A 115,343-nucleotide genomic window follows, 5' to 3' on the forward strand; every position below is an offset into this window, starting at 1 on the left:
TGCCGAGATCGGCCAGTTGATCGACATACTCATGCGCAGGCGCAAGAACAATCCGATCCTCGTCGGCGAAGCCGGGGTAGGCAAGACGGCCGTTGTCGAAGGCCTCGCGCTTCGCGTTGCCAGCGCACAGGTGCCGCAGGCTCTCCAGGACGTCCGAGTCCTGACCCTGGACATGGGCCTGCTCCAGGCCGGCGCCAGCATCAAGGGGGAATTCGAGCGGCGCCTCAAGGGTGTGATCGATGAGGTCAATGCTTCGCCACGACCGGTGATCCTGTTTATTGATGAGGCGCATACGCTGGTAGGGGCGGGTGCGCAAGCCGGTGCGTCGGATGCCGCCAATCTGCTCAAGCCGGCCTTGGCCCGTGGCGAGCTGCGCACCATCGCCGCCACCACCTGGTCGGAATACAAGAAATACTTCGAAAAAGATCCTGCGTTGGCGCGGCGTTTCCAGCCCGTGCTGGTGGAAGAGCCCAGTGTCGAGCAAGCGGTGTCGATCTTGCGCGGGTTGGTGCCTGTGTATGAGCGCAGCCATGGCGTCTACGTGCGCGACGATGCGGTCGTGGCGGCGGCGCAGTTGAGTGCCCGTTACCTGACCGGGCGCCAGTTACCCGATAAGGCGGTGGATGTGCTGGACACCGCGTGCGCCCGTTTGAAAATCAGCCGGGAGACAGCGCCACAAGCACTGCAATGCCTGTACTCGGAACAAGCGGAGGGCGCCCGGCAGCTTCAGGCAATGAGCCGCGACAGGGACGCAGGGTTTCCCGTGGATGAACAGCGCCTTCACGGGTTGAACCTGCGCATGCAGGCCGTGGAAAACGAGCGTGGGCATCTGGAGCGGAGCTGGCGGGAACAGCAAGGATCGGCGCAGCAGGTGTGCCCGCGCATGGTGGCGCAGGTCATCAGTGCCTGGACTGGCATCCCGGTTGAACAATTGGCGTTCGAGCACAGTGCACGGGTTCTGGGCTTTGCCGATGCGCTGCGTTCGCGAATCCTCGGCCAGGAGCAAGCGGTGCAGGCCCTGGATCGCAACCTGCGCGCCGTGGCCGCAGGGCTCCACAACGCCGACGCGCCGGTCGGTGTGTTCCTGCTGGTCGGCCCAAGTGGTGTGGGCAAGACCGAGACTGCGCTGGCCCTTGGCGATCTGTTGTATGGGGGAGAGCGCTTCGTCACGACCCTCAATATGTCGGAGTTCCAGGAAAAACACTCACTGTCTCGGTTGATTGGCGCACCGCCCGGTTACGTCGGTTTCGGCGAGGGCGGTGTGCTGACAGAAGCCGTGCGCCAGCGCCCGTATTCTGTCGTGCTGCTCGATGAGGTCGAGAAAGCCGACCCGGAAGTGTTGAACCTGTTCTACCAGATTTTCGACAAGGGCCGGGCCAATGACGGGGAAGGCCGGGAAATCGACTTTCGCAACACACTGATCCTGATGACTTCCAACCTGGGCAGCGCGTGCATCAGTGAATGCTGCGCGGGCGGCCAGCGACCTGACGCGCACGTGCTGCAAGAGGCGATCCGCCCGCTGCTGCGCGAGCACTTCAAACCCGCGTTGTTGGCCCGGATGCGTGTGGTTCCGTATTACCCGGTCACGGGTGAGGTTCTGCATGACCTCGCAAGGCTCAAGCTGGAACGCCTGGGGCAGCGGCTGCACCTGCGTAAATTGGCGTTCAGCTATACGCCAGAGCTGGTTGCACACATGGCCGAGCGTTGCGCCCACGGGGACAGCGGCGCTCGTTATATCGACCAGTGGATCGAGCTGCATGTGTTGCCGCAGATTGTGGATCGTCTGCTGGCGGCCATGGCTCAAGGCGAACCCTTGGCGCATGTGCATGCGCGCCTGGACGCCAATGGCTATCCACTCTGTGAGTTCAGCCAATGAGCGATCCGCAGTTCACCCAGGCGCCCGATGCTCCGGCTTATGCCGACGCGCTGCTCGGTTGGTTCATTCGCCTGGGCATCGATAGCGACGAAGCCACGTTGCCTGGCTTGTGCGTTGCGGCGGTAGCGCAACTGAGCCAGTGCGAGCTCAGCCAGTGGTACTGGCGAGATGAATCCACCGGCCGGCTTGAGCTGATTGCGCAACATCTACCCGCAGCCCTTCGCCCCGTCGATCCGGTCTGCGCCAAGGACTTCCAGCACGAGCAGATGTTGCACTATGTGCTTCGCCATCAGACGGCTCTCAACCTGCAAGACCTTGCAGGCAGCGTCTACGAGTGCGGGTTCCTGCCTGCCATGGCGGCGCCCTGGCAAGCGGTGTCATGCGTGCCGTTGTTCAACCGCGGCAAGGCCATCAGCGGCGTGTTGTTGTACGCCAGCCAATGCCGAAAAAACCTGCAGGACTACACCGTTTCGTTGAGTCAACTCGGCAGTTTTGCCTCGACGCAACTGGCTTTGCTCCGTTGCCAGCGTTCCACAGGCCATTTCACCCCAGCCAAGGGATGCCCACCGGCTCTCCGCGCAGAGTTTGGGTTGATCGGCAGCAGTACGGCCATGGATGAGACGTATCACCTGATCGGCAAGGTTCTAAATACCCCCTACACCGTACTGCTGCGCGGCGAGACGGGAACGGGCAAGGAGGTGGTGGCGCGCGCTATTCATGCGGCGGGACCGCGTAGCCACAAAGCCTTCGTGGTGCAAAATTGCGCGGCGTTTCCCGAGGGGCTGCTGGAAAGTGAACTGTTCGGCTATCGCAAAGGTGCATTCACGGGCGCGGAACGTAACCACACAGGGCTGTTTGACGCGGCGCATGGCGGCACGCTGCTCCTGGACGAAATCGGCGACATGCCGCTGTCGCTGCAGGCCAAGTTGCTGCGGGTTTTGCAGGAAGGCGAAGTCCGCCCGTTGGGCGCCAGTGCGGCACACAAGGTCGATGTGCGCATCATCGCCGCGACTCACCGCGACCTCTGCGCGATGGTCGCCCAAGGCAGTTTTCGCGAGGACCTTTACTACCGGCTGGCGCAATTTCCCATCGAGCTGCCGCCGTTGCGTCAACGCGACGGCGATGTGTTGCTGTTGGCCCGTGAATTTGCACAAAAGGCCTCTTCCGCGCTGGGTCGCTCACCGGTGGCGTGGTCCAGCGCCGCCCTTGATCAACTGTCCAGTTACGCCTTCCCAGGCAATGTCCGCGAACTCAAATGCCTGGTGGAACGCGCCGTGCTGCTCTGTGACGACGGGGTGATCCTGCCGGCGCACCTGTCCCTGTCCGCGCCGCCCGCCGACGAGTCCGTCGATGCGACGTTGCGCCAACGCCTGGAGCGCGTTGAGCGGGTCTTCCTGATCGACTGCTTGCACAAGAACCGTGGCAATCGCACCCGCACCGCGCGCGAGTTGGGCGTGGCGCGGCGCACGCTGCTCTATCGACTGGCGCGCCTGAAGATCCCGGTTGGCGATATGCGCGAGGAATGCTGAATGAGCGGCGTGTGGGCACTTAATTCTTATGGGAGATACCTGATGCGTATTCATCCGTGGCAAGCCGTGGTGCTTGCGCTGTGTGTGTTGAGCGGCTGTAACGCCAATTACGTGTTTGATGATGCCGATTACCGTCCGTTGGGCGACCCCCAGGCGGTCCGCCGTGGGCAATGAGCAGGGGAGCTGCATGCAATTAACCTTTGAAGTTTGCAGTACCGCAAGCGGTGAGCCGCCTGCTCGCAAAACGTTTGACGGCGTTGGCGGCGTGATCGGCCGGGGAACGGGCTGTGACTGGATCATCCCGGATGCTGATCGCTCGATTTCCAGCCATCACGGCTTGATCGTTTATCGGGAAGGCCACTACTTTCTCACCGATATCAGCAGCAACGGCATCGGCGTATCAGGCAGCATGGAGCGCTTGTGCAAAGGCCAGGCACGGCTGATCGGTGACGGTGACGTTTACCAGATGGGCAGGTTGAATATTCGTGCCAGCCTCGTGGTGCAGGAGCGGCAGCCGTTTGCCCGTGAAGACATGATTCCAGACGATGCCTTCCTTGGTCTTGACCCGGTCTGCGCGCTGGAGCGCGAACACATGGGTGGCGACTTACCGGCAGCGCTGGGCGCCCTGGACACCTCAACGCAGGCGCTGCCCCCATCGCTTTGCCAGGGCCCTGTGGACCGCGATCATCTGGTCGCCCCGAAATGGGCGGAACCGGCCAGGGAAATTCTGGCTTGCGAACCCACCACGGCCGCACCTGCCGGTGAAACATTCTGGCCACGGTTTGCCCGAGCATTGGGCATGCCGCTGGACACGCTCGATACGCCGGCGCGTGAAGCGCTGGCAATCAAGGTGGCGGGCCTGTTCAAGTTGACCCTCGAGGGCTTGCAGCAAAGCCTGCGGACCCGTGACGAGCTGCATAGCGAGTTGAACGAAGGGTTAACCGCCCCGGAGTCCGTTACCTCCAATCCGTTAAAAGACTGTGCCGACAGCCACGCTGCCATGGCAGCGCTGCTGGGCGCCAACGAATCGCGGCAACTCTGTGCCGAACAAGCGGTGACCCAGGTTTGTCGTGATTTGCAAATTCATCAACTGGCGCTGGTCGTGGCCAGTCGGGCCACTATCCGCGGTGCATTGACCGCCTTCGCGCCCGCGCACTTGCTGCTGTGTTTCGAGCGCGAGGGCAAGCCGCCCAGGTTCTTCAGTGAGGGTGCCCATTGGCGGGCATATCAACGCCACTATCGACGGCTGACGGAGGAGGAACCCTTGGGCGAGCAGCTGTTGCTCAGAGACTTTTCCAAGGCCTACGAAGAGCAAGTACGCCTGGTCTCCACCCTGCACGTCGGGCATCCAGGATGACGTTCATGTATCGAACCGCCGTTATATCAAGGCTGTTGGCGCTTGGCCTGCTGGCCGGCTGCAGCACCCTTTCACCTTTTTCGAGCATGACCAAGCTGGACTTGACCTTGGCGGCTGCTGACGAAGTCAACCCGGACCTTCACGGCCGTCCATCCCCCGTAGTGGTGCAACTGATTGAACTGCGGCATCCCGTGGCCTTTGAAAACGCCGAGTTCTTCAGCCTGTACGGCCGGGCCGAACAGACACTGCCCAAGGACTGGGTCGCCAGCGAAGAGTTGGAATTGCGTCCCGGCGAACACCTGGCACTCAAGCTGAGTGTCGAGTCACACAGCCGTTATGTCGGCGTGCTGGCGGCCTATCGCGACTTGCCCCATGTGCAGTGGCGGCTGGTGCTGCCCGTGGGCCCTGGACAATTGACCCGTGCCGACGTCGTGCTGGACCAGGCGGGCATCCGTATGGCCGGGTCCCACACTGAAAGGTCGGAGGATTGAGATGCAGATCCATAACGTTATCTGGCAAGAAGGCATGCTGCTCAGGCCCCAGCATTTGCAGCACAGCGATCGCTACTACCATCGGCAACTCAACCGTACGCGCCTGCTGAGCACTGATGCGTGGGGGTTCCTGAGCCTGGATGTCGATGTGCAGTCCCTCAACCTGGGCAAGATAGTAGTCAACCAGGCCAGCGGCGTATTGCCGGATGGCAGTCTGTTCGAGCTGAACGGTGCGATGGAGCCGCTGGTCTTGCAGGTCCCTGCGAATGTGGGCCGGCAGGCGGTGTATTTGGCGCTGCCGCTGTCCACGGCAAATCCGGTTGAAGTGCGCAGGAAGGACCAGGACGATGTCCTGGCGCGCTACGTCGCCTATGAAACGGAGATCGGCGACACCAATGCCGGCGTCGACTCTCGCTGTCCGGTCAACTGTGCACGCCCTGATTTGCGCCTGGTGCTGGGTGAGGGCGCCAATGACCCGTACTACGTGAAACTCCAGGTCGCCCAGGTTCAGGATTCGACCCATGAAGGCGGCGCCAGGCTGGATGCGGATTTTGTACCGACGTTCATCTACCTCCAGGGCTCGGGGTATGTGTGGTCGTGCCTCAAGGAGGTGATCAGCCTGCTGGCGACCCGTGGCGATGCGATCGCAGCGCGCATCCAGGGCAGTGGTGCCTCGGCGGGCACGCAGGTCGGCGACTTTTTAATGCTGCAATTGATCAATCGTGCCGAATTGATATTGCGTCACTACCTGGGTCAGGCCCAGGTGCGTCCGGAGCGGTTGTATCGGGAGTTGCTGTCGATTCTCGGTGAACTGTCGACCTTTGCCGGCGACAACAGGCGCGCGTCATTAGCGGTCCAGTACCAGCATGGCGATCAGGGGGCGAGCTTCCGTGGCCTGATGGAGGGGCTTCGCACGGTGTTGTCGTCGGTGCTGGAACAGCATGCCATCGAGTTGACGCTGCAACAACGCCAGTACGGGGTGCTGGTCTGCCCGGTCAGCGATATCAAGTTACTGGGTACCGCGACGTTCATTCTAGCGGCCACTGCCCAGTGCGACAGCGAAGAGCTGCGTCACCGCCTGCCGGCGCATCTGAAGATCGGCCCCGTGGAACACATCCGCGAACTGGTGAACCTGCATCTTGCCGGCATCAAGGTCAGGTCGCTGCCGGTAGCGCCGCGACAGATTCCGTTTCATGCCGGCAAGACCTATTTCATGCTCGAACTCAGCCCGCGCGACATCGTGCAGTTGGAGCAATCGGGTGGGTTTGCCTTCCACGCCAGCGGCGAGTTCGCCGAGCTGGAACTCAACTTCTGGGCTATCAGGAACTGAACACCATGACTATGGACAGTGAATATCCGCAGGACGAAAAAACCGTGCTGCTTGACCGTGACGGGCTCGGACCGGCGCAGGGGCCGGTCACCGACTTTCCAACGCCGCCGCGCTTCGAACAATTGGAAGACCGAATGATCTACGCCGCCCGCCTGCAGGGCAGCGAGAACTTCAGGATGGGGCCCAACACCCTGTTGGCAGCGGCTTGGGATCTGTTGTCGCAGGTCGTCCAGCTCAAGTTCAGTTCCGGCCGGGAAACCCTGCAGGCGCTCAATGACCAGCTTTCATCGGGGATCAACGCGTTTGAGGCGCGTGCATTGCACCTGGGTGCGCAGAGCAGTCAGGTGATGTCGGCGCGCTATGTGCTGTGCAGTGTCATTGATGAGGCTGTGGTCACCACGCCATGGGGCAATCGCAGCGACTGGTCGAAGCGAAGCCTGTTGAGCCGTTTTCACAACGAAACCTTCGGCGGAGAAAAATTTTTCCAGTTGCTGGAGCGTTTGTCCCGCGATCCCATCAAGCATGTGGCCTTGCTGGAATTGATGTACCTGTGCCTGTTACTGGGGTTCGAAGGTAAATACCGGGTCATGGAGCGGGGAAGGGCACACCTTGAAACGGTGCAAGACGCGGTGTATCGCCAGATCAGGCATGTGCGCGGTGAACGACTGCCGGCAGCCATCGCGCCGCGTGCGGAGAGGGCATCCCGGCCACGGCTTCGCATTGTTTCCGTAACCTGGGTCGTCGTCTGCGTGCTGGCCTGTTTGCTCGTGATGTATTCGGGGTTTGCCTGGGTACTGGGCCAGGAGCGCATGACAGCGCTGCGCTCTTTTCAATCTTCGGTGCCAGGCCTGTCCCGGACGCCCTTGTAACGCTGGGAGCAATGAATGAACGCATTCTTCAAGGGCGTGGGCACGGCGCTGCGCAAGAGTTGGGTATGGAGCCTGCTGCTGGTGTTGTCCAGTGCGTTGCTGGTGTGGTTTTTCGGACCTTTGCTGGCGGTGGATGACTACCGTTTCTGGCGGAGCTCGACCTCCCGTTTGCTGACCATCAGCGGGTTGCTGCTGATGTGGGGGCTGGCGATGGTAGTGGTGGGCGCGCGCCGCACCGCAAGGTTGCATGAGCCCGAGCACCACGCACGCCACCAGCAGCAGGAATTGATCGATCATGAAACAAGACAGGTGCGGGGGCGCTTCAAGGAGGCGCTGCAGACGTTGAAAAGCTCGCTGCGCTACGGCTCGCGCAGCGAGCGATGGCGAAACGAGTTGCCCTGGTACCTGTTGGTCGGCGAACAAGGCAGTGGCAAGACCTGCCTGTTGGCCGCCTGCGGCTTGCAGTCTCCCCTCGACCAGGCTGAAGCGCCCCCGGGCACCAGGCCTTACTGTGACTGGTATTTTGCCGAAGAGGCCGTCATGGTCGAGACGGCCGGCCGATATCTGCGCCAACCGGAGCATTCAGTCGATGCCGCAGGATGGAAAACCCTGTTGGGCCTGCTCAAGGCGTGGCGCAGGGGGCGGCCGCTCAATGGCGTAGTGGTGACCTTGTCGGTTGATACGCTTTCAAGCAGCAATGAGCACGACCTGGAGCGCCATGCACGTGACGTGCGTACCCGCCTGCATGAGATCCAGCAGACACTGCACGTGGATGTGCCGGTGTATCTGGTGTTGACCCAGGCGGATCGGTTGGCCGGGTTCGCGGAGTTCTTTGACGCACAGCAGGGCGATGGCACCGAAGAAGTCCTGGGTGCTCGTCTGGTCGAGGGCACGTCCGGTACAGACATCGCCCACGTGAGGGAGGCGTTCGAGAGCGTGTTGCAGCGCCTGGGAACGGAGCTGATCCCGCGCTTGCATCAGGAGCGCAATATCGAGCGTCGCGGCCGGATGCTGGATTTTCCACGGCACGTCGCACGCATCGGCGATCCTCTGTGCCTGTTCATCGAAACCGCGTTTTCCGCGCATCGCTACCAGCGCATCAATGGTCTGCGAGGGTTCTACCTGACCAGTGCGAATACGCGCGATGTACGTCCTCATTTTGTCCAGGGCCTGTTCCATCGCGTGATAGTTGCCGAGGCCGATCTCGCCGGGCTGCATACCCCGGAGCGGCAGCGCATACAGCGACGCCACGGGCTGCTGGCGCTGGCCGCAACCTTGGTGATCGGCACAGCGGCGGCGTTGTGGATGCACAGTTTTTCGTTCAACCAGCAACGGCTGGCGCTGCTGCTGGAACTGGGCAATGTCCGGCCCCCTGCGCCACAAGGCTCAAACGAAAGCCTCGCACTGCTGGCCCTGTTGGATAGCCGCCTGGCCGCAACGAAAGTCTTTGCACCGCTGGCAGACGCCCGATGGCTTGATCGGGCGGGCTTGTACCAAGGGGAGGTGACCCGCGCGCCGCTGGTCAGTGCCTATGAACAAGCCTTGCGCCAGCAACTGCTGCCCTATGTGACCAGGCTGCTCGAAGGGCAGGTGCGAGACCGCCTGGCTGATCGCGAGCGGCTGCTGGACAGCCTGCGTGCCTACCTGATGCTCAACCTGCGCGAACGACGTGATGCGGCGTGGCTGGCGGAGTATGTGGCGGGCCAGTGGTCAACCGACCCCTCGACGCATAAACGTTTGAATCAACACCTTGCACGGCTCCTTGAGCAGCCTTTTTTGGCACCGTTGAATAACGAGTTGGTGGCTCAGGCCCGCCTCGTGTTGCGCGGTGAGTCGCTGGCGGAGGTGGTTTACCGAACGCTGCGCGAGCAAGCGCGGAGTCTGGAACCTTACCGACTGGCCGAAGGTCCTGCGTTTTCGAGGGTCGAGCCACCCATACCCGGGTTCTACACCCGAAAATACCTGCAGTTTTTTGAAAAACAGGGCCCTCAATTGGTCAATGCCATCGCCCAGGATAACTGGGTGCTTGGTGAAGGCACCGACCTCAGCGTCGTGGACTTACGCAAGTTGGTGGTTGAGTTGGAGCAGCGCTATTTCAGTGAATACGCTGATGCATGGAGTGATGCCCTTGGTCGGATCAGGCTGCTCGACAGTGGCAGTCTGCGACAAGGTGCGCAGCAGCTCGCAAGCCTTACTTCGGCTCAATCGGCCTTGGTGCAGTTGTTGCAGCAGATTCGTGAAAACACGCGGCTGGTACCGCTCTCCGATCGGCTTGAGGCGATGAGCACGCCGGTCGGCGAGCTGGGCGCACTGACCTCCGGTGCGCTCGCCCGCACGGCGCTGCCTGATACCGCCCGGCGTGCTTTGCAGCGCCGCTTCGAGCCCTTGCACCAATTGCTCGATGACGAGCAGAACCCCGGGGGCGAACTGACGCAGGCCTTGCGCATGCTCGATGAGCTGCACCTGCAATTGTCGACACTGAGCCGCGACAGTTCACCGGAACAGGCTGCGTTCAAATTGGCCAGGCAACGCATGGAGGGGCAGCAGCCGCTCCTGGGCAACCTGCGTGATGCAGCAGCCCGCTTGCCGCAACCGCTTAGAGGATGGTTCGAAGGAATGGCCGACCAGAGCTGGCGCCACCTGCTTGAGGATGCCTATGGCTATGTGAATCAGCGGTATCAAAGCGAGATCTTTGGCTTTTATGCGAAGGCTATCCAGCGCCGGTACCCGTTTGATGCCCACGCCGGCAGCGACGTTGCCCTGGCTGATTTCCAGGAGTTTTTCAAACCACGGGGGGCCATGGCGCGTTTTTATGAGGCTTACCTGCGACCGTTTGTGAATGCCGAGGGCAACCGCTATCGCCTGCGGACCCTGGAGGGACGCAGCCTGCCGATGTCGCGTCTGGTGCTGGAGCAACTGGCGAGGGCACAGACCATTCGCCAGGGTTTTTTCAGCGAGGACCAGGGGGATTGGGCCGTGCGGTTCACGCTGGCGCCCTATAGCCTGGACCAGGCTGTCAGCCGGGCGACATTGCGGGTGGGCGACCAACAGTTGGAGTACCGTCACGGCCCGATCGTGCCGATGGCGTTTGCTTGGCCGAGCGAGGCCGAGAATGGCCGCAGCAGCCTGGTGCTGGAGCGTGGTTCAGAGCGGCCATTGGGGATCGAAAAAGACAGGGGGGCCTGGTCGTTGTTCCGGTTTTTCGAGCTGATGCAAACCGAGCCTGCCAGCAGCAGGAATGCGCAGATACTCAAGGCCGACCTGGCGGGCCTGCGTGCCAATTACGTGCTGACCAGCCCGCGCAGCCCAAGCCCGTTCCAGATGGCGACATGGCGCACCTTCCGCCTGCCGGAGCAATTATGAGCCGGGCTTATCCTTGGCGAAGTGCCGGGCGCACGGCGCAGGGCAAGAGTCGCTCGCGCAACGAGGACGCGTTCCTCGATTGCCCGCAGCGCGGTTGTTGGGCGGTGGCTGACGGCATGGGTGGCCATCATGCCGGGGATGTCGCCAGTCAACGCATCGTCAGCGGCCTGGCCGCGCTGCCAGGCCAAGGCGCTCTGGACCAGCGGATCGATGCTGCCCGACGCTGCCTGCATGGCCTCGACAGCCACTTGCAACACGCCGACGGCGTGGCAGGCGTCATGGGCAGTACGGTGGTGGTGCTGTTACTGGAGCACGACCGCGCAGCCTGCCTCTGGGCAGGTGACAGCCGATGCTACCTCTGGCGCGGGCAGCGCCTGTATCAACTGTCGCGCGACCATTCCCTGCAGCAGCACTTGATGGATAAGCAGCAGTTGAGTCCGGAGCTGGCCCAGGCTCATCCAGGCGCAAGGGCCTTGACTCGCGCGGTGGGCGCGCGCCAGCCACTGAGCCTTGAGATCCTGGAGCTGCGCGTCCAAACCGGGGATGTGTTCCTGCTGTGCAGCGATGGTCTGTACCAAGGCCTTAGCCACCGGGAATTGGGGGGAGCCATGGGGGCAGGAACGCCACGTCAAGCAGTGGAACAGTTGTTCAACGCCGCGCTGCGGGGGCCGGCGCGGGATGACCTCACGGCTCTGGTGATCCAGCCATGAACAGGGCGGCAGGCCCGCCGAAACTGCTTGCGGGACGCTATCAGCTGGAGCGAGTCCTCGGGACTGGGGGCATGGGCGTGGTGTATCGCGCCCGTGACCTGCTGCATGAGGCGTTCGGCGAGCCGGATTGCCGTGTAGCCCTGAAGCTGTTGGGGGAGAGCCTTTCCGATTCCACCGATGCGCATGTGTTGCTGTACAGCGAATTCGCGCTGACCCGCAGCCTGCAGCATGATCATGTGGTCCGCGCGTTTTCGTTCGAGGTCGACACGGCCCAGCAGGCGGCATTCTTCACCATGGAAGTGTTGCCTGGGCTGACCCTGGACCGCATGCTCGCGCAGTGTCCGCAGGGGCTGCCGTGGCATGAGCTGCAACCCATGGCCCTGCAATTGCTCGATGCACTGGACTACATCCAGCGCCAAGGTGTGGTGCATGGCGATGTGAAGCCGGCCAATATCATGGTGGGGGAGCAGGGGGTGCGCTTGTTCGATTTCGGCTTGGGCCATGCCGAGGCCCAGGCAGGGGCAGGATTGCCCGGCTTGAGCCGCAGTCGCCTGAACGCCTGGACCCCGGCGTACGCAGCGCCGGAGCTGATGGCCGGAGGGCTGCCCTCGGCCAGCGCCGATCTATATGGCGCGGCCTGTGTGCTGTATGAACTGGCCGAGGGACGACGGCTTGATGAGCGCCACAGCCATCTGCGCCTGCCCCGGCCCAGGCAGTTGCCCAGGCAGTGCTGGTCTGCATTGCGTTCGGCATTGGCGAGGGACCCGCAACAACGAACCGTCTGCGCCGCCGAGCTGCGGGAAAGGTTGGCTGACCGGCATCGTCGCTGGTTCGTCGGGTAATGCGTCAGCCGTCCAGGTTGTGCAGTTGGCAGTACTCTTCCCAACTCATGCCCGCCATCTGCGCCACTTCCTTGTGCACCTCAAGGCGTTGGGTTTCAAAGTCGCCGGGGGACTCGGCGGTCAGTTTGAGGGTCAGTTCCCAGGCAAACAGGCCCTGGCGTTCGGCTTCCGCTTCAAAGGCTTCATGCAGCCGTTCGGCGCGATACTGCGCGAGGGTTTCGCCCTTGGCCTGGGCGGCCAGCGGGTTCAGGGTGTCAAGTTCGGTGGCCACATCGGGGTGTGTGTCGAGGAATCTGTCCAGCGCGCGCTGGTGGTTATCGCCGGGTGTTGACAAGGGCTTACTCCAAACAATGGCAAGGTCAGGGTTTACGTTGAACGCTGCGGCGTCGGGGCGCCTTCGCGTATACAGACCGTACCCATTGAAGCAGATTCAGAAATTGACTTGGGTCGGAAAATTCAAATAAGCGGAAAATCCAGGGAGCTGCGCGTGATCCCAATGGAAAATTCACACGGATGAATGGCAAAAGGCTTTCGCTCACCGTGCCAGGACGTGTAGCGTTAGCCCGTGTTTACGGCGCTGCCTTCCAGGGACAGTGGGCGATGGGCAGAGGGATGGGTCATGGCGCAAACGCTGTTCAAGCTTTTCTTTACCCAACGCCTGGCCGCCTTGGCCAGCACGGAGTCGCTGCGAGCGATCCGCGAAGGCTTGCTGTGGATCCTGCCGTGCCTGCTGGTGTCGGCCGGCTTCCTGGTGGTGTCCGAATGTGCCCGGGTGTTTGGCTTCGACCCGCAGGTGGTGACGTTCCTGGCCGGCCTGCACAATCAGATCAGCGCCGTCATCCCGCTGTTGGTGGCGGCTTCCATCGGCTACATGCTTGCGATCCAGCATCGTTTGCCGCAACTGCCGGTGGCGTTCCTGTGCCTGGCCAATGTGCTGCTGGCAACGTTTATTCTGCGTGAATATCCTCGGGCTTCGGCCACCTTCGTGCTGTTCATCGCCATTGCATCGCCGCTGTTGAATGTGCCGGCAATGGCCTGGCTGCATCGTTACCGTTGGACCCGCCTGGTCAACGAAGACCTCGTGGGGCACAACCTGCGCGGCACGATCAATATGGTGGTGCCGGGCTTCATCACCGCCTTGGCATTGGTGGCGGCTTTGTCGTTGCTGCTGCAGGTGCCTTATGTGGCGCAGCTTCAGGGGCCGCAGGTACTCGACGCCCTGCAATCGCCTTATGGCAGCGGGCTGTTTGTGACCCTGATGAATTCTTTGCTGTGGTTTTTCGGGATCCACGGTGTTTACGCCATGCAACCGTTGTTCGATGTGCTGGACCAGGCCGTGGTGCTGAACGGTGCTGCGCTGGCGGCGGGCGAGCCGATCAAGTACCTATTGAATGGCGGCTTGCTGGGCAGTTTTGCGTTTATCGGTGGCTCGGGCGGTGCGCTGTGCCTGCTGCTGGCGATACTGCTGGTCTCTAAAAGCCAGTCCATGCGCCTGTTGGCGGTGGCGAGTTTGCCGCTTTCGCTGTTCAACGTCAGTGAAGTGCTGTTGTTCGGCTTGCCGATCATCCTCAACCCGCGTTTATTCATACCGTTTTTGATCGTACCCGCATTGAACGCCACCGTGGCGTTAACCGTGGTGCAACTGGGATGGGTGTCGCCGGCGGTGGCCAGTGTTCCGTTCACCGCCCCGGTGCTCCTCAACGCCTACCTCAGTACCCAGGGCGACTTGGCGGCAGTGGCGCTGCAAGTGCTGCTGCTGGGGCTGGGCACCCTGGTGTATGCGCCGTATGTGCGCGCGATCCACCGCCAGGCCAGCGAAGGCGGCACGGTGTACCTCAAGTCCCTGGACATGACCTTCCGTGGCCTGGAGGAAAAGGGCCGGCTGCGCGAGCTGGACCCGGTGCTCGCCTCCCACAGGACCTTGGCGCGCCAGGCCAGCGAGCTGAGCCGCATCCAGCAGATCAGCGACTACGAGTTCTACCTCGAATTCCAACCGCAGGTCTCGACCCGCACCGGCCTGTGCACCGGTTGTGAAGCACTGATGCGTGCCCGTGATGCCAATGGCACGGTGCATTCACCCTGGGAGTTCCTGCAGTGGCTGGCCCAGGCGCGGTTGATGCCGGATGTGGATGTGTGGGTGGCGTCCCAGGCGGTGCGCCAATACCAGAAGTGGCGCAAGCTCGGCTTTGCATTGCCGATGACCATCAATGTTTCCAGCGCGACCCTGACCGACGCCGCTCATGGCGAGCGCCTTGTGGAGATCCTCGCCCAAGCCCACGGCCAGGTGTCGGTGGAGATTACCGAGGAAGCACTGGTCGGTGACATCCAGGTCACGCGCCGGACCATCCAGAAGCTGCAAGCCATCGGCGCCAAGGTCTATATCGATGACTTCGGCACCGGGTTTTCAGCCTTGAGTTACCTGCACCAGTTTCCGGTTGACTTCATCAAGATCGACCGCAGTTTCGTCGTGGCCCAGCACGACCCCAAGGGCGCTCAGGTCATGACCGGCATGTTGCGCTTCTGTGAAGCGCTGAACCTGGGCGTGGTGGTGGAAGGGGTGGAAACCGCCGAGCAACTGGCTTTTCTGAATACCGGCGCCGAGCTGATTATCCAGGGCTGGTATTTCAGCAAGGCGCTGCCGGGCGACCAGTTGGAGGGCTTCGTGCGTGAGCGCGCCGCCCTGGCGCAGAGCTAATACCCGCGCGGGGTCTGCTCGATCTCTTCGACCAGTTCATCAATCCCCGCCAGGCGTGCCCGGTTGTCGTGGTCCCAGGGGTGGAACCCAGGCTTGAAGTAGTGCAGCCATGGCAGCAGCATGCGGGGGAAAACGCCCTTGGGCCCATACAGGAATTTCAACATGCGCCAGAAACCCTTCAGATGCCCACCCGACTTGCGGTCGGCAATCAGCAGGCGCAGGTGGAAATCAAATACCACCACCCAGAAGATCACCGTGGTGGTCAGCATGGTTCCGGTACGCAGTAAGTAGCGCAGGGGCCCGGGCTTGATCACGCGGTTCCACACATCGAAGGCCACGGCTTTGTGTTCGGTTTCTTCCAGGGCGTGCCAGTACCACATTTGCTGGTAACCCTTGAGTGAGTTTCCGAAGCGTGACGGGTCGCTCAGCAGTATTTCCGCGAGCATCGCGGTGTAGTGCTCAAGGGCAATGGTCACCGCCAGGTTGAAGGACGGCGGCAGGTGTTTTTTCTGCAGGTCGAGGATGAATTTCAGCTTACGGTCCAGGCTGTGCGCCGGCAAGCCAGCCGCCTGCAAAAGATCGTTATAGGCCACATGCTCACGGCTGTGCATGGCCTCCTGGCCGATAAAACCCTGGACCGCCTTTTTCAGCTCGGGATCATCGATGCGCGGACGGTAGTGGCGCACGCTGTCCATGAAAAACAGCTCGCCCTGGGGGAACAGCAACGACAGGGCGTTGAAGAAATGCGTGATGAACGGGCCCTGTTCATGCCAGTCCTTGATGCGCTCGGCGGGCAGGGCGAAACGGATGTCACGGCGGATCGGCAACATGATGCGTGCTCCTGTTCAGAGGCGGGGTTCGTCGTTGGTTTCAAACACCGGCCGGCGTACCTTGGGCGCCCTACGTTTGCTGGCGAATACCACCAGCGCTTGATAGGCCGCCGGCATGCAACGGGCGAGCAGGTCGAGGAAATACGCGTCGCGTCCGATCAGCACACGACGTTTGTTTTTACGCACGCCCTGCAGGATCACGTTGGCGGCCTGGTCGGCGTCGGTGATGAACAGCTTCTCGAAGTCGGCGCGGGCCTGCTGTTCGCTGTGGATCAGGAAGCCAGTCATGTTCGCGTCGATACGGCTGCTGCGACAGATGTCGGTGCGGATGCCGCCGGGGTGCACGCAGGTGGCCGACACGCCGCAGCGTTGCAGGTCGAGTTCCTGGCGCAGGGACTCGGTAAAGCCGCGCACCGCGAACTTGGTGGCGTTGTAGCCGCTCATGCCCGGTTGCGCAAACAGGCCGAACACGCTGGACGTGTTGACCACATGGCCATCACCGCAGGCCTTCAAATACGGCAAAAACGCTTTGGTGCCGTAGACAACGCCCCAGAAATTGATGCCGACGATCCATTCCAGGTCGGCGTAGTCCACACCTTCCACCGTGCTCGACAACGCAACCCCGGCATTGTTGAACACCAGGTTGACCTGGCCATGTTCGGCAACGCAGCGCGCGGCCCAATCCTCCATGGCCTGGCGGTCGGCAACGTCCAGTGCCTGGGTGGTGACTCGCACGGGGGCCAGGGTTGAGGTGTTGATCAACGCGACGGTCTGTTCCAGCCCTTGGGCGTTTTTGTCCGCCAGGGCCAGGTGGCAACCTTCCCGCGCCAGGGCCAGGGCCAAGGCGCGTCCCATGCCCGATGCCGCGCCGGTAATGGCCGCTACGCGGCCGTTGAATGACTTCATGACAGGCTGCCTTCTGCGGTGGAGTGGGGCGCCGCCACCGGATGGCCGGGCGCATTGATCGGCTGCAGGTCGATCGCATAGTCCTTGAGCGCAAACTGCCGGGTGATCTGCTTGAAACGCCAGGTCGAGCCCGGCCACAGGGTGGTGTTCCTGCCGGTGCGCGGGTCGAGGTACCAACTCTGGCAACCGCCGGTGTTCCAGATGGTTCGTTTGAGTTTGTCTTGCAGCCGTCTGTTGTAGGCGCTTTCCACGGCGGGCTTGACGTCCACGGTGGCGATGCGCTGGCGCTGCATCTGCTTGAGTGCGTCGAGGATGTAGCTCACCTGGGCTTCGATCATCAGGATCATCGAGTTATGCCCCAGGCCGGTATTGGGCCCGACGATCAGGAACAGGTTCGGGTAGCCCGGCACCGTGGTGCCCTTGTAGGCGTGGGCGCCGTCTTGCCAGCTGTCCATCAGGTCCACGCCGCCACGCCCGATGATGCAGTCGCGTGGCAAGGGGTCGGTGGCCTGGAACCCGGTGCCGAAGATCAGGCAATCGGCCGGATGCTTGAGGCCGTCGGCGGTGACCACCCCATCGGCTTCGATGCGCGCTATGTGATCGGTGACCACCGCGACATTGCTGCGCGATAACGCCGGGTAGTAGTCGTTGGAAATCAGCACGCGCTTGCAGCCGATGGTGTAGTCCGGCGTCAGCGTCTTGCGCAGGGAAGGGCGCGGCACTTGTTTATGCAGGTGGCGCACGGCGATTTTCTGCACCATCCCCATCAGGCGTGGGTGCAGGGCGAAGCCGACCACTCGGCCTTCCAGCGCCCAGTAGAAAGCGCCACGCACCAGGCGTTGAGTGACGGGCAAATGCTTGAACAACCAGCGCTCGAACGGTGAAATCGGCCGGTCGGGTTTGGGCATGATCCAGGGCGGGGTGCGCTGGAACAGGTCCAGATGCGCCACGTGCGGCGCGATCCGCGGCACGAACTGAATGGCGCTGGCGCCGGTGCCGATCACCGCCACGCGCTTGCCCTTCAAGCAATAGTCGTGGTCCCACTGCTGAGAGTGAAAGCGCTTGCCCTTGAAGCTGTGCAGCCCTGGGATATCCGGCAGCGCCGGGCGCGACAGGCCGCCCATGCCCGACACCAGCACCCGTGCGCTGACCTGGCTGCCGTCGCTGAAGCTCAGTTGCCAGCGTTGCCGGGCTTCATCGAACACCGCGCGCACAAGCCCCATGCCGAAACGCAGGTAGGGCGCCAATTCAAAGCGCGTGGCGCATTGCTCCAGGTACGCACGGATTTCCGCTTGCGGCGCGAACTGCCGCGTCCAATCCGGGTTGGGTGCGAAGGAAAACGAATACACATGGGACTGCACATCGCAGGCGCAACCCGGGTAGTGGTTGTCCCGCCACGTGCCGCCGAGGCTGTCGGCCTGCTCGGCGATAAAGAAATCGGTGAACCCGGCCTCCTTGAGCTTGATCGCCATGCACAGGCCGGCGAAGCCTGAGCCGATGATGGCAATGTCGATTGAATCACTGCGGGCATTCATATGCGGTCCTTTGTGGGCATGGGAGGTGCGCCTTTTGTTGTTTTGTCTTTTAGATAGAACACCATTGCAAAGGAAAATTGAATTACTTATTTTAAAAAAGATTTTAAATAATCTACCTGAAAATATCGCCCACGCCAGTCTCAGATCGCTCATGTGCCCATTGTCCGACGGACAGGCACGACGTTCAGGCCCAGGGTGGGGCGATGGCTGAGGCCTTGATCAATTCCGGTCGGGTCGCCAGCAGCAGGGACGCAGAGGACAGAGCTATGGCTGTTGAATGGGTGATCGCTGCAGCTGTTTTTATCGGCGTAAGTACCGCGTTATGGGGATTCAGCGTCTGGATGACACGGCGTATCGAAGCGGCCGTTCCACGCGACGGGCATTTTGTGCAGGTCAATGGCGAGCGCTTTCATTACTACGAGGAGGGCAAGGGACCGCCCCTGGTGATGATTCATGGGCTGATGGGCAGCAGTCGCAACCTGACCTATGCCTTGTCCGGGCAGTTGCGCGAGCAGTTTCGCGTCATCACGCTTGACCGTCCGGGTTCGGGCTATTCCACGCGCCATAAAGGCACCGCTACGGACCTGCCGGCCCAGGCGCGGCAGGTGGCTGCGTTCATCAACACCCTGGGCCTGGATAAACCGCTGGTGCTGGGGCATTCCCTCGGTGGGGCCATTTCCCTGGCGCTGGCCCTGGACCATCCCCACGCGGTATCGGGGCTGGTATTGGTGGCGCCGCTGACCCATCCCCAACCCACGCTGCCACGGGTGTTCTGGTCATTGGCAGTGCGCCCGGCCTGGCTGCGCCGCTGGGTGTCGCATACCTTGACTGTGCCCATGGGCCTGTTGACACGCCGATCGGTAGTCAAGGCCGTGTTTGCCCCGGACACTGCCCCGCAGGACTTCGCCACCCGCGGCGGCGGGCTGCTGGGCATGCGCCCCGATAACTTCTACGCCGCGTCCAGCGAGATTGCCCTGGTCAATGACTATCTGCCGGACATGGTCAAGCGCTACCCGCAACTGACGCTGCCTATCAGCCTGGTGTATGGCGCGCGCGACAAGGTCCTGGACTTTCGCAAACACGGCCAGGCCCTCGCCGACAAGGTTCCGGGCCTCAAGCTGCAACTGGTGGAAGGGCGCGGGCATATGTTGCCGATCACCGCCACCGCGCGCGTAGTCGAAGCGGTTCAGCAGTTGGCCAAGCGGCTGCGGCCACCTGAGACCACCAAGGTTTTGCATCCGCCGTTTGCCCTGGTCGACAAATAATCGTGGCTGTCATTCCGGGTCAGCCGCTGCGAAATGCTTGCCCTAGAGACCTGACTCAAGGGCAGAAAAATAGACTGCCCGGTCACGTTGAAAAGGCCTCGAAAAAGTAGTTGACGACCTATCGATTCCGCGCTATTTCTTTAAAAAAATATTTCAATGTTTGTTTTGAAATTGTTTTTGAAATGCCTAAGAGCGAATAAAAATGAAAAAAACGCCTTTTATCGCATGGTTGATTTCTGGGAGCACTCAGCGCTCCCTGAACCTGTTTTGCGCCTTGCTGCCACGGAGGCTGCCATGAATCAGACCCTGGCGGCCCCAAGCGTATGGACCGACGGCAAGCGTCACCTCTGGTGGCTGGGCATCATGCCGCTGGCCACGCCGCTGCTCTCTGGAGCCCTGGCGATCACCACCGGTATTCAGTCACTCTGGTGGGTCGGCGTGCTGGTGATTTTCGGCCTGATCCCGCTGATCGACGCCCTGCTCGGTGAAGACGTGAGCAACCCGCCCGAATCCGCCGTCAGCCATCTTGAGTCCCAAAGCTACTATCGCTGGATCGTCTATACCGGCGTGTTGTTCGTCCTCTCATCGCTGGTGATCACCGGTTGGCTGGCCGCCGGCGGGATCGACTGGATCATCCAGGGCGGCTTGTTGCAGGCGGCCGTGAACCTGGAACCGCACGGCGCGCTGTCTCAACTCGCCCGCTACATCACCGAGCGCACTCAACTGCACGGTGAAGTGAGCGGGCTGACCTACCTGGGCATGGCCATGTCGACCGGCGCCGCCACCGGCATTGCGATCAACACAGCCCATGAACTGGGCCATAAACCCAATGCGCTGGAAGTGTTCCTGGCCAAGGTCACCCTGGCTCCAACCTTCTACGGGCACTTCTACACCGAACACAACCGCGGTCATCACGTGCGCGTCGCCACGCCGGAAGACCCGGCCAGCTCGCGCCTGGGGGAGAGCTTCTGGGCGTTCCTGCCGCGCTCGGTCTGGTTCAGTGCTCGCTCGGCGTGGAACCTGGAGCGCGAACGTCTGCGCAAACTCGGCCTGCCGGCCTGGCATTGGCGCAACGGCGTGCTCAGCGCGTGGATGTACAGCGTGGTGTTGTGGGGCGCGATGATCGCCTGGCTGGGGGCGGCGGTGATCCCGTTCCTGATCATCCAGGGCATCTACGGTTTCTCGCTGCTGGAGGTGGTGAACTATGTCGAGCATTATGGGCTTCAACGCCAGAAGTTGCCCAACGGTCGCTATGAACGTTGTTCGCCTCGGCATTCATGGAACAGCAATCGGATTGTCACCAATATCTTCCTGTTCCAATTGCAGCGGCACTCCGATCACCATGCCAATCCGACCCGTAGTTATCAGTCGTTGCGCCACTTTGATGAATCGCCGCAACTTCCCTACGGCTACGCGAGCATGATTGTCTGGGCCTATGTGCCTTATCTATGGCGGCGGCGGATGGATCATCGCGTGCTTAGTCATTATGCCGGCGATATCAGCCTGGCCAATCTTCAGCCTTCGCAGCGGTTGAAGTACCTGGAGAAATACAGCGGCGCTGCCAAGCCGTTCTGATCTGAGTTGAAAGGTGTGGGCGTGCTCGGGATCAATGTATCGCGCGGTCTCTGTCGCCCAGCGTTTACCGCGTTAGTTGCACATAAAGTTGTTTGCCCCGAACAAAAATAATTTAAAGGGAAGGACGCAACATGCAATCACCTGCCAAGTTCACTGCTCATATTGTATTGGCCGCACTGGGGCTGATCGCTTATCACCAGGCCCAGGCTGCCCGTATCGAACCGGCCGGCAGTGCCTTTACCGCCCAGGGGCCCATCAGTTTCTCCAAAGGTGCGCTGATCAGCGCCGACTGCACCATCAAGGTAGCCGGCAACGTGGCGGCCGATGGTTCATCGGTGAATGTCGACAAGGTGGAATTCGACGGCGGCCTCAAGTGCAGCCGGGTCGAAGCCATCAACTTGCCCTGGGTACTGGTCGCCAAGGATACCAAGAGCGGTTCCATGTCGAAGATCAGCGTGGACGTGCATGCGTTCGGCCTGGGCGGCAAGTGCGGGCCTTCTACCGCCGAGGGCACATGGGACAACGCCACCGGCAAGTTGGAAGCGGCCAACGTACCGATTGGCGAAGACTGCACGATCAAGACGGTGTCGATCAAGATGCCGCCGAACTTCAAGGTGGTTGAATAACACACGCCGAATACGTAGCGGTAGCTGATGAATTTGGCTGAGAAGAGAAGTTCTGCAGCATCAGCGTGATTTCTCTTTCATGGCCATTACCCCCGGCGAAATGACTCGCCATTACATGTGAGGAAACAACAATGAAAAGTTTGAAAACCCTCGTGTCGCTTTCTGCCCTGACGGTCTGCCTGGGCGCTGCTTCGATGGCTAACGCTGCAACCATTTCGCCGGCCGGGGCTGCGTTCAGCACGCCGGCCAGTACTATCTCGGTCAGTTCGCCTGCTTCGCTGAACGCACCAGTGAACTGTGGCATCACGTTTACCGGGACGGTCGCCGCCAGCGGCGCCAGCGCGTCGATCACCGGTGCGACAGTATCCGGAGGCGGCCTGTGTGCTGTGCCGGTATTGCTCGGTCTGCCTTGGACATTGACGCCTACAGGCACTGGTCCAGGTGTGTTCGCGGGCACGGTTTCGGGTGTCAACTTCAAGATCGTCAATGACTGCGCGACTGCACCAACGACCATCAACGTAACCTTTGACAACTCCACCAACACCTTGAGCATTCCTTCTGCGCAAACGGTCGGCAAATGCAAAATCACCAAGCTCGATGTCCATCCTAACCCGGCATTTACTGTCGCGCCTTGATCGCGACCATGGGTTTTTTGGCGTGAGTGCACGTTGAAAAATACAGGTGCCTTGCCAAAGGCACCTGTTGCGGCGGACCAGATCGGCATGACCGCCGTGGTGGATAATTCAGGAGTGCAGCATGAATAATAAGAAACAACAGGCACACACCTACCTCAGCCTTGCGTTGCTGGGGGGGTTGATGGCTGCGGGCGGGTCGGTTCAGGCCGGCGCCTTCGGTACACCGACCGCCAACGCCGCCGGCTGGGGCCGGGCCTTCGGGGGGGGCTCAATGTTCAAGGACGACCCTTCTTCGGCCTTCAACAACCCTGCCGCCATGGCTTTTATCGATCACAACGTCGCGCAGTTCACAGTCGACTACGCGCGCATCAATGTTAAATACAAAGGCACCGCCAAGGATTATGCAGGCAATGATCCCGCTGTCGTCACGCAAGACCCCGACACCGGAGAGCTGAGTTCCACCCCGCGCACCGGCGATGGTGGCCAGGGTGGGTTCACGGCCTGGTTGCCAACCGGGTTCATGGTGATGCCAATCAACGACCGGTTCAGTTTCGGCCTGAGCCAGGTAGTACCGATGGGCGCGCGTACAACCTGGGATGACGACTGGATCGGGCGTGATTTTGCCGTGGATACCCGAATCGAAACGGTCGGGCTGACCGGCTCTTTGTCGTTCAAGGTCACTGATGAGTTTTCGGTTGGCGCGGGTGCCATCCTCCAGCACACCAAAGGGTTCGTCAGCCAGAATCTAGATCTATACGCCGCTGCGGGATTGTCACCGGAAATTGGCATTCCTTTCCCGGCAGGGCTGGGCGAATCGCTCATGCGGGTCAAGGTAGATAACTACTCGGTGGGTTGGTTTGCCGGCCTGGCCTGGAAGCCTACCCCCCAGGACACCCTAGGGCTGAACTACCACGCCAAGATCAAGAACAAGCTGGAGGGCAAGTACAGTATCTACGCTGATCCAACGTCCAAGGGGCTGATTGACTCCGGTCTGGTACAGATCGCCTATCCCGGCCTTTCGCTTAATTCCAATGGCGGTAACGCAACCACTCAACTGGACGTTCCGGCCAGTGCGTCCCTCGACTGGGTACACCAGTTTTCCGATCGCCTGTCCCTGGGCGCGAGCGTCACCTGGACCGAGTGGTCTTCATTCAAGGCACTGACCTTGAAATCCGATGGCGCGACGCTTGTTTCCATTCCTTACAACTATAAGGACACATGGCAATATTCCTTCGGCGGCGACTACAAACTTACCGACGATTTGACGGTTCGCACGGGGATTTCCTTTGACCAGACACCTACCCGCAATTCCACGCGCGACCCGCGTATCCCCGATGGCGATCGAATCTTCACTTCGCTGGGTTTTGGTTACAACGTGCGGGCTATTCCAGGGCTGAGCGTGGATGGTGCTTACTCGCATCAGTTCGTAGAGGAAGCCAAGCTCAAGACCCATAACCAGGATCGCCTCGGCGGTGCAACGCTTGATGGCAAAGCGAAAGCTTATGGTGATGTGGTCAGCCTTTCCGCGACCTACGCGTTTTAAGGTTTCGGGACAGGCATCCAATACGGTACTGATCGACCAGGCGGCCCGCCCAGCCGCCTTTTTTTTGCCAAATAGATAAATAATAATTTTAAAAGAAAATTTGAATATGTTTTTCGAATTTCGTAGTGTGGTGTTGAGCCGCATGTCATCGGACCTGGCGCACCTAGCCGCACCCTGAATCGAGTAGAGGTATTTCCATGCTTATCTGGTTAATAGTGGGTCTCGCAGCTGCGATTGCACTGGCGTATCGACAAGCCTCTGCCATCCACTGGTTGGGTGTTGGCCTGATCTGGCTGGCGGCGGGTTACCTGTTTAACGCGGTAGCCGGTTTTGGCGCCACCGTCGCGGCGCTGCTGGTGGTGTTGCCGGCGTTGCTGATGACGATCAAACCCCTGCGCCGCACCTTGCTCACCCGCAAGGCCTTGAACCTGTTTCGCACAATCATGCCGGCAATGTCCGACACCGAGCGTGCCGCCATCGAGTCCGGCACCGTGTGGTGGGACGCCGAGCTGTTCAGCGGCAAGCCTGATTGGCAGCGCCTGTTGCAAGCGGCACCGGCCAGCCTGAGCGCCGAAGAACAAGCCTTTCTCGACAACGAAGTGGAAACCCTGTGCGATATCGCCAATGACTGGGAAACCACCCAGGTCTGGCAGGACATGTCGCCCGAAGGCTGGCAGTACACCAAGGACGCAGGCTTCCTGGGCATGATCATTCCCAAGCAGTACGGCGGCAAAGGCTTCTCCCACTATGCGCACTCGCAGGTGGTGATGAAGCTGTCGACGCGTTGTTCGGCGGCGGCGATTTCGGTGATGGTGCCCAACTCCCTGGGCCCGGCCGAGCTGCTGTTGCATTACGGCACCGATGCCCAGCGCAATTACTACCTGCCGCGTCTGGCGCGGGGTGAAGACATTCCCTGTTTTGCCTTGACCAGCCCCTATGCCGGTTCCGATGCGGGGGCGATCCCGGACCTGGGCATTGTCTGCAAAGGCCTGCACGAAGGTGAGCACGTGCTGGGTTTTCGTGTGACCTGGGACAAGCGCTACATCACCCTCGGCCCGATTGCCACGGTGCTCGGCCTGGCTTTTCGCGCCGAAGACCCGGACGGGCTGCTCGGCCAGCCGGGTTCTCTGGGGATCACCTGCGCGTTGATCCCCACGTCCCATCCCGGCGTCAACAGCGGGCGCCGTCACTGGCCCCTCAATGCCGTGTTCCAGAACGGTCCTACCACCGGCAAGGATGTCTTCATCCCGCTGGAATGGGTGATCGGCGGCCGCGAGCAAGTCGGCAACGGCTGGCGCATGCTGATGGAATGCCTGGCCGCCGGGCGCGCGATTTCCCTGCCGTCGTCCAACGTTGGCCTGGCCAAGGTCGCGGTACGCGGCACCACCGCCTATGCTGCGATGCGCAAGCAGTTCGGCCTGCCCATCGGCAAATTCGAAGGCGTGCAGGCGCCCCTGGCGCGGATGGCCGGGCACCTGTATGCCTGCGATGCGGTGCGCAACGTCTCGGTGGCCTCACTGGATGCGGGTGAGAAGCCGTCGGTGATCTCGGCCATCGCCAAATACCATGTCACCGAGCGCGCGCGCATCATCGTCAATGACGGCATGGACATCGTCGCCGGCAAGGGCATTTGCATGGGCCCGAACAACTTCCTGGCCCGGGCCTACCAGCAAAGCCCCATCGCCATTACGGTGGAAGGCGCGAACATCATGACGCGCTGCCTGATCATCTTTGGCCAGGGACTGATCCGCTGCCATCCTTATGTGTTCCGCGAGATGGAAGCGGCGCGCAACCCTGACCGGCGCAAGGCACTGGAAGACTTCGACAGCGCCATGTTCGGCCATGTGAGCTTTGTGCTGGCCAACACCGTACGCGCAGCGGTGCATTCGCTGACGGGCGGGCGGCTGATTTCCGTGCCGGGCAAGACCGAGCCGGCGCTGGCGTCCTACTACCGTCAGGCCAATCGTCTGTCGGTGGTGTTGGCGCTGATTTCGGATGTGTCCATGGGCGTGCTGGGCGGGGCCCTCAAGCGCAAGGAAAGTATCACCGGGCGCCTGGGGGATATTCTGTCGCAGCTGTACATCCTGTCCTGCGTGCTCAAGCGTTTTGAGGACGACGGCCGGCCCCAGGCCGACCTGCCGCTGGTGCATTGGTCGGCCCGGGATGCGTTGCTGCGCGCCCATGAAGCCTTGGCCGAAGTGCTCGATAACTACCCGTCGAAAGCGGCCGCCACCGTGTTGAAGGCTCTGACCTTCCCGTTCGGCATCCCACTGCGCAAACCCTCGGACCGTCTGCTGGCCCAGGTGGCGGACGTGGTGCAGACACCGGGCGAAACCCGCGACCGGCTGTTGGCCGACTCCTACATTCCACGTCCGGAAATCGACAAGTTGGCCTATGGCGAACTGGGCTTGCGCCTGCTGCCTCAAGTCGAACTGATCGAGGCGCGCCTCAAGCCCGCCGTCAAGCAAGGCCTGATCGAACCGATGCCGATCTGCGCCGCCGCCTTCACCACCTGGCGCGTCAAGGCGCGCGCGCTGGACTTGATCAGCGACGACGAGGAAGCCTTGCTGGCGCGCTATGTGGAATACGCCGATCACGCGATCCAGGTGGATGACTTCCCGCAGGACTTCGGCTTGCTGGAGGCGCTGCAGCAGCGTAAGCAGGCGTTGGAACCGACGCTGAAGCGCCGCACGACCCCAGTTGAAAGTACCTCGGTTAATTAGGGAAACGCGGTCCAAATGTGGGAGCGGGCTTGCTCGCGAATGCGGTGGATCAGTCAAAGTATCCGGTGACTGAAAGGGCCCATTCGCGAGCAAGCCCGCTCCCACACTGATCGGGTTTACAGGCCAAGACAGTGTGGTGAGTAGAGCCAACTATGAGTGACAGCTACCTTTCGTTCGTCAATTCCCCCTGGGGCCGTCGCCTGGCCCAGGCCGTCGGGTTGCCGCAGCCCTTGCCCCTGCAGCGCCATCGCAGTGGCCAACAAGGCCTGGCCAACCCGGTCATCGTCGCCGGGGCAGGGCGCCTGGCCGCCGAAGTGGGGCGGATTTTCGCGGCCACCGACACGGTTACCGCCACCCCGGCCACGCTCAATGCGCCGTCCACGGTGAAAGTGCAAGGCGCGGTAATCGACGCCAGCGTCGTGGCCGATCCGCAGCAACTGGACGCGCTCTACGGGTTTTTCCACGCCAACGCCAGGCGCCTCGGCCAACATGGCCGTGTGGTGGTGCTCGGCACCGCGCCGGAGCATTGCGAGGGGTTGCCCCAGGCCATCGCCCAACGCGCCCTTGAGGGCTTGGTGCGTTCGCTGGCCAAGGAGCTGCGCCGGGCGATCACCGTGCAGTTGATCTATGTGGCACCGGGTGCCGAAGATGCGCTGGAGAGCAGCTTGCGCTTCTTCCTGTCGCGCCGTTCGGCCTATGTGTCGGGGCAAGTGGTGCGTCTGGAAAAACCGGTGGATGGCCACGTCAGCGTCAATTGGGACAAGCCTTTTGCCGGCCGCCGCGCCCTGGTCACCGGCGCGTCCCGCGGCATCGGCCTGGCGATCGCCCAGGTGCTGGCGCGCGACGGTGCCCACGTCGTCTGCGTGGATGTGCCCCAGGCCCAGACCTCGTTGCAGCAGGCGGCGGACAGTGTCGGTGGTTCGGCGCTGCCCTTGGATATCACCGCAGCGGATGCCGTCGCACGGCTGCAGGCCCACGTCAGCCAATACGGCGCATTCGATGTGCTGGTGCACAACGCCGGGATCACCCGTGACAAGACCATCGCCAAAATGACCGAGGCTGCGTGGCGCAGTGTGCTGGCGGTCAACCTTGAAGCGCCGTTGCAGTTGAGCGATGCGTTGCTGGCAAACCAGGGCCTGAACCCCGGTGGGCGCATCGTCTGCGTGTCGTCGATTTCCGGCATTGCCGGCAACCTTGGGCAAAGCAATTACGCGACGTCCAAGGCCGGCGTGATCGGCCTGGTGCAGGGCCTGGCACCGCGTGCGGCGGCGCAGCATGTCACTGTGAATGCGGTGGCGCCGGGGTTTATCGAAACCCAGATGACTGCAAAAATCCCGCTGATGATCCGTGAAGCGGGGCGGCGCATGAATTCGCTGTCCCAGGGCGGGCAGCCGATCGACGTCGCCGAGACCATCGCCTGGCTGGCGCACCCGGCGTCGGGCGGAGTCAACGCCCAGGTCGTACGCGTGTGCGGCCAAAGCCTGCTGGGAGCCTGAGCCATGGACTACGTGACGCAGATTATCGACCCGCCACCCTCGCGTACCCGCTTGTTACTGGACGGCGTGCGGGCCTTGCGCAAGCCCAAGCTCGACGGTGCGCCTGTTCTGCCCAGGGCGCGCCTGGTGCGCTCGGCGGTGGAGCTGTCCGCCGCCGGCATCACCGCGTATGCGCGTGCCTGTGGTTTTCGCCGCGAGCAGGGCGTGCCGTTGTCGTACCCCCATGTGTTGGCATTCCCGTTGCACTTGATGCTGTTGACCCGCCCGAGTTTCCCGTACCCGGCCAGCGGCATGGTGCACCTGGCCAATCGCATTCGTCAGCACCAGCGCCTGCACGAAGGCCACGCGTTGCGCCTGGAGGTGTATTGCGAGCGCTGGGTCGCCCATCCCAAAGGCCAGGCGCTGAGCATCGCCACCCGCGCCTACGGCACCGGCAGCCTGGTGTGGGAGAGCGACAGCCTGTACTTGCGCCGTGACGTCAAAGAACCGATTGGCGAGGCGTGGGACGACGCCCTGCCGTTGCAGGAGGAGGGTTTGTTGCGCACCCAACGCTGGGTGCTGCCCGCCGACCTGGGCCGGCGCTTTGCCAAGGTCTCGGGCGATTTCAACCCGATCCACACATCAGTGATCGGCGCGAAGCTCTTCGGCTTTCGCCGCGCCATCGCCCATGGCATGTGGACCCTGGGCCGCGCGCTGGCGGCGCAGCAACCGCCCGGCGGGCTGGACCAGGCCGAGGCCCATTGCGACTTCAAACTGCCGATTTTCCTGCCCGGCCAGGTGGCGCTGTGGAACCTGCCGGTGACCGGCCCGCGCCGTGAGTTCGAGGTGCGCAATTTCGCGGGCGACAAGCCCCATATGCGTGGGTTGTTCATCTGGAATGAGAGCCTTAAATGAGTGACTACAGCTTCAACCCGGCCCCGGTTCGCCGCGTGGCGATTATCGGCGGCAACCGCATCCCGTTCGCGCGCTCCAATACGGTGTATGCCCACGACAGCAACCAGGACCTGCTGGTCGCCGCGCTGCAGGGCCTGGTCGAGCGTTACAACCTGCATGGCCAACGCCTGGGCGAGTTTGCCGCCGGCGCGGTGATCAAGCATTCGCGCGACTTCAACCTGGCGCGCGAGGCGTTGCTCTCCACCACCTTGTCCGCCGACACACCGGCCTACGACGTGCAGCAAGCCTGCGGCACCGGCCTGGAAGCGGCCTTGCTGGTGGCCAACAAGATCGCCCTCGGCCAGATAGAGGTGGGCATTGCCGGCGGTGCCGACACCACCTCCGACGCGCCGATCGGCATCAACGAGTCCTTGCGTCACACCTTGCTCGCGGCCAACCGCGCCAAGGGCATGGGCGACAAGCTCAAGGCACTGCTTAAAGCCCGGCCCTCGATGGTGTTCAAGCCGCTGCTGCCGCGCAATGGCGAGCCGCGCACCGGCCTGTCCATGGGCGAGCACTGCGAAGCAATGGCCAAGCGCTGGCAGATCAAGCGCCTGGCCCAGGATGAGCTGACCCTCACCAGCCATCAGCGCCTGGAGGCGGCTTACAAGCGTGGCTTCTTCGACGACTTGATCAGCCCCCATCGCGGCCTGGCGAAGGACAACAACCTGCGCGCCGACGCCAGCCTGGCGAAACTCGCCGGTCTGGCGCCGGCCTACGACCGACAGGACGGCACGCTCACCGCGGGCAACTCCACGCCGCTGACCGATGGCGCCTCGGTGGTGCTGCTGGCCAGCGAAGAATGGGCCGCCGCCAATGGCTGGCCGGTGCTGGCGTATCTGCGCACCGGCGAGACGGCGGCGGTGAATTTTGTCGACGGCACCGAAGGCTTATTGATGGCCCCGGCGTACGCGGTGCCACGCATGCTCAAGCGCGAAGGCCTGAGCTTCAAAGACTTCAATTTCTTCGAGATCCACGAAGCCTTTGCCGCCCAGGTGTTGTGCACCCTCAAGGCCTGGGAAGACGCCGATTACTGCCGCACGCGCCTGGGCCTGGATGCGCCGCTGGGCGCCATCGACCGGGCGAAGATGAACGTCAATGGTGGCTCACTCGGCTGCGGCCATCCCTTCGCGGCCACGGGTGGCCGGCAATTGGCGACGCTGGCCAAGACCATCCACGAAAACGGCGGCGGGCGCGGCCTGATTTCCATCTGCGCGGCGGGCGGGCTGGGTATTACCGCCATCGTCGAAAAGTAGTTTTGCCAAAAACAACAACAAGGAAACTGCCCATGAACGCTGTAAGCCTGGAACACACCGAACGGATCTGGCTGAACGCTTACTTGCCCGGCGTCCCGGCGGATATCGATGCGGCTATTGAAGACTACCCATCGCTGCGCGAGGTGTTCCTCGAACATCTGGAAAAATTCCACGAGCGCGTGGCGTATGTCAGCATCGGCACCGAAATGACCTACGCCGACTGGCAGGTGCAGGGCATTGCATTCGCCGCCTGGCTGCAGGCCCAGGGCGTGCAGAAGGGCGACCGCGTGGCGCTGATGATGCCCAACTGCCTGCAGTACCCGATCTGCCTGTTGGGGACGATCCTGGCCGGCGCGGTGGTGGTCAACGTCAACCCGTTGTACACCGCCCATGAACTCAAGCATCTGCTCAAGGACAGCGGCGCGCAAACCGTGGTGATCTTCGAAAACTTCGCCCATACCCTGGAAAAAGCCATCGCCGGCAGCAGCGTCAAGCGCGTGGTGATCGCCGCCATCGGCGACTTGCTGGGGACCTTCAAGGGCGCGGCGATGAACTTTATCCTGCGCCGGGTGCAAAAGCAGGTGCCTGGGTTCAACCTGCCTGGGGCGGTGCGTTTCAACCAGGCCGTGAAACAGGGGCGTGGGCTCAATCATTTTCCGGTGGACCTGCACCGCGACGACCTGGCCTTCCTGCAATACACCGGCGGCACCACCGGCGATGCCAAGGGCGTGATGCTCAGCCACCGCAATATCATCGCCAACCTGTTGCAAGCCAAGGCCTGGGTCGGTGACCAACTCAACCAGGACACGCAAGAAACCAATGTCACCTTGCTGCCGCTGTACCACATCTTTTCCCTGACGGTGAACTGCCTGATGTTCATGTGCCTGGGCGGGCGCAACATCCTGATCGCCAACCCTCGGGACGTGAAGCGGGTGCAGATGATCCTGCGCAAGGAACGCTTCAACGGCATCGCCGGGGTCAACACGCTGTTCAACGGCTTGCTGGAAAACAAGGATTTTTGCGCGCGGGACTTTTCCGACCTGCGCATGGTGATCGCCGGCGGCATGGCCACGCACACGGCGGTCGCCAAACGCTGGAAGGAAGTCACCGGCTTGCCGATCATCGAAGGCTATGGCCTGACCGAGTGCTCGCCGGTGGTGAGCATCAGCCCGATCAACATCGCCCGCATGCGCGAGATGGAATTCACCGGCAGCATCGGCGTGCCATTGCCGTCGACCTGGGTGCGGTTTATCCGCGAAGACGGTGAACTGGCCGACATCGGTGAACAGGGCGAACTGCAAGTGCGCGGCCCGCAAGTGATGCAGGGTTACTGGAAACGCCCGGAAGCCACGGCCGAGGTGCTGGATGCCGAAGGGTGGTTGTCGACCGGTGATATCGGCGTGATGGATGAGCGCGGCTACATCCGCCTGGTGGACCGCAAGAAGGACATGATCCTGGTCTCGGGCTTCAACGTGTACCCCAATGAAATCGAGGACGTGGTGGCGCTGCACCCAGGCGTCGCGGAAGTGGCGGCCATTGGTGTGGAAGACGGTGTGACGGGGGAGCGGGTGAAGATCGTTGTGGTGCGCAAGGACCCGAACCTGACCCAGGAGCAGCTCCTTGCCCATTGCCGGGTGTACCTGACGGGGTACAAGGTGCCTCGGTATGTGGAGTTTCGGACCACCGAATTGCCCAAGACCACCGTGGGCAAAGTGCTGCGCCGCGCCTTGCGTTAAGCCTTCTCCTCAACCTGTGGGAGCCGGGCTTGCCCACAACTATCAAAGGCTGGCGAGCTCCTCTGTAGTGAGCGGGCTTGCCCCGCGTTGGGTGGCGAAGCCGCCCCAAACCAGGCGGCTCGGTTCCATCTGGAACTCGGCGGTGTCTTTATTGGGGCCGCAGCCCAGCGCGGGCGGTGCGACGATTCGACAAGCCCGCTCGCCACAACAGCCCCACTCACTGGGGCTTCAGTTGATACCCATGGTCATCGCAGGCAAGCCAGCTCCCACAGGGTTCGGGGGTGTTTGCTAGATCGAACTCACGTTGACCCAGCGCTCTTCCCTGGCCGCCACGCGAATCGCCGTCGTCAGCCGCTCTACCTCCCACGCCGCCTCGAAGTCACTGCCATCGGCGCCCTGGCCGGCCACGGCCATGATCAACTCCCGCACTTCCAGCGTCTTCAACTCGTTGTAGCCCAACTGATGCCCCGGCGCCGGGCTGAATGCCGCATAACCAGGCAGCTCCGGGCCGGCCAGCAGCGTTTGGAACCCCGCTTGCCCCACGCAATACAGGCGCAATTCATTCAGGCGTTCCTGGTCGAAGGCCAGGGTGCCCAGGGTGCCGCCGATCTCGAAACTCAGGTGGTTCTTGTAACCGTGCTTGATCCAACTGCTGCTCAGCGTACCCCGGGCACCGTTGGCGAAGCGCAGCAACGCATGCACCTGGTCGTCGACGCTGATCGCACGCAGGTCGAGGCTGTCGGCGCTGGCGGGGCGCAGGGTGTGCACGGTCTGTGTGTCGGCGCAGACACTGTCGATATCGCCCACCAGATAGCGCGCCATGGCCAGCGCGTGGCTGCCCAGGTCTGCCAGCGTGCCGCCGGCATGGGTGGCTTCGCAGCGCCAGCCCCATGGCGTTTGCGGGTTGGCCAGGAAGTCCTCGCAGTTCTCAAGCTGGACGGTGGTGATCTGGCCCAGTACACCGCTGGCGATCATCTGCTTGGCCAAAACGATCATCGGGTTGTGCTGATAGTTGTAGCCGACGCGCGTCACCACGCCGGCCACGCTGGCGGCGCGGCGCATCGCCTCGGACTGTTCCAGGCTCACGGCCAACGGTTTCTCGCAATACACCGCCTTGCCCGCCGCAATCGCCGCCATGGCCATGGGGTAATGCAAATGGTTGGGTGTGGTGATGGCCACCACGTCCACATCGGGGTCATCGATCAGCGCTTGCCAGTCGCTATGGGCCCTGGCAAAGCCCCACGCCGTGGCGCAGTGCTGTGCGCGTGCGGTATCGGCATCGGCCAGGGCGGCCAGTTTGAGGTGCACGGGCAGTTCAAACACCGTGCGCGCACTATTGAACGCCAACGCATGGGCACGCCCCATGAAGCCCGTGCCAATCAAGCCGATTCCGAGTTCACGCATCGCCAGGGTCCTTCTTATTGTTTTGTAGAAAGCGTATTAATGGAATAAAAATTCTCAAAACTCAATAGATGGAATAAAAATTCATAAAGGATTGATGATCACCCCGGCGAATGCAGCTACATTCACCCTGTGGCCAAACGCCGTCAGTTAACAAAAGATAACGTAGCGCCGATTGTCAGACGATTCGAAAGCCCGATAGGATGGCCGCTGCTTCCTCCAGGCGCTCTAGATTGCAGCTTTCAGGCCCCGGAAGGCAGCGATAACAATAATAAATGGGAGAAAGGTCTATGAGTGAGCCTGTCATGGGTTGGGTTGTTTGCCGCCCACGCGCCGCACGCAAGGTTGCGTTGCTGGCCACAGCGCTCTCGCTGCTGATCGGTGGCGCGTTGTCGACACCGGTACTGGCAGCCAGCGATACCGCCGCAACGCCTGCGTTTGCGATTGAATCGCCCAAGGCCGTCAAAGGCCTGATGATCGACGTGGTGCATGCCGGCAAGCGTCTGGTGGCGGTCGGCGATCGCGGGCACATCCTCTATTCCGATGACCAGGGCAACACCTGGACCCAAGCCAAAGTCCCCACCCGGCAACTGCTCACGGCGGTGTTTTTCGTCGATGACAAGCAGGGCTGGGCGGTGGGCCACGATGCGCAAATTCTCGCCAGCGTCGACGGCGGCGCCACCTGGACCCAGCAATACCAGGACCTCAAGCGCGAAGCCCCGTTGCTCGATGTGTGGTTCAACGACGCCAGCCACGGCCTGGCCGTGGGCGCCTACGGTGCATTGATCGAAACCATCGACGGCGGCAAAACCTGGGCAGACGTCAGCGACCGCCTCGACAATGAAGACCAGTATCACCTCAATGCCATCGCCCACATCAAGGACGCTGGCCTGTTTATCGTCGGCGAGCAGGGCAGCATGTTCCGTTCCAGCGACGACGGCCAGACCTGGGAAAAACTCGAAGGCCCCTACGAGGGCTCGCTGTTCGGCGTGATCGGCACCGCTCAACCGCAGACCCTGCTGGCCTATGGCTTGCGCGGCAACCTGTACCGTTCCGCGGATTTCGGCGGCACCTGGGAGCAGGTCGAATTGAATGCGGCGCGGGGAGCGCTGGAGTTTGGTCTGTCCGGCGCGACCTTGCTGGAGGATGGCGCCATCGTCGTCGTCGGCAATGGCGGCAGCGTTGTGGTCAGCCGCGACGACGGGCAGACCTTCAGCGTGTTCAACCGCCCGGACCGTATCTCACTCTCGGCGGTCACAGCGGCGGGCAATGGCAACTTGATTCTGGTCGGGCAGGGCGGCGTGCGCGTCGCGACAGCGGCTGGCGCCGAACCGACAAAACAATAAGAAGGCGGGCAAAGAATGAGCAGTCATCACAACGATAAAGCGACCTTTCTTGAGCGCCTGATCTTCAACAACCGCCCGGCGGTCATCGTCATCTGCCTGCTGGTGAGTATTTTCCTGTTCTGGCAGGCGACCTTGATTCGCCCGTCCACCAGCTTTGAAAAGATGATCCCCCTCAAGCACCCCTTCATCGAGAAGATGATGGAGCACCGCAACGATTTGGCGAACCTTGGCAACACGGTGCGCATTTCGGTGGAAGCCAAAGACGGCGACATTTTTACCCAGTCATACATGGAAACCCTAAGGCAGATCAACGACGAGGTGTTCTACATCTCCGGCGTCGACCGTTCGGGCCTCAAATCGCTGTGGAGCCCCAGCGTGCGCTGGACCGAAGTGACCGAAGAAGGCTTTGCCGGCGGCGAAGTGATCCCGCAGAGCTACAACGGCTCGCCGCAAAGCCTCGATCAACTGCGTAACAACGTGCTCAAGTCGGGCCAGGTCGGGCGCCTGGTGGCCAACGATTTCAAATCGAGCATCGTCGATATCCCGCTGCTGGAGTCGTACCCGGACCCGCAGGACCAGGGCAAGCTGTTGGCCCTGGACTATCGCAAGTTTTCCCATGAGCTCGAAGACAAGATTCGCGACAAATTCGAAGCGCAGAACCCCAACGTAAAAATCCATATCGTCGGTTTCGCCAAAAAGGTCGGCGACCTGATCGACGGCCTGGTGATGGTGGTGCTGTTCTTCGGCATCGCGTTCGTCATCACCCTGGTGTTGCTGCTGTGGTTCACCCATTGCCTGCGCAGCACCATCGCCGTGTTGAGCACGACGCTGGTGGCGGTGATCTGGCAACTGGGGCTGATGCACTTCTTCGGTTTTGGCCTCGATCCCTATTCGATGCTGGTGCCGTTCCTGATTTTCGCCATCGGTATTTCCCACGGCGTGCAGAAGATCAACGGTATCGCGCTGCAATCCAGTGAGGCGGACAATGCGCTGACGGCGGCGCGACGCACGTTCCGGCAATTGTTCCTGCCGGGGATGATCGCGATCCTGGCCGACGCAGTGGGCTTTATCACCCTGCTGATCATCGACATCGGCGTGATCCGCGAGCTGGCCATCGGTGCGTCCATCGGCGTGGCGGTGATTGTGTTCACTAACCTGATCCTGCTGCCGGTGGCGATCTCCTATGTCGGCATCAGCCAGCGTGCCATTGCCATCAGCAAGAAAGACGCGCACCGCGAGCATCCGTTCTGGCGCCTGCTGTCCAAGTTCGCCAGCGCCAGGGTCGCACCGGTTTCGATCCTCTTGGCTCTGGTCGCCTTCGGCGGCGGCCTCTGGTACAGCCAGAACCTGAAGATCGGTGACCTTGACCAGGGCGCGCCGGAGCTGCGCCCGGACTCGCGCTACAACAAAGACAACAACTTCATCATCAGCAACTACTCCACCAGCTCCGACGTGCTGGTGGTGATGGTCAAGACCAAGGCCGAAGGCTGCTCGCGCTATGAAGCCATGGCGCCCATCGACCAGTTGATGTGGAAAATGCAGAACACCGAGGGCGTGCAGTCGGCGATCTCGCTGGTGACCGTGTCCAAGCAAATGATCAAGGGCATGAACGAGGGCAACCTGAAATGGGAGACCCTGTCACGCAACCCGGATGTGCTGAACAATTCCATCGCCCGTGCCGACGGCCTGTACAACAACACCTGCTCCCTGGCGCCGGTACTGGTGTTCCTCAACGACCACAAGGCCGAAACCCTCGACCGTGCGGTGCATGCGGTGCAGGACTTCGCCAGGGAAAACAACAAGGATGGCCTGGAATTCATTCTTGCCGCCGGTAATGCCGGGATCGAAGCGGCCACCAACGAAGTGATCAAGGAGTCCGAGCTGACCATCCTGATCCTGGTGTACCTGTGCGTGGCGACCATGTGCATGATCACCTTCCGTTCCTGGGCGGCGACCTTGTGCATCGTGCTGCCGCTGGTGCTGACTTCGGTGCTGGGCAACGCGCTGATGGCGTTCATGGGCATCGGCGTCAAGGTCGCGACCTTGCCGGTGGTGGCCCTGGGCGTGGGGATCGGCGTGGATTACGGCATCTACATCTACAGCCGCCTGGAGAGCTTTCTGCGCGCCGGCCTGCCGTTGCAAGAGGCGTACTACCAGACGCTCAAGTCCACCGGCAAGGCGGTGCTGTTCACCGGTTTGTGCCTGGCGATCGGCGTGTGCACCTGGATCTTCTCGGCCATCAAGTTCCAGGCCGACATGGGCCTGATGCTGACCTTCATGCTGCTGTGGAACATGTTCGGCGCGCTGTGGCTGCTGCCGGCGCTGGCGCGGTTCCTGATCAAACCCGAGAAACTGGCGGGGCAGAAGGGCAATTCGTTGTTTGCCCACTGAGCCATGCCTGTAGCCAAAGCGGGACGCCAATAGGCTTCCCGCTTTTTGGTGTTCAGAGCTTCAGAAACAGTTTTTGATCCAGTGGCGGCTCTACTTTGGCGCGCACGATGCTGTCAACGTGCTGGTTGTTGCGTCCGGCTTTTTCTACCAAGTCCTTCTGAGTCAGGAAGCGCTGCTCGGGCAGCTTGATGTGTGCCGTACTGTAGTCGCTGCGCGCTGTGGTTGGGGTGGGATAGTGGAAGTGCGCATACCAGAGCGTGTTGAGCCCGTTTTTTTCGCGTATGGCGTACTCCGTAAGGTAGTCACCGCCCTTGAGCAGTTTACCCCGGGTGACCAAACCGATATCGACGCGCTCGTGGGTCCACAAGTAGTCGATATTTTCTGCTCGCGGCGATTGGCGCAGGTAGCCGTCACAACGGTGCATGATGGCGCGCTCACGCATGCCCTTGGCGGCCTTGCGCCAAGTCTCGACCAAGGCATCGGTTTCACCGCTGGTACCGTGGTTGACGTGGGCTTGCTGCGCCACTTGCTCGAGGTTATGGGCCTGGGCTTCCAGCATGTCGCTCCAGTCGCGAGGGTTGACCGTTTCGCGACGTGTTGGGTCATCGAGTTTCTTTTTCTGAAATTGAATGGAGCGTTCGATACCTGCCTGCTCGTTCATCAGTTTTCTGGCATCAGCGATGTAGGCCGACAGCGGTTTGGTCGAAGGGGCGGGCGTTGGCGCAATGGGGCGAGCCTCGACGATCTGCACCCATTCCTTCTCGGTCTGGTGCCAGCTGTAGCTCGTCAGCGGTTGGCCTGTGCGGGTGTCGATTACATCGATGACTGGAATGTCTTGCGCTGTTCGCTTGTCGCGTAAGGTACCTACCAGGGTCTGCTTGTCGCGGGTCTTGAACACCTTCTTGTTGTTTGATTTGTGCGCCCGGTTTTTCCGAGCAGGGACCAACGCAGGTAGCTGCTGTTGTTCCCGTACCAGGTCGGCCAGCTCGGCCTGGGCTTGAGTAATCACCTCCTGAAGGCATTCGATATAGCGTTTGCCATAGTAGGGCCGAACGCTGTCAGGACCGATGTCCTGAAGCGCCTGTGTGTTGTTGAGTTCATCCTGGTATTTATCGATCAGGTTGCTCAGTACGGCGATACGGTCATCGGCTGTGTAACCTTCGTGTTCCTGCAGTTCGATATGTGAGAGCGCGGCGGTATTCAGGTCAGCCTGGTTGAAACGCATGCGAAAAAACGCTTCCTCGGGCGAGCGTGTATCCATGTGACGGTCAATACTCAGTTCTCGAAGCGTGCTCAAACGTTCCAGTCTTGCGGTAAACCCTTGGTTGGCCGGCGGCTGTGAGGTTTCCTTTATGAACGCCTCAGCCTGTTTTTTGCTCGCGGGCGACTCGTCTTTCCACTGCCTCAAAAATGTGGCATACGCATCGCTGGCCTTTATCATGCGCTCCAGGCGTTGGACGCGATCAGCCAGGGTTTCAACCAGACGGTTATAGGCTTTCGGGTCGTTACGCTGGGTTTGTTCTATCAGCTTCGTGATCGGTTCGCCCGCGCTGGTGTGGGAAAACTCGTCGCCGATGTAAAGGTAGTCAGTCGCCAGCGAGCGCAGTACTTCGGCGATAGCCAGATACTCCGTCCCGCGCAGCTCTTTAAATACTTCGAACTTCATGTTCGGATTGTCGCTGGTCAGCGCCTGGATCGCTTTCTTCCTGTGAGAAATCATGACGTCGACGTGTTTTTGATACTCCTCGAAGCGGATCTTCAGCAATTGATTCAGACTCTGGTTCTTCTTCAGTTCCTGTTGATATTGAATGGCGAAGCTTGCGGCGCGATCACTGCTGTTGACCAGCCCCCATAGGGTCCTGAGGGTCTTGTCCGATTTATGCAGAGCCTCTTCGGTCTCCGTCACACGCTCATCGGCGGTTTCCATGGCAATCACCGCGGGGCGCATGGTGGTCACCTCATCGGCGTAGTTCTTCAGCATCGCATTGCTCAGTTCCTTATTGCGGTCGACCGTAGCTCGCATCCGGCTGGCCGATCTGGGCATGCCGCCCCTGAGTTTAGGGCTCGTATCAAATTTCCAGCGCCCTTGAGTACCGCGTTTCAAGGGCGGGCCTGTGCGGGCTTTGTTCTGCCCATCGATTACGAACACGCCATCAAGATCGCTTGCCGCCCGGAACCAGCGACCCTCGACGCGCGCGTGCAGTTTGCCGTCTATCAGGTAGAGACCTTCGGTGGCACCGCTGCGAACAGGTGTCGCCGCCTCGGACGGGGCGGGCACGCTGAAGGTGTCTATATAGGCATGTTGGGTGTCACTCAGCCCGTGGGGGCTGGAAAACGAGAAGTCGAATGGCTGGTCACTGTTGAACAGGCTCTCGGCCGCCACCGCTGTATCCTGCTCGACCAATACTTGAGGTGACTGCGATGTGTCTCCCGCCGGGCGTTGTAACGGGATGGAGACTTCCGGCCGTTGGGCAAACGGCACGTTGCCCACAGAACGTTTCGGTGGCCGTCCGGGTGTGGCCTGGCTCAACAGGGTGCCGACATTGACCAGCAGGTCCACCATGGCCGCCGTCGGGTCTGAAGTATTCGGGTCGCTGGCGCTCCGGATATCGTTTTCGACGCTGGCCAATTGCGTCAGCCAGCCGACCGCCGCACCCGGGCCGCGCAGGACGGGAAGCAGGGTATTGAACAGCAGCCAGCCCAACTCCTTATGCGACGCCCACCGGCTCTGAGCGTCTGTGGTGGACTGACCCTCGGCGAGGGTCACCAGGCTTTGGGCGTTCGTGTTGAACAAGTGCTGCATAAGCTTGCCGTCGAGCAAATCCTTGCGCAGTGTTTCGGCAGCGTCATAACCGTCGAGAGCCAAGGTCGTCGGAGCAGGCGTAGCGGGCGCATCGAATTCATTGAAGACACCGTAGCGCGCAGTGTGCGGGGTGTGGAAACCGCCGTTGCCATAGACCGCACGTGTGTTGGCGTCGGGCATCCACGCCAGAACGCTTTGCTGCAGCGGCCCAGGTGCCTGGATGGCGGCGAGCAGCGCTTCACGGCTGGCAAATTCCTGCAAGGATGGCGACAACTGCGGGCGGTAGAGCAGGTGTGGGCCGCGGGCAGCGTCCTGAGGCTCTATCAGAAACATATTCGCGACCACATCCGGCGCTGCGCCAGGTTTGCGCAGGAATGCCAGGGGGCGCATGGTGACTTCCTGGCCGTCTACCTCGCGTGGGCCGCTGCCGGGCCGTGTGACGGCCTCGACGAATCGGTAACCCTTGTCAGTGATGCCAGCCTCGCCCTTGAGCTTGAGTTCCATGGCCCGCATGGCCAGTTGCAAGGGCACTTGTTCGCTGAACAACGCAGCGCGTCCCCGAGTGGCTTCGGTGCTACTGAGCAGGTGTTGATTGAGCAGTGCGGGGTAGTGCTTACCGATATCGACCTGGCTGATCAGGTCCTTGAGCATTTGCGGCAGCTGTGGATCCGTTACCGGTTGACCACGCAGACGGATGTCCATGGCGCCCTTGGGCAAGCCCGCCAGGTTTTCCAGGGCCATGTCCACCAGGCTCATTTTAACCGGTTCGATGTAGCCGCTGCCGAGGCTGCCGACCGGTACCTTGAACGTGATTTCGAGGTCGTTGGCGGTATACCCTTTGGGTGCCAGTTGGGCGTTGAGCTGTTGTTCGGCGTAGGTACGGATATCGGGGATATCCGTGAGAAAGGTGCGCCCGTGATTGCGCTGCACGCTGCTTGCCAGTGCGAGGGTCAGGCGCCGATAGGTGAACTGCTCGGCTGCACTGGCAGTCGTCAGCCATTGCGGCATGTTGCGTTGCAATCGTAGCTGCTGGTCTGCCGGCAGGGTTGACGCGCTATTGAACCAGACTGCGGCATCACTGGCCTGGGAAAAAAGCTGTTCCAGGTCGCTCACACTGCTTTTGGCCGGTAGCTGTATCGCTTCCAGATTCTGCAGTTGCCGGTCAAGAATAACCGCCGCCTGGGTGTCGAAAATATTGCCGCCTGGCGCTCGGCGTTTCCAGGTCAGGTGATCGAACTTGAACGATTGTCTGAGCTGGCGCTCCCACCCCGCGGCGAAATCCTGCAGTGAAGCGTAGGGCGTGATAGCCCCTGCGGCGGTTGCATGCAATACCTGCGTGTGCCCCTCTATTTTGCGGGTGATCAACAGGTCGGGGCTGAGAAACGTCGACGTCTGGCCGCCCTGTTTAAGATGCGTGTCGACGATAAACACCTGAGCGGCAGACTCACCGCTGACACGATGGCGTTCGGTGGCGTCAGGGTAACGGGTGATCTGGTCGAGGGTTTCGCGTTGCAGGGCGTTCAGGCCCGGTTGCTTGAGGCCCCCAATACGCAGGGTGTCATTGAGCGTATCACTGAGCCACCCCCAACGGCTGGTTGCCGTAAAGGTATCCTGGCCCCAATAGTGGCTCAACGCTTCGGCATAGGCGGCCTTGAGGTTGGGGCGCAGGCTGCGGATAGCCAGTTCCGTGAAGTGTTTGTCCAGCAGGTCCGCGCTATTGCCGGTGACATCGGCGACCCGCAGGCTGGTGCCGGAGTCGGACGTTACCCACTTGGCATCGCTGGGTACCTCCAGTTCGGCACTGCCGGCCAGATGCTCAAGCGCCAGGTCCAGCAATGGCGTCAGTCGATACTGCAGTGGCGTAGTGCCGTTGGGCACGGCAAGAGACGTATTGGCACTGTTGAAATTCAGCGAGGGGAATTGATGATTCAGCGTATCGTCCAGCAATTTTGCGACCACCGAGCGCAATGTCGGGCGCGTGGCGAACTGGTCGGCAACCTGTCGGGCAGGCGAATCGGCAGGCAGCGATGCCGGGGGCTGTTGAGCTTGTCGGAATTTGAGGCGGGAGGGCGGCTGGACTGATCGTCTGGACCCTGCCGATATGGGTGGCGGCTCCATGGGTACCGGCAGGTGACTGGCTGAGGGCAGGGGGGTGGCAGACGGTGAAACGGTGAAGAGGTTAGGGGCGGAATGGATCGACAGCACGGCAGCGCTTCCTTGGCAGGTTGAGTAAGGACCAAGCCAGAAAAATACTGTTTCTTTGGCCTGATCAAACTGAAAATGCGTGATGAACTGTTTCGAATGCGAAGCCAGACCCAGTTAAAAGCGTTGTGCGACGCAGGCTGCGCACGTTTGTTTCGATGTATTTGTCAGCGGCCGGTGTGCGAAACAGATAGTGCTCGTGGCACCTTGGGCTATCATTGCGCCTTTCCCGTAGATGACCGACTGCCATGACCGCCACCCCCCTGACCACCGCCCTTGCCACCAGCGACATGCTGATCATCGACGGGCTGCACGCCTTCGACTTCACGTTTGACCAGCACTTGCTGATCGAAAGCATGGACGGCCGGGAACTCAAGCGTTGGACGTTCAGTCCAGATCAACTGAGCGCCGCCACCTTTGATGACAGCTTGCAAAGCTGGCTCTTGAGCAACGACGACGGTGAACACCGCCTGGTGTGCTTGAGCGCGGTCAAGGGCGACAACAACAACGATGAGGACGAAGCGGATGATGCGTAAATTCTGGCCCCTGCTGATGGCGGGCAGTGTCGGTGCGATGTCGGTACAGGCTGCACCGGCCGAGACGTATGAAGTGCTGGTGGGCAGCTACACCGCCGGCACCAGCGAAGGCATCTACCGCCTGCAGTTCGACAGCCGCACCGGCCGGTTCCAGGGCCCGCCGGTATTGGCGGCCACGGCCGATAATCCGTCCTGGCTGACCCTCTCCGAGGACCAGAAGTACCTGTTTGTGGTCAACGAGAATGGTCCCGGCCAGAAAGACGCGGTAGGCCGTGTGAGCAGCTACAGCATTGACCCACACAATCATCAACTGACCCTGATCAACCAGGTGCAGAGCCTGGGCAACGAGCCAACCCATTCCAGCGTGGCGGCCGATGGGCGCCACCTGTTCGTCGCCAACTATTCGGTGGTGGAAGACCCGGGTGGAAGCCTGGCGGTGCTGCCGGTCGATGCCGAGGGCAAGCTGTCGGCCCCGGTGCAACTGAGCGGGCACCCGGCCAGTCGCGTCAACCCCGAGCGCCAGGCGTCCAACCATGTGCATTCGGTGGTGTCTTCGCCGGATGGTAAATATGTGTTTGTGCAGGACCTCGGCGCCGACAAGGTGTTCGCCTACCGCTACGACCCCAAGGCCAACCACGAACTGCCACTGACGCCGGCCAACCCGGTCTCGGTGCAGTTGCCGCCCGGCAGCGGCCCGCGCCACCTGTTGTTCAGCGCCGATGGCAAGCATGCCTGGCTGACCACCGAAATGAGCGCCCAGGTTGCGGTGTTCGACTACAAAGACGGCCAACTGACCCAGACCCAACTGGTGGACTACGCCGCCGGCCAGCCGCTGTCCGACAAGGCCGGTGCGGCGCTGCATGCGTCAAGCGACGGCAAATTCCTGTACGTGAGCAATCGCGGTACGGCCAACCACATCGTGGTGTTCGGTATTGACCCGGCCACCGCGCACCTCAAGGAGCTGCAACGTCGTTCCGTTGAGGGCGACCATCCGCGCGAGTTCAGCCTGGACCCGAGCGGCAGATTCCTGCTGATCGCCAACCAGAAGAGCAATGAAATCGTGGTGGTCGAACGCGACCCTGAAACCGGCCTGCTCGGTAAAACCGTGCAGAAATTGCCGATCGATGCGCCCAGCGACCTCAAGTTCCTGGTGCGTCAATAAGCCACAGGCCCCGGGAAGCGGGGCCTGAGCCTTTCTATTAATTCTATTGATAGCGGCTAGTGTTTCAAAGCATTTCAAAGGTTCAGCCCTCGGGCGTACGTTGAGTTCCAAGGCCTTCCCCGGCCACTCAACCTAACGAACACGAGGGTTACCGCCATGAACTTGAATCTTTTCTCCATCATCGCCGCTTCTGCCGTTTCCGCCACGGTGGCCCTGCCGGCCGCGGCCAGTGTGGAAGTCTCCGGCAAAAAATCCAGCACCAGCGCCTACACCCAGAAATACCTGCAACAGAGCGCCAATTTCTACGCCGCGCTGGATCATAAAACCCAGCCGTAAACTTTGATTGAGCCCTGCACACCTGCAGACGCCAAACCACTGGAACGAAGCCTGGCTCGTTCGAGTGGTTTGGCGTTGTGCATCGGCTGCATAAAATGATTGATATCACATTGCCATGAGTTTAAATTTGGCGCTCGAATATTGACGCCTATCTCCTGGAATCGACAGCATGGCACTCCGACTCGCGGCACTTATCCTGGTCCTTTATTCCGCCCCTATCTTGTCCTCCGTGCAATCGGTGGACGGCGAGCCGGAGATTGCCCGCGAGCGGTTGTTAGACCTGGTGCAGGATTAAATCGCCTGTAGTGAGCGGGCTCGCCCCGCGCTGGGTGGCGAAGCCGCCCCAATCGGAACACTGCGGTGTGTCAGGTGAAATTGAGGGACTGCTTTGGGGCGGCTTCGCCACCCGGCGCGGGGCAAGCCCGCTCACTACAACAGCACGTGGGGTTTTGCCATCACGCCGATGAACAGCGGCGACTGCACAAACCGCTCCAGCCACCGCTGCAGCCTTGGATACGGCGCAGCGGCAAACCATTCCCGATCCACATGGGCAAACTGCCGCGCAAACGGCGCCAGGGCCATGTCCGCCAGGCTCGGGTGATCGGCCAGCAGGTACTCGCGTTTGGCCAGCAATTGCTCCAGTTTGCGCAAGAACACTTCACCTGCGGCCCGATACGCTTGCATGGGCTGTTCGGGATAACGTTCGGCGTACTTGTATCGATCCAATTGATACTTGAAGCCGTGGTCGTTCTCTGCAATCAGTGCCAACAGCGCCGGATCGCCCTGTAGCAGCCAGTCATCCGGATCGTGCTGCGCCAGCGCCCACTGCATGATCGCCAGGCTTTCATCGATTACCACGCCCTTCACACTCAGCACCGGCACCGTGCCTTTGGGTGACAAGGCCAGCATCTCGGCCGGCTTGGCTTTCAGGCTCACCTCGATAATGCGCACGGGCACACCGCAATAGGCCAAGGCCAGGCGCGCGCGCATCGCATACGGGCAGCGCCGGAACGAATACAGCAGGATTTCACTCACGTGACCTCCAGGGTGCTCAAGCCATTGCCCTGGCGCTTGACCTGGATCTGCACCGGAATGCGTTCGTGCATTTCCTGCACATGGGAGATCACCGCCACCTTGCGGCCCTGGGCCTGCAAGCCGTCCAGCGCGTCCATGGCCAATTGCAGCGACTCGGGGTCGAGGCTGCCAAAGCCTTCGTCGATAAACAGCGACTCGATCTTCAGCGTGCTGGAGGCCATTGACGCCAGGCCCAGAGCCAGCGCCAACGACACCAGGAAGGTTTCGCCGCCGGACAACGAATGCACCGAACGCAGCTCGTCGCCCATTTCGGTGTCCATCACCAGCAACCCAAGCATGCTGCCGCCGCGCTTGAGGCGGTAGCGGCGCACCAGTTGGCGCAATTGCACGTTGGCGTGGTGCACCAGCAGGTCGAGGTTGTAGGCCTGGGCGATCTTGCGGAAGGTGTCGCCGGTGGCCGAGCCGATCAGTGCGTTCAGGCGTGCCCAGCGCTGCCATTCGTCATAAGCCTGGGCGATCTGCGCGGCGAAGGCCTGGTTGGCCTCTTGGCGACGCTGGTCTTCGGATTGGCGCGCGCGCAGTTCGGCGCAGGCTTTTTCAGCCTCGGCCAATTGCTGGTTGAGTGTGGCCAGGGCGCTGTCCAGTGCTTCGGCTTCGAGGTTGCCGTTGTGCAGGGCCTGGTGCTCGGCGAGGCGCTGCTCGCGCTCCTGCAGCAGGACCTTAGCTTGTTCGACCGCTTTTTCGCTGTGCTGCACCTGCTGGCGCAATTGGCTCACCCGGGCCTCATCAACGGTCAGCAAGCGGTTGAGGCCTTCGTCGTCGAGTTCCGGGTGCAAGGCGCGCCACTCGCTGATGCGCGTGTCGAGGGTGTGTTGCTCGGCCTGCAGCGCCTGCTGGCGTTCCTGCTGGGCCTTGAGATCGGCGGCGAGTTGGACCAGCGCGTTGTGGACCTCTTGCAACTGCTTGTTGGCCTCGGTCTCACTGTTACGCGACTGGGCCACGGCTTGGTCCAACTGCTGCTGCCATTGTTCGGCGCTGCTGTGTTCGCCGAGCAATGCGCCGAGCTTTTCCTGAGCAGCCCGGTGTTGGGCGGCCAGTTCGGTGACTTGCTGAACCAACGCATCGAGTTGTTGCTGGCGATGCTGCTGGTGGGTCTGTTCCTTTTCGATCGCCTGTTGGCGTGCCTGTTGCTCCGCCAGTTCGTCGCGTTGATGGCCGAGCTGTTCAAGGCGCTGACTGACCTGCTGGTCCAGTTGCATGAAGGTGGCGGCAGGTTCGGCGCGTAGACCTTCCAGGGTGTCGGCTGGCAACAGGCTGGCGAAGGCGTTGAGTTCCTGGTCGAGACGTTCGCGGTCACTGGCCATTTCGCGTTGCTGGTCCGCCAGTAATTGGCGCGCCTGCTGGCTGGCTGCCTGGGCGGCTTGCAGTTGTTGCTGCAGGCGCCCGGCGTTTTGCTGCAGGTTGAGCAGGGCGCCTTGGCGTTGTTCGTCCTGAGCGATGCTTTGGGTGAGTTGGGCCAGTTGCTGGTCAAGCCAGGCGCTGCGTTTGGCCGCATCCTGGTTGAACAATGCGGCGGACAACGGGTGCGCGTCCATGCTCGGCTTGAGTGCTTGCTGTTGCGCTGCCAGTTGCTCCTGCTGTTGCAGGTATTCCTTCTGCTGGGCGATCAAGCCGCCCACTTCGCCGCGCAGCTCAGTGAGTTTTTCCTTGAGCGTATCCACGGCTTTTTGCGCCAGGGCCTCCTCGTTTTCATCGTGGCGGCCGAGGCTGTGCAACAGCGCTTCGGGCTGATGGTACGGGTGTTCGTGGCTGCCACACACCGGGCAAGGCTGGTCGTCCTGCAACTGCGCGCGCAGTTCCTCGACGCTGGCACTGCGCGCCAGGCGCTGGCGTTCCAGCAGCTGTTTGGTCACCGTCAGGGTCTGTTCGGCCACGGTCAGCTCGGCCTTGGTTTGCAGGCCGGTCTGGTTCAGTTGCTCACGCTGCTGCTGGGCATCGGCAAGCTTTTGCGCGAGGACGCCGGCCTGGTGATCCAGCTGTTGCTGGCTGTCCCACAGGCGGGTCAGGTCTTCGAAAGCGCGTTGCTGTTTACGATTGTCGTGCAGCAGGCTGGCCAGCAACTGGATCTGTTCGGCCACGGCATGGGGCTCGGCGCCGGCCTCCTGGTACAGCAGGTCCAGGGCCTCGCGTTGCTGGGCGAACTGCTCGGCTTCGCGGGTAGCGCGTTGCTCCAGTTGCGGCAGTTCGGCCTGGCCTTTGTTCAAGCGGTTACCGATCAGCATCAGCTGTTGCAAGCGGTCGCGGTAGGCGCTCCAGGCATCGCTCAGCGGGGCGAGGGCGGCGCTCTGTTCGAGTTCGGTGGCCAGGCTTTGCAGGCGTTCGGCGACCTGGCGCTGCTTGTCGAGCAAGCCATTGAGCCGGACCTGGCCTTCATGGCAGGCGTTTTCGTGCTGCTGTTTGTCCTCGGTGCGCTTGGCCAGCTCCTTGGTCAAGTGGGCGAGGGTGCTTTGCTCTTCAAAGGCCTGGCGCAGCAAAGGCAGGGCATCACCCTGGTTTTGCAGGGCTTGGGCCAATGCGGCCTGCGCCGTGGCTTGTTGTTGCCGGGCCTGTTCCTGGCGGGTATGCAGTTGGCCTTGTTGTTGGCGATACAGCTGAATCTGCGCGGCTAACGGCCCAAGCACGGTGCGCAGTTCTGCCTGGCGCGCGAAGTGATGGCGCTGCGGCGCCAACTGGTCCAGGCGGCTCAGGTCCTGGCGTTGCTGGGCCTGGTTAGCCCACTCGGCCTGCGCTCGCTGTAAATCCTGGGCTGCACTGAGCTGGCGTTCCTGCCATTCACGCAGTTCCTTGAGCCAGGTGTGCTGCAACTCCAACTGTTTGAGCTGGGCTTGCTGGGTCTTGAGCTGTTGTTGTGCTGCATCGAATTGCTGGTCCAGCTCGGCACGGGCTTCGGGCGCGAGGGGCACCACGCCGGTGGCCTGGTCCTGCAACTGCTTGTGCACGTCCCGGGCGTCTTTGGCCTTGTCGAAGGCACGTCGGCCGAGCTGGGTGTAGAGCGCGGTATCGGTGAGCTTCTCCAGCAGTTCGCTGCGCTCGTTATCGTTGGCCTTGAGGAACGCGCTGAACTCGCTTTGCGCCAGCAGCACGGCGCGGGTGAACTGTTCAAAGTTCAGGCCCAGGGCCAGTTCCAGTTGGGTTTTGTATTCGGTTTTCTGGCTGGCCAGCAGTTGGTCGCTGTCCAGGTCGATCAGGCTCTGGCGGCTGTTCTGCAACTTGCCGCTGGCCTTGTCGCGGGCGCGGTTGGCTTCCCAGCGCGCACGGTAGCGGCGGCCACTGACGCCGACAAAGTCCACTTCGGCGTAACCGCCACCGGTACCGCGCCGCAATAACGTGCGCGGGTCGCCGATGGAGATATCGCTGTCGGCATCCGGCATTTTCGCCTGGCCGGTATCGCCCAGGCGCGGCACGGCGCCAAACAGCGCCAGGCACAGTGCATCAAGCAGCGTGCTTTTGCCGGCACCGGTCGGCCCGGTGATTGCGAACAACCCGGCGCTGGCCAGGGGCTCGGCGGTAAAGTCGATCTCGAATGGGCCGGCCAGGGAGGCGAGATTCTTCAGGCGGATGGCGAGGATCTTCATGGCTGTTCGCTCTCCTGTTGCACTTCCTGAAGCAGCACGGCGAAATCCTTCAAGGTCTGTTCGTCCACCGCACTGCCGTAGCTGTCCTGCCAGGCGCGGCTGAACAGCTCCTGGGGCGTGAGCTGGTCAAGTTCGATCAAGCGCTCTTCGTCGGTAGCGTCGCTGCCGCGTTTGCCGGCGTATTCCGCGGCGATGCGCACCAGGCGCACGGCCTTGCCGTCCAGGGCGTTTTCGATCTGCTGGCGCAGGTCGGGTTGCGGTTCGTCGAGGCGTACGCGCACTTCCAGCCACGGCTGGCGCTGGGTGTCGGCCAGCAGGTCGACGTCGGGCAGGTCGGCCAGTTGTTTGAGAATATCGGCCAGGGGCGCGGCTTCCAGGCGTTGCAGGTTGACGGCGCGGGGGATCAGCAGCGGTTCGACGCTGACCAGCGCCTGGCCCTGAAACGTCACGTCGAGAATCTGGTGCTTGTAGTTGATTTCTGAAAACGACAGCGGAATCGGCGAGCCGCTGTAGCGAATGCGCTCTTCGCCATTGACCTTTTGCGGCTTGTGCAAATGGCCGAGGGCCACATAGGCAACACTTCTATCGAACAGACTGGCCGGCAGCGCCTCGGCATTGCCGATGATCAGGCTGCGCTCGGAGTCTTCCGACACCGAGCCACCGGCCATGTGCGCATGGCTGATGGCAATCAGCGCCTGGCCTTTCTTGCGCTTGGCGTTGGCGGCGGCGATCAGCCATTCATGCACTTGGCCGATGCCGCGCAGGTAATCGTCGCCCAAGTGTGCACCGGTGACTTCCGCCGGACGCAGGAAGGGCAATGCCAGGCACCACGCGGCGACCTTGCCCTTGGCATCCGGCAGGGGGATCAGCAAGCGCTCGGCATCGAGTTGCCCATCATCCAGCCACAGCACGCGGCCGAGGGCATGGGTGCGCAAGCGGCGCATCAGCGGCGCGGGCAATTCGATGCGCGAGCCGGAGTCGTGGTTGCCGGCGATCATCACGATGGTCAGGTTGGGGTTTTGTTCGTGGGCGCTGATGATGAAATCGTACAGCCGCTCCTGAGCCTTGAGCGGCGGGTTGACCGTGTCGAAGATATCGCCGGCGATCAGCAGCGCATCCGGACAGTGGGCCTTGAGCTGGCCCAGCAGCCACCCCAGGAAACAGGCATGTTCGAAGTCGCGTTCCTGGCCGTGGAGGTTTTGGCCCAGGTGCCAGTCGGAGGTGTGGAACAGACGCAAGGCGAACTCCGTGAATAACAGAAAAGTGAATGACCGCCATGAACAGAGAAGGGCGGTGAAAAGGAAGGGAGTTTACCCGGAATGTGACCACGTCGCCCCAGGCAACACAGATCCAATGTGGGAGCGGGCTTGCTCGCGAAGGCGGTGTGTCAGATAAACATGTGCTGACTGACACTCCGCATTCGCGAGCAAGCCCGCCCACAGGGGTTATGTGTTGTTTCTGATAGAGCGTTATGACGGTGGTTGCAGGCAGTCCAGCGCTCGGTCGGCCAGGGTTTTGGCGTTGTTGATCAAGTGCTCGGTGGCGCCGGCCATGTGGCGCTGTTCGCCGCTCAGCGCCTGGCAGGTGCCGGCTGCGGTCGCGGCGGCGCAACGCAGCAGGTCGCAGATTTGCGCGAGGGCGTCTTCGAAGCTGAGGTCTTGGTGCACGGTGAAGGGTGGCGCTGAGGCGGGTTGCAGGTAGTGGCTCAGGGCGCGTTCGAAGATTTTGCGGTCGGGGGTGAAGCGGGGCGGGTCGGGGACGATTTTGTTCATATAGAAGTTCCTACTGAAATGGAGCCACCGAAGTGTCGGTCTCACTCGACAAAAGGGTGGCAGCTATGTGCAGGGTGAGAAAACCGGACAGTAGGACTCCGGCCAGACCGAAGTCTGCCCGCACACAGCCGCCATAAACATGGTTCAGACGATTGTGGCGTTTGGCGCCTACTGGTTCCCGGGTTCTCACACCCGATCGCTGATATGCAGCGACGGAACGAAGGCTAGCCAGTGAACTGAACAGGCGCAAGGCCGTGGGATTGTCTAGGAAACTTCCTGCAAATTAAAGGGATATGGATTGCTGGCCTTTAACAACCCATGTCGCACAGACGACACGGTCAACTGTGGGAGCTGGCTTGCCTGCGATGGCGCCAGGTCAGTTGGGCATGTGCTGGTTGACACACCGCCATCGCGGGCAAGCCCGCTCCCACAGGTAATGCTCAGGTTTTGAATCTGGATTTTTCGCCAATAGCAGAAGCCATTCGTGCTGTGTCAGCAAGTTTCCAACAATATTTTTTGAGAGCACTGGCTGTAAATGAAGCGCCTCAACTCCGCAGTTTTAATCGCCAGTAAGCGGGACTAGGAAGTGTCCGACTATTTCCTACTGCGAGGTATGACAGAAGAGTCCTTACTGATTTTAGGAAGCAGCTGGCTTACTTTGTTCATCAAATCATGCAAGGTCGAGTGCGTGGGGCGATCAAGTGACACGCTCTACATGTTGTGCGCTTTAGTACTTTCTCAATGATTGCGGAGAATATTATGAAAAGCCTTATTGCTTTACCTCTTGCGGCATTGATGTTGGTTTCTGCTCAAGTGTCTGCTTCATGTTTGTACATTAACGAGAGCTACACTGGAATCATACCGCCGAAGACGGCGATCACAGCGCATGGTCCTTTCAAAATCACTTCCGCCAATGGCTGTTCCGGGGCGGGTATTGATGCGACGGTTTCAACGGGTGGTGTTGGCCGGGCGCCGGAAATATATATTGAGCAAGACGTCGGTTCTTCTTGGAATAGAGTGTCGTTCAGTATAGGTAATAACGCTTCATACTCAGGGGCTTTTGGTAACTACCGCGTGGTGTTGAATAACGACGATGCTGTCTCTAAATCCTACTCGGGGGCCGTGAGGTACGGTCGATAGAGCGGAGGGAGGCGCGCCGGGGCTTAGACCCCGACGCGCCAGCTGCTGGCATCATGCCTGTTCTCTTATTGATAAGTCGCTATTTGCAGATTTCGCAAAGTAAGCCAGTGCATTTATCGCGTGATTAGCATTTATCATACCTTGCAAGTAATCCATTGCGCCGTCTTGTCTGGCTACCGCCGGTTCACTTTCAAAAAACGCCCTGGTGTCCTCAAGCCTTTCGTTGAATAAGGCAATGGCGTTGAACTTTACATGCGTATTGGTCTGGAATCCGTTCGCGTCAGATGCTCGGTCACCCTCTATAAACATCCCAAATGCTCGTCGACTGATCATTCCTTCGTCATAAAGTTTGCTGCCGACTATCTTAAGTTCGTCGGTGCTGATCGACGTCATGTCATAGTTTTTCAAAAAATCTTTAAGTTGGGTTATCTTTTCCTGCTTTTCAAGCTTCAATGCATCCGCTGCCTCGGAGGCTTCGGTAATTGTGAATGCATTGGTGACTTGATTCGGATTTTTGATGACATAAGCATCGGTCTGCCTACTCATCGGTGCGTATGAAACATTCAGAGTAATGGCCATTGGATAATCTCCACTAATAGAAGGCTACATCGCTCTATCGGCCTCTGCTGTTTTAACTTAAGTTGTGCCCAAACTTACTTGGGATACAAAGGCGGCAAGCTCGTGCTATCCGCCGTCGGGTCCACCTCGCGCTCAGCCATCGGAATCGCCTTCACCGCGCGCCACAGATCTTCCCCCAGCCAGTAATGACCACCTTCGCTATAAAGCGCGCCGTTCAACCCATCCAAGGCATCCGACAGCGGCACGAACCGCGCCGCCATGTCGGCGAGGGTTTCCGGCTGTTGGCGGGCCCAGGCGTCGAGGGCCTGGCGGGTGGCATGGGGGTCGTTGGCCTGGGTGGCGCGCTTGAGGTCGTCGAGCAGGCTGCGTGGGCTTGGGCCGGTGTGTGCGGCGCGTAGCACGGCGGGCTGCCAGCGCGCGCGCCACCACAGGCCAAAGCCCAGCAGGGTGGTGCAGGCCAGAAGCAGGGTGCTGAGTTGCCACAGCCACAGGTGGTTGTCGTCGGGGGCGGTAATCACGGTGGGCGTGGCGGGTGTGTCGACCGCCAGGCTCGGGTTGGTCGCCACTTGCAGGGTGCGTGCCGGCAGGCTGGTGCGTTCCAGATGGTCTTCGTGGGTATTCCACCACACCACGTCCACGGCGGGCAGTTCCAGCGGGCCTGCGCGGGTGGGCACCAGCGCTTCGCGATCTTCGCGGCTGCCGGTCAGGCCTCGGTCGCTGGCCTGGTTGCCGAGCACCGGTTGGTCCGGGTAGCGGCGCAGGCCGTTGATATCGGTGCTGGGCAGGGCCGGCAATTGCGCGCTGGACAGGCCTTCGGCCTTGACCGTGAGCCTGCGGGTCAGCGAGTCGCCCACTTGCACCTGTTCAGGTTCGGGGTTCCAGCTTTCAGCCAGGGTTAGGCTGCGCGCCGGCAGCCAGGGCGTATCGGCCGGGTACAGCGCCGGTTTGGGCTTGACCACCAGCGGCAGTTGCGCCGAACTGACATGGATCAGCTTGCCGGGCTTGGTGCCCTGCAGCGTGTTCTCCTGCGGCGGACGCGATTCCACCAGCGTCGCGCTGAAGGTCTGGGTCGCAATCGCCAGCGTGCCGCTGTGTTGCGGGTAAATGGCGTAGCGGGTTTCGATCACGCCGTGGCGGATGCTGTTGATGACTTTTTCATAGGTGCGCGACTCGCCCAGTTGCTCCACGCGTGCATCGGGAATCTGCAACGGCGTAAGGTTGCTGTCGTCATACAGCGACACCGAGTGGTACACGCGCACAGTCAACAGCGCCTGGGCCTGGACGTAGACGCTGGTCTGGTCAAGGTCGGCCTCGATGAACACCGGCGCGAGTTCGGCGGCGGTGTTCTGGCTGGCGGTTTCCACCACTTGCAGGCTGATCGGCTGGGTCTTGTACTCGCCCACTTGCAGGGGCGGGATGATCACGCTGCCGTTTTCCTTGGGCAGCAGGGTGATGATCCAGCGCGTGGTGGCGTGATTGTCGCCGTCCAGGGTGGTGAGCTGGTTGATCTGCCGCGTACCGCTGACTTCGAACTGTGCCTCCAGGGGCGACAGGTCGGGCTTGCCGAACTGCGTGACATCGCTGGACTCCACCGTCAGTTCCACCGTCTCCCCGGAATTGAGGCGGCTGCGGTCGACGCTGGCGCTCAGGTTCGCCGCCTGGGCGTGGCCTGCCGACAAGGCGAGCAGAAGCAGTAGGGTGGTGCGGCGGCTCATCGAGTCTTGTCCTGATGTTGTTGCTGTTCGTACCAGAATTTGCGGCGCAGCAATTCCCCGGGGTTGTCCGGGATCTGCCGCAGCCACTGCTCCAGGGCCTGGCGCTGCTCGCCGTCGAGGCTGGCATCGCTCGGGCGCAGCGGCGGGGTAGTGGTCTGTTCATCCCCCAGTTCGCTGCCGGGCACTTCGTTGCCGCCGGTGCGGGGCGTGGCGCCGGTTTGAGTATCGCCAGTGCCGGCCTCACCCTGGCCCTGGGACGACTGCTCGCCACCCGTGGCGTTTTGCCCACTGGCGCCCGGTTGCGCAGTTTGGCCGGGTTGGGTGGTTTCGTCATCCTGGTTTTTTGCCGGCGCAGTGGGCTCCGGTTGCGCCTGCTGTTGCATCAGGGTCTCCACCAATGCCTTGTTTTTCAGCGCCGGTTGCAGGTCGGGCTGCGCTTCCAGGGCCTGTTCGTAGGCGTCGACGGCGGCTTCCAGCTCTCCGGACTTGGCCAGGGCGTTACCGCGATTGTAATGCGCGTAGGCGTCATTGCCCTCGGCGAAACGCTTGATGGCTTCGGCATAGTTACCGGCTTCGTACAGTGCCACGCCTTGCCACTGCGGGTCCTGGAAGTGTTCGGCCGCTTCGGCGGGGCGTTTGTGCTTGAGCAGGTATTGGCCTTGTTGGTCGGGCCGCAGCCACAGGTCCTGCAGGCCAAAGGCATAGCTGGGCTGGGGCGCGCTCAACAGCAGCAGCGGCAGGCAGAACAACCAGCCACGCCGCCCGGCGCAGGCGGCCAGCAGCAACAAGGGCAGGAGCAGCCAGTAACCCTGGTCGGCCCAGGTGTCCAGGTGCAGCCGTTGGCCGTCGTTGCGCAGGCTTTGCGGCGGGTCCAGCACGCCGAGCTGGCGCAGGTCCTTGTCGTCCAGGCGCGCAGCGCGGTAGCGTCCGCCCATTTCGCTGGCAAAGGCCTTGAGGGTCGGGCTGTCGAGGCGCGGCACCAGGATCGCGCCTTGTTCGTCCTTGAGGAACTCGCCACTTTCCTGGGTGACCGGGGTGCCCTCGCGGCTGCCGATGCCGAGGATCGACAGGCTCGGCGCCTGGGCGTTTTGCAGTTGCAGGCGAATGCCCTGGCGTTCCTGTTTGGACAGCGAGGAACCCACCAGCAACAGGCGGCCCTGGCCGAGGCCGCCTTGCTTGAGCAGGCCCAGGGCTTTCTCGACCGCAAGGTCGGCGCGGTGGCCGGGCTCGGGCATGATCGAGGGGCGCAAGGCTTCCAGCAGGTTGCGGCTGGTGCCCAGGTCGTCAGACAGCGGCACCAGCGTGTGGGCGCTGCCGGCGTAGACAACGATGGCGGTTTGCGCATCGCTGCGTGCCTGCAGCAAGTCGTACAGCTTGCGTCGCGCCTGTTCCAGGCGGTTCGGCGGGCTGTCGGTGGCGAGCATCTCCGGGGTCAGTTCCAGCAGCACCACTAAAGGATCGGACGGCTTCTGGCTGGATTGCTCAACCCGCTGCCAACTGGGGCCGAGCAACGCGAGCACGGCCAACAGCCAAGCGACGCCGAGCACCACCCACGGTGATTTGCTTTCGCGCCCATTGCCGCCACTGAGCAACACGGCGTGGAAGGCAGGCGGCAGGATCATCTGCCAGCGCCCGGCGCGTTTCTGCCGGTGCCACAACTGCCACAGCAACCAACTGAGCAACGGCAGCAGCAGCAACCACCACGGACGGAACCAATGCGGCCACAGGTCGATCATCGACGCCTCCGCAAACGCAGGCGTTTGAGGCGCTGACGCCATTGCGGGTGCTGTGGCAGGAACATCCCTTTGCTCGACAGCCGATTGAACAGTCGCTGCAAGGCGTTGTTCGGCCAACGCTCCTGGATCACCAGTAGCATGCTCAGCAGCAAGGCCAGGGCCAGCGGCGCGCTGTACAGCGCCAGCGCCGGGCGCGCCTGGGTCGGTTGTTGCGCGACGGGTTCAAGTGTGTCGAGGGTTTGCTTGATCGCTTGCAGTTCTTCGCCGTCGCGGGCGCGGAAATACTGGCCACCGGTGGTTTCGGCGATGGCCTTGAGCGCCGGTTCGTCGAGGTCCAGGCTCGGGTTGACTCCCAGGATGCCCAGGGAACCGGTCTGTTCCGGGTCGGCGCCGATACCGATCGGGTAGATCTTCACGCCTTCCTCCGCGGCCAGGCGCGCGGCGGTCAGCGGGTCGATCTGCCCGGCGTTATTGGCCCCGTCGGTGACCAGGATCAGCACACGGCTCTGCGCCGGGCGCTGGCGCAGGCGTTTGAGGGCCAGGCCGATGGCGTCACCAATCGCGCTATTCTTGCCGGCGATGCCGATGCGCGCTTCATCCAGCCAGGTGCGCACGGTGCGCCGATCAAAGGTCAGCGGCGCCTGCAGGTAGGCCTGGCTGCCGAACAGGATCAGGCCGACGCGGTCGCCTTCACGGCCCTCCAGGAAATCGCCGAGCAGGTGTTTGACCAGGCTCAAGCGGCTTACCTCCTCGTCTCGCCAGTGCATGTCCGGGAAATCCATGGAACCGGACACGTCCACCGCCACCAGCAGGTCACGACCACTGGCGGCAATCGGCAGCGGCTCGCCGAGCCATTCCGGGCGCGCAGCGGCGCTCAACAGCAGCAGCCACAGCACCACGAAGGGCGCTTGCTGGCGCCAACCGGGCAGGTTGACGCGGGCACGGCGGCGGGCCAGGCCTTCAAGGTCGCTGAGGTAGCTGACTTTCAGGGCGGGTTCGCCGCTGTCGGCCGCCGGCAACACGAGGCGCATCAGCCACGGCAACGGCAACAGGGCGAAGATCCACGGCCAGGCGAACTCAAACATGTTTGCGAATCCAGGTGTCGACGGCTTGGGTCAGGCCGGCGATAGCCTTGTCGTCGAGCTTGCATTCAGGTTTGTACGCGCCCTCCACCAACACCATCCAGCGGGTCAGGCCGGCGGCGGGGCAGCGGTTGTCGAGGAACGCCAGCCACTTGCGACCGTTGAGCGTGTGGCTTTGGCTGTAGGGATAGTCGTTGCGGCACAGGCGCTTGAGCAGGCCATTGAGCTGCTGCAGCCAGGCGCCGGCCGGGGCGCCGTCGTAGGGTTTGGGCATCAGTGCCAGCTCCGCCAGGGCGGCAATGCGCAACGGGTCCAAGGGTTGTTCGGCACGGGCGATGGGGCGGCGGGTCGGCAGGAACCGTCGCAGTGACCACAGGCCCCAACCCAGCAGTGGGATCACCAGCAGCAACAGCCACCAGCCGGGCGCGGGCGGCCAGAAGCCGATGGCCGGCGGCGCGATCAGCGGTTGCAGTTGGTCAAGGCTGCTCATTGTTTTTTAGCCGGGCGTTGCGGGTTGAGGTAGTCGCGCAGTTGCTCGACCATTTCGCCCTGGGTGCTCAAGGGCATCAGCAAAATCCGCAGTTTCTGGGCCAGCAGCTCCCAGCGGGCGATCCGCGCTTCGGCCTGGGCCTTGTAGGCCTGGCGCAAATCGAAGTTCAGTGTGTCCAGTTCCAGTTGCGCGCCGCGTTCGGCAAAGCGCAGCAGTCCGGCGGCGGGCAGGGCGTGGTCCAGGGGGTCGGAGATCGGTAACAGCAGCAGATCGCAATGGCGTGACAAAAGGCTCAGCTGTTGCTCGGCACCTTCGGTGAGCGCGCGTTCGTCGCAGATCACGATCACCAGGCTGCCGGGGCGCAACACTTCGCGGCCACGGCGCAGGGCCATGCCAAGGGCGTCGGCTTCCGGGCGGCTTTCGGTGCTCAGGCTCTGGTTGACGCGCACCAGGCGGTTGAGCAGTTGCAGCAGGCTTTGCTTGCTGCGGCGCGGCTTGATTTCGTAGTGCTCGTTGTCGCCGAACACCAGCCCGCCCACGCGGTCGTTGTGCCCCAGCGCGGCCCAGCCGATCAGGCTCGCCGCCTGGGCGGCCAGCACCGACTTGAACATTTGCCCAGAGCCGAAGAACAGCCGGCAGCTTTGTTCCACCATGATGAAGATCGGCCGTTCGCGCTCCTCATGGAACAGTTTGGTGTGCGGCTCCTGAGTGCGTGCGGTCACGCGCCAATCGATGGTGCGTACATCATCGCCGGCCTGGTACACGCGCACCTGGTCGAAGTCGACGCCGCGCCCGCGCAGCTTGGAATGGTGCAGGCCGGTCAATGGGCTGCGCTGGCTTGGCGTGGAGAATAATTGCACTTCGCGCACGCGATGGCGCATCTCGATCAATTCGCTGAGCGTGACGCGGATCCCATCGCTTGCGTTCATCGGGTTCAAGCGACGGCAACGACGTCGAGAATGCGCTGCACCACGCGGTCCTGGTCAATACCGGCGGCTTCGGCTTCGAACGACAGAATGATGCGATGGCGCAGTACGTCGAACAACACGGCCTGGATGTCCTCGGGGCTGACGAAATCACGCCCGGCCAGCCAGGCATGGGCGCGGGCGCAGCGGTCCAGCGCAATGGAGCCGCGTGGGCTGGCGCCGTAGGCGATCCACTCGGCCATCTCCGGGTCGAACTTGGCCGGGGTGCGGGTGGCCATCACCAGTTGCACCAGGTATTCCTCCACCGCATCGGCCATGTACAGGCCGAGGATTTCCTTGCGCGCGGCGAAGATCGCTTGCTGGCTGACACGGCGTTCGGGCTTGGTTTCGCCGTTGAGCGCTTCGCCACGGGCCTGTTGCAGGATACGCCGTTCGACGGCGGCATCGGGGAAGCCGATCTTGACGTGCATCAGGAAACGGTCGAGCTGCGCCTCGGGCAGCGGGTAAGTGCCTTCCTGCTCGATGGGGTTTTGCGTGGCCATCACCAGGAACAGCGGCGACAGGTCATAGGTGCTGCGCCCGACGCTGACCTGGCGCTCGGCCATGGCTTCCAGCAGCGCCGACTGCACCTTGGCCGGCGCACGGTTGATTTCGTCGGCCAGCACCAGGTTGTGGAAGATCGGCCCCTGCTGGAACACGAAGCTGCCGGTTTCCGGACGGTAGATCTCGGTGCCGGTAATGTCGGCGGGCAACAGGTCGGGGGTGAACTGGATACGATGGAACTGCGCTTCGATGCCTTCGGCCAGCTCTTTGATGGCCTTGGTCTTGGCCAGGCCCGGCGCGCCTTCGACCAGCATATGGCCGTCGGCGAGCAAGGCGATCAGCAGGCGATCGATGAGTTTTTCCTGGCCGAGAATCTGCGTAGAAAGAAAGGTTCGCAGCGCAAGCAGCGCTTCACGATGTTCCATCGATGACGGTTCCTGGAAAGATGAGCCTGGGGCGTCATGACACGTGCGCCGGGCTGGGGCGCCTACTTTAATGCATGGGAGGGGGTGGCGACTAACGACGTAACGGGTATTTTTGGCAAAACTTGTAGGATTTTTGTGTAGATCGCATACGTACTGTAGTGAACGCGGTCAGTGTGGGAGCGGGCTTGCTCGCGAAAGCGGTGTGTCAGTCACCTGATGCAGTGGCTGACACGGCCTCTTCGCGAGCAAGCCCGCTCCCACATTTGATCTTCGGAGCATCAAAGTGCTGGCCTAGATCCGGACGAAAGTACCGGTGCCGTTGAGGATGTTGCGCAAGGTTTCTTCAACCTCCGCCAGATCCGATGCGGCCGTTTTGTGGGTGATCTGCAGTTGGTCCTTGCCACCCAGCGCATCGGCATCGCCGGCGGCCAGCTCAACCAGCAAGGTCGTGGCGCCCAGGGTGATCTTCAGCCCGTCCAGGGTCGATGGTTCGTAGTCCCAGGTAAGCTCGACTTCCGCTTCATCCGGGTAGCGGCTGAGCATGAACATCTCACCGTTCTGGCCGTGGCAGCAGAGCATGGCCATGTTGTCTTCTTCTTCGTCGCAGGGGTTGACGATCAGGTGGGGGGTGGAGAGTTTCATAGCCGAGCCTTAGGAAGCATGTTCATGGGTATTAATACACTATCATGACTTTTTTGCTGCTGGATTGCAGATGGCGCTCTCGCACAGGTCAAGAGGATGTCATCTGCCGCTGGGTGCAGGACGGATTATTTCGGATCAAATGACGGTATAAATTTATTCTTTATAACGCCGCCCGCCGCACCAAGAGCAACCTCTTTGGTTGCGACCGCCGCTGCGTTAAATAGTCCATAGACTATCCGGTCAGATCCTCCCGGTCGTCCTCTCGCTTGGTCATCAATACCAAAACCTACTTCTGTGGCAGCCACGCCAAGATTGAAAGCCAAGATCGCGTACCCGACTGGCGGAAAAGCCGCCGCCAGCGGGCCAAGTATAATCAAGGCCTTGCCAACGGCTTTTAAGGTATCGAGAACTGCTGTTTTGTTGATGTCGTCATTTGTGACATAGTCGAAATCGGTGTTGTCGTAGCTGAATTGTTCCGCGCGGGCTTGCATGGCTTTGAACGGGTCAACAATATCGTTGCCGCCAAAAGGCCAATCGAGCAGCCCCTCACGGTCTTTTGCAAACCTGGCTTCCATTTCAAGCTTTTTATCGACGCCCGCCTCGAGTATTTTGTTTTCTCGATCGCCATGTTTGAAGTATTGCGCAAATTGCTTACGTTTGTTTTCGTCTGTCATCTGGTTGGACAGCCACTTACGCATGGCTTCAGGGCTGTCGAACGGGAGGATCGGCGATGAGTTGCCAGTCATGTAGAGCAGGGTTTTTTTTGTCGTCTCATTCGTGACATAAAAGATGCCTGAAGCGGGCTTCCCTAGAAAAGTAAGTTCTTTAATTTTCAGATTTGGATCTTGATTGTAGGGCCGCTGGAAGTCTCCTGCCTTCAGCGCGCCAATTGATTTGCCCGTGGCGACGTTAGCGACATTCAGGGCCATGTCTCTCTCTTCTTTGCTCAGCGAGCCCTCGGCATATTGTTGATGGGCTGAAGTGGCAAACGCCATCTTGGTCAACGTGGTGTACGTGTCTCGATGGGTGTTCCAGTACTTCTTTAATTCTTCGATGTGTGGTTTGCTGAAATTGGTGTCCCACACGTATTTGCGGAAGGATTTCGGGGAAACGATCGACAGTTGATTGGAACGGTCGTAAGTATTGGTGCCTGGTTTGGGGTCGACATAAATGCCCTCATACTGTTGAGTGTTAATGGCGTCTTTGTTCCGCATGTAGCCATGACGGCCAGAGTGACTCGTATGGCCAATGGTCAAGTCGTCGACGATTTTCACCGAAGGCGGGACGCTTTGGAATGGGTTGAATGATGTCTTGGGCAAGTCGCTGTGGCCGGGCGTATGTTGTATGTTTTTAATGGCAGCGTCCGTCAGCGAAATTTTGCTGACGATCGTGCCGGGGTAAGGCTCTTTATTGCCACGTTTATTATAAGCCACTGTGACTAGATAGGTTTTATCCGGGTCTATGTCAAGACCGTACTGTTTGTAGTGGGCTTTTATTTGAGCGCGGGTCGTTTCTCTTGGGTCAGGCGTAGCGACATACTGACTGACGGCGAAATTTTTTATGCCAAGCTCGGCTTGGACAGCGTTCTCATGCTCGCGAAATACTTTCAGGTACTCGGGTATATTCTGATCTTTCCACTCGTTGGATTTCCCGATGTTGTCTTTTTTCCATTTCTCATATTGAAGGCGCCATACTGGGTCGTTCGGGCTCGCCTTTGGTTTTACGGGCGCGTCTGGAAGCTCCGTCGGTTTGGTCGGAGGTGTTTTGGGCGTAAGCTTTGGGGCAAATCGTTCGGCTGGGGATGGCTGAGGAATAAAGTTTAGATTCGAATCAGAGATGTTCATCGTTCGTTTCGCTCATATGAAAACGCGTCATCCCTGACGTGGAATTTATTGTCATTTCAGCGCAAATAAAAATAGTGAACGGTGTGCTGAGTTCGTTGCGCCGTGACCTTTACCTATTGGTAATTAGCGAATAATGATTTCATCAAGAATATCTATTGGATGGCGCAACAAAATCTATTGATGCCTCACGTGGCTGCAAGAGCTTGTGCCGCACGTGCGGCTGCCTGCCCTTGACCGAATATGTCGCAGTGCGGCAAGCAAGCGTCTTCTTATAATCGTTAAGCTGCGCAGTGGATGCGCCACCGTCAGGTTGTTGACCTGCCCGTCATCCCGTCACCTGCTGTGTGGCGCATCGGATGTGACCTGACCGTCTTGTCCAGCTTCACCCACCTGTCACTCCGATCCGTTAAGCTGCCCTATGCTTACCTGCGAATCAGAGCTGACGGTCTCCCCGCAAGGGGATAACACGCGACGCTTCCATCAATAACAAGCCCAAGCGGAGTACCACAGATGGCGTTCTTCACCGCAGCCAGCAAGGCCGACTTCCAGCACCAACTGCAAGCGGCACTGGCGCAGCACATCAGTGAACAGGCACTGCCACAAGTGGCGCTGTTCGCTGAGCAATTCTTCGGCATTATTTCCCTGGATGAACTGACCCAGCGTCGCCTGTCCGACCTGGCCGGTTGCACCCTGTCTGCCTGGCGCCTGCTTGAGCGCTTTGACCACACCCAACCGCAAGTGCGGGTCTACAACCCCGATTATGAACGTCATGGCTGGCAATCGACCCACACCGCGGTCGAAGTGCTGCACCACGACCTGCCATTCCTGGTGGATTCGGTCCGTACCGAGCTGAACCGCCGTGGCTACAGCATCCACACCCTGCAGACCACCGTGCTCAGTACGCGTCGTGGCGGCAGGGGCGAACTGCTGGAAATTCTGCCCAAGGGCACCCAGGGCGAAGGCATCCAGCAAGAATCGCTGATGTACCTGGAAATCGACCGTTGCGCCAACGCCGCCGAACTGAACGTGCTGAGCAAAGAGCTTGAGCAGGTGTTGGGCGAAGTGCGCGTGGCCGTGGCCGATTTCGAACCGATGAAAGCCAAGGTCCAGGACCTGCTCGCCGGTATCGACGCCAGCCCGTTCAGCATCGACGGCGAAGAAAAAGCCGAGATCAAGAACTTCCTCGAATGGCTGGTGGGCAACCACTTCACCTTCCTCGGCTATGAGGAGTTCGTGGTACGTGACGAGGCGGACGGCGGTCATCTCGAATATGACGCCAGCTCGTTCCTCGGTCTGACCAAGTTGCTGCGCGCCGGCCTCACCGCCGATGACCTGCGCATCGAAGACTACGCCGTGGCCTACCTGCGCGAGCCGACCGTGCTGTCGTTTGCCAAGGCCGCGCACCCGAGCCGCGTGCACCGGCCGGCTTACCCGGACTACGTGTCGATCCGTGAGATCAGCGCCGACGGCAAGGTCATCAAGGAACACCGTTTCATGGGCCTGTACACTTCCTCGGTGTACGGCGAAAGCGTGCGGGTGATTCCTTACATCCGCCGCAAGGTCGCCGAAATCGAACGCCGCTCCGGCTTCCAGGCCAAGGCTCACCTGGGCAAAGAGTTGGCTCAAGTGGTTGAAGTGCTGCCGCGCGATGACCTGTTCCAGACCCCGGTCGATGAGCTGTTCAGCACCGTGATGTCGATCGTGCAGATCCAGGAACGCAACAAGATCCGCGTGTTCCTGCGCAAAGACCCGTACGGACGTTTCTGCTACTGCCTGGCCTATGTGCCACGCGACATCTACTCCACTGAAGTGCGCCAGAAGATCCAGCAAGTGCTGATGGATCGCCTGAAAGCCTCGGATTGCGAATTCTGGACCTTCTTCTCTGAGTCCGTACTGGCCCGTGTGCAACTGATTCTGCGGGTCGACCCGAAGAACCGCCTGGACATCGACCCGCTGCAACTGGAAAAAGAGGTGGTGCAGGCCTGCCGTAGCTGGCAGGACGACTACGCCAGCCTGGTGGTGGAAAGTTTCGGCGAAGCCCACGGCACCAATGTGCTGGCGGATTTCCCCAAAGGCTTCCCGGCCGGCTACCGCGAGCGGTTTGCCGCGCATTCGGCCGTGGTCGATATGCAGCACCTCAACAGCCTGACCGAAGCCAACCCGCTGGTGATGAGCTTCTATCAGCCGCTGGGCCAGGTCTCCGGCCAGCGCGAGCTGCATTGCAAGCTCTACCATGCGGACACCCCGCTGGCGTTGTCCGACGTGCTGCCGATCCTGGAAAACCTCGGCCTGCGCGTGCTGGGTGAATTCCCTTACCGCCTGCGGCATGCCAATGGCCGTGAGTTCTGGATCCATGACTTCGCGTTCATCGCCGCCGAAGGCGTGAACCTGGATATCCAGCAGCTCAACGACACCCTGCAGGATGCCTTCGTGCACATCGTGCATGGCGACGCCGAGAATGATGCGTTCAACCGCCTGGTATTGACCGCCGGCCTGCCTTGGCGCGATGTGGCCTTGCTGCGTGCCTACGCCCGTTACCTGAAGCAGATCCGCCTGGGCTTCGACCTGGGTTACATCGCCAGCACCCTGAACAACCACACCGACATCGCCCGCGAGTTGACCCGGTTGTTCAAGACCCGCTTCTACCTGGCGCGCAAGCTCACCGCCGACGACCTGGAAGACAAGCAGCAACGCCTGGAACAAGCGATCCTCACCGCGCTGGACGACGTCCAGGTGCTCAACGAAGACCGCATCCTGCGTCGCTACCTGGACCTGATCAAGGCGACCCTGCGCACCAACTTCTACCAGACCGACGCCAACGGCCAGAACAAGTCGTACTTCAGCTTCAAGTTCAACCCGCACGCGATCCCCGAGCTGCCCAAGCCGGTGCCGAAGTTTGAAATCTTCGTGTACTCGCCGCGCGTCGAAGGCGTGCACCTGCGCTTTGGCAACGTGGCCCGCGGCGGCCTGCGCTGGTCCGACCGTGAAGAAGACTTCCGTACCGAAGTGCTCGGCCTGGTAAAAGCCCAGCAAGTGAAGAACTCGGTCATCGTGCCCGTGGGCGCCAAAGGCGGCTTCCTGCCGCGTCGCCTGCCATTGGGCGGCAGCCGTGACGAGATCGCGGCCGAGGGCATCGCCTGCTACCGCATCTTCATTTCCGGCCTGCTGGACATCACCGACAACCTGAAAGACGGCGCCCTGGTGCCGCCGGCCAACGTCGTGCGGCATGACGACGATGACCCGTACCTGGTGGTGGCGGCGGACAAGGGCACTGCGACCTTCTCCGACATCGCCAACGGTATCGCCATCGACTACGGCTTCTGGCTGGGCGATGCGTTCGCTTCCGGTGGTTCCGCCGGTTACGACCACAAGAAAATGGGCATCACCGCCAAGGGCGCGTGGGTCGGTGTGCAGCGTCACTTCCGTGAGCGCGGCATCAACGTGCAGGAAGACAGCATCACCGTGGTGGGCGTCGGCGACATGGCCGGCGACGTGTTCGGTAACGGCTTGCTCATGTCCGACAAGCTGCAACTGGTTGCAGCCTTCAACCACATGCACATCTTCATCGACCCGAACCCGAACCCGGCGACCAGCTTCGTCGAGCGTCAGCGCCTGTTCGACTTGCCGCGCTCGGCCTGGACCGACTACGACACCAGCATCATGTCCGAAGGCGGCGGTATCTTCTCGCGCAGCGCCAAAAGCATCGCCATCTCGCCACAGATGAAAGAACGCTTCGACATCAAGGCCGACAAGCTGACCCCGACCGAACTGCTGAACGCCTTGCTCAAGGCGCCGGTGGACCTGTTGTGGAACGGCGGCATCGGCACCTACGTCAAGGCCAGCACCGAGAGCCACGCCGACGTGGGCGACAAGGCCAACGACGCGCTGCGCGTCAACGGCAACGAGCTGCGCTGCAAGGTAGTGGGCGAGGGCGGCAACCTCGGCATGACCCAACTGGGTCGTGTGGAGTTCGGCCTCAATGGCGGCGGTTCCAACACCGACTTCATCGACAACGCCGGCGGCGTGGACTGCTCCGACCACGAAGTGAACATCAAGATCCTGCTCAACGAAGTGGTGCAGGCCGGTGACATGACCGACAAGCAACGCAACCAGTTGCTGGCGAGCATGACCGACGAAGTCGGCCACCTGGTGTTGGGCAACAACTACAAGCAGACCCAGGCCCTGTCCCTGTCGGCGCGCCGTGCCTACGAGCGTGCCGCCGAGTACAAGCGCCTGATGAGCGACCTGGAAGGCCGTGGCAAGCTGGACCGCGCCATCGAGTACCTGCCGACCGAGGAGCAGCTCGTCGAGCGCGCCGCGAATGGCAAGGGCCTGACCCGTCCGGAGCTGTCGGTGCTGATTTCCTACAGCAAGATCGACCTCAAGGAAGCGCTGCTCAAGTCCCAGGTGCCGGATGACGAGTACCTGACCCGTGACATGGAAACCGCGTTCCCGCCAAGCCTGGTGGCCAAGTTTGGCGAAGCCATGCGCCGTCACCGCCTCAAGCGCGAGATCGTCAGCACCCAGATCGCCAACGACCTGGTCAACCACATGGGCATCACCTTTGTTCAACGACTCAAAGAGTCGACCGGCATGAGCCCGGCGAACGTGGCGGGCGCTTATGTGATCGTGCGCGACATCTTCCATCTCCCGCACTGGTTCCGTCAGATCGAAGCCCTGGATCACCAGGTCTCGGCCGACGTGCAATTGCAGTTGATGGACGAGCTGATGCGCCTGGGCCGTCGCGCCACGCGCTGGTTCCTGCGCAGCCGTCGCAACGAGCAGGACGCTGGCCGTGACACCGCGCACTTCGGTCCGCACCTGGCGGCGTTGGGCCTCAAGCTCGACGAACTGCTGGAAGGCCCGACCCGTGAAGGCTGGCAGACCCGCTACCAGGCCTACACCGAAGCCGGCGTGCCGGAGTTGTTGGCGCGCATGGTGGCAGGCACCACGCACCTGTACACCTTGCTGCCGATCATCGAAGCCGCCGACGTCACCGGGCATGATGCCGCCGAAGTGGCCAAGGCCTACTTCGCCGTCGGCAGCGCGCTGGACTTGCCGTGGTACCTGCAGCAGATCAGCGATCTGCCGGTGGCCAACAACTGGCAGGCCCAGGCCCGTGAAGCCTTCCGCGACGATGTGGATTGGCAGCAGCGGGCGATTACCATCTCGGTTCTGCAAATGGCCGATGCGCCACAAGACATGGAAGCCCGCGTGGCCCTGTGGCTTGAGCAGCACCAGGACATGGCCGATCGCTGGCGCGCAATGATGGTGGAAATCCGTGCCGCCGTGGGTACGGACTACGCCATGTACGCGGTGGCCAACCGTGAGTTGCTGGACTTGGCGTTGAGTGGTCAGTCGGTGCTGTAATGCAGGTGCCGGCGTAACAAAAAGAATCCCCGAATCTTACGATTCGGGGATTTTTTTTGCGGTGGCCAAATCAACGGCTAAATGATTGAACGGTCAATTGGCGGTGCCTGGAATGATCAATTCTTCGAGGCGATAGAACGGACCGACTTGTTTTTCGGCAAGCTGGCGATCGGTCGCATCCGACCTTTCCCGATCCGTGTCCGTCATGCGCGTTTGGATGAAGTGGACGTCCGCCGCCAGGGTCGAGGCCTGAGGGGTGTTTTTGAGTACAAATTTCAACAGGGCGTGAGCGACACCGAGGTCCCTTGCCAGGCCATAGGTGTGCGGTATCTGGTGTCCGTCCTCGTATTGGCCAGGTGAGAGTTGTCGACTGCGGGGCATATTGGCGAGTGCGTAGCCATATTCCAGCATTGCGTCTACCTGTCCCACCCACGCCAATTTAGCAAGGCGTTCCTGTTTTTCGCGGACGCTGGCAGTCGAATCAGCAGAAAACACCCGCGCGTACAAAGCCAATGGCAGACCGGCGTCGGCGGACTCTTGCAAGAGTTCTTCGATTCTCGCTGTGCGTAGCGCTGCGTTCTCGATGATTCCAGGGGCTCGTTGGTAGAGCTGGGCGAGTTTGAACTTGGCCAGGCCCGAGCCCGAGCCTTCGGTGGCGGCCTGCTGAAGGTACATTACATCGTCAGTGATGAGGTACATGTAGTAACCGGCCAACGAAGGCTCTACGACGCCTTGATTGAGCAGGTCTTTAGCCTTTTCTATGGATTCGGTATCGCCCAACTGTATGAGTGCAGGAATGTAGTTGCGATCTGCCGCGAGCTTGAGCCATCTTTTTGTATCGTCGCTTGCGCGGGAGGCCAACCTGCCGTCAGGCGTGTACCAGATGCCGTCACGTTGGGCACTGCAGGTGGCCATGGCGAACGCGGACCAACCGGATCCTGCTGCGGCCCCTATGCTCAGGTAGTGCTCCGCTTCTTCAAATCTATTGAGTACAAATAGATTTGCTCCAGTTTCCGATGCCGCATTGTTCAGCGCATCCAATGAGGTCTGCACTTGCGGAGCCAGCGATTGCCGGTTCTCGTTCATCAGGGAAAGCAGTTCGAACAACTCAGGTATTACCTTTGAATCCTTGCTCATGATTGATTCCTATAAACGCACTCAAGTCGTGCGAGTACAGAATGTGGCAATGCATGAGATCGCTGGCGCTACATAACTACGACATCAAAGGTCAGCCCTGTTGCCTGGCAACAGCTTCGCTTCCAGGTGATCAAGATGCCGGGTCATCAGGCTTACCGCCGCACCCACATCGCGCTGTTCAATCGCCTCGACAATCGCCACATGCTCCTGCCACGCGCAGTACGTGCAGGCTTGCGCCTCATACTGAGCAATGATCAGCGAGGTCAGCGGCACCAGGCTGTTGAGGAACTGCGCCAACGGCGCGTTGCCGGCCATCTGCGCCAGTTGCAGATGAAACTCCCCGGATAAACGGATCGCCGGCCCGCGTTGGTCGCGCTCAATACACTCACGCTCGCGGGCGATCACGTCGCGCAGTTGGCGCACCTGCTGGGGCGTTGCCTGGGCACAGGCCAATTGCACCACGGTGATCTCGGTCAGGCGTCGTGCTTCGAGGATCTGCCGGGTTTGCTGGGCATCCGGCGCAGCCACCTGAGCGCGTTGGTTGGGGCGCAGGATGACCACCTGCTGGTGCGACAGCTTTGCCAGAACGCGGCGGATCACGCTGCGGCTCACGCCAAAGGTTTCGCCCAGGCTCTCTTCGGTAAAACGACTGGCCGGGGCGATGCGTTGTTCCAGAATGGCGTCGAACAGGCGTGGGTAGATATCGTCCACTGAAGGCTTTTTACCGGCGATCAGGCGCAGGGCAGGGAAGATCGGGTCGCGTTGCAGTGCATGAGCGGTCATGGCCAATCTCCAAAAATCAGCTGCCCAGATGGTCGTCCGGGATGTTCAGGGCAATGCCCATGCGCAGGCCTTCCTGGAGGATATGCCGGCGCATTTCGGCACTGGCCAGGGCGCTGTTCTTGTTGCGGATGGCGCGCACCACGGCTTCGTTTTCCTGCAGGCGTTCGGCCAGATGTTCCGGCGAGTTGCGCAGCATCTGGGCGCTTTGCTTGAGGGCATTGCTGGTCTGCTGCACCACGTTCTGGAAGATCGGGTTGGACGTGAGGGCAAACAGTTCTTCGTGAAAACCGATGTAGGCATTCATGCCGGCTTCGGCGTCGCCTGCGTCGAGGGCTTCGCGCATGTCCATCAGCGTCAGGCGCAGTTGGCCGACTTCCTTGCTGCTGATGGACTGGGCCACCAGGCCGACGATGAAGGGTTCGAGGGTGTAGCGCAGTTGCAGGATATCTTCCAGGCTGGCGTGCGCTACTGCGTCGCTCGATGGCGGCCCGCTGATGCTGGTTTCAAGTACCACCACGCCTTTGCCGGGCATGGAGCGCACCAGGCCGAGGGTTTCCAGCACGATCACCGCTTCGCGCAGGCTGGGGCGGCTGATGCCCAGCTGTTCGGCCAGTTCACGCTGGCCGGGGAGCATTTCGCCCCGGCGCCACTGGCCCCGCGCGAGGGCGGCGCGCAGCTTTTCTACCACTGAATTGACGACGGTTGAGGTGCTGATCACGTCGATGTCTCCTTCTGTTGCGAACACAAAACCCAGTGTGGGAGCTGGCTTGCCTGCGATAGCGGTGTATCAGGCACAGTTGTGTCGGCTGACCCACCCCTATCGCAGGCAAGCCAGCTCCCACATTTGAACGATGTCGTCCTTGAAAGCGGGTTAGAACTCCTGATGCGCCGGCAACACCGGTTTCTTGGCCTGGAAGGCGTAACCTTGCTGGCCATCCAACACCTTGTTGGCGCGCTGGATATCGATGTCTTTCTCCCAGCGCGCAATGGCCACGGTGGCGACGCAGTTGCCGATCAGGTTGGTCAAGGCGCGACCGATGCCCATGAACCAATCCACCGCCAGCACCAGCACCAGGCCCACCACCGGAATCGCCGGGATGGCGGTGAGTGTCGCCGCCAGGATCACCAGCGCCGAACCGGGTATGCCGTGGGCGCCCTTGGAGGTAATCAACGACACCAGCAGAATGGTCATCAGGTCGGTCATCGACAGCGGCGTGCCGGTGGCGTTGGCGATAAAGACGATGGCCAGGGTCAGGTAGATCGAGAAACCGTCGAGGTTGAACGAATACCCGGTCGGAATCACCAGGCCGACGGTGGAGCTGCCAATTCCCAGGTGCTCGAGTTTACGCATGACCTGCGGCAGCACGGCGTCGGAAGAGGCGGTACCCATCACGATCAGCAGCTCTTCACGCAGGTACTTGAGCAGCGGCAACATGCGCAGGCCCGACACGCGCATCACCAGGCCGAGGATCAGGCCGACGAACGCGAAGCAGGTCAGGTAGAACAAGCCCACCAGGCTGCCCAAGTGTTGCAGGGAGTCCAGCCCGTAGGTGCTGGTGGTGAAGGCGATCGCGCCGAACACGCCGATGGGCGCCAGGCGCACGATCATGCCCATGATGCGGAAAATCACGTGGCTCAGTTCATTGATCAGCCGCGTGATGCCCGAGGCCGCTTCGCCCACCAGGTTCAACGCACTGCCGAACAGCACTGAGAACAGCAGCACTTGCAGCACGTTGTTGTCGGCAAAGGCACCGATCACCGAGTTGGGGATCAGGTCCATCAGGAACTGGCTGGTGCCCTTGATGTGCTGGCCCTTGTCGGCCAGTTCATTGAGGCCCGCAGACGACAGTTGCTCCAGATGAATATTGGCGCCGGTGCCGATGCCGGTGCTGAAGGCCATCACCAGGCCGATCACCAGGGCGATGGTGGTGAGTATTTCAAAGTAGATCACCGACTTGAGGCCGATGCGTCCGACTTTCTTCAAGTCGCCGGCGCCGGAGATGCCGCTGACCACCACGCAGAACACGATCAGGCCGATCAGCATCTTGATCAGCTTGATAAAGCCGTCACCCAGGGGTTTGAGTTGCGAAGAGAATTCGGGAAGGGCCAGGCCGCAAATGACGCCGAGCATCAGGCCAATCACGACTTGCAGGAAAATCGAACGCGAGCACCATCTGAGCATGGGAGGGATCTCTATTCGGTGCCCTGGTGGTTCCAGGGCTTAATTGTTGTGGTCATACCGGTAAGTCCAGTGCGTGGCCAGTCTAGGCCAGGTATTTTTGAAATAACAACTCATTATTTTCCGGTTGACGGATCCCGGTCTGACCAGTTGCTTGGCGAGGGCGGTGCTTGAGCGGTTGGCGGGGTGGAAAAATTTTCGCTTATCATCCATCGCTCGGCTCATGAGGTGATGGATGGAAGAATCAGGACTGACTACCGACGAAACCGGGCGAACCCACTGCACCTGGCGCACGGCCGCGCCGGAATATCCGCGCTACCACGATCATGAGTGGGGCGTGCCGGTGGCGGGTGATATCGCGCTGTACGAGAAGATCTGCCTGGAGGGCTTCCAGGCGGGCATGGCCTGGATCACCATTTTGCGCAAGCGTGAGCAGTTCCGCGCGGCTTTTGATGGGTTTGATTTTCACCGGGTGGCGCAGTACGACGAGGCGGACATCGAGCGGTTGATGCAGGACCCAGGCATCGTGCGCAATCGGGCAAAGATCGTGTCGACCCTCAATAACGCACGCAGGGCCTGTGAGCTGGTGGAGGAGACGGGTTCGCTGGCGCGCTGGCTGTGGGCCTTCGAGCCCGGTGATGATGAACGCCCAACTGTAGTGGACCTGGCTTACTGGACGCAAAACCCCACATCGCCGGCGTCGGTGCGTTTATCCAAGGCGCTGAAGAAGCGCGGCTGGACGTTCGTGGGTCCGACCACGATGTATGCGCTGATGCAGGCGGTGGGGATGGTCAATGATCACCTGGAAGGCTGCGCGTGTCGGCCGCACATTGAAGACTTGCGGTGTCAGTTCACACGACCCTGAACCATTCCTGAGTCGTTCGCGATCACGTTCTATACGTAGAACGAAGAGGGCTGTTTTTCCCTTCTAGTACTCAGCCGCTGACAATCTTAAGGTGTATGCACTTTGGAGGTACACCATGAAAAAAATCATCGGCATCTACACCAGCCCTCGCGCCCACTGGGTCGGCGACGGTTTCCCGGTACGCACGCTGTTTTCCTACGACTCGATGGGCAAGCACATCAGCCCATTCCTGTTGCTGGACCACGCCGGCCCCGTAGATTTCACCCCGACCGAGCAACGTCGCGGTGTCGGCCAGCACCCCCATCGCGGCTTTGAAACCGTGACCATCGTCTACGACGGTGAAGTCGAACACCGCGACTCCACCGGCGCCGGCGGCAAAATCGGCCCTGGCGACGTGCAATGGATGACCGCCGCCAAAGGCATCCTCCATGAGGAATTCCACTCCGAAGCCTTCGCCCGTAGCGGCGGGGTCATGGAAATGGTGCAACTGTGGGTCAACCTGCCGGCCAAGGACAAAATGGCCGAGGCGGGCTACCAGACCCTCGTCGACCGCGATATCCCGGTGTTGCCGTTGCCCAACGACGCCGGGCACCTGCGCCTGATCGCCGGCGAGTTCGCCGGTACCCGCGGGCCGGCCCGTACGTTTACTCCCATTGACGTATGGGACATGCGCCTCAATGCCGGCCAATCGGTGACCCTCGACCTGCACCCGGGACGCAACACCGCCCTGGTGATCCTGAGGGGAACAGTGCTGGTCAACGGTGAGGAGGTCGCACGCCAGGGGCAACTGGCTTTGTTCGAGCGCGACGGCACCCAACTGACCCTGGCGCCCAACGAAGATGCCAAGGTGTTGCTATTGAGCGGTGAACCTATCGACGAGCCTGTCGTCGGTCACGGGCCGTTTGTGATGAATACCGAGGAGGAGATTCATCAGGCGTTTGCCGACTTTCATGCCGGTAAATTCGGGCAAATGCACGGTTGACGGTTCGGTGCAAAACCCAGTGGGAGCTGGCTTGCCTGCGATAGCATCAGCGCGGTGTGACTGATCCACCGAGGCGTGCGCATCGCAGGCAAGCCAGCTCCCACATTTTGTTTCCAGCGTTCCCGTTTCATGCGATCTTCCCGTCATTCGCCCTGGAGTCGCCTGGATGCCCTCATTTATCGCTGATCACCCGATGCTGTGCGCCCTGGCGCTGATTTTTATCGACATTGCCGTGTGGCGCCTTATTTCCGCCGACCTCGCCAACTGGAAGCTGGCGGCGCGGTTGGTGATTTTTGCCGTGTTCAGCGCCGTGCTGTTCAACGACGGCATGAACCCCATGCAGCTTGCGCCCTATGCGGACGACACGGCGCTGCACCTGGCGGCGACCGCCTTGCAGATTGGCTGGTGGCTGTTTGCGGCGCGTACGCTGACGGTGTTGCTGGGTGCGCTGATGATGCAGCGGGTCGGGCATACCGGGCGCTTGCTGCAAGACCTGATGGGGGCGGTGATCTTCCTGATTGCGATCATTGCCGCCATGGCTTATGTGCTCGACCTGCCGGTCAAGGGCGTGCTCGCGACGTCCGGCGCCGTGGCGATCATCGTCGGCCTGGCGTTGCAGAGCACCTTGAGCGATGTGTTTTCCGGGATCGTGCTCAACACCACCAAGCCCTATCAGCTGGATGACTGGATTTCCATCGACGGCACCGAAGGCCGGGTGACCGATATCGACTGGCGCGCCACGCGCCTGCAAACCTCCCAGGGCAGCATGGCGGTGATCCCCAATTCGCTGGCGGCCAAGGCCAAGATCATCAATTTCTCGCGGCCGGCGGATATGTTCGGCTTGGCGGTGAGCGTGCAAGTCAGCCCCCATGCGCGTCCGCAAACGGTGATCGAGGCGCTGGAGCGGGCCATGCAAGGTTGCCGGCCGCTGCTGAGCAAGCCCGCGCCGAGCGTGGCGTTCAAGACCTCCGCCAGTGGCGGTGTCGAATACGAGATCAGCGGGTTCGTTCCGGCCATGCCGCTCAAGCGCGAAGTCCGTAACCAGCTGTATGACCTGGCCTTCCGGCACCTGCAGGCGGCGGGCGTGAGTCTGTTGTCGGCCGCCGAAAGCGCTACTCCGGCGCAAACATCACGGGCGCGGGCGCTGTTGGATAATTCGACGATTTTTTCCACCTTGCGCCAGGAGGAAAAAGACACGTTCAGCCAGAACATGACCCTGCACACCTACCGTGCCGGCGAGATGATTTTGCCGGCCGGAGAGGTCAGCGATCATTTGTTCATCGTGGAGTCTGGCGTGGTCTCGGTGATGCTGACCAAGGGCGGGCATAAATTCGAGGCCGGGCGCATGGGGCCGGGCGAGGTCATTGGCGAGGCGGGCATCCTGACCGACCAGGCCGCGCTGGCCGACTTTTGCGCCAAGACCTTCTGCACCTTGTACCGCATCGAAAAGGAGTACCTGACGCCGTGCCTGGATGCGCGCCACGACATCGGCGATGCGATGAAAACCCTGCTGGATTTCCGCCTGCACGCCGCGCAGGCCCTGACCGAGGAAACGCCGGTGGTGCCGGTGAAGAAGGGTTTCCTGCAGTGGCTACGCAAGCGTGGCGTGTGAGCACGCTAAGGCTGAATTGGGCATGTACCCAAAGTAAGGAGCGGTTGCTGGCTGAATGAGCATCGCATCATCGACCCCGGCGCAGCGCTGAAAACGTCTTGTGTGTTCAGCGCCTGCAAAGCTCGCGTTCGGGCAGGGCGTTATCCCAGAAGTGGGCTGGTTTATTGACTTGTTGCGGCGGACGGCTGCGATACTCTAAACACAACGTTGAAAAGATCATGGTGTGCCGGCGCTATATTAAATAGAATGAATCTCATTTGAGACCCAATCGCGCCGCGCAGGTCGCTTGCCATGAATGATGCTGTTGTTCCGACCCACGTCCCCGAACTGACGTTGTCGAGTCTGTACCGCGACCATCGCAGCTGGCTCGAAAGCTGGCTGCGCCGGCGCCTGGGCAATGCCTGGGATGCCGCCGACCTGAGCCAGGACACGTTCCTGCGTGTACTCGCCAGCGCGCAGCCGATTACGCAGATGCAGGAGCCGCGGGCGTACCTGGTGACGGTAGGCAAGCGCCTGCTGGTGAATTTCCATCAGCGGCGCAGCCTCGAACAGGCCTACCTGAATGCCTTGGCAAACCTGCCGGACGCCTGTGTACCGTCGCCCGAACAACGCTGGCTGGTGCTGGAAACCCTGCAAGCCCTGGATGAACTGCTCGATGGCTTGCCGGTGCTGGTCCGTCGCGCGTTTCTCTGGAGCCAACTGGAGGGCCTGGGCTATCGGCAGATCGCCGAACGCCTGGAGGTGTCCGAACGCACGGTCAAACGCTATATGGCCCAAGCCTACGAGCATTGCCTGCTGGTGGACCTGTGAGCCGTGACGTCGCCCGCGCCGCCGCCCAGTGGCTGGCGCTGCTCGAATCCGGCGCGGCGACCGAGCGTGATCATGCAGCGCTGCAACACTGGCGTGACAGCCACCCGCAACACGAACAGACCTGGCAGAAAGCCCAGACCTTGCGCCAACGTTTCAGTGACTTGCCCCAAGCCCTGGCGATGGCCAGCCTCGACCGCCCGCAACCGGGGCGCCGCGCCGTGCTCAAGCGTGCCTTGGGTCTCGCGGCATTGGTGCCGACCGCCTGGCTGATCAGCCGTCAATTGCCCATCGAAGCATGGCGCGCCGACCTGCATACCTCGACCGGCGAGCGCAAACGCGTGGCACTGGCCGACGGTGGCAGCCTGCAACTCAATACCGCGACGGCGGTGGACGTGGACTTGGCGCAGCGGCGCATCACGTTGGTGGACGGTGAGTTGGCGCTTGATGTGCCTGGTGCAGCGCCGATGACTGTGCAAACCCGCTACGGCGAGTTGAAGGTCAGCCAGGCTGAGGTGTGTGTACGGCAACTGGCCGCGGGTTGTCGGGTGTCTGTGCTCAAGGGCACGGTGCAGGTGCGCGATCTGGGCGGGCAAACGGCGACCTTGCAAGGAGGTCAGCAAGCGCGGTTGAAAACTGGCGGGCTAGGGGCCTGGGTACCGTTCGACGTGCTGCAACTGGGCTGGCGCGACGGCGTGCTGACCGCGCAGAACCAACCGCTGGGGGATTTCCTGCGGGAGCTGCAACGCTATCGGCCGGGCGTGCTCCGCTGGGAGCCCAGCCTGGAGGCCCTGCGGGTTACCGGTAGTTTTCGCTTGGACGACACCGATCGCATTCTCGACTTGCTGGCCTCAAGCCTGGGGTTCCGTGTACAAGCGCGTACCCGGTATTGGGTCACACTTTCCTGAGGTGCCCAAGATCAAAATGTGGGAGCGGGCTTGCTCGCGAATGCGGCCTGTAGTGAGCGGGCTTGCCCCGCGCTGGGTGGCGAAGCCGCCCCAGACCAGGCGACTCGGTTCTACCTGGAGGTCGGCGGTGTCTTTATTGGGGCCGCTTTGCAGCCCAGCGCGGGGCAAGCCCGCTCACTACACACTGCATTCGCGGGCTTGCCCGCTCCCACAATGATCCTGCCTTGGTTTGAAAAAAGTATTGTGCTTTCAGATCACGTGGGCACGTTGCAGCTCGGTCAGCGCCAGTGCCTTGAGCTGCGCCAGCACCGGATCCCGCCTATCCCTGGGGTGCGGCACACCCACGGCGAGTTCCTGGCGAATACTGCTGGGCCGGTCGATGGGTGTAGCAATAGCTTGCATATATCTAAATAATATAAATAAAGAGTTATATATTCCTTTTAACGCTGTCCTCGATAGCGCATGTTGAACGCCTGCGCATTCGTGCGGATTGACCCAACAGCCAAGAGGAAAGCCGACATGACCATTAAAGCGATCAACGTGCGCAACCAGTTCAAGGGCGTGATCAAGGAGATCCTGCTGGGGGAAGTGGTGTCGGAAATCGACGTGCAAACCGCGTCCGGTATCGTTACGTCTGTGATCACCACCCGCTCGGTGCGTGACTTGGAATTGAAAATCGGCAGTGAAGTGATTGCTTTTGTGAAGTCGACCGAAGTATCCATCGCCAAGCTGTGAATACCCTCTAACTGTGGGAGCCAGCTCCCACATTGATAGGTGCAACTGTCAGGCCGTCATCAAGCCTGACGCAGCGCGCGCTCCATGCGTTGCAAGCCTTCTTCAAGCATCGCCCGCGGGCAGCCGAAGTTCAGGCGCACGAACTGCTGGCTGTCATCGCCGAACTCGATACCGGCGCTCAACCCGACCTTGGCCTGTTCCAAAAAGAACTGCTGCGGATCGGCGAGCTCCAGGGCGCTGCAATCCAACCAGGCCAGGTAGGTGCCTTGCGGTGCATGCGTCACCACGCCGGGCAGGCGGTTTTGCACGGCATCGAACAGGTAGTCGCGGTTGGCTTGCAGGTACGCCTTCAACGCATCGAGCCATTCGCCGCATTCGCTGTACGCCGCACGGGTGGCTTCCAGGCCCAGGGGGCTGACGCTGTCGACCATGCCGCAACGGGCCGCGTTGAAGCGCTCGCGGACCTCGGCGTTCTGCACCACCGCAAAGCAGGTCTTCAAGCCGGCCACGTTATAGGCCTTGCTCGCCGACATCAGGGTGATGGTGCGCTGGGCGATTTCATCGCTGAGGCTGGCCGTGGGGATGTGGCGGCGACCGTCGAAGCACAGCTCGGCGTGGATTTCATCGGAGATGATCAGCGCGCCGTTTTCCAGGCAGGCATTGGCCACCGCCAGCAGTTCTTCGCGGGGGAAGACCTTGCCGATGGGATTGTGCGGGTTGCTCAACAGCAGCGCGCCCGCGCCAGCCAGCGCCTGGCGCAGGGCCGGCAGCGGCGTGAGGTATTCGCCGTTGCTCAACTGGAACGGTACTTCAATGCGCGGCAGGTTCCAGTTTCCCGGCGCCAGGCGGATCGGCCGGTAGTTGGGCGTCTGCAGCACCACCGGTTGGCCCGGCTGTACAAACGCGTGCAGCGCCATATTGAAACCCGGCTCGACGCCCGGCAGGAACAGCAGCTCATCGGGCTGCACACGCCAGGCGTACTTGGCCCACAGGTCAGCGACAATCGCCTCACGCACATCCGCGCCGGCGACGCTATAGCCGAGGACCTGCTGGTCGAGGCGTGCATGCAAGGCCTGGAGCACGGCGGGTGGCGCGGCGATGTCCATGTCCGCGATCCACATGGGCAAGACGTCCTGCGGGTAGCGGTTCCACTTGGTGCTGCCGGTGCCGAAGCGCGAGTGGATCGTGTCGAAATCAAAGCTCATGGGGGGCTCGTATCAAGGGAGGCAGTCGAGGAATGGCGCTGATTCTAGCGCCATTCATGTCAGCGGTTCACCAGTTTCGCCGGCAGGGCAATCACCAGGAAGCTGCTGAGGATCAGGCAGCCGGCAAAAAACCACAAGGCGCCCGCGCTGCTGCCGGTGACGTCGATCGCCACCCCCATCAACGAGTTGCTGACCAAGCCTGCGATGTTCGCTACCGAGCACGCCAGGGCAAAACCCGTGGCGGCGGCGGTGCCTTTGAGAAAGGTCGCCGGCAGGCTGAAGAACACCGGCACGGCGCCAATGATCGCTGCCGAGGCAATCGCGAACAGCGCCACAGTGGCCGCCACGTTGTGGGTAAAGAACGTACTGGCGGCCATCGCCGCCGCGCCAATGAAAAACGGCACGATGATGTGCCAGCGGCGCTCGCGGTGTTTGTCGGAGCTGGCGCCGATCAGCAGCATGCCCAGCAGCGCGGCGACGCTCGGCAGCGCCGTAAGCACGCCGATATGAAAGGTGTCGGTGACCCCTGCGTTGCGGATGAAAGTCGGCATCCAGAAGCCCATCGCGTAGGCACTGAGCAGGATCGAGAAGTCGATGCCGCCCAGCATCCACACCTTGAGGTTGAAAAACCCGTCGCGAAAGCTGTGCTTGCTGCCCGCGCCGTCGGCATCATCCTTGCGCAGTTCGCTTTGCAGCAGGGCTTTTTCATCGTCCGAGAGCCATTTGGCTTGCTGGTAGGTGTTGGGCAGCGCCCAGAAGGTCAGCACGCCGAGCAACACGCTGGGCACCGCTTCAATCAGGAACAGCCACTGCCAGCCCCGCAGGCCGCCCACATGGTCGAAGTGGCCCATGATCCAGCCGGACAGCGGGCCGCCGATCACGCTGGACAGCGGCAGGCCGATCATGAACAGCGCAATGATGCGTCCGCGTCGGTGGGTGGGGAACCAGGTGGTCAGATAGTACAGGACGCCCGGCAGAAAGCCCGCTTCAGCGGCGCCGAGCAAAAACCGCAGGATGTAGAACTGGGTGGTGGAAGTGACCAGCATGGTGCAGGCCGACAGCAGGCCCCAGGTGATCATGATGCGCGCGATCCAGATTTTTGCGCCGACTCGTTCCAGCACCAGGTTGCTCGGCACTTCAAAGATGATGTAGCCGACGAAAAACAGCCCGGCACCGAGGCCGAACGCGGTTTCGCTGAACTGCAACTGATCGAGCATCTGCAATTTGGCGAAACCGATGTTGATCCGGTCCAGGTACGCGGCCAGGTAGCAGAAGCACAGGAAGGGAATCAGCTTCCAGGTGATCTTGTGGTAAAGCGTGTTGACCGGATCGGCGACGGTGGTCGCGGGCGCTGCATTCGCAATGGGCATCGGGGTGTCTCCTGGCGGTGACTTATGGTTTTTATGCTGCCGCTTTGTTCCAGCACTTCGGCGTGCTGTAGAAGCGACGTCCAAAGGCAGTGTCAGAAGACTGAGATCGTCCTGCTGGAGGTGATCAAGTGTGGGAGCGGGCTTGCTCGCGAAAGCGATGTGTCAGCCACAGAGAGGACACCTGATATACCGCTTTCGCGAGCAAGCCCGCTCCCACATCCGATTGCATTCCAAAGGGACACTCAGTTTTTTCCAGGCCACGCTCTTTGTCGTGGTTCCTGGCAAATCGTTATTGCTCCCTGAACTTGCGCATCGCCTCCTGCTTGCTCACCACATCGCCATACTTGCTGTCGATATCGAACAGATTGGCTTCATGGGGCGCCGGGTGCCGGTCACCGACGCATTCGCGCACGACGATGGTGCGAAACCCATGTTGCACCGCATCCACCGCTGTGGCGCGGATGCAGCCGCTGGTGGAGCAACCCGCCAACACCACGGTGTCGATGCCCTGGGCATGCAGCATCGGCGCCAGGCTGCTGCCGAAAAACGCACTGGCGTATTGCTTGGTGATCACCACTTCCTCGGCCAGCGGCAGCACCTCGGCGCAGAACGCCGCGAGCGGGTTGCCTTCGACCATGTCCTTCATCACCGGGGCCTTCTTGACCCAGATGCCGCCATCGACGAAATGGCCGGGATGGTAGCGGATATTGGTGTGCACCACCGCAATCCCGTGTTGGCGCGCAGTGGCCAACAGCTCGACGCTTTGCGCGACGGCCGTGACCACGCCCGGAGCGAACAGCGGTGCGCCTTCGGTGGTGTAGCCTTGCATGAAGTCGATCATCAACAGTGCGGCTTTTTTGCCGAAGCCGATGCGGTTGCCCCAGACACCCTGGTAATTGGCGTCGGCGGATTGTTCGTTCATCCGGTCACTCCTTCAGTAAGCGCCAGAGAGCAGGGCGCCGGCACCCGGCACGATGGGCTCCAGGTCCAGGGCCTTGAGCATGGCGTAGGTGGTAGCGATGGCAGCGGTCAGCACCGGCTTGCCGGTTTGTGCCTCGACCATGGCCACCACCGGCAGCGACTGCATTTGCACGCAGGCCGACAGCACGATCACGTCGACGCCTTCCAGGTTCATGCCGGCGACGATGGCCGGCAGGTTGGCCGGGTCGTGGCGGGCCACTTCGAGGTTGTCGGGGATCTCCAGGGCGCGCCAGTCCACCACTTCAAAGCCTTCTTCGCGGATATAGTTCACCACCAGTTCGGTCAGCGGTTTCATGTAGGGCGCGACGATGGCAATGCGTTTGGCGCCCATCACGTTCAAGCCTTCGATCAGCGCGCCGGCGCTGGTGATTACCGGCGCGTTGGCGTCGTTGTCGGCGGTGGCTTTGCGCAGGCGCTGTTCGGACGTGCGGTGGTAGCCCAAGCCCATGGCCATGATCGCCACCAGGCACGCATAACCCAGCACGTCGACCTTGGCATCCGACAGTTCGATGGCGCAGCGGTCGGACTCACCGTCCATCGCCGCCAGTTCTTCCTTGCGCACTTGTTTCATGCGCATCCGGCTGGAGTGGAAGGTAAAGCGCTCGGGCCGGATCGCCTGGCGCGCGGTGAGCATCGCCGGGATCTCGGTTTCCATGGTGGTGTTGGAGCTCGGCACGATCTGGCCAATGCGGTAGGGCTTGTGCATGTGCATGTCCTTCTTATTGTCGGGTGAGGAAGTCGCCGAGGGCGTGGAAGAATCCCTCAAGGTCATCCCAGGGAATCATGTGCCCGGCGTTCGCGACCCGCGCCACCCGGAGGGTCGGCTGCAGGCCCTGGATCTCGGCGATGTCCTCATCGAGGATCACGCCGCCACGCCCGGCCACCATCAGCAGGGCAGGCGCCTTGAGCTGCGGCAGGTCCTGGTGGAAATCAACGCTGTGGAAGTCATTGAAAGCGCGCACGATGGCCGGTTCGTAGCAGGTGTGCAGCCATTCGGCGCGCAGTTGCAGTTGCTCGTCGGTCCAGGTGGCGCAGAAGGCGCGCATCGCCTGCGCGTCCATGCCGACCAGCGATTGGCGGATCGAGTCCACGTACCACGGCAGTTTGCTCGGGTATTCGCGGCGACCGGGGCCGGACACTGGCGGGTCGATCAGCACGACGCGATTGACGCCCTGGGGATGTTTGACGGCGCTGCGCACGGCGAAACGTGCGCCCATGGAATGGCCAACCAGATGGTAGCGGTGCAGGTTCAGCGCATCGGCAAAGGCGCCAATGTCCTCGGCGCAACTCTCGGCGCTGTAGTCCAGCTCCGGGCCGGTCGAGGACAAGCCGCGACCGCGCACGTCGAGCACGTAGGTGTCGAACTGCTCGCCAAAGCGTTGCGCGACAAACCCCCAGGTGATCGCCGGGCTGGTGATGCCGGGGATCAGAATCAGCGCCGGTCCCTTGCCGCCATAGCGCAGGTAGTGCTGGCGGATGCCGTTGGCCTGGACGTTGCCGCCGTAGAGGAAGGTGCTCACGCGGCCACCCCCGATTTCAGTTCCTGGGCGTAGAGGTCATAACCGTAGACCCACGCCGGGTCTTCCTGGGTGCGCAGCCAAGTGTTGGCGTTGGACACGGCCTGGACGCGGGACGCGCGTTCCTTACGGTTGGCTTCGTAGAGTTCGAATGCGGTCCGGTAGTCGCCGATGCCGGTTTCCTGCAGGCAGCGGGTCAGCATCGCCGCATCTTCGATGGCCATGCCGGCGCCCTGGGCCATGTGCGGTTTCATCGGGTGGCAGGCGTCGCCGAGCAGCACCAGGCGGCCGCGGCTCCACAACGGCAGCGGGTTGCGGTTGCGCAGCGGCCATTTGGTCACGCTTTCGGTGGATTCGATCAGGGCCTGGACGGTGGGGTGGTAGCCCTTGAAAGCGTCGAACATCTCTTCGCGGCTGCTGTCGACGAATGCGCCCTGGAAGTCCCATTCCGCATGCGGTACGCCCGTCACGTAGTAGTACTCGTCGCGTTTGCCGGTGGTGTAGTAGACCATCATGTGACGGTCTTCGGTCCACCACTTGATGCAGTCCTCGAATTTCAAATCGTACTTGGCCAACTGGTCGCCACGAATCAGCGCGCGGTGCGCGACCCAGCCGCTGTACAGCGGTTTTTCCACGCCCAGCAATTCTTCGCGGATCCTGGAATTGATGCCGTCGGCGCCGATCACGATGTCGGCATGGGTAACCTCGCCATCGGCGAAGGTCAGGCGCACCTGGGTGTCGGTTTCTTCAAGGGTTTCCAGGCGTTTGTTGAAGTGCAGGGTGCCGGGCTTGAGGGTCGACATCTGCAGCGCATGCAGGTCGCCACGGTGCACCGTGATGTACGACGCGCCGTAGCCGGAGAGGGGGATGCGCGACAGGTAGTCGCCGCTTTCGCCGCAACGGCTGAACCAGTGCTCGGGGTGCGAGCCCATCAGGTCCAGCTGTTTTTCGATGCCCATGCGGCGGAAGATTTTCATGATGTTGGGCCCCATGTGAATCCCCGCGCCCAGCCGGGAAAACGCCGGCGCCTGCTCGTAGATGTCCACGTCGAAACCGGCTTGCTGCAACAGCGTGGCGGCGGCGGCACCGCCGAGGCCGGCGCCGACAATGGCGATTTTCTGAGTGCTTCCCATGGGGCGTGATCCTCTCTCTTCTGGATTTTGTGGCGACGTCTGCTCGCAAGTTTTTAAAGTGTATACGCTCATTTTTTCAAATGGGAAGACCGAGGTTGAAAATTAATTCTTTCGTAAAGGTTGACGCGTGTAACGCATGCATTCAACAAATACTGGATATGTGTGGATTGGTAACGTTGGGGTATCGCGCTTGCAGTCCTTCAGTAATTCAGGTCTTATCGTCGATAACTGGCGTATACGCTATATAATTGCACCGGAGTGGGGCGTGACGCCTGATCCTGGTGCAGCCCTGGAGGAGATCGGAAAATGCCCGTAAGCGATTGCGAATTGACCCAGATGTTCGAGCACGTGTTGAAGCTGTCCAGGGTCGACCCGACTCAGAGCGTGGCCGTGCTCAAGAGCCATTACTCCAACCCGCGCACCGTGCGTGCGGCGCTGGATGCAGCGCAGCGCCTGGGGGCCAAGGTGTATGCGGTGGAGTTGCCATCGTTCAACCACCCCACGGCGATGGGCAACGACATGACCGCCTACTGTGGCGACACCGCGCTCACCGGCAATATCGCCGCCCAGCGCGCTTTGGAAGCAGCCGACCTGATCGTCGACACCATGATGCTGCTGCATTCACCGGAGCAGGAGCAGATCCTCAAGACCGGTACGCGCATTCTGCTCGCCGTAGAACCGCCGGAAGTGCTGGCGCGCATGCTGCCGACCGAGCAAGACAAGGTCCGCGTACTGGCCGCCGAGCAAATGCTGAAGAAGGCGCGCTCGATCCAGGTGAAATCCCGCGCCGGCAGTGACTTTCGCGCGGCGCTGGGTCAATACCCGTCGGTGACCGAGTACGGTTTTGCCGACGAGCCGGGGCGTTGGGACCATTGGCCCAGCGGGTTCCTGTTTTCCTGGCCGAACGAGGAAACCGCCGAGGGCGTACTGGTGCTGGATATCGGCGACATCCTGCTGCCGTTCAAGACCTACACCCGCGAAAGAATCACGCTGGAGATCGAGAAGGGCTTCATCACCGGGATCCACGGAGGTTTCGAAGCCGAGTACCTGCGCGACTACATGAAGTACTTCAAAGATCCCGAGGTGTACGGCATCTCGCATATCGGCTGGGGCCTGCAACCCCGGGCGCAATGGACGGCCATGGGCCTGCACGACAAGAACGATGGCATGTGCATGGATGCGCGGGCGTTCTATGGCAACTTCCTGTTTTCCACCGGGCCGAATACCGAAGTGGGCGGGACGCGCAAGACGCCGTGCCACTTGGATATTCCGCTGCGTCATTGCGATGTGTATCTGGATGATGAGGCGGTGGTTATCGGCGGGGATGTGGTCGCACCACAAGCGTCTCTGGCGCGCTGATATCTAAATGTGGGAGCTGGCTTGCCTGCGATTGCGGTAGGCCTGTCACATCCTGGATGTTGATCCACCGCCATCGCAGGCAAGCCAGCTCCCACTTTTTGACCAGGTTTCTTCAGGGATTCCCTTGAGTCAGCCCTGCAAGCCCGCCATCATGCTTTCCCATTGTTAATTACCCACCGAGCTGCGCCGTGCCCGATTCCTACGTTTTCTCTGAACAAGTTGGCCACCTGCTGCGCAAAGCCTACCAGCGCCACTTGGCGATCTTTCAGCAGAATGTCGGCGATTCCCAGCTTACCGCCGTGCAGTTCGTGACCTTGTGCGCCTTGCGCGATCACGGTGCAAGTTCCCTTACCGAACTGGTCAAGGCCACCGCCGTCGACCAGGCGACTATTCGCGGTATTGTCGAGCGGCTCAAGGCCAAGGCCCTCATCAGCCTGGAGCCGGACCCCCAGGACAAGCGCAAAGTGGTGGTCGATCTTTCCCCGGAGGGTGCTGCGCTGGTCGCCCAGACCACCCCCCGCGCCGCGCAGATCAGCGAACTGACCATGAGCAATCTCAACCCCGCCGAACGGGTTGCAGTGCTGTTTCTGCTGCGCAAAATGATCGACGACCCACAGCAATAGCAGCTGCTGGCACCAATTTTGCTGTGCATTGATGTAGTGGGCACTTCATCAGTCAAGTGTGTCGCGAGACCTCAGGTGCGTGACGCTTTTTTTTGACTGTTTCATGAAGTAATCACTTCACCAACGGTTACGGGCGAAGCGAATGATCAGCCAGCACATCACGGTAGCGCTTGAGGTTAACGGCCGCGTCAGCGAAGTCAGCGCCATGGCGGACACACCGCTGTTGCTGGTGCTGCGCAATGACCTGGAGCTCAACGGCCCCAAATACGGCTGCGGCCTGGGCGAATGCGGTGCTTGTACCGTGATCATCGATGGGGTGGCGGCGCGCTCCTGTGTCTTTCCGTTGTCGGGGGCGGCGGGGCGCAAGATCCTCACGCTCGAGGGCCTCGGCACGCGCCAGGCGCCGCACCCGGTGCAACAAGCCTTTATCGACGAGCAGGCCGCGCAATGTGGTTATTGCCTCAACGGCATGATCATGGCCACCAAGGCCTTGCTCGACCGTAACCCCAACCCCAGTGAAACCGAGGTGCGCAACGAGCTGTCGGGCAACCTCTGCCGCTGCGGTACCCATCTCGAAATCCTGCGCGCCGTGTTGCGTGCCGCCCGCCTGATGACTGTGGATTGATGACCATGACAGACACCCCGCTTTCCCGTGATCAGTGGCTGGCCAAGGCAGGCGTCTTGTTGATCGTCGACGACGTGCTGCCGCCCTCCGGACCGGTGGCCAAGGGCGGTGTGCCCACTGTGAAACCCAAGGAATTGGCGCTGTTCATCGCGGTCAACGATGACGGCCTGGTGTATGCGTTCAACGGCCATGTGGACCTGGGCACCGGCATTCGCACGTCGCTGGCGCAAATCGTGGCCGAAGAACTGGACCTGGAGATGGCGCAGGTGCAAATGGTGCTCGGCGATACTGAGCGCGTGCCGAACCAGGGGGCGACCATCGCCAGCGCGACCTTGCAGATTTCAGCGGTGCCCCTGCGTAACGCAGCCGCTGAAGCACGGCGATTTCTATTGAACCGAGCGGCGGGGCGCTGGGGCGTAAGCACGGCCGGCCTCAAGGTTGCAGCGGGCGTGATCCAGGCCGCAGACGGGCGCAGCGCTACTTACGCCGAGCTGGTGTGCGGCCAGCACGATCAGGTGCGCATCAGTGGCGATGCGCCATTGAAGGCTGTCGAAGACTACCGCCTGGTGGGCAAGGACGCCGCGCGGGTGGATATCCCCGGCAAAGCCACCGGTGAGTTGACCTACGTACATGACATGCGCGTACCCGGCATGCTCCATGGCCGCGTGGTGCGCCCGCCGTATGCCGGGCTCGATTGCGGGGATTTCGTCGGCACCAGCCTGCTGAGTGTGGACGAGTCGTCTATCGCGCATATCCCCGGTATTGTCGCGGTGGTGGTGATCCGCGATTTTGTCGGCGTTGTGGCGGTGCGTGAAGAGCAGGCGGTCAAAGCCGCCAGCGCATTGCAGGTGCAGTGGAAACCCTGGAACTACGGCTTGCCGGACATGAGCGATGTCGAGCAGGCCATCCGCGACAACCCCCGCGTGCGCCGCACGGTGCTCGACCAGGGCGATGTCGGTGCAGCCTTGGGCAAAGCCAGCCAGCGCATGCCGCGCAGCTACTTATGGCCATACCAGATGCATGGTTCTATCGGCCCGTCCTGCGGCGTGGCCGATTATCAGCAAAGCGGCAGCCGCGTATGGTCCGGCAGCCAGAATCCGCACCTGCTGCGCGCCGACCTGGCGTGGTTGCTCGAGTGCGATGAAGCGCTGATCGAGGTGATCCGCATGGAGGCGTCCGGCTGTTATGGGCGCAACTGCGCCGACGACGTCTGCGCCGATGCCCTGCTGTTGTCCCGTGCGGTGGGCAAGCCTGTGCGTGTGCAACTGACCCGCGAACAGGAACACGTGTGGGAGCCCAAGGGCACCGCGCAACTGATGGAAGTGGACGGCGGCTTGAACGCTGACGGCAGCATCGCCGGCTACGACTTTGAAACCAGCTACCCCTCCAACGGCGCGCCAACCCTGGCGTTGTTGCTGACCGGTCGTGTGGAGCCGGCGGCGGCAATGTTCGAAATGGGCGACCGCACCTCGATCCCGCCGTATGACATCGACAACCTGCGCGTGACCATCAACGACATGGCGCCGATCGTGCGCGCCTCATGGATGCGTGGTGTATCGGCCCTGCCCAACACCTTTGCCCACGAGTCCTACATTGATGAGCTGGCTTTCGCCGCCGGTGTGGACCCGGTGGAATACCGCCTGCGCTACCTCAAGGACGAGCGCGCCATCGAACTGGTCAAATCCACCGCCGAACGCGCCAACTGGTCAGCGCGCACGGCGCCGATGCAAACCCCCAGCGATGACCACCTGTTGCGCGGCCGCGGCTTTGCCTACGCGCGCTACATTCACAGCAAGTTCCCCGGTTTCGGCGCGGCGTGGGCAGCCTGGGTGGCAGACGTCGCCATCGACAGGCAGACCGGTGACGTTGCGGTTACCCGCGTTGTGATCGGCCATGACTCGGGAATGATGATCAACCCGGCCGGGGTGCAGCATCAGATCCATGGCAACGTTATCCAATCCACCAGCCGTGTGCTGAAGGAGCGGGTCACGTTTGAAGAGTCGACGGTGGCGAGCAAGGAGTGGGGCGGCTATCCCATCCTGACTTTTGCCGAGGTGCCGCAGATCGACGTAATGATGATGCCGCGCCAGGACCAGCCGCCCATGGGCGCCGGTGAGTCGGCGTCGGTGCCCAGCGCGGCGGCGATTGCCAACGCGATCTACGACGCCACCGGCATTCGTTTCCGTGAGTTGCCAATTACCCCGGAACGGGTGCTGGCGGCACTGAATGCAGCCACCTTGGGCGAACCGGCCAAGTCACCGCAAAAGCGCCGCAAATGGTGGTTCGGTGCGCTGTTCGCCACCTTGGGCGCGCTGCTGGCGACGGCCTGGCCGTTCCATCCTGACATTGCACCGATTGCACCGCCCGGCGCCGACACTTGGTCGAAAGCCACGCTGGAGCGCGGCCGGTTGCTGGCGGCAGTGGGCGATTGCGCGGTGTGCCATACGGCGCCTGGTGGCGCGACCAATGCCGGCGGGCTGGCGATGCAGACGCCGTTTGGCACCCTGTACAGCAGCAATATCACTCCGGATGTGAAGACCGGTATCGGCGCCTGGTCGTACCCGGCGTTCGAGCGGGCCATGCGCGACGGCATTGGCCGCGACGGGCGCAACCTGTACCCGGCGTTTCCCTACACGGCGTTTCGTAATATCAGCGATGCGGACATGCAGGCGCTGTATGCCTACTTGATGTCCCAGGCGCCGGTGAGTCAGGCGCCGACGCCGAATGCCATGCGCTTTCCATTCAATTTCCGGCCGTTGATGGCAGGGTGGAACGCGGTGAATCTAAGGCGCGGCGAGATTACCCTGCAACCTGAGCGTGGTGAGCAATGGAATCGCGGCAATTATCTAGTCAACGGTCTGGGTCACTGCGCCGCCTGCCATTCGCCGCGCAACCTGATGGGGGCAGAGAAGGGGGGCAAGGCGTTTCTCGCCGGCGGTGTGGTCGACGGATGGGAGGCGCCGGCGCTTACGGGGTTGTCCAAGGCACCGACACCCTGGACCGAAGATCAGCTGTTCACATATTTGAGCACCGGCTATTCCGAGGCTCACGGCGTGGCGGCAGGCCCGATGGGGCCGGTGGTGAGTGAGTTGTCGAAATTGCCCAAGACGGATATCCGCGCCATGGCGGTGTACCTCGCGTCGCTGAATGATCAAGGGGTGGCTGAGGCGCAGCAGGTTGAGGTGGCCGGCGTGCCGAACCCGAATGGCCGGCGGGTGTTCGAAGGTTCATGCAAGGCCTGTCATGCCGATGGCCTGGGGCCGAAACTGTTTGGCGTCAGTCCGTCGCTTGCCCCCAATACCAGCGTGCACAGCGTTCAGCCGGATAATTTGATCAAGGTAATCCTGCAAGGCATCAGCACGCCGGCGACTCGGGACCTGGGGTATATGCCGGGGTTCAAGGACAGCTTGTCCGATCGCCAGGTGGCGGAGCTGGTGGCGTACCTGCGTGCACGTTTTGCACCGAATGCGCCGGGGTGGAATGGCCTGGAACAAAAGATCGCCCACTTGCGGGCCAACCCCGGTACCCACTGAAAAAGCTGGATCTCCTTGTTACCGGGTGATCGGGGCTACGCCTTGCACAACCAGGTCGCTGATAAACCCCAGCCAATCCCGTTGCTGCCCGGTGCTCGACAAGTCCTCACCGAGAAACGAACTCAGCGTGTGGCGGTTGGAGTTATAGAAGTAGCACAGCGAGGCGATCATCAGGTACACGTGTTTGAGGTCGACATCCTGGCGAAACACCCCCCGGGCCTGGCCCGCCTCGATGATCGGCCGCAGCACGCCGACCGCTTCTCCCGACAGCCTGCGCATCTCGCCGGATTGTTTGGCGTGTTTGCCCTGATGCAGGTTCTCGATGCTCAGGATCGCGACGAACTCCGGGTGTTGGACATAGTAATTCCAGATAAACGCCACCAACTCGCGCAACGCCTGCACGGGAGCGTCCAGGTCCAGCTTGAGTGTGCTTTCGGCCTTGTTGAATTGTTCGTAGGTATGTTCCAGCACGCAGACGAACAGGTGTTCCTTGCTACCGAAATAGTAATAAAGCATGCGGTCGTTGGAGCCGGCTTCCTTGGAAATGGTATCGACGCGCCCGCCGGAATACCCGTCGCGGGTGAACACCTTGACCGCCGCCTGGAGGATGCGCGCGCGGGTCTGGTCAGCCTGTTGGGCACGGATGCCGGTCTTTTTGAGGGCCATGTCAAAGTGCCTTGCACGAACAGTCTGGGCGCGAAATATAGCATGGGGGTTTTCGACGCCGTTCTGTGACCGACAAGTTCTGTAATAAAAACGCCATTGCGCTGGGGATTGGATTCGCAACGGGCTATTTTGGTGCATCCCAATAACTAGAGTAGCCATGGATGAAATACCAACCCTTCAGCCGTACCTTGATTGCCACAGCCCTGGTGTTGACGGCCAGTGGTGTGCAAGCCGCCTCTCAGGCTCCGGTCGCCGGTGAAAACGGCATGGTGGTGACGGCCCAGCACCTGGCCACTCATGTGGGTGTCGACGTGCTCAAGGCTGGCGGCAACGCCGTCGATGCGGCCGTGGCCGTGGGCTATGCGCTCGCGGTGGTGTACCCGGCAGCGGGTAACCTGGGCGGTGGCGGTTTCATGACCGTGCAACTGGCGGACGGGCGCAAGACCTTCCTCGACTTCCGCGAAAAAGCGCCGCTGGCCGCCACCGCCGATATGTACCTGGACAAGGACGGCAACGTCGTCGAAGGCCTCAGCGCCAAGGGCCACCTGGCCGTCGGCGTTCCGGGCACCGTGTCGGGGATGGAGCTGGCCCTGAGTAAATACGGCACGCTCAAGCGCGCCCAAGTCATCGCCCCGGCCATCAAGCTTGCGGAAAACGGCTTTGCCCTGGAGCAGGGTGATATCGACCTGCTGCACACCGCCACCGGCGAGTTCGAGAAAGACCAGGACATGCGCGGGATCTTCCTGCACAACGGCCAGCCGATGCAGGTCGGCCAGAAGCTGGTGCAGAAGGACCTGGCCAGGACCCTCAAGGAAATCTCGGCCAAGGGCAGCGATGGCTTCTATAAAGGGTGGGTCGCCAAGGCCCTGGTGGATTCCAGCCAGGCCGGCAAAGGCATCATCACCCAGGCTGACCTGGACAAATACAAGACCCGCGAGCTGGCGCCCATCGAGTGTGACTACCGGGGCTACCACGTGGTTTCCGCGCCGCCACCGAGCTCGGGCGGTGTGGTGATCTGCCAGATCATGAACATCCTCGAAGGCTACCCGATGGCCGACCTGGGTTATCACTCGGCCCAAGGCCTGCACTACCAGATCGAAGCGATGCGCCACGCCTATGTGGACCGTAACAGCTACCTCGGCGATCCGGACTTCGTGAAGAACCCGATCGAGCACCTGCTGGACAAAAACTACGCGGCGAAATTGCGCGACGCCATCGACCCGAAAAAGGCCGGTGATTCCCAGGCAATCAAGCCGGGTGTGTCGCCCCATGAAGGCAACAACACCACCCACTATTCCATCGTCGACAAGTGGGGTAACGCGGTCTCGGTCACCTACACCCTCAACGACTGGTTCGGCGCCGGCGTGATGGCGAGCAAGACCGGGGTGATCCTCAACGATGAAATGGATGACTTCACCGTCAAGGTCGGTGTGCCGAACATGTATGGCCTGGTCCAGGGCGAAGCCAACGCGATTGCGCCGGGCAAGGCGCCGCTGTCGTCGATGAGCCCGACCATCGTGACCAAGGATGGCAAGGCCGTGATGGTGGTCGGTACGCCAGGAGGCAGCCGGATTATTACCGCGACCTTGCTGACCATCCTGAATGTGATCGACTACAAGATGAACATCCAGGAAGCGGTGGACGCGCCGCGTTTCCATCAGCAATGGATGCCGGACACCACTAACCTTGAAACCTTCGCGGTCAGCCCGGACACCCAGAAGATCCTGGAAAGCTGGGGCCACAAGTTTGCCGGTCCCCAGGATGCCAACCACCTGGCGGCGATCCTGGTAGGCGCGCCTTCGCTGGGTGGCAAGCCGGTGGGTAACAACCGTTTCTATGGCGCGAACGACCCGCGTCGCAACACCGGCCTGTCGCTGGGTTACTAACGCCTGACGCGATTTAAAATGTGGGAGCTGGCTTGCCTGCGATGGCGGCGGGTCAGCAACACAGGTGTGATTGATGCGCCGCTATCGCAGCATGGGTATCTACACATTTTTGTAGTGAGCGGGCTTGTCCCGCGCTGGGCTGCGAAGCCGCCCTAATACAGTTACCGCTGAGTTACGCGCAAAACCGAGTCGCCTGGTTTGGGGCGGCTTCGCCACCCAGCGCGGGGCAAGCCCGCTCACTACAGGAGATTTGTCAGCCTTGGAGAGTTGTGTGGATACTTATGGCCATCGCAGGCAAGCCAGCTCCCACAGGTAGCGCCGTGTCAGGGCTCAAGTAGTCGTTTTACCGCTGAAAACGCCATGGCGCGGCGCTCTTCCCAATTTCCTCCGATAACCAGCACCGCTTGCCGGTGCTGCTGCAGCCACGCCAGGCTGTCCTGGAAAAACGCGCGGCGGTCCGCCAGTTCGGGTTGGCAGCGTTGGCCATCGGCCGTCCATTCCACATCTTCCGGCGACAACAAAAGGTGCAGGTCGTAGCGGCGCGCCAGCAGTTCGCTGTCGAGCCATGCGGGGCAGTCGCCGAACAGGGTCTGGCTCCAGAGCCTGTTGGCCAGCAGATGCGTGTCGAGGATCAACAGGTCGGGGTGTGCGGCGCGGGCCGTGTCTTCCCAGGCCAGTTGGCCACGGGCGATGGCGGGAATGTCGGCCAGGGTGGTGTCACGACGATGATGATCGATGAAATGCCGCACGTATTCACCGACCATCAACCCGCCGAACTGCGCGTGCAATTGCGCCGCCAGCCAGCTTTTACCGCTGGATTCGGGGCCGGCCAGTACCACCACCTTCATGCGCGCAACGCCGGGTCGGCGCGCCATTCACGCCAGCCCTGCACGGCGATCACGGTGAACAGCGCGTAGAGCGCGGCGGTGAGGTAGAGGCCTTTGTAGAGGAACAGGCCGACGAAAATCACGTCCACGGCAATCCATAATGGCCAACATTGCACGCGCTTCTGCGCCATCCACATCTGCGCTACCAGGCTGAAGCCGGTGAGGGCGGCGTCAAGCCACGGCTGGGCGGCGTCCGTCCAGTGGGCCATGGCGGCGCCGAGCAACAGGCTGCCCAGGGCGCCAGCCGCCAGGCTGGCGATGATCGCCGGCACGCCGAGGCTGGTGACCTCGCGCCCCTGCCTGACCTCGCCGGCGCGGGTCCATTGCCACCAACCGTAAACTTGCAGCGCGGCGTAGACCACCTGCAACAGCATGTCGGAATAGAGTTTCACGTCAAAGAACACCCAGGTGTAGAGCAGCACCATCACCAGGCCGATGGGCCAGCACCAGGGGTTTTGTTTGACGGTCAGCCACACGGCGATCACCCCCAGGGCAGCGGCGAAGAGTTCAAGCCCGGACATGGTGGTTCCTTAGGACAGTGGCAGAGGGCGCAGATTGTAACCAAAGAAAGGTGGAGGCAGGAATTGGCTCTTGTAGTGAGCGGGCTTGCCCCGCGCTGGGCTGCGTAGCGGCCCTAAAACCAGACACCGCGCTCTGCCAGACAGAAACGCGGTGTTTTTATCGGGGCCGCTACGCAGCCCAGCGCGGGGCAAGCCCGCTCACTACAGTCAGACTTTGAACTGGCGCAAGAGCCCATCCAGCTGTTCGCTCAGGCCACGCAACTGCGCGCTGGCCACGCTCGACTGCTGCGCCGCCAACGCCGTGCTGTGGGACAGACTGGCCGCCTGGGTGACGTTCTGGTTGATGTCTTCCACCACGTGGGCCTGCTGCAGGGTGGCGCTGGCAATCGAGGCGTTGAGGCCATTGAGATTGCGCAAGGCCTGGCCGATGGCGGTGAGGCTGGCCCCGGCCTGGCCGGCCTGTTCAATGGTCAGTTGCGATGCGCTGTGGCTGTCGCTGATCACCTTGACCGCCGCTTCCGAGTGACCTTGCAGGCGCTCGATCATGCCCTGGATCTCGGCGGTGGACTTTTGCGTGCGTTGGGCCAGCAGCCTTACTTCATCGGCGACCACGGCAAAGCCACGGCCTTGTTCGCCGGCGCGTGCCGCTTCAATCGCCGCATTGAGGGCCAGCAGGTTGGTCTGGTCGGCAATGGAGCGAATGACTTCAAGCACGCTGCCGATCTGGGTACTTTCAGCGGACAGCGTACGGATCACGTCCACCGCGTTGCTGATGGTGCCGGAAAGCTGGTCGATCTGCTGCAGGCTGCCGTCGATATTGACCTGGCCTTGTTGCGCCTGGGCCTGGGCATCGCGCATTTCGCTGGCGGCATGTTCGGCATTCTTGGCCACGTCCTGCACGCCGTAGGTGACTTCGTTGATTGCGGTGGCCACCAGTTCCATCTGCTGGGACTGCTGCTGACTGCGGTCGTGGGCCTGGGTCGCGTTGTTGCCCAATTCCTGGGAGGACTGGCCCAGGGCGTTGGCGCATATCTGCAACTGGCTGACCACCTGGCGCAGCTTGGCGGTGAAGCTGTTGAAGTGCTGCGACAGCTGGGTGACTTCGTCCTGGCCGTGGGTGTCGAGGCTACGGGTCAGGTCGCTTTCGCCGCTGGCGATATTACCCATGGCGCTGACCGCAGCCTGCAACGGCCGCACGATGCTGCGCGCGATCAGCGACACCAGCAAGGCCATCGCCAGCGCGATGCCCAGGCCGATAAACGAGGCTTTCCATACCTGCGCGCTGAACTCGGCCTGCACATCATCGACGTAAACGCCGGAGCCGATGATCCAATCCCACGGCGCGAACAGGTGGATATACGAGGTCTTCGCCACCGGGGCTTCGGCGCCCGGTTTCGGCCAGCGGTAGTTGACGATGCCGGCGCCCTTGGCCTTGGCCAGGCTCACGAACTCGTTGAACACCGCAAACCCGTCGGGGTCGCGGATCGCCGAAAGGTTCTGGCCGTCGAGCTTGGGGTTGGCCGGATGCATGATCATCACGGGCGTGAGGTCGTTGATCCAGAAATAGTCATCATGGTCGTAGCGCAAGCCACGCACCGCGCTCAGAGCTTGCTTCTGGGCGGCGTCGCGGGTCAACACGCCGGTGGTTTCGAGGCCGTGGTAAAACGTCAGGATCCCGCTGGCGGTCTCGACCACGTATTGGGTCTGCTGGCGCTTGGCCTGGTAAAGGTCATCGTGGATCTGCTTGAGCATCAGCAAACCCAGGGCCAGCAGCATCAGCACGGCGACTATCAGGATCAGCCAGAGGCGCCGGCTGATCGACATGTTGCGCAAACTGTTCATCGTCCTGTCACTCCGTGCTTTTTATAATTGTGGGCGCTGCATCGACTTTTCCGCCTTGTCTGATAGGCTTTCGGCCCGTATTCGGAAAACCTGAGTACTGTCTGATTTTTCACGAGATTTTGGCTGGTCGGGGTTGTACCCTCACACGCGTGTCGTCGTCAGTGAACCATTAAAAAGATTAACGAGGCTTGCCGTAGCGCAAGGCCTTTGGGGGAAGCATGGATTTTTGGACCGCCATTCAGGCAGTGATTCTTGGCGTTGTGGAGGGACTTACCGAGTTCCTGCCGATTTCCAGCACCGGCCACCAGATCATCGTCGCCGATTTGCTCGACTTTACCGGCGACCGCTTCAACGCGTTCAATATCATCATTCAGCTGGGCGCCATCCTGGCGGTGGTGTGGGAGTTTCGCGGCAAGATTTTCGAAGTGGTCAAGGGCCTGCCGACCCAGCGCAAGGCCCAGCGGTTCACCGCCAACCTGCTGATCGCCTTTATGCCGGCGGTGGTGCTGGGGGTGATTTTCGCCGACGTGATTCACCATTACCTGTTCAACCCGATCACCGTCGCCACCGCCCTGGTCGTGGGCGGCGTGATCATGTTGTGGGCCGAGCGGCGCGTGCATGAAGTGCACGCCGAAACCGTCGATGACATCACCTGGAAAGACGCGCTCAAGGTCGGCCTGGCCCAATGCCTGGCAATGATCCCGGGCACCTCGCGTTCGGGCTCGACCATTATCGGCGGCCTGTTGTTCGGGCTGTCACGCAAGACGGCCACCGAGTTCTCGTTCTTCCTGGCGATGCCAACCATGGTCGGCGCGGCGGTGTATTCGGGCTACAAGTACCGTGAGCTGTTCCAGCCGGCGGACCTGCCGGTGTTCGTCATCGGGTTTGTGACCTCGTTCATTTTCGCAATGATTGCGGTCAAGGGCTTGCTCAAGTTCATTGCCAGCCACAGTTACGCAGCATTTGCCTGGTACCGCATTGCGTTTGGCCTGCTGATCCTGGCCACCTGGCAGTTCGGCTGGATCGATTGGGCGGCAGCCAAGGCATGACGATCCAGCACCCGCGCCTCAAAGCGCTGATCTTTGTGCTGCTGTGCGCGGCGCCGTTGGTGGGATCGGTGTTGGTGTGGCAACGCGGCGAGACCCTGATCCCGCTGGCGGCTTATGGAGTGGTCAGCCTGGTCGCGTTCTTCCTTTACTGGAGCGACAAGCGCAAGGCCCGCACCGACAGTTGGCGCACCCCGGAAAACATCCTGCACGCCGTTGAACTGGCGGGCGGCTGGCCGGGGGCGTTGATTGCCCAGCAGGTGTTCCGGCATAAGACGCGCAAGGTGTCTTACCAAGTGCTGTTCTGGGTGGTCGTGTTGCTGCATCAGGTGTTCTGGCTCGACCAGCTGTTCCTGGGCGGCACCTTGTTATCCGTCCTCTAGCAATAACCCGACCTGCGTGCGCTTGGGCAGTTTGCGCACCACGAGCTGATGAGAACGCTGCAACAAGCCACGCAATTCCTCGGCGCCCAGCGGGTAGGGCGTGTTCATGATGATCCATTGCGCGCGGGCCAGGTACGGCGCCGGGTGGATGCCCGGTCGGTCGACGTGGCCGAGGAACAGGTCCTTGTCGACCTTGAACGCCAGCGAGTCACCCCGCAGGTTTTGCAGGGCGAACATTTTGTTGCCGGCTATCGAGAACACCCGCACGCCGCCCCATTTGTAGTCTTCCCGCGCGCCGGGCAGGCTGAGGCAGAAAGTGGCGACTTGCGCTTCGCTCATGGTCATAACTGGCGGTCTCCACAGCTTTTGAAGCCTTCTTCCAGGTAATCGATCCAGGCGCGAATCGCCGGCAGCACACCGCGTCGATGCGGGTACACCGCCTGGAGCCAGCCGCCCGGCAATGACCACTCGGGCAGCAGTTGCACCAGGCGGCCGCTGGCCAGTTCCTCTTCGCAATACATCATTGGCAGCACCGTAAACCCCAGGCCCATGATTGCGCTGGCCTTGCGTACGATGAAATCATCAATGCCCAGGCGGGCCTCCATCGCCAGGTCATGGGGTTTGCCTTGTGGGTCGAGCAGGCGCACGTGGACCATGCGGTCGGCTTCCAGCGCGCCGAGGATCGGCAATTGCTTGAGGTCGTCGAGGCTCTCGACGCGACGATCGCGCATGAATTCGGGGCTGGCGACCAGCACCGTCTGGGCCTGGCGCAGGCGCTTGGTCACCAGCAACGGGTCTTCATCGCCCAGATCACGCACCCGCAGCGCTACGTCGATACCTTCGGCGACCAAGTCCACGCGGCGATTGACCAGGGTCATTTCCAGTTGCACCAGCGGGTGTGCCGCCAGAAACCCGGCCACCAGCTCCGGCAGGATGTGCTGGGTCAAGCCCACCGGGCAACTCACGCGCAGCCGCCCACGGGGTTCGCTGGACATGCTCGCCACGGCCTCATCGGCCATTTCCGCCTCCAGCAGCATGGCCTGGCAATGGCGCAGGTAGCGCTCGCCCACGGCGGTGAGGGTCAACTGGCGGGTGGTGCGTTGCAGCAGGCGCGCGCCCAGGCGTTCTTCCAGCTCGGCGATGCGCCGCGACAGCCGCGACTTGGGAATCCCCAGCAGCCGGCCGGCGGCGGCGAAACCGCCGGCTTCGACGACTTTGGCGAAATAGTAGAGGTCGTTGAGGTCTTGCATGCTCGGCCTATTGTCCTGTGAGTGGGACAAACTATCGCATTGCAGGCAGCTTATCGACCATTGGTTTCATGCGTAGCATCACCAGCATCTGATCGCTACTGTCGATCCCACCTCGGAGACCTGCTCATGAAACTGTTGCACATCGATTCCAGCATCCTCGGCGACAACTCGGCTTCCCGTCAGCTCAGCGCCGGCGTGGTCAAGGCCTGGCAAGCGGCGCAGCCGGGCGTGGAAGTGACTTACCGTGACCTCGCCAGTGAAGGCATCAGCCACTTTTCCGGCGCGTCCCTGGGCGCATTGGGCACCGCTGCTGAGTTGCGTGACGCCGCGCAACAGCATGAAGCGCAGCTGAGCGCATCGTCGCTGGCCGAATTCCTCGCCGCCGATGCCATTGTGGTGGGTGCTCCGATGTACAACTTCACCATCCCGACCCAGCTCAAAGCCTGGATCGACCGCATTGCCGTGGCCGGCCAGACTTTCCGCTACACCGAAGCCGGCCCGGAAGGCCTGTGCGGCAACAAGAAGGTCATCATTGTCTCCACCTCCGGCGGGCTGCATGCCGGGCAAGCAACCGGCGCCGCCCATGAAGGCTACCTGAAACTGCTGTTTGGCTTCCTCGGCATCACCGATATCGAAATCGTGCGCGCCGAAGGCCTGGCCTACGGTGACGAAGTGCGCAGCAAATCCTTGAGCGACGCCAACGCACTGATCAACGAACAATTGTTCGCCGCCGCGTAAGGCTTGTGTAAATTCGCCCCTCCCTCGGTTTCAATCTGAAGCCGAGCGCCTAAACTCTGTATTCTGCTCGCCTGAACGCGAGCGGCGTACGGAGTTTTTTCGTTTGCCCGCGGTCTTGTTTAAAGTGGCCCAGGTTATGCAGATAGGGGTGGACACCTGGGGCTTTTCTTTCGATCGGCTGGTTATCACGCAGCAAAGGTGGACATCCTCATGATGCGTCTTTGTGCAGTCATGCTTCTTTCCCTGCTCGGCGGCCTGGTTTCAGTGCACGCCGCGCCCGCACCGCACCCGCATTGGAGCGTGGGGTTCCATCGCATGACGTTTCTTGATCCGCTGGACCTGCAGCCGATGAAAGCCGTGGCGTTTTACCCCTCAACCGGCCTTGAGCACACCACGCAACTGGGGGCTTATCATGTGGCCGCCAGCGAAGACGCCAAGATCGCCATCGGCCGTTTCCCGATGCTGATGCTGTCCCATGGCAACACCGGTACGCCCCTGGCCTTGCATGACCTCGCCACGTCATTGGCGCGCAAGGGCTTTGTGGTGGTGGCCGTGCTGCACCCTGGCGACAACTACAAGGACCACAGCCGCCTGGGCACGGTGAGCAACCTGTATGGCCGGCCGATCCAGATTTCCGAAGCGATCACCGCCACCTTGGGCGACCCGATGCTGTCGCCCTTCGTCAACGTCAACCAGGTGGGGGTCATCGGCTATTCCGCCGGCGGCGAAACCGCGTTGATCCTGGCCGGTGCCAAGCCGGATTTCAACCGCCTGCGCCGTTACTGCCAGGAGCGCCCGGAAGATCGCGACGCCTGCACCACCAAGGGCGAACTGATCGTGGATCGCGATGATCTGCAGCCGCAACCCGACCCGCGTATTCATGCCTTGATGCTGATGGCGCCGCTGAGCCTGATGTTCGGCCGTCACACCCTGGCCGATGTGCATGTACCGGTGCTGCTCTACAGCGGGGATGGCGACAAACTGGTGGCCGTGGACAAGAACGCCGCCGCCCTGGCGCGCAAGCTGCCCGAGCCGCCGGACTTCAAATTGCTGGCCGGGGCAGGGCACTTTGTGTTCATGGCGCCGTGCGACAGCGATCAACTGGCGGCAATGCCGGCGATCTGCACCGATGCCGATGGAGTCGACCGCGAAGGCATTCACCGTGACTTGATCTCCGAGGCCGGGCGTTTTTTCAGCCAGACCCTCGGGCAAGCCACCCGCGCCGGCCTGCAGACGGCCGATCAGTAAGCGCGACGCTTGAGCAACAGGGTCACGCCCAAGGCGGTGACCGACAGCAGCGCTGCGCAGAAGAAGATCCAGCCGTAGCCGAGGTTCAGGGCCACGGCGCCCATCAACGGTCCGGCAATCGCCAGGGCCAGGTCAAAGAACACCGCGTACGCACTCAGCCCCGCGCCACGACTGCTGTTGGGTACCTGCTTGATGGCTTCCACACCCAGCGCCGGGTACACCAGCGACAGGCCAAAGCCGGTCAGCCCTGCGCCGATCAATGCAACGCCGGTCGACGGCGCCAGCCAGAGCAGGGCGAGGCCGAGGGTCTCGATGCTCATGCACGCAATCGCCGCGCGGAAACCACCGAAACGACTGATCGCGGAGATAAACACCAGCCGCGACAGGATGAAGCACACGCCAAATACCGTCAGGCAGTACGCCGCGCCGGTCCAGCCGCGATTGAGGTAGTACAGCGTGATAAAGGTGGTGAGTGTGCCGTAGCCAATCGAGGCCAGGCACAGGCTGGCGCCAAACGGCGCGATACGCCCGAACACCGCCCAAAACGGCAAGCGCTCGCCGCGCACCACCGGCACCGACGGTTTGTGGCGGATCAGCACCAGGCCCAGCGCCGCCAGCACCGAGAGCGCAATGCCAAGGCTGTTGTAGCCGTACTGCGCGACCATGACTACGCCCAAGGGCGCACCCATGGCGATGGCGCCGTAGGACGCGATGCCGTTCCACGAAATCGAACGCGCGGTGTGCTCGGCACCGACCTGGCCCATGCACCAACTGATGGTGCCGACGCCGATCAACCCTTGGGCCACACCCAGCAACAGGCGTGCAACGATCAGGATGCCCAGGCTCAACGACGGCAGGCTGTGCACCAGCGTGGCGAAAAACGTCAGCACGCCACTCACCAGGATCCCGGCCAACCCCAACACAATCGCACGCTTGGTGCCGACGTTATCCGACATCCTCCCGGCCATCGGCCGGCTGAGCAGGGTCGCCAGGTATTGGCAGCCGATGGTGACCCCGGCGACGACGGCGCTGAAGCCCAGTTGCTCATGCACATAGCCTGGGATCACCGCAATCGGCAGGCCGATGCAGATGAACGCGATGAAGGTGTAGAAGACGATGGAGACGATCTGCAGGGTGATAGACAGTGAACTGGGGGCGGCGGCAGGCATGGGCATTCGTTCGCGGGCGGGCGGTACGGGCATCATGGCAAGGGTATGGGTGAAATGAAAGCAGGCTATCTACTGTAGTGAGCGGGCTTGTCCCGCGCTGGGCTGCGCAGCGGCCCCAAAAAAAACACCGCGTTCTGCCTGGCAAAACGCGGTGTCTGGTTTTAGGACTGCTGCGCAGCCCAGCGCAGGGCAAGCCTGCTCACTACAGGTTCTTTAGAACACCACGCCTTGGCTGCGCAGGTAGTCGTCATAAGTGCCGCTGAAGTCGATCACGCCACTTGGGCTCAGCTCGATGATGCGGGTGGCCAGGGACGATACGAACTCGCGGTCGTGGCTGACGAAGATCAGCGTACCCGGGTAGTTCTCCAGCGCCAGGTTCAACGCCTCGATGGATTCCATGTCCAAGTGGTTGGTCGGTTCGTCCATGATCAGCACGTTCGGCTTTTGCAGGATCAGCTTGCCGAACAGCATGCGGCCTTGCTCGCCGCCGGAGATGACCTTGACCGACTTGAGGATCTCGTCGTTGGAGAACAGCATGCGGCCCAGCGTGCCACGGATCACTTGCTCGCCCTGGGTCCACTGGCCCATCCAGTCGAACAGGCTCATGTCGTCTTCGAAGTCGGAGGCGTGGTCCTGGGCGTAGTAGCCCAGTTCGGCGGCGTCGGTCCACTTGATGCTACCGGCATCCGGCGTCAGTTCGTTGACCAGGGTGCGCAGCAGGGTGGTCTTGCCGATACCGTTCGGGCCGATGATCGCCACGCGCTCGCCGGCTTCGACCTGGAAGCTGAAGTCCTTGAACAACGGCTTGCCGTCAAAGCCCTTGGCCATGCGATCGACGATGACCGCCTGGCGGTGCAGCTTCTTGGTCTGTTCGAAACGGATGAACGGGCTCACGCGGCTCGAAGGCTTGACCTCGGCCAGCTGGATCTTGTCGATCGCCTTGGCACGGGAAGTGGCCTGCTTGGCTTTCGAGGCGTTGGCCGAGAAGCGGCTGACGAAGGATTGCAGTTCGGAGATCTGCGCTTTCTTCTTGGCGTTGTCCGACAGCAATTGCTCGCGGGACTGGGTCGCCACGGTCATGTACTCGTCGTAGTTGCCCGGGAACAGGCGCAGCTCGCCGTAGTCCAGGTCAGCCATGTGGGTGCACACGCTGTTCAGGAAGTGACGGTCGTGAGAGATGATGATCATCAGGCTGGAGCGCTGGGTCAGGATGTTTTCCAGCCAGCGGATGGTGTTGATGTCCAGGTGGTTGGTCGGTTCGTCGAGCAGCAGCACTTCAGGGTCGGAGAACAGCGCCTGGGCCAGCAATACGCGCAGCTTCCAGCCGGGGGACACTTCGCTCATCGGGCCGAAGTGTTGTTCCAGGGGAATGCCCAGGCCCAGCAGCAGCTCACCGGCGCGGGATTCGGCGGTGTAGCCGTCCATTTCGGCGAATTCGGTTTCCAGCTCGGCCACGGCCATGCCGTCGTCTTCGCTCATTTCCGGCAGCGAGTAGATGCGGTCGCGCTCGGCCTTGACCTTCCACAGTTCTTCGTGACCCATGATCACGGTGTCGAGCACGGTGAATTCTTCGTAGGCGAACTGGTCCTGGCGCAGTTTACCCAGGCGTACGTTCGGCTCCAGCATGACCTGGCCACCGGACGGATCAAGGTCGCCGCCGAGGATTTTCATGAAGGTCGACTTGCCGCAACCATTGGCACCGATCAAACCATACCGGTTGCCGGCGCCGAACTTGACCGAGACGTTCTCGAAGAGCGGCTTGGCGCCGAACTGCATGGTGATGTTAGCTGTGGAGATCAATTACTTTACCTATCAATGGGTTGCGAGCGTGGCGGCAGGAGCCTTCAGGCATGCGTCAACAGCGACATCAAGGCGCGAAACCCGGTCGCTGAGCAGAAAATTTTGGATGTGTGTTGGAATTTGGCGCGCATTGTCGCATATGTCAGGCGACAGTTGTATGTCGAGCGAAGGAAGGTTTCGCCAAGGTCTCCGGCATCGCCAGCCATAACAGCGCCAGGGCCAGCGCCGCAACGCCGGCCAGGGTCAGGAAGGCCGCGTTGTATCCCGCCTGTTGCACCACGAAACCGGCCAGGCTGTTGCTCAACGCCGCGCCCAGGCCAAACACGGTGGAGAGGGCGCCCAGGCTGACGTTGAAGCGGCCGGTGCCTTGGGTCAGGTCCTTGACGATCACCGGGAACAGCGCACCGAAGAGGCCTGCGCCGACGCCATCGAGCAGTTGCACGGCCACCAGCCAGTACGGTTCGCTGGACAGGGTATAGAGCACGCCGCGCAGCGGCAGGATGATGAAGCCCGCCAGCAGCAAGGGTTTGCGCCCCCAGGTGTCGGCCTTGAGCCCGACCAGCCAGGCCATGGGCACCATCACCAACTGCGCGGCGACGATGCAGGCGGACGTCAGCGGCGTCGCCATCTGCAGGTTGATCTGCGCCAGCTTCTGGCTGACCAGCGGCAACATGGCGGCATTGGCCAGGTGGAACAAGGCGCAGCAGATGGCAAACAACAACAGGGGACGGTTTGCCAGTAACACGCCGATGCCGGAAGGTTGTTCATGGTCGGTGTGATGCGCCGGGTCGAAGCCTCGGGCCACGTCATGGTCGATGGCGTGCGCCGACACACAACTGATCGCGACGATACTGGCCAGCGCCATGAACGCCATCAGGTAGAACACCACCACGGGACCGAACAGGTAAGCCAGGCCGCCGGCCAACAGCGCCGCCACGGCGTTGCCGGCATGGTTGAAGGTTTCGTTGCGCCCGGTCCGGCGGGTGAAGGCGCGTGGGCCGGTAATGCCCAGGGAGATCGCACTGATCGCCGGCGCGAACACAGACGCGGCGACGGCGCTGGCGGCCTGGGTCAACGCCACCAGGCTGAACGAACTGACGAAGGGCAGCAACAAGCAACTGCCGGTTACTGCCATGGCGGCCAGCGCAATCACCGCGCGCTTGCTGCGCGTGCGGTCGATCAGCGCGCCCGCCGGCCCCTGGGTCAGCAACGCGGCGATACCCGCCAGGGTCATGACCACGCCGATACTCGCCGGGTCCCATTGGTGCACGGCCAGCAGGTAGATGGCGAGGTAGGGGCCGAGGCCGTCGCGCACATCCGCCAGGAAGAAATTCAAGCTGTCCAACGACAACGCGTTACGCAGGTCGGAGTGTCTGGCCACGGCGAGCTCTTCAGAAAGCAGCGTTCAGGGGCTGAACACTCAGTGCGTTAATGACCCGCACGCTCTGGATTAAGTTTCCCGCGCGCCATGGGGTTTTAATCGGCGGGCACTTGGCTTATTTTCTGATCCCCGCTTTATTGAATATCCGGAGACGCAATGGACATGCCCTCAGCCCGACAGGCGATTGCCAGCAACAAGGACGCCTGGGACCAATCCGCCCACCTGCACACCGCCACCGACACCTGGCACGCACTGCGCAACAGCGTGAGTGATCCTGGTTTTTCATGCCTGGATCCGACCCTTACCGGCTTGCTGCAAGCCATCGGCGTGGCCGGCAAGGACGTGGTGCAACTGTGTTGCAACAATGGCCGTGAAACCCTCTCGCTGTTCGGCCTGGGCGCGCGAACTGCGGTGGGTGTGGACCAATCCCAGGGATTTCTTGAGCAGGCCCGTGAACTGGCCGCGCTTTCGCCTCACGATGCGCAGTTCATCGAAAGTGATATCCACCCATTGCCGCCGGATTTGCACGAACGCTTCGATATCGCCTTGGTGACCATCGGCGTGCTGGGTTGGATGCCGGATGTGGCCCAGTTCATGCGTCATGTTGCGAGCACCTTGAAACCCGGCGGTACGCTGGTGATATACGAAACCCACCCGTTCCTGGAAGTGTTCGATCCTCGCGCGCCAGACCCGTTCCTGCCGGCCAGCTCGTACTTTCAGCGCGAGCCCTTCGTGCTGCAAGAGTCGATTGTCTACGAAGGCGAGGGCGAAGTAGCCGGTCCCACTTCCTATTGGTACGTGCACACCCTGGGTGAGGTGATAAATGCCGCCATCGGCGCGCAGTTGCAGATCAGCCACCTGCAGGAATATCCCCATTCCAACCGCGAGGAGCTGTACGACCGCTACGAGCACCAGCCTGCGCAACTGCCGATGTGTTTCACGTTGACCGCCACCAAGCGCCCTGATTGAGACGGCTTTTTTTCAGGCAAAAAAAAGCCCGCGAGGAGAGGCGGGCTAAGGGATCCACTGGAGTAGGTAGGCTTCACCCTATAGAGCCGAAAGTGAAGGCTTTGTGAAAATACTGTCGCAAGTTCGGATGGCGCGCCGATCAGCTGCGACGCACAAAGGAGCGCATTGTTTGACCTGGGCCAGTGCTGAATGCGAGCGGCCGGGGCATACCTTCATCGGCGGCAATGAACACGAACGCGTCGCCATCGAGGCGATAACTGGCGGGCAAGTGCTTGCCGGCATCATCGCCCATAGTGTCGACCCAGGTAATGCGCTTGGGCACGGCGCTGCTGTCCAGGTAAAACCGGCCGGCGAGCAACACCTCGCCATTGATGGTCTTCACTTCGAAGCGGTCGCCGGTAATAGTCGTGATTGCGCCAGGGGCACTGTGGGCATCGACCGGATTGAGCACGCCGCTGTCCTCAAGTGAGGTTTGCTCCCAGGCGCCTTGCAGGGCTTGAACATCGGGGTCTGAATTGGATGACATACAAATTCCTTTTTGGTTGACGGTCATTGCGGCTTCAGGTGTAGGCTGTTTTCCACTTACTGTGCAATTTTCCTTTAATTACAAACGATTGATGCTATTTTGCATGATCTGGGGAAACGTTTTGTAACGGCCTCTGGATGCGCTGATTATCGGGTGGAAATGAACCCGTGTCATTTAATCAAGCGTGCTGTCGGTTTGGGTGGTTCTTCTACCGAATGTCCTGTGCGCGGAACGTTTCCCCTGTTTATTCGGTCGTTATTGTTGTGTTTGCTTTTTAAACGTTGGTTATCAACTCATCAGGGTGTATGAACTTTGAGTAACGCTCCTCAGCCTCGTCAATCGTTACCTTCGGATGAAATCGATCTTTTTGAACTGTTTGGCGCCGTCTGGAAGCAAAAAAAACTGGTCTTGGGTTGTACACTCCTGGCTGGCCTTCTGGGAGTCGGCTATGCGTATCTTGCGCCCAGGGTTTATCAGGTCAGCAGCGTGCTGCGGCCTGCGGCAATCAATGAACTGGACGCTCTCAACCGCTCCGAAGTCTACAAGTTGCCGCCCGCTGACGCGTTGACCAAAGTGGCTGCGCAGTTGGACTCATACGAGACCCGATTGGGCTTCTTCAGGGCCAACCCCGCATTGTTCGAGGCCTTCCAACAGCCTGGGCGCAGCCTGGAACAGAGTTTTGAGGCGTTCAACAACGACGCCGTTCGCCTGTCACTTCCCGACCCCAAGAACCCCGATGCGCTCAACAACTACATCCGCCTGGAAATGCAATACCCCAGTGGTGCTGACGGGGTGGCAATTCTCAATGGGTTTGTGGCATACGCTATCGCGCAGCAACGCAATCAGGTAGGGGCGGATCTCAAGGTCATCGTCAATAACCGCCTCAACGAGCTCAAAGGCAAGATCGATGCGGCGCGCGCCAACTATGAAACCGGCAAGGAATCGAAAATCGCCAGGTTGTTGGAGGCGGACAAAGTCAAGCGTGCCCAATTGCAAGACGAACTCGGCGCCTTGCGTCTGCAGATGAAAACGCAACGCACCAGTCGCCTGGCCGAACTGGACGAGGCCATCGCCATTGCCAGGTCCATCGGCATCAAACATCCCACCACGCCTTCTGCAATGGGGGCTGAGGCTAGCCCGGGCGGCGGCCAGGTGATGCGTACTGAAGTGACCAACCAGGCGATCCCGTTGTACTTCATGGGTACCCAGGCGCTGGAAGCCGAGCGGGCTGCGCTGGCGCGACGTACCAATGATGACTTCTCCAACACTCGCATTGCTGAGATTGGCAAGGAGTTGCGCATGCTTGACGCCAATCGCGAGGTGGAAGTACTCAAGAGTCGCAAGAGCGAAGACATGTTCTTGCAAGACGTTGAGCCCCTCTGGGCGGAGCAAGCGCGGCTGCGCAGCCTTAATATCGACATGAGTGCCTTGAAACTTGTGACCGTCGACAGGCAGGCACAGGAACCGTCGAGCCCGATCAAGCCGAAGAAAGCCTTGGTCATCGCCGTGAGCCTGGTGGTGGGGCTGATGCTGGGGGTATTGATGGCGTTAATCTGGCATTTCGTGCAAGTGCGGCGCCAAACCGTGCCGACGTCCACGCTGGATGAGCGTCGGTTGCCACCCCGATAAGCCTTTTTGTAGTGAGCGGGCTTGTCCCGCGCTGGGCTGCGAAGCCGCCCCAATAAGGACCCCGTAGTGTTCCAGATGAAACCAGATCGTCTGGTTTGGGGCGGCTTCGCCGCCCAGCGCGGGGCAAGCCCGCTCACTACAGGGATTTGTCAGCTTTGAAAGTTGTGTAGATACCCATGCCCCGATAAGAGCGGCCCAACCCAGACCTGTAGTGAACGGCTAAGCCCCTTCACTACCGCGTACCCTCCGAGCGGCATTAGGATTTTTTGCCCGGCGAACACACGTACAAGACAGCTTTTCACAATTCTTGGTTAACTTTTGGTTACAACTTGTGGCTAAATAACTGCACATGGCCACGCGCCGGGTTGTCACTCAGCCGGCCGTGCCGATTGTGTGAATTGTGATTTCAGGTGCTGCTATTCAAACCTGTGCCGTTGTGGGCACGCAGGAGCAGCCTGCTTTCTTCTGACGTGTGACGACATCTCTTGAAGCTCATCATCGTTGTTCTCTACCTTGCCTCGATTACGTATGTGCACCTGCGTGGCCGAGTGCGGCACCCGCTGGGCCGCCAACTCAGTGATCATTCGACCTTCCTCGCGCCGATCAACTGTTTTCTCTACCTGTTCTCCAAACTGCCGAGTCGACCTTATCTATCGCCCAGCGACTTCCCGGACCTGAGCCCGCTCCAGGCGCATTGGGAAGAGATCCGCCTGGAAGGCCAGAACCTGATGCGTGCCGGCGAGATCAAGCGTTCGGAGCAATACAACGACGTAGGGTTCAACTCGTTCTTCAAGTCCGGTTGGAAGCGTTTCTATCTGAAATGGTATGGCGACAGCCACCCATCAGCGATGAAGCTGTGCCCGCGCACCACTGAGCTGGTCCAGCGTATCGGTTCGATCAAGGCCGCGATGTTCGCCGAGCTGCCGCCGGGCGCCAGGCTGGTGCGCCATCGTGATCCCTATGCAGGCTCGTACCGCTATCACCTGGGCCTGGACACACCCAACGACCCTGGCTGCTACATCAATGTGGATGGTGAGAGCTACTACTGGCGCGATGGCGAACCGGTGATGTTCGACGAGACCTACATCCACTACGCCGAGAACACCACGCAGCACAACCGTATCATCCTGTTTTGTGATATCGAGCGCCCGATGAAGTACCGCTGGGCGGCCGCGTTCAATCGCTGGTTCAGCCGTACCGTGATGGCAGCGGCCGGTTCGCCCAACGATGCCGGCGACAAGACTGGCGGGCTCAACCGCGCTTTCACGCGCTTGTACAAAATCCGTTTGCGCGGCAAAGCGCTCAAAAAGCGCAACCGCACCCGTTATTACCTGGAACAATGGGCCGTCTTCGCCGGGTTGCTGGCGATCTTCCTACTGATCTGAGCCTCAGCCAAGGTGCCGTTTACTCAGGCGGTTGAGCGCCCAGCTTGTCCCACATCTTCCGGCTGATCCTTTGGCGGTTGGCATACCCGGCCCAGGGATCAGCCTTCAACCCATTCAAACGCTCGTGCAGGTTGGCGACGGTCCACTGCTGGGCACCGCTCAGCCCTTTGAGTTCCTCGCGACTGACCGGCACCGACACCGGCAATCCCGGGCGTGCGCGCACCGAGTACGCCGCTACGGTGCTGGCGCCCCTTGCATTGCGCAGGTAGTCGATAAAGATCTTGCCGACTCGGTTTTTCGGCCCCGACGTGGCGGTAAAGCGCTCGGGCAGTCGCTCGGCCATGAACTGGGAGACGGCCTTGGCGAAGGCCTTGACCGTGTCCCAATGATCTCGGCGCGCCAAGGGCACGACCAGGTGCAGGCCTTTGCCGCCGCTGGTTTTGACGAACGTCTGCAGCCCCAGTTCGTCCAGCACCGACAGGGTCAGTTGCGCCGCTTCCACCATGGCTTCCCAGGGCAATGCCGGGTCCGGGTCGAGGTCCAGCACAAACAGGTCCGGGGTTTCGATTTTGTCGGTGGTGGCGCCCCAAGTGTGGAATTCCACGGTGCCCATCTGCACGGCGCCGATCAACGCACGGGGGCTGTCGATTTCCATCAGGCGCGCATGGCCGGGATCAAGCGCCGGGTCCAGTTGTTTAATGTTTGGAATGGCCAGGCGTTCCGAGTGCTTCTGGAAGAATTGCTCGCCTTCGATGCCTTCCGGCGCCCTGAGCAGTGCAACGGGGCGATGCACCAGGAAGGGCAGGAGCCATTGGCTGATGCTGTCGTAGAACTGCGCCAGTTGCTGTTTCTGCGTGCCGCTTTGCGGGTCGATCACGCGGTCCGGATGAGTGATCTTCACATCGGCGTTGGGTGGCTTGGCTGCTTTCATGGATTTGGCCGTTCGCGGTTGCTCATGGATGATCTGCGCGGCCGGTTTGTCGGTGCGCAGCGCGACAAACGCCGCCTGGCGGATGACACCTTCGCGGGTCCACTCGGCGAATTGCACTTCGCCCACCAACGTCGGTTCCACCCAATGCACGCCACGCGCCTGGGCGCTGGTCAGCTGCGTCGCCAGGGGCGAAGCCTTGCGTTCAAGTGGCGTGAGCAGCGCGTAGATCGACGTCAGCGCCGCGTGATCGAAACCGGTGCCCACGCGCCCGGCGTACACCAGCCCGGAATCATCATTCACCGCCAGCAACAGCGCGCCGAAACCACTGCGCGAACCCTTCGGCCGGGTGTAGCCGACGATCACGAACTCCTGGCGCAAGCGGCACTTGAGCTTGACCCAATCGGCACTGCGGCTGGACACGTACGGACTGCCCAGGCGTTTGCCGATCACGCCCTCCAGGGCCAGGTCGAAGGCGCTTTCTATAATGTCCCGGTGGTGGGCGGTAAAGGCTTCGGAGAAGCGCAGCAATTTGTTTTTGTTGGTGCCCAAGGCAGCCTTGAGCGCGGCGCGCCGCGTCTCGACAGGCGCCTGGCGTTGGTCCTGGCCATTGAGGAACGGTGCATCGAACAGGTAGTAGACGATGTCCAGGCTGCGCCCGATATCAAACGCATTTTGCAGCGCCTGGAAGTCCGGCAGCCCGTCGCCGTTGAGGCTGACAACCTCGCCGTCGAGCCAGCTGTCCTTGAGCTTGAGGGCCTGCAAGGCCTTGGTTTGACGCGGCAGGCGTTCGGTCCAATCGTGGCCGTTGCGCGTAAACAGGCGCACCTCGCCGTCGCGAATGCGCGCGAGCATGCGGTAACCGTCGTATTTGACCTCATATTGCCAGGCGCCTTCCGGTGCGCGGTCAACCAGCGTGGCCAATTGCGGGGTGAATTGCTCGGGCAGGGTAGCCGCGTTTTTCCGGGCTTTGGCCCGGGGTCTGGGCTTGCTGGCCTGGGCACTCTGGTCATCGAGTTTTGGCATGACTTATGAGGCCTTGTTGGATTTCTTCGCGGCGGGCTTTTTGCTCGGTTTTCCCGCCAGGCTGCGCTTGAGCAATTCCGTCAGGTCGATCACATCGGCCGACTTGCGCTCCTCAGTGTCATTGCCGGTTTCAACGTCCTCGATCTTGCCGGCCTTGGCCTTCCTGGCCACCAGCGCCATGATTTTTTCCTGGAAGCTGTCACGGTATTCGTCGGGCTGCCAGTCGGCGCTCATGTCTTCCACCAGGCGCTTGGCCATGTCCAACTCACCTTTGGCCAGGCTGGGCTTGGTCACGTCGTCGCCCAGTTCCAGTTCGTCCAGACTGCGCACTTCGGCCGGCCAGCGCAGCATCACCAGGATCAGCGCCGATTCCAGGGGCATCAATGCCGCCAGGTGCTGCTTGGTGTGCAGCACTACGTTGGCCAGCGCGACCTTGTCGGTTTTCTTGAGGGTTTCTCTTAGCAACGCGTAGACCTTACCGCCGCGTTTATCCGGAGCCAGAAAGTAGGGCGTATCGATGTTCTGCAACGGGATCTGATCGCTGGCGACGAACCCGATGATTTCGATGGTCTGGGTCGACTTGGGGTGAGCCGCGCGAATTTCCTCCTCGCTGATCACCACATAGCGGCCTTTTTCGAAGGCCACGCCTTTGACGATGTTTTCCTTGGTGATCTCCTTGCCGGTGGTCTTGTTGATGCGCTTGTAGCCCACCGGGTCCATGCTGCGCTTGTCCAGCCAGTCGAAGTCGACACCTTGGGAGGAGGTGGCCGAAACCAGCGATACCGGGATATGCACCAAGCCAAAACTGATGGCGCCTTTCCAGATTGCTCGAGGCATATGTGCGATTCCTTGAGTAGGGGCTGTGTTCTGGTGACTCGGACGTTGCGGGAAAAGTTTCGCCGGGCAGATGCGCGGACAGATCGTGTTACACCTGATGAGAAACTATTTAGTGTCGCAAGCCGAACCCAGGGCGTAGCGTGTTATCGAAAGCACGTACTCCTCGCCCCAGAGAGACTTTGTCATGAACAGTTGCAGGCGTCACATTGCAGCGCTGCTGTTGGGCCTGGCCCTGGTGCCGGTGGCAGGGGCACAGAACCTGCCCGGCAACACCAGCAACAATGCCAACAATGGCCCGATTCACCGGGCCAACCCCAACAGCATGCAGGGCACCCAGCCCAACGCGCCGGCCATTCGCGGGATCCAGACCGGGCCGACCACACCCAGGCCGACCCTGGAGAACCGCGGCATCGGCAACGGTTACCCCCAGCGGGATACCGCACCCAGCCGTCCGGCCCCCCAACCCAGAACCCCCACCTATGACGCCAGCGGCAATCGCCGGTAAGGACCCAGCCTTATGTTCCTACGCAAAACCCTGCTAGCCGCCCTGTGTGCAACCACACTGCTGCCGATGACCGCCGCTTTCGCCGCTGACGCCCAGCAGTTCCCCAGCGAACAAGGCAGCATTACCGCCACCCCGATTGCCAAAGGCCTGGACCATCCATGGGCGGTGGCCTTTCTGCCGGACAAGCAAGGCTTCCTGGTCACCGAGCGACCCGGCCACCTGCGCTTCGTCAGCCCGGACGGCAAGCTTTCTGCCCCGCTGACAGGCGTGCCCGAGGTGTGGGCCAAAGGGCAGGGTGGCTTGCTGGATGTGGTGCTGTCGCCCGACTTCAAACAGGACCGCATGGTCTACCTTTCCTACGCTGAAGGTGGCGGCAAGGGCGGTACGGCCGGCACTGCCGTAGGCCGTGGTCGCTTGGCGGCTGACTTCAGTGGCTTGAGCGATTTCCAAGTGATCCTGCGCCAGGAGCCGAAGCTGTCCACCGGCAATCACTTCGGCTCGCGCCTGGCCTTCGACCGCGATGGTTACCTGTTCGTGAGCCTGGGAGAAAACAACGACCGCCCGACAGCCCAGGACCTGGACAAATTGCAAGGCAAGGTCGTGCGCATCTACCCGGACGGCCGCGTCCCGGATGATAACCCCTTCGTCGGCCAGCCCGGCGTGCGCCCGGAGATCTGGTCCTACGGCCAGCGCAATCCCCAGGGGCTGGCGTTGAACCCCTGGAGCGGCACGGTCTGGGAAAACGAGCACGGCCCGCGCGGCGGTGATGAGGTCAACATCATCGAGCGCGGCAAGAACTACGGCTGGCCATTGGCAACCCACGGCATCAACTATTCGCTGACACCGATTCCCGAAGCGCAGGGCAAGACAGTGGCAGGCACGGTGCAGCCCCATCATGTCTGGGAGAAATCACCGGGTATCAGCGGCATGGCGTTCTACGATGCGGATCGCTTCAAGCCCTGGCAGCACAACGTGTTTATCGGCGCGCTGGTCAGCCAGGAGTTGATTCGGCTGCAGTTTGACGGCGACAAGGTAGTCCACGAAGAGCGTTTGCTGGGCGGCTTGAACGCGCGGATCCGCGATGTACGCCAGGGGCCGGATGGCTTTTTGTACGTGCTGACGGATGAGGATAACGGTGTGTTGTATCGGGTGGGCCTGAATCAGGATTGATGACGCGGTGCGGCTAAACCGGCGTCCTGCCGGTTTACCCCTCAAATCGATATCGAATTGCGGCCAGCGTGGTTGACGGGGCGCCTCAGATCAAGATTCAAAATGTGGGAGCTGTCGAGCCCCAGCGAGGCTGCGAAGGCGGCGGCACTGCTGGCATTTTTTCGCCTGACCCACCGTTTTCGCAGCCTCGCTAAAGCTCGACAGCTCCCATAGGGAGATTTGTCAGCCTCTGAAAGTTGTGTAGATACCTCAGCTGTGTCCTGCCCACAATCGTTGGCGCCCGTCCCTCATCATGACGGGCGCCGCAATGGTGCCGGTCAGCGATTGAACCGCTCAACCAACGCATATTGGGTGGCCGCGGTATTGGTCAGTTCCTTGCTCAGGTCGGTGGATTGATGGGCCTGTATCGAGGTCTGGTCGGCCAGTTCGGCAATGGTGGTGATGTTGCGGCTGATCTCCTCGGCGACGGCGCTCTGTTCTTCGGTGGCGGCGGCGATCTGGGTGGTCATGTCGGTGATGTGCGACACGGCCTCGCTGATGCCCACCAGCGCCTGGTCGGCTTCCAGTACCCAGGCCACGCCTTCCTGGGCTTGGCGCTGGCCGTTTTGCATGCTGTGCACGGCGTTGTTGGACGACGTTTGCAGTTGGGTGATCAGCCCATGGATCTGAGTGGTGGATTGCGAGGTACGCTGGGCCAGTTGGCGCACTTCGTCCGCCACCACCGCAAAGCCCCGGCCTTGTTCGCCGGCACGCGCGGCTTCAATCGCGGCGTTAAGCGCGAGCAGGTTGGTCTGGTCGGCAATGCCTTTGATTACATCCACTACGCTGCCGATTTCGTCGCTGTCCTTGGCCAATTGCGCCACGGTGGCGCCGGTCTCGCCCACCACGGCGGACAGGCGCTCGATGGCTTCACGCGTATCGCGCGCCACTTCACGGCCACGGCTGGTCAGCACGTTGGCTTGCTGGGTGGCATCGGCCGTGCGTTGCACGTGGCTGGCGACTTCCTGGGTGGTCGCGGCCATCTGGTTGACGGCGGCCGAGACTTGTTCGGTTTCGACGCGCTGGCGGTCCAGGCCCTTGGAGCTGGCGGTGGCCAGCGTGTCGGACTGCGCGGCCAGGGCGCTGAGTTGTTCGGCACTGTCCTGCAAGCGGGTGAGGCAGGTTTTCAGGCGCGAGGTCTGGCTGAGAAAGGCGGTTTCCAGGCGTCCCTGGGGGCCGCGGGCGTCGCTGTACATTTGCGCGATCAATGCATCCGACGTCGACGGCTCGACACCCTGCAACAAGCGCAAGGTACTGCCTTGACGCCAGTGCGAGCAGAGCAGACCCACCGGCAGCGCCACCGCGACGGCCACGGCAATGGCCACCGGTGCACTGAGGAACAGCCCGGCGAGGCTGCCGGCCAGCCCGGTGGCCGCATAGGGCACGCAGCTCATGACGGCCGGCAGCCAGGCATCCTGGCGCGGCACGCCCGGCTTGCCCTGGCTGATGCGGCGGTACAGCGCCTGGGCACGGCGAACTTCATCGGCGCTGGGCTTGACCCGCACTGATTCGAAGCCCACCACGCTGCTGCCTTCGTAGATCGGCGTGACGTAGGCGTTGACCCAATAGTGGTCGCCATTTTTCGAACGGTTCTTGACGATGCCCATCCACGGCAGGCCCTGCTTGAGCGCACTCCACATGTGCGCAAACACCGCCGGCGGCACATCGGGATGGCGCACGATGTTCTGCGGAGCACCGATCAGGTCGTCGCGTTCAAAACCGCTGATATCGACAAAGGCATCGTTGCAATAGGTGATGTTGCCTCGGACATCCGTGGCGGAAATCAGTTTTTGCTGAGGCGCGAGGGAAATCTCGCGCTGTGTTACGGGCTGGTTGTTGCGCATTCGACGGCTCCCTGAATTACCTGAAGGTCATCGGCACCACCTGGGATAAGTTGATGACTGATTGTCGGACGGTATTCAGGGA

At 61.5% G+C, this 115,343-nt stretch carries 88 protein-coding genes and 5 pseudogenes (1 of these 93 running past the window's edge); 48 read left to right on the forward strand and 45 right to left on the reverse strand.

The annotated features are described in order from the left end of the window. The 10 genes in view from KVG91_RS22385 to KVG91_RS22430 are tightly spaced (at most 42 nt apart) and all read left to right on the forward strand, a layout consistent with a single transcriptional unit that may run on beyond the window. Positions 1-1,876 carry the 3' portion of an AAA family ATPase gene (locus tag KVG91_RS22385; RefSeq protein WP_217894940.1) on the forward strand. The gene continues 557 nt to the left of window position 1, outside the view, so only the last 1,876 of its 2,433 coding nucleotides appear in the window; its start codon lies beyond the left edge, outside the window; it ends in the stop codon at positions 1,874-1,876. Continuing rightward, entirely contained in the window at positions 1,873-3,405 is a 1,533-nt protein-coding gene (locus KVG91_RS22390) for a sigma-54 interaction domain-containing protein (RefSeq protein ID WP_169378594.1), read from the forward strand. The genes KVG91_RS22385 and KVG91_RS22390 overlap by 4 nt, the downstream gene beginning before the upstream one ends. Before the next feature lie 42 nt (positions 3,406-3,447). Beyond that, positions 3,448-3,579: a type VI secretion protein gene (locus KVG91_RS22395; protein WP_169378593.1), complete on the forward strand. Its 132-nt coding sequence runs from the start codon at positions 3,448-3,450 to the stop codon at positions 3,577-3,579. A gap of 13 nt (positions 3,580-3,592) precedes the next feature. After that, on the forward strand, positions 3,593-4,762 hold the full coding sequence (tagH, locus tag KVG91_RS22400) for a type VI secretion system-associated FHA domain protein TagH (RefSeq protein ID WP_169378592.1): 1,170 nt from the start codon (positions 3,593-3,595) through the stop codon (positions 4,760-4,762). Between the two features lie 5 nt (positions 4,763-4,767). After that, the gene (gene tssJ, locus KVG91_RS22405) at positions 4,768-5,253 is read left to right on the forward strand and encodes a type VI secretion system lipoprotein TssJ (RefSeq protein ID WP_169378591.1); all 486 of its coding nucleotides are present in this window, start codon (positions 4,768-4,770) and stop codon (positions 5,251-5,253) included. A gap of 1 nt (position 5,254) precedes the next feature. Then, complete coding sequence (gene tssK / locus KVG91_RS22410) at positions 5,255-6,583, forward strand: type VI secretion system baseplate subunit TssK (RefSeq protein WP_169378590.1); 1,329 nt, start codon at positions 5,255-5,257, stop codon at positions 6,581-6,583. Positions 6,584-6,588: 5 nt separating this feature from the next. Then, positions 6,589-7,452, forward strand: a complete 864-nt coding sequence (gene icmH / locus KVG91_RS22415; protein ID WP_225927039.1) for a type IVB secretion system protein IcmH/DotU — start codon at positions 6,589-6,591, stop codon at positions 7,450-7,452. A 15-nt stretch (positions 7,453-7,467) separates the two neighbouring features. Next, a complete protein-coding gene (tssM, locus tag KVG91_RS22420; protein WP_169378589.1) occupies positions 7,468-10,815 on the forward strand; it encodes a type VI secretion system membrane subunit TssM in 3,348 nt (1,115 codons plus the stop codon). Beyond that, on the forward strand, positions 10,812-11,525 hold the full coding sequence (locus tag KVG91_RS22425) for a PP2C family protein-serine/threonine phosphatase (RefSeq protein ID WP_169378588.1): 714 nt from the start codon (positions 10,812-10,814) through the stop codon (positions 11,523-11,525). Before tssM ends, KVG91_RS22425 begins: the two co-directional genes overlap by 4 nt. Beyond that, positions 11,522-12,367, forward strand: a complete 846-nt coding sequence (locus KVG91_RS22430; RefSeq protein ID WP_169378587.1) for a serine/threonine-protein kinase — start codon at positions 11,522-11,524, stop codon at positions 12,365-12,367. The genes KVG91_RS22425 and KVG91_RS22430 overlap by 4 nt, the downstream gene beginning before the upstream one ends. Positions 12,368-12,371: 4 nt before the next feature. On the opposite strand, the gene KVG91_RS22435 is transcribed toward KVG91_RS22430, so the two are convergent. Next, positions 12,372-12,701, reverse strand: coding sequence for a DUF6388 family protein (locus KVG91_RS22435; protein ID WP_169378586.1), 330 nt, complete (start codon positions 12,699-12,701; stop codon positions 12,372-12,374). Positions 12,702-12,986: 285 nt separating this feature from the next. Here KVG91_RS22435 and KVG91_RS22440 point away from each other — a divergent pair, with 285 nt between their 5' ends. After that, complete coding sequence (locus KVG91_RS22440) at positions 12,987-15,062, forward strand: EAL domain-containing protein (RefSeq protein WP_169378585.1); 2,076 nt, start codon at positions 12,987-12,989, stop codon at positions 15,060-15,062. Here KVG91_RS22440 and KVG91_RS22445 read toward each other — a convergent pair. Genes KVG91_RS22445 through KVG91_RS22455 form a run of 3 tightly spaced genes read right to left on the reverse strand, consistent with a single transcriptional unit; the run spans position 15,059 to position 18,333 of the window. After that, the gene (locus KVG91_RS22445) at positions 15,059-15,892 is read right to left on the reverse strand and encodes a metal-dependent hydrolase (RefSeq protein ID WP_169378584.1); all 834 of its coding nucleotides are present in this window, start codon (positions 15,890-15,892) and stop codon (positions 15,059-15,061) included. The two genes, KVG91_RS22440 and KVG91_RS22445, sit on opposite strands and share 4 nt — an antisense overlap. Positions 15,893-15,907: 15 nt before the next feature. Next, the gene (locus KVG91_RS22450) at positions 15,908-16,798 is read right to left on the reverse strand and encodes an SDR family NAD(P)-dependent oxidoreductase (protein ID WP_169378583.1); all 891 of its coding nucleotides are present in this window, start codon (positions 16,796-16,798) and stop codon (positions 15,908-15,910) included. Next, positions 16,795-18,333, reverse strand: a complete 1,539-nt coding sequence (locus KVG91_RS22455; protein WP_169378582.1) for a flavin-containing monooxygenase — start codon at positions 18,331-18,333, stop codon at positions 16,795-16,797. The genes KVG91_RS22450 and KVG91_RS22455 overlap by 4 nt, the downstream gene beginning before the upstream one ends. 203 nt (positions 18,334-18,536) lie before the next feature. On the opposite strand from KVG91_RS22455, the gene KVG91_RS22460 reads away from it, so the two are divergent. The 10 genes from KVG91_RS22460 to KVG91_RS22505 all read left to right on the forward strand — a co-directional run bounded on the left by KVG91_RS22460 (position 18,537) and on the right by KVG91_RS22505 (position 32,121). After that, a complete protein-coding gene (locus KVG91_RS22460) occupies positions 18,537-19,598 on the forward strand; it encodes an alpha/beta fold hydrolase (RefSeq protein ID WP_169378581.1) in 1,062 nt (353 codons plus the stop codon). Positions 19,599-19,892: 294 nt separating this feature from the next. Then, complete coding sequence (locus KVG91_RS22465; protein WP_169378580.1) at positions 19,893-21,173, forward strand: alkane 1-monooxygenase; 1,281 nt, start codon at positions 19,893-19,895, stop codon at positions 21,171-21,173. A 131-nt stretch (positions 21,174-21,304) separates the two neighbouring features. Then, positions 21,305-21,799 (forward strand): alkane oxidation protein activator PraA, encoded by a 495-nt coding sequence (praA, locus tag KVG91_RS22470; protein ID WP_169378579.1) that lies wholly within the window; start codon positions 21,305-21,307, stop codon positions 21,797-21,799. Between the two features lie 131 nt (positions 21,800-21,930). Then, the gene (gene praB, locus KVG91_RS27705) at positions 21,931-22,434 is read left to right on the forward strand and encodes an alkane oxidation protein activator PraB (RefSeq protein ID WP_225927040.1); all 504 of its coding nucleotides are present in this window, start codon (positions 21,931-21,933) and stop codon (positions 22,432-22,434) included. A gap of 121 nt (positions 22,435-22,555) precedes the next feature. After that, positions 22,556-23,977, forward strand: a complete 1,422-nt coding sequence (locus KVG91_RS22480; RefSeq protein ID WP_169378577.1) for an outer membrane protein transport protein — start codon at positions 22,556-22,558, stop codon at positions 23,975-23,977. A gap of 197 nt (positions 23,978-24,174) precedes the next feature. Then, positions 24,175-26,700: an acyl-CoA dehydrogenase gene (locus tag KVG91_RS22485; RefSeq protein WP_169378576.1), complete on the forward strand. Its 2,526-nt coding sequence runs from the start codon at positions 24,175-24,177 to the stop codon at positions 26,698-26,700. A 152-nt stretch (positions 26,701-26,852) separates the two neighbouring features. Further along, entirely contained in the window at positions 26,853-28,196 is a 1,344-nt protein-coding gene (locus KVG91_RS22490) for a 3-oxoacyl-ACP reductase (RefSeq protein WP_169378575.1), read from the forward strand. Positions 28,197-28,199: 3 nt separating this feature from the next. Further along, positions 28,200-29,090: a MaoC/PaaZ C-terminal domain-containing protein gene (locus KVG91_RS22495; RefSeq protein WP_169378574.1), complete on the forward strand. Its 891-nt coding sequence runs from the start codon at positions 28,200-28,202 to the stop codon at positions 29,088-29,090. Beyond that, entirely contained in the window at positions 29,087-30,385 is a 1,299-nt protein-coding gene (locus tag KVG91_RS22500; RefSeq protein ID WP_169378573.1) for an acetyl-CoA C-acetyltransferase, read from the forward strand. Before KVG91_RS22495 ends, KVG91_RS22500 begins: the two co-directional genes overlap by 4 nt. Before the next feature lie 32 nt (positions 30,386-30,417). Beyond that, a complete protein-coding gene (locus KVG91_RS22505; protein ID WP_169378572.1) occupies positions 30,418-32,121 on the forward strand; it encodes an AMP-binding protein in 1,704 nt (567 codons plus the stop codon). 288 nt (positions 32,122-32,409) lie between these two features. On the opposite strand, the gene KVG91_RS22510 is transcribed toward KVG91_RS22505, so the two are convergent. Further along, positions 32,410-33,525: a Gfo/Idh/MocA family protein gene (locus tag KVG91_RS22510; protein ID WP_169378571.1), complete on the reverse strand. Its 1,116-nt coding sequence runs from the start codon at positions 33,523-33,525 to the stop codon at positions 32,410-32,412. A gap of 302 nt (positions 33,526-33,827) precedes the next feature. On the opposite strand from KVG91_RS22510, the gene KVG91_RS22515 reads away from it, so the two are divergent. Beyond that, entirely contained in the window at positions 33,828-34,868 is a 1,041-nt protein-coding gene (locus KVG91_RS22515) for a WD40/YVTN/BNR-like repeat-containing protein (protein ID WP_178115306.1), read from the forward strand. Between the two features lie 15 nt (positions 34,869-34,883). Continuing rightward, positions 34,884-37,259 carry an efflux RND transporter permease subunit gene (locus KVG91_RS22520; RefSeq protein ID WP_169378569.1) on the forward strand — a complete coding sequence of 792 codons (2,376 nt, stop codon included), beginning with the start codon at positions 34,884-34,886 and terminating at the stop codon, positions 37,257-37,259. Positions 37,260-37,311: 52 nt separating this feature from the next. Here KVG91_RS22520 and KVG91_RS22525 read toward each other — a convergent pair whose 3' ends face one another. After that, positions 37,312-42,009, reverse strand: coding sequence for a dermonecrotic toxin domain-containing protein (locus tag KVG91_RS22525; RefSeq protein WP_225927041.1), 4,698 nt, complete (start codon positions 42,007-42,009; stop codon positions 37,312-37,314). Between the two features lie 503 nt (positions 42,010-42,512). On the opposite strand from KVG91_RS22525, the gene KVG91_RS22530 reads away from it, so the two are divergent. The 3 genes from KVG91_RS22530 (at position 42,513) to KVG91_RS22540 (ending at position 44,298) form a co-directional block, all read left to right on the forward strand. Next, a complete protein-coding gene (locus KVG91_RS22530) occupies positions 42,513-42,800 on the forward strand; it encodes a DUF5629 family protein (RefSeq protein WP_169376233.1) in 288 nt (95 codons plus the stop codon). Then, complete coding sequence (locus tag KVG91_RS22535; RefSeq protein ID WP_169376234.1) at positions 42,790-43,962, forward strand: lactonase family protein; 1,173 nt, start codon at positions 42,790-42,792, stop codon at positions 43,960-43,962. The genes KVG91_RS22530 and KVG91_RS22535 overlap by 11 nt, the downstream gene beginning before the upstream one ends. Before the next feature lie 156 nt (positions 43,963-44,118). After that, positions 44,119-44,298: a hypothetical protein gene (locus KVG91_RS22540; RefSeq protein ID WP_169376235.1), complete on the forward strand. Its 180-nt coding sequence runs from the start codon at positions 44,119-44,121 to the stop codon at positions 44,296-44,298. A 429-nt stretch (positions 44,299-44,727) separates the two neighbouring features. On the opposite strand, the gene KVG91_RS22545 is transcribed toward KVG91_RS22540, so the two are convergent. The 4 genes from KVG91_RS22545 to KVG91_RS22560 all read right to left on the reverse strand — a co-directional run bounded on the left by KVG91_RS22545 (position 44,728) and on the right by KVG91_RS22560 (position 50,740). Further along, positions 44,728-45,333 carry a glutathione S-transferase gene (locus KVG91_RS22545; protein WP_169376236.1) on the reverse strand — a complete coding sequence of 202 codons (606 nt, stop codon included), beginning with the start codon at positions 45,331-45,333 and terminating at the stop codon, positions 44,728-44,730. Further along, positions 45,330-48,968 carry an AAA family ATPase gene (locus KVG91_RS22550; RefSeq protein ID WP_169376237.1) on the reverse strand — a complete coding sequence of 1,213 codons (3,639 nt, stop codon included), beginning with the start codon at positions 48,966-48,968 and terminating at the stop codon, positions 45,330-45,332. The genes KVG91_RS22545 and KVG91_RS22550 overlap by 4 nt, the downstream gene beginning before the upstream one ends. Beyond that, on the reverse strand, positions 48,965-50,206 hold the full coding sequence (locus KVG91_RS22555; RefSeq protein ID WP_169376238.1) for an exonuclease SbcCD subunit D C-terminal domain-containing protein: 1,242 nt from the start codon (positions 50,204-50,206) through the stop codon (positions 48,965-48,967). Before KVG91_RS22555 ends, KVG91_RS22550 begins: the two co-directional genes overlap by 4 nt. Positions 50,207-50,437: 231 nt before the next feature. Next, positions 50,438-50,740 carry a DUF6124 family protein gene (locus KVG91_RS22560; protein WP_178115104.1) on the reverse strand — a complete coding sequence of 101 codons (303 nt, stop codon included), beginning with the start codon at positions 50,738-50,740 and terminating at the stop codon, positions 50,438-50,440. A 759-nt stretch (positions 50,741-51,499) separates the two neighbouring features. Between KVG91_RS22560 and KVG91_RS22565 the strand changes: the two genes are divergently transcribed. Next, positions 51,500-51,880: a hypothetical protein gene (locus KVG91_RS22565; protein WP_169376239.1), complete on the forward strand. Its 381-nt coding sequence runs from the start codon at positions 51,500-51,502 to the stop codon at positions 51,878-51,880. A gap of 51 nt (positions 51,881-51,931) precedes the next feature. Here KVG91_RS22565 and KVG91_RS22570 read toward each other — a convergent pair whose 3' ends face one another. The 9 genes from KVG91_RS22570 to KVG91_RS22610 all read right to left on the reverse strand — a co-directional run bounded on the left by KVG91_RS22570 (position 51,932) and on the right by KVG91_RS22610 (position 61,862). Then, the gene (locus KVG91_RS22570) at positions 51,932-52,459 is read right to left on the reverse strand and encodes a hypothetical protein (protein ID WP_169376240.1); all 528 of its coding nucleotides are present in this window, start codon (positions 52,457-52,459) and stop codon (positions 51,932-51,934) included. A gap of 74 nt (positions 52,460-52,533) precedes the next feature. Next, a complete protein-coding gene (locus tag KVG91_RS22575) occupies positions 52,534-54,174 on the reverse strand; it encodes a BatD family protein (RefSeq protein ID WP_169376241.1) in 1,641 nt (546 codons plus the stop codon). Further along, on the reverse strand, positions 54,171-55,910 hold the full coding sequence (locus KVG91_RS22580) for a tetratricopeptide repeat protein (RefSeq protein ID WP_169376242.1): 1,740 nt from the start codon (positions 55,908-55,910) through the stop codon (positions 54,171-54,173). The genes KVG91_RS22575 and KVG91_RS22580 overlap by 4 nt, the downstream gene beginning before the upstream one ends. After that, positions 55,907-56,995: a vWA domain-containing protein gene (locus tag KVG91_RS22585; RefSeq protein WP_169376243.1), complete on the reverse strand. Its 1,089-nt coding sequence runs from the start codon at positions 56,993-56,995 to the stop codon at positions 55,907-55,909. Before KVG91_RS22585 ends, KVG91_RS22580 begins: the two co-directional genes overlap by 4 nt. Further along, positions 56,988-57,482 carry a DUF4381 domain-containing protein gene (locus KVG91_RS22590; RefSeq protein WP_028616472.1) on the reverse strand — a complete coding sequence of 165 codons (495 nt, stop codon included), beginning with the start codon at positions 57,480-57,482 and terminating at the stop codon, positions 56,988-56,990. Before KVG91_RS22590 ends, KVG91_RS22585 begins: the two co-directional genes overlap by 8 nt. Further along, entirely contained in the window at positions 57,479-58,411 is a 933-nt protein-coding gene (locus KVG91_RS22595; protein WP_169376244.1) for a DUF58 domain-containing protein, read from the reverse strand. Before KVG91_RS22595 ends, KVG91_RS22590 begins: the two co-directional genes overlap by 4 nt. Before the next feature lie 5 nt (positions 58,412-58,416). Then, positions 58,417-59,376, reverse strand: a complete 960-nt coding sequence (locus tag KVG91_RS22600) for an AAA family ATPase (protein ID WP_003174327.1) — start codon at positions 59,374-59,376, stop codon at positions 58,417-58,419. Positions 59,377-59,667: 291 nt separating this feature from the next. Beyond that, positions 59,668-60,018: a hypothetical protein gene (locus KVG91_RS22605; RefSeq protein WP_169376245.1), complete on the reverse strand. Its 351-nt coding sequence runs from the start codon at positions 60,016-60,018 to the stop codon at positions 59,668-59,670. Positions 60,019-60,143: 125 nt separating this feature from the next. Then, positions 60,144-61,862 carry a dermonecrotic toxin domain-containing protein gene (locus KVG91_RS22610; RefSeq protein WP_169376246.1) on the reverse strand — a complete coding sequence of 573 codons (1,719 nt, stop codon included), beginning with the start codon at positions 61,860-61,862 and terminating at the stop codon, positions 60,144-60,146. Positions 61,863-62,372: 510 nt separating this feature from the next. Here KVG91_RS22610 and KVG91_RS22615 point away from each other — a divergent pair. Continuing rightward, positions 62,373-67,232 carry an NAD-glutamate dehydrogenase gene (locus KVG91_RS22615; protein ID WP_169376247.1) on the forward strand — a complete coding sequence of 1,620 codons (4,860 nt, stop codon included), beginning with the start codon at positions 62,373-62,375 and terminating at the stop codon, positions 67,230-67,232. A gap of 93 nt (positions 67,233-67,325) precedes the next feature. On the opposite strand, the gene KVG91_RS22620 is transcribed toward KVG91_RS22615, so the two are convergent. The 4 genes from KVG91_RS22620 to KVG91_RS22635 form a co-directional block, all read right to left on the reverse strand. Beyond that, complete coding sequence (locus tag KVG91_RS22620) at positions 67,326-68,369, reverse strand: hypothetical protein (RefSeq protein ID WP_169376248.1); 1,044 nt, start codon at positions 68,367-68,369, stop codon at positions 67,326-67,328. 84 nt (positions 68,370-68,453) lie between these two features. Next, positions 68,454-69,152 carry a GntR family transcriptional regulator gene (locus tag KVG91_RS22625; protein ID WP_169376249.1) on the reverse strand — a complete coding sequence of 233 codons (699 nt, stop codon included), beginning with the start codon at positions 69,150-69,152 and terminating at the stop codon, positions 68,454-68,456. Positions 69,153-69,168: 16 nt separating this feature from the next. Next, positions 69,169-69,870 carry a FadR/GntR family transcriptional regulator gene (locus tag KVG91_RS22630; protein ID WP_169376250.1) on the reverse strand — a complete coding sequence of 234 codons (702 nt, stop codon included), beginning with the start codon at positions 69,868-69,870 and terminating at the stop codon, positions 69,169-69,171. Between the two features lie 153 nt (positions 69,871-70,023). Further along, positions 70,024-71,349, reverse strand: a complete 1,326-nt coding sequence (locus KVG91_RS22635) for a C4-dicarboxylate transporter DctA (protein WP_217894966.1) — start codon at positions 71,347-71,349, stop codon at positions 70,024-70,026. A gap of 217 nt (positions 71,350-71,566) precedes the next feature. On the opposite strand from KVG91_RS22635, the gene KVG91_RS22640 reads away from it, so the two are divergent. The 5 genes from KVG91_RS22640 (at position 71,567) to KVG91_RS22660 (ending at position 76,505) form a co-directional block, all read left to right on the forward strand. After that, positions 71,567-72,196, forward strand: coding sequence for a DNA-3-methyladenine glycosylase I (locus KVG91_RS22640; RefSeq protein WP_169376252.1), 630 nt, complete (start codon positions 71,567-71,569; stop codon positions 72,194-72,196). A gap of 115 nt (positions 72,197-72,311) precedes the next feature. After that, positions 72,312-73,178 (forward strand): pirin family protein, encoded by an 867-nt coding sequence (locus KVG91_RS22645; protein WP_169376253.1) that lies wholly within the window; start codon positions 72,312-72,314, stop codon positions 73,176-73,178. Between the two features lie 166 nt (positions 73,179-73,344). Next, positions 73,345-74,790 carry a mechanosensitive ion channel domain-containing protein gene (locus tag KVG91_RS22650; RefSeq protein WP_169376254.1) on the forward strand — a complete coding sequence of 482 codons (1,446 nt, stop codon included), beginning with the start codon at positions 73,345-73,347 and terminating at the stop codon, positions 74,788-74,790. 291 nt (positions 74,791-75,081) lie between these two features. Next, positions 75,082-75,600, forward strand: coding sequence for a sigma-70 family RNA polymerase sigma factor (locus KVG91_RS22655; RefSeq protein WP_169376255.1), 519 nt, complete (start codon positions 75,082-75,084; stop codon positions 75,598-75,600). After that, entirely contained in the window at positions 75,597-76,505 is a 909-nt protein-coding gene (locus tag KVG91_RS22660) for a FecR domain-containing protein (protein ID WP_169376256.1), read from the forward strand. The genes KVG91_RS22655 and KVG91_RS22660 overlap by 4 nt, the downstream gene beginning before the upstream one ends. Before the next feature lie 249 nt (positions 76,506-76,754). Here KVG91_RS22660 and KVG91_RS22665 read toward each other — a convergent pair. Then, positions 76,755-76,883 (reverse strand): annotated as a pseudogene (locus KVG91_RS22665) (ABC transporter ATP-binding protein); the annotation flags it as partial. Positions 76,884-77,024: 141 nt separating this feature from the next. Between KVG91_RS22665 and KVG91_RS22670 the strand changes: the two are divergent. Further along, positions 77,025-77,240 carry a TOBE domain-containing protein gene (locus KVG91_RS22670; protein WP_076952332.1) on the forward strand — a complete coding sequence of 72 codons (216 nt, stop codon included), beginning with the start codon at positions 77,025-77,027 and terminating at the stop codon, positions 77,238-77,240. Between the two features lie 59 nt (positions 77,241-77,299). Here the strand turns inward: KVG91_RS22670 and KVG91_RS22675 are convergent, their stop codons facing one another. The 6 genes from KVG91_RS22675 to KVG91_RS22700 all read right to left on the reverse strand — a co-directional run bounded on the left by KVG91_RS22675 (position 77,300) and on the right by KVG91_RS22700 (position 83,446). Beyond that, complete coding sequence (locus KVG91_RS22675) at positions 77,300-78,445, reverse strand: MalY/PatB family protein (protein WP_169376309.1); 1,146 nt, start codon at positions 78,443-78,445, stop codon at positions 77,300-77,302. Between the two features lie 59 nt (positions 78,446-78,504). Continuing rightward, positions 78,505-79,815, reverse strand: coding sequence for an MFS transporter (locus KVG91_RS22680; protein ID WP_169376310.1), 1,311 nt, complete (start codon positions 79,813-79,815; stop codon positions 78,505-78,507). 289 nt (positions 79,816-80,104) lie between these two features. Continuing rightward, positions 80,105-80,737: an N-carbamoylsarcosine amidohydrolase gene (locus KVG91_RS22685; RefSeq protein ID WP_169376311.1), complete on the reverse strand. Its 633-nt coding sequence runs from the start codon at positions 80,735-80,737 to the stop codon at positions 80,105-80,107. A gap of 12 nt (positions 80,738-80,749) precedes the next feature. Next, the gene (locus tag KVG91_RS22690; RefSeq protein ID WP_169376312.1) at positions 80,750-81,502 is read right to left on the reverse strand and encodes a maleate cis-trans isomerase family protein; all 753 of its coding nucleotides are present in this window, start codon (positions 81,500-81,502) and stop codon (positions 80,750-80,752) included. A 13-nt stretch (positions 81,503-81,515) separates the two neighbouring features. Beyond that, positions 81,516-82,316, reverse strand: coding sequence for an alpha/beta fold hydrolase (locus KVG91_RS22695; RefSeq protein WP_169376313.1), 801 nt, complete (start codon positions 82,314-82,316; stop codon positions 81,516-81,518). Beyond that, a complete protein-coding gene (locus tag KVG91_RS22700) occupies positions 82,313-83,446 on the reverse strand; it encodes an FAD-dependent monooxygenase (RefSeq protein WP_169376314.1) in 1,134 nt (377 codons plus the stop codon). Before KVG91_RS22700 ends, KVG91_RS22695 begins: the two co-directional genes overlap by 4 nt. A 306-nt stretch (positions 83,447-83,752) precedes the next feature. On the opposite strand from KVG91_RS22700, the gene KVG91_RS22705 reads away from it, so the two are divergent. The 4 genes from KVG91_RS22705 (at position 83,753) to KVG91_RS22720 (ending at position 89,586) form a co-directional block, all read left to right on the forward strand. Continuing rightward, complete coding sequence (locus KVG91_RS22705; RefSeq protein ID WP_169376315.1) at positions 83,753-84,805, forward strand: 2,5-dihydroxypyridine 5,6-dioxygenase; 1,053 nt, start codon at positions 83,753-83,755, stop codon at positions 84,803-84,805. Positions 84,806-84,993: 188 nt separating this feature from the next. After that, positions 84,994-85,428 carry a MarR family winged helix-turn-helix transcriptional regulator gene (locus KVG91_RS22710; protein ID WP_169376316.1) on the forward strand — a complete coding sequence of 145 codons (435 nt, stop codon included), beginning with the start codon at positions 84,994-84,996 and terminating at the stop codon, positions 85,426-85,428. Positions 85,429-85,570: 142 nt separating this feature from the next. Continuing rightward, on the forward strand, positions 85,571-86,053 hold the full coding sequence (locus KVG91_RS22715) for a (2Fe-2S)-binding protein (RefSeq protein WP_169376317.1): 483 nt from the start codon (positions 85,571-85,573) through the stop codon (positions 86,051-86,053). A 5-nt stretch (positions 86,054-86,058) separates the two neighbouring features. Next, positions 86,059-89,586, forward strand: a complete 3,528-nt coding sequence (locus tag KVG91_RS22720) for a molybdopterin cofactor-binding domain-containing protein (protein WP_169376318.1) — start codon at positions 86,059-86,061, stop codon at positions 89,584-89,586. Positions 89,587-89,604: 18 nt separating this feature from the next. On the opposite strand, the gene KVG91_RS22725 is transcribed toward KVG91_RS22720, so the two are convergent. Beyond that, positions 89,605-90,252, reverse strand: coding sequence for a TetR/AcrR family transcriptional regulator (locus KVG91_RS22725; protein ID WP_169376319.1), 648 nt, complete (start codon positions 90,250-90,252; stop codon positions 89,605-89,607). Positions 90,253-90,413: 161 nt separating this feature from the next. On the opposite strand from KVG91_RS22725, the gene ggt reads away from it, so the two are divergent. Beyond that, positions 90,414-92,138 (forward strand): gamma-glutamyltransferase, encoded by a 1,725-nt coding sequence (gene ggt, locus KVG91_RS22730; RefSeq protein ID WP_169376320.1) that lies wholly within the window; start codon positions 90,414-90,416, stop codon positions 92,136-92,138. A gap of 323 nt (positions 92,139-92,461) precedes the next feature. On the opposite strand, the gene KVG91_RS22735 is transcribed toward ggt, so the two are convergent. The 4 genes and pseudogenes from KVG91_RS22735 to KVG91_RS28100 form a co-directional block, all read right to left on the reverse strand. Then, positions 92,462-92,986, reverse strand: coding sequence for an AAA family ATPase (locus KVG91_RS22735; RefSeq protein WP_169376209.1), 525 nt, complete (start codon positions 92,984-92,986; stop codon positions 92,462-92,464). Next, positions 92,983-93,546: a nicotinamide riboside transporter PnuC gene (gene pnuC, locus KVG91_RS22740; protein WP_169376192.1), complete on the reverse strand. Its 564-nt coding sequence runs from the start codon at positions 93,544-93,546 to the stop codon at positions 92,983-92,985. Before pnuC ends, KVG91_RS22735 begins: the two co-directional genes overlap by 4 nt. A 207-nt stretch (positions 93,547-93,753) precedes the next feature. Further along, on the reverse strand, positions 93,754-94,488 hold the full coding sequence (locus KVG91_RS28095; RefSeq protein WP_404822458.1) for a methyl-accepting chemotaxis protein: 735 nt from the start codon (positions 94,486-94,488) through the stop codon (positions 93,754-93,756). Between the two features lie 120 nt (positions 94,489-94,608). Beyond that, a pseudogene (locus KVG91_RS28100) lies at positions 94,609-95,388 on the reverse strand (cache domain-containing protein); the annotation flags it as partial. Between the two features lie 218 nt (positions 95,389-95,606). Here KVG91_RS28100 and KVG91_RS22750 point away from each other — a divergent pair. Next, a complete protein-coding gene (locus tag KVG91_RS22750; RefSeq protein ID WP_169376194.1) occupies positions 95,607-96,437 on the forward strand; it encodes an undecaprenyl-diphosphate phosphatase in 831 nt (276 codons plus the stop codon). Beyond that, positions 96,434-96,817 carry a DUF1294 domain-containing protein gene (locus KVG91_RS22755; protein WP_169376195.1) on the forward strand — a complete coding sequence of 128 codons (384 nt, stop codon included), beginning with the start codon at positions 96,434-96,436 and terminating at the stop codon, positions 96,815-96,817. The genes KVG91_RS22750 and KVG91_RS22755 overlap by 4 nt, the downstream gene beginning before the upstream one ends. Here the strand turns inward: KVG91_RS22755 and KVG91_RS22760 are convergent. Beyond that, positions 96,803-97,162 (reverse strand): MmcQ/YjbR family DNA-binding protein, encoded by a 360-nt coding sequence (locus tag KVG91_RS22760; RefSeq protein ID WP_169376196.1) that lies wholly within the window; start codon positions 97,160-97,162, stop codon positions 96,803-96,805. The genes KVG91_RS22755 and KVG91_RS22760 overlap by 15 nt on opposite strands. Further along, entirely contained in the window at positions 97,159-98,067 is a 909-nt protein-coding gene (locus KVG91_RS22765; RefSeq protein ID WP_169376197.1) for a LysR substrate-binding domain-containing protein, read from the reverse strand. Before KVG91_RS22765 ends, KVG91_RS22760 begins: the two co-directional genes overlap by 4 nt. A 126-nt stretch (positions 98,068-98,193) precedes the next feature. Here KVG91_RS22765 and KVG91_RS22770 point away from each other — a divergent pair, with 126 nt between their 5' ends. Both KVG91_RS22770 and KVG91_RS22775 read left to right on the forward strand, forming a co-directional pair. Further along, entirely contained in the window at positions 98,194-98,805 is a 612-nt protein-coding gene (locus tag KVG91_RS22770; protein ID WP_169376198.1) for an FMN-dependent NADH-azoreductase, read from the forward strand. A gap of 210 nt (positions 98,806-99,015) precedes the next feature. After that, on the forward strand, positions 99,016-100,053 hold the full coding sequence (locus KVG91_RS22775; RefSeq protein WP_169376199.1) for an alpha/beta hydrolase family protein: 1,038 nt from the start codon (positions 99,016-99,018) through the stop codon (positions 100,051-100,053). Here the strand turns inward: KVG91_RS22775 and KVG91_RS22780 are convergent. The 3 genes from KVG91_RS22780 to KVG91_RS22790 form a co-directional block, all read right to left on the reverse strand. Then, positions 100,047-101,222 (reverse strand): MFS transporter, encoded by a 1,176-nt coding sequence (locus KVG91_RS22780; protein ID WP_169376200.1) that lies wholly within the window; start codon positions 101,220-101,222, stop codon positions 100,047-100,049. The two genes, KVG91_RS22775 and KVG91_RS22780, sit on opposite strands and share 7 nt — an antisense overlap. 213 nt (positions 101,223-101,435) lie before the next feature. Beyond that, positions 101,436-103,022, reverse strand: a complete 1,587-nt coding sequence (locus tag KVG91_RS22785; protein WP_074851754.1) for an ABC-F family ATPase — start codon at positions 103,020-103,022, stop codon at positions 101,436-101,438. Positions 103,023-103,164: 142 nt separating this feature from the next. Further along, entirely contained in the window at positions 103,165-104,403 is a 1,239-nt protein-coding gene (locus KVG91_RS22790) for an MFS transporter (RefSeq protein WP_169376201.1), read from the reverse strand. Positions 104,404-104,559: 156 nt separating this feature from the next. On the opposite strand from KVG91_RS22790, the gene KVG91_RS22795 reads away from it, so the two are divergent. Next, a complete protein-coding gene (locus KVG91_RS22795; protein WP_169376202.1) occupies positions 104,560-105,372 on the forward strand; it encodes a class I SAM-dependent methyltransferase in 813 nt (270 codons plus the stop codon). Between the two features lie 139 nt (positions 105,373-105,511). Here KVG91_RS22795 and KVG91_RS22800 read toward each other — a convergent pair whose 3' ends face one another. Then, positions 105,512-105,898: a TIGR03067 domain-containing protein gene (locus KVG91_RS22800; RefSeq protein WP_169376203.1), complete on the reverse strand. Its 387-nt coding sequence runs from the start codon at positions 105,896-105,898 to the stop codon at positions 105,512-105,514. Between the two features lie 312 nt (positions 105,899-106,210). Between KVG91_RS22800 and KVG91_RS22805 the strand changes: the two genes are divergently transcribed. Beyond that, on the forward strand, positions 106,211-107,527 hold the full coding sequence (locus KVG91_RS22805) for a Wzz/FepE/Etk N-terminal domain-containing protein (protein WP_169376204.1): 1,317 nt from the start codon (positions 106,211-106,213) through the stop codon (positions 107,525-107,527). 485 nt (positions 107,528-108,012) lie between these two features. Further along, a complete protein-coding gene (gene lpxO / locus KVG91_RS22810; RefSeq protein WP_169376205.1) occupies positions 108,013-108,912 on the forward strand; it encodes a lipid A hydroxylase LpxO in 900 nt (299 codons plus the stop codon). Between the two features lie 19 nt (positions 108,913-108,931). Here the strand turns inward: lpxO and ligD are convergent. Beyond that, a pseudogene (ligD, locus tag KVG91_RS22815) lies at positions 108,932-110,830 on the reverse strand (DNA ligase D); the annotation flags it as partial. A gap of 39 nt (positions 110,831-110,869) precedes the next feature. Next, complete coding sequence (gene ku, locus KVG91_RS22820; RefSeq protein WP_169376206.1) at positions 110,870-111,703, reverse strand: non-homologous end joining protein Ku; 834 nt, start codon at positions 111,701-111,703, stop codon at positions 110,870-110,872. 184 nt (positions 111,704-111,887) lie between these two features. On the opposite strand from ku, the gene KVG91_RS22825 reads away from it, so the two are divergent. Beyond that, positions 111,888-112,208 carry a hypothetical protein gene (locus KVG91_RS22825; RefSeq protein ID WP_169376207.1) on the forward strand — a complete coding sequence of 107 codons (321 nt, stop codon included), beginning with the start codon at positions 111,888-111,890 and terminating at the stop codon, positions 112,206-112,208. A 12-nt stretch (positions 112,209-112,220) separates the two neighbouring features. After that, positions 112,221-113,378: a PQQ-dependent sugar dehydrogenase gene (locus KVG91_RS22830; protein ID WP_169376208.1), complete on the forward strand. Its 1,158-nt coding sequence runs from the start codon at positions 112,221-112,223 to the stop codon at positions 113,376-113,378. A gap of 317 nt (positions 113,379-113,695) precedes the next feature. Here KVG91_RS22830 and KVG91_RS22835 read toward each other — a convergent pair. Both KVG91_RS22835 and KVG91_RS28240 read right to left on the reverse strand, forming a co-directional pair. Further along, positions 113,696-114,670 (reverse strand): annotated as a pseudogene (locus tag KVG91_RS22835) (methyl-accepting chemotaxis protein); the annotation flags it as partial. A 324-nt stretch (positions 114,671-114,994) separates the two neighbouring features. Next, positions 114,995-115,261: pseudogene (locus KVG91_RS28240) on the reverse strand (PAS domain-containing protein); the annotation flags it as partial. Positions 115,262-115,343 lie beyond the last annotated feature (82 nt).

The sequence above is a fragment of the Pseudomonas azadiae genome, from assembly GCF_019145355.1.
Lineage (GTDB): Bacteria > Pseudomonadota > Gammaproteobacteria > Pseudomonadales > Pseudomonadaceae > Aquipseudomonas > Aquipseudomonas azadiae.

Coding starts and splice junctions, on each gene's coding strand:
- KVG91_RS22830 (WP_169376208.1), top strand. CDS start 112,221: ATGTTCCTACGCAAAACCCTGCTAGCCGCCCTGTGTGCAACCACACTG.
- ggt (WP_169376320.1), top strand. CDS start 90,414: ATGAAATACCAACCCTTCAGCCGTACCTTGATTGCCACAGCCCTGGTG.
- KVG91_RS22515 (WP_178115306.1), top strand. CDS start 33,828: ATGGGTTGGGTTGTTTGCCGCCCACGCGCCGCACGCAAGGTTGCGTTG.
- KVG91_RS22755 (WP_169376195.1), top strand. CDS start 96,434: ATGACGATCCAGCACCCGCGCCTCAAAGCGCTGATCTTTGTGCTGCTG.
- KVG91_RS22700 (WP_169376314.1), bottom strand. CDS start 83,446: ATGGGAAGCACTCAGAAAATCGCCATTGTCGGCGCCGGCCTCGGCGGT.
- KVG91_RS22795 (WP_169376202.1), top strand. CDS start 104,560: ATGGACATGCCCTCAGCCCGACAGGCGATTGCCAGCAACAAGGACGCC.
- KVG91_RS22550 (WP_169376237.1), bottom strand. CDS start 48,968: ATGAAGATCCTCGCCATCCGCCTGAAGAATCTCGCCTCCCTGGCCGGC.
- KVG91_RS22495 (WP_169378574.1), top strand. CDS start 28,200: ATGGACTACGTGACGCAGATTATCGACCCGCCACCCTCGCGTACCCGC.
- KVG91_RS22690 (WP_169376312.1), bottom strand. CDS start 81,502: ATGCACAAGCCCTACCGCATTGGCCAGATCGTGCCGAGCTCCAACACC.
- KVG91_RS22480 (WP_169378577.1), top strand. CDS start 22,556: ATGAATAATAAGAAACAACAGGCACACACCTACCTCAGCCTTGCGTTG.
- tssJ (WP_169378591.1), top strand. CDS start 4,768: ATGTATCGAACCGCCGTTATATCAAGGCTGTTGGCGCTTGGCCTGCTG.
- praB (WP_225927040.1), top strand. CDS start 21,931: ATGAAAAGTTTGAAAACCCTCGTGTCGCTTTCTGCCCTGACGGTCTGC.
- KVG91_RS22725 (WP_169376319.1), bottom strand. CDS start 90,252: ATGGCCCTCAAAAAGACCGGCATCCGTGCCCAACAGGCTGACCAGACC.
- tssK (WP_169378590.1), top strand. CDS start 5,255: ATGCAGATCCATAACGTTATCTGGCAAGAAGGCATGCTGCTCAGGCCC.
- KVG91_RS22625 (WP_169376249.1), bottom strand. CDS start 69,152: ATGACCGCTCATGCACTGCAACGCGACCCGATCTTCCCTGCCCTGCGC.
- KVG91_RS22680 (WP_169376310.1), bottom strand. CDS start 79,815: ATGCCCATTGCGAATGCAGCGCCCGCGACCACCGTCGCCGATCCGGTC.
- KVG91_RS22575 (WP_169376241.1), bottom strand. CDS start 54,174: ATGAGCCGCCGCACCACCCTACTGCTTCTGCTCGCCTTGTCGGCAGGC.
- KVG91_RS22600 (WP_003174327.1), bottom strand. CDS start 59,376: ATGGAACATCGTGAAGCGCTGCTTGCGCTGCGAACCTTTCTTTCTACG.
- KVG91_RS22540 (WP_169376235.1), top strand. CDS start 44,119: ATGAACTTGAATCTTTTCTCCATCATCGCCGCTTCTGCCGTTTCCGCC.
- KVG91_RS22800 (WP_169376203.1), bottom strand. CDS start 105,898: ATGTCATCCAATTCAGACCCCGATGTTCAAGCCCTGCAAGGCGCCTGG.
- KVG91_RS22825 (WP_169376207.1), top strand. CDS start 111,888: ATGAACAGTTGCAGGCGTCACATTGCAGCGCTGCTGTTGGGCCTGGCC.
- KVG91_RS22455 (WP_169378582.1), bottom strand. CDS start 18,333: ATGAATGCCCGCAGTGATTCAATCGACATTGCCATCATCGGCTCAGGC.
- pnuC (WP_169376192.1), bottom strand. CDS start 93,546: ATGTCCGGGCTTGAACTCTTCGCCGCTGCCCTGGGGGTGATCGCCGTG.
- KVG91_RS22650 (WP_169376254.1), top strand. CDS start 73,345: ATGCCCTCATTTATCGCTGATCACCCGATGCTGTGCGCCCTGGCGCTG.
- KVG91_RS22770 (WP_169376198.1), top strand. CDS start 98,194: ATGAAACTGTTGCACATCGATTCCAGCATCCTCGGCGACAACTCGGCT.
- KVG91_RS22425 (WP_169378588.1), top strand. CDS start 10,812: ATGAGCCGGGCTTATCCTTGGCGAAGTGCCGGGCGCACGGCGCAGGGC.
- ku (WP_169376206.1), bottom strand. CDS start 111,703: ATGCCTCGAGCAATCTGGAAAGGCGCCATCAGTTTTGGCTTGGTGCAT.
- KVG91_RS22775 (WP_169376199.1), top strand. CDS start 99,016: ATGATGCGTCTTTGTGCAGTCATGCTTCTTTCCCTGCTCGGCGGCCTG.
- KVG91_RS22585 (WP_169376243.1), bottom strand. CDS start 56,995: ATGTTTGAGTTCGCCTGGCCGTGGATCTTCGCCCTGTTGCCGTTGCCG.
- KVG91_RS22750 (WP_169376194.1), top strand. CDS start 95,607: ATGGATTTTTGGACCGCCATTCAGGCAGTGATTCTTGGCGTTGTGGAG.
- KVG91_RS22560 (WP_178115104.1), bottom strand. CDS start 50,740: ATGAACAAAATCGTCCCCGACCCGCCCCGCTTCACCCCCGACCGCAAA.
- KVG91_RS22675 (WP_169376309.1), bottom strand. CDS start 78,445: ATGAGCTTTGATTTCGACACGATCCACTCGCGCTTCGGCACCGGCAGC.
- KVG91_RS22535 (WP_169376234.1), top strand. CDS start 42,790: ATGATGCGTAAATTCTGGCCCCTGCTGATGGCGGGCAGTGTCGGTGCG.
- KVG91_RS22465 (WP_169378580.1), top strand. CDS start 19,893: ATGAATCAGACCCTGGCGGCCCCAAGCGTATGGACCGACGGCAAGCGT.
- KVG91_RS22485 (WP_169378576.1), top strand. CDS start 24,175: ATGCTTATCTGGTTAATAGTGGGTCTCGCAGCTGCGATTGCACTGGCG.
- KVG91_RS22780 (WP_169376200.1), bottom strand. CDS start 101,222: ATGCCTGCCGCCGCCCCCAGTTCACTGTCTATCACCCTGCAGATCGTC.
- KVG91_RS22445 (WP_169378584.1), bottom strand. CDS start 15,892: ATGTTGCCGATCCGCCGTGACATCCGTTTCGCCCTGCCCGCCGAGCGC.
- KVG91_RS22440 (WP_169378585.1), top strand. CDS start 12,987: ATGGCGCAAACGCTGTTCAAGCTTTTCTTTACCCAACGCCTGGCCGCC.
- KVG91_RS22760 (WP_169376196.1), bottom strand. CDS start 97,162: ATGACCATGAGCGAAGCGCAAGTCGCCACTTTCTGCCTCAGCCTGCCC.
- KVG91_RS22505 (WP_169378572.1), top strand. CDS start 30,418: ATGAACGCTGTAAGCCTGGAACACACCGAACGGATCTGGCTGAACGCT.
- tagH (WP_169378592.1), top strand. CDS start 3,593: ATGCAATTAACCTTTGAAGTTTGCAGTACCGCAAGCGGTGAGCCGCCT.
- KVG91_RS22520 (WP_169378569.1), top strand. CDS start 34,884: ATGAGCAGTCATCACAACGATAAAGCGACCTTTCTTGAGCGCCTGATC.
- KVG91_RS22685 (WP_169376311.1), bottom strand. CDS start 80,737: ATGAACGAACAATCCGCCGACGCCAATTACCAGGGTGTCTGGGGCAAC.
- KVG91_RS28095 (WP_404822458.1), bottom strand. CDS start 94,488: ATGGAACTGGTGGCCACCGCAATCAACGAAGTCACCTACGGCGTGCAG.
- KVG91_RS22490 (WP_169378575.1), top strand. CDS start 26,853: ATGAGTGACAGCTACCTTTCGTTCGTCAATTCCCCCTGGGGCCGTCGC.
- KVG91_RS22735 (WP_169376209.1), bottom strand. CDS start 92,986: ATGAAGGTGGTGGTACTGGCCGGCCCCGAATCCAGCGGTAAAAGCTGG.
- icmH (WP_225927039.1), top strand. CDS start 6,589: ATGACTATGGACAGTGAATATCCGCAGGACGAAAAAACCGTGCTGCTT.
- KVG91_RS22640 (WP_169376252.1), top strand. CDS start 71,567: ATGGAAGAATCAGGACTGACTACCGACGAAACCGGGCGAACCCACTGC.
- KVG91_RS22655 (WP_169376255.1), top strand. CDS start 75,082: ATGAATGATGCTGTTGTTCCGACCCACGTCCCCGAACTGACGTTGTCG.
- KVG91_RS22670 (WP_076952332.1), top strand. CDS start 77,025: ATGACCATTAAAGCGATCAACGTGCGCAACCAGTTCAAGGGCGTGATC.
- KVG91_RS22530 (WP_169376233.1), top strand. CDS start 42,513: ATGACCGCCACCCCCCTGACCACCGCCCTTGCCACCAGCGACATGCTG.
- KVG91_RS22500 (WP_169378573.1), top strand. CDS start 29,087: ATGAGTGACTACAGCTTCAACCCGGCCCCGGTTCGCCGCGTGGCGATT.
- KVG91_RS22570 (WP_169376240.1), bottom strand. CDS start 52,459: ATGGCCATTACTCTGAATGTTTCATACGCACCGATGAGTAGGCAGACC.
- KVG91_RS22595 (WP_169376244.1), bottom strand. CDS start 58,411: ATGAACGCAAGCGATGGGATCCGCGTCACGCTCAGCGAATTGATCGAG.
- KVG91_RS22705 (WP_169376315.1), top strand. CDS start 83,753: ATGCCCGTAAGCGATTGCGAATTGACCCAGATGTTCGAGCACGTGTTG.
- KVG91_RS22460 (WP_169378581.1), top strand. CDS start 18,537: ATGGCTGAGGCCTTGATCAATTCCGGTCGGGTCGCCAGCAGCAGGGAC.
- KVG91_RS22720 (WP_169376318.1), top strand. CDS start 86,059: ATGACAGACACCCCGCTTTCCCGTGATCAGTGGCTGGCCAAGGCAGGC.
- KVG91_RS22620 (WP_169376248.1), bottom strand. CDS start 68,369: ATGAGCAAGGATTCAAAGGTAATACCTGAGTTGTTCGAACTGCTTTCC.
- KVG91_RS22430 (WP_169378587.1), top strand. CDS start 11,522: ATGAACAGGGCGGCAGGCCCGCCGAAACTGCTTGCGGGACGCTATCAG.
- KVG91_RS22605 (WP_169376245.1), bottom strand. CDS start 60,018: ATGAAACTCTCCACCCCCCACCTGATCGTCAACCCCTGCGACGAAGAA.
- praA (WP_169378579.1), top strand. CDS start 21,305: ATGCAATCACCTGCCAAGTTCACTGCTCATATTGTATTGGCCGCACTG.
- KVG91_RS22765 (WP_169376197.1), bottom strand. CDS start 98,067: ATGCAAGACCTCAACGACCTCTACTATTTCGCCAAAGTCGTCGAAGCC.
- KVG91_RS22590 (WP_028616472.1), bottom strand. CDS start 57,482: ATGAGCAGCCTTGACCAACTGCAACCGCTGATCGCGCCGCCGGCCATC.
- KVG91_RS22390 (WP_169378594.1), top strand. CDS start 1,873: ATGAGCGATCCGCAGTTCACCCAGGCGCCCGATGCTCCGGCTTATGCC.
- KVG91_RS22450 (WP_169378583.1), bottom strand. CDS start 16,798: ATGAAGTCATTCAACGGCCGCGTAGCGGCCATTACCGGCGCGGCATCG.
- KVG91_RS22615 (WP_169376247.1), top strand. CDS start 62,373: ATGGCGTTCTTCACCGCAGCCAGCAAGGCCGACTTCCAGCACCAACTG.
- KVG91_RS22580 (WP_169376242.1), bottom strand. CDS start 55,910: ATGATCGACCTGTGGCCGCATTGGTTCCGTCCGTGGTGGTTGCTGCTG.
- KVG91_RS22565 (WP_169376239.1), top strand. CDS start 51,500: ATGAAAAGCCTTATTGCTTTACCTCTTGCGGCATTGATGTTGGTTTCT.
- KVG91_RS22610 (WP_169376246.1), bottom strand. CDS start 61,862: ATGAACATCTCTGATTCGAATCTAAACTTTATTCCTCAGCCATCCCCA.
- KVG91_RS22715 (WP_169376317.1), top strand. CDS start 85,571: ATGATCAGCCAGCACATCACGGTAGCGCTTGAGGTTAACGGCCGCGTC.
- KVG91_RS22645 (WP_169376253.1), top strand. CDS start 72,312: ATGAAAAAAATCATCGGCATCTACACCAGCCCTCGCGCCCACTGGGTC.
- KVG91_RS22395 (WP_169378593.1), top strand. CDS start 3,448: ATGCGTATTCATCCGTGGCAAGCCGTGGTGCTTGCGCTGTGTGTGTTG.
- tssM (WP_169378589.1), top strand. CDS start 7,468: ATGAACGCATTCTTCAAGGGCGTGGGCACGGCGCTGCGCAAGAGTTGG.
- KVG91_RS22510 (WP_169378571.1), bottom strand. CDS start 33,525: ATGCGTGAACTCGGAATCGGCTTGATTGGCACGGGCTTCATGGGGCGT.